This window comes from Mycobacterium sp. 663a-19, from assembly GCF_035616495.1.
Taxonomy (GTDB): domain Bacteria; phylum Actinomycetota; class Actinomycetes; order Mycobacteriales; family Mycobacteriaceae; genus Mycobacterium.
This window is the reverse complement of the sequence record NZ_JAPJAV010000006.1, coordinates 226,556-325,716: the sequence shown is the minus strand read 5'-3', so window position 1 is coordinate 325,716 and position 99,161 is coordinate 226,556. Positions and strand designations below refer to the sequence as shown.

Annotated in this window: 94 protein-coding genes and 1 pseudogene (1 of these 95 cut by a window edge); 54 read left to right on the top strand and 41 right to left on the bottom strand. The window is 69.8% G+C overall.

Annotation, left to right across the window (positions count from 1 at the left end; translation table 11 throughout):
- Positions 1-237: 237 nt before the first annotated feature.
- Positions 238-1,245: a VWA domain-containing protein gene (locus OQ968_RS13655; protein WP_324678595.1), complete on the top strand. Its 1,008-nt coding sequence runs from the start codon at positions 238-240 to the stop codon at positions 1,243-1,245.
- Here OQ968_RS13655 and OQ968_RS13650 read toward each other — a convergent pair whose 3' ends face one another.
- The 3 genes from OQ968_RS13650 to OQ968_RS13640 form a co-directional block, all read right to left on the bottom strand.
- On the bottom strand, positions 1,246-2,229 hold the full coding sequence (locus tag OQ968_RS13650; protein WP_324678593.1) for a VWA domain-containing protein: 984 nt from the start codon (positions 2,227-2,229) through the stop codon (positions 1,246-1,248).
- Between the two features lie 100 nt (positions 2,230-2,329).
- Positions 2,330-3,628: a primosomal protein gene (locus OQ968_RS13645; protein ID WP_324678591.1), complete on the bottom strand. Its 1,299-nt coding sequence runs from the start codon at positions 3,626-3,628 to the stop codon at positions 2,330-2,332.
- A 60-nt stretch (positions 3,629-3,688) separates the two neighbouring features.
- Entirely contained in the window at positions 3,689-4,522 is an 834-nt protein-coding gene (locus tag OQ968_RS13640; protein WP_324678659.1) for an alkaline phosphatase family protein, read from the bottom strand.
- 164 nt (positions 4,523-4,686) lie between these two features.
- Between OQ968_RS13640 and upp the strand changes: the two genes are divergently transcribed.
- On the top strand, positions 4,687-5,310 hold the full coding sequence (gene upp, locus OQ968_RS13635) for a uracil phosphoribosyltransferase (RefSeq protein WP_324678589.1): 624 nt from the start codon (positions 4,687-4,689) through the stop codon (positions 5,308-5,310).
- Between the two features lies 1 nt (position 5,311).
- Here the strand turns inward: upp and OQ968_RS13630 are convergent, their stop codons facing one another.
- Positions 5,312-6,883, bottom strand: a complete 1,572-nt coding sequence (locus OQ968_RS13630) for a phospho-sugar mutase (protein ID WP_324678586.1) — start codon at positions 6,881-6,883, stop codon at positions 5,312-5,314.
- Positions 6,884-6,888: 5 nt separating this feature from the next.
- Complete coding sequence (locus OQ968_RS13625; RefSeq protein WP_324678584.1) at positions 6,889-7,695, bottom strand: purine-nucleoside phosphorylase; 807 nt, start codon at positions 7,693-7,695, stop codon at positions 6,889-6,891.
- A gap of 56 nt (positions 7,696-7,751) precedes the next feature.
- On the opposite strand from OQ968_RS13625, the gene OQ968_RS13620 reads away from it, so the two are divergent.
- The 4 genes from OQ968_RS13620 (at position 7,752) to OQ968_RS13605 (ending at position 11,791) form a co-directional block, all read left to right on the top strand.
- Positions 7,752-8,408 carry a cutinase family protein gene (locus OQ968_RS13620; RefSeq protein ID WP_324678582.1) on the top strand — a complete coding sequence of 219 codons (657 nt, stop codon included), beginning with the start codon at positions 7,752-7,754 and terminating at the stop codon, positions 8,406-8,408.
- A 45-nt stretch (positions 8,409-8,453) separates the two neighbouring features.
- Positions 8,454-9,635, top strand: coding sequence for a M20 family metallopeptidase (locus tag OQ968_RS13615; protein WP_324678580.1), 1,182 nt, complete (start codon positions 8,454-8,456; stop codon positions 9,633-9,635).
- Entirely contained in the window at positions 9,632-10,801 is a 1,170-nt protein-coding gene (locus OQ968_RS13610) for a M20 family metallopeptidase (RefSeq protein WP_324678577.1), read from the top strand. Before OQ968_RS13615 ends, OQ968_RS13610 begins: the two co-directional genes overlap by 4 nt.
- A 108-nt stretch (positions 10,802-10,909) precedes the next feature.
- On the top strand, positions 10,910-11,791 hold the full coding sequence (locus OQ968_RS13605) for a hypothetical protein (RefSeq protein ID WP_324678575.1): 882 nt from the start codon (positions 10,910-10,912) through the stop codon (positions 11,789-11,791).
- A 62-nt stretch (positions 11,792-11,853) separates the two neighbouring features.
- Here the strand turns inward: OQ968_RS13605 and OQ968_RS13600 are convergent, their stop codons facing one another.
- Positions 11,854-12,333 carry a gamma-glutamylcyclotransferase gene (locus OQ968_RS13600; protein ID WP_324678573.1) on the bottom strand — a complete coding sequence of 160 codons (480 nt, stop codon included), beginning with the start codon at positions 12,331-12,333 and terminating at the stop codon, positions 11,854-11,856.
- A gap of 51 nt (positions 12,334-12,384) precedes the next feature.
- Between OQ968_RS13600 and OQ968_RS13595 the strand changes: the two genes are divergently transcribed.
- From OQ968_RS13595 to mgtA, 6 genes are all read left to right on the top strand, one after another.
- Positions 12,385-13,815: an NAD(P)H-quinone dehydrogenase gene (locus OQ968_RS13595; RefSeq protein ID WP_324678571.1), complete on the top strand. Its 1,431-nt coding sequence runs from the start codon at positions 12,385-12,387 to the stop codon at positions 13,813-13,815.
- A gap of 61 nt (positions 13,816-13,876) precedes the next feature.
- Positions 13,877-15,631 (top strand): glycerol-3-phosphate dehydrogenase/oxidase, encoded by a 1,755-nt coding sequence (locus tag OQ968_RS13590; protein ID WP_324678569.1) that lies wholly within the window; start codon positions 13,877-13,879, stop codon positions 15,629-15,631.
- 29 nt (positions 15,632-15,660) lie between these two features.
- On the top strand, positions 15,661-16,527 hold the full coding sequence (locus tag OQ968_RS13585; RefSeq protein WP_324678657.1) for a pseudouridine synthase: 867 nt from the start codon (positions 15,661-15,663) through the stop codon (positions 16,525-16,527).
- 42 nt (positions 16,528-16,569) lie between these two features.
- Positions 16,570-16,992, top strand: coding sequence for a CBS domain-containing protein (locus OQ968_RS13580; RefSeq protein ID WP_324678568.1), 423 nt, complete (start codon positions 16,570-16,572; stop codon positions 16,990-16,992).
- 11 nt (positions 16,993-17,003) lie between these two features.
- Positions 17,004-17,669 carry a phosphate signaling complex protein PhoU gene (gene phoU / locus OQ968_RS13575; protein WP_324678566.1) on the top strand — a complete coding sequence of 222 codons (666 nt, stop codon included), beginning with the start codon at positions 17,004-17,006 and terminating at the stop codon, positions 17,667-17,669.
- Entirely contained in the window at positions 17,666-20,272 is a 2,607-nt protein-coding gene (gene mgtA / locus OQ968_RS13570) for a magnesium-translocating P-type ATPase (RefSeq protein ID WP_324678564.1), read from the top strand. Before phoU ends, mgtA begins: the two co-directional genes overlap by 4 nt.
- 93 nt (positions 20,273-20,365) lie before the next feature.
- On the opposite strand, the gene OQ968_RS13565 is transcribed toward mgtA, so the two are convergent.
- Positions 20,366-20,707: a DUF732 domain-containing protein gene (locus tag OQ968_RS13565; protein ID WP_324678562.1), complete on the bottom strand. Its 342-nt coding sequence runs from the start codon at positions 20,705-20,707 to the stop codon at positions 20,366-20,368.
- 409 nt (positions 20,708-21,116) lie between these two features.
- Between OQ968_RS13565 and OQ968_RS13560 the strand changes: the two genes are divergently transcribed.
- Positions 21,117-22,034 carry a PHB depolymerase family esterase gene (locus OQ968_RS13560; RefSeq protein ID WP_324678560.1) on the top strand — a complete coding sequence of 306 codons (918 nt, stop codon included), beginning with the start codon at positions 21,117-21,119 and terminating at the stop codon, positions 22,032-22,034.
- Between the two features lie 6 nt (positions 22,035-22,040).
- Here the strand turns inward: OQ968_RS13560 and nei2 are convergent, their stop codons facing one another.
- From nei2 to OQ968_RS13545, 3 genes are read right to left on the bottom strand one after another with little or no spacing between them, the layout of a single operon-like run.
- Complete coding sequence (gene nei2 / locus OQ968_RS13555) at positions 22,041-22,796, bottom strand: endonuclease VIII Nei2 (protein WP_324678557.1); 756 nt, start codon at positions 22,794-22,796, stop codon at positions 22,041-22,043.
- The gene (locus OQ968_RS13550; protein ID WP_324678555.1) at positions 22,796-27,337 is read right to left on the bottom strand and encodes an ATP-dependent helicase; all 4,542 of its coding nucleotides are present in this window, start codon (positions 27,335-27,337) and stop codon (positions 22,796-22,798) included. Before OQ968_RS13550 ends, nei2 begins: the two co-directional genes overlap by 1 nt.
- A 39-nt stretch (positions 27,338-27,376) precedes the next feature.
- Positions 27,377-28,045: a helix-turn-helix domain-containing protein gene (locus OQ968_RS13545; protein WP_324678553.1), complete on the bottom strand. Its 669-nt coding sequence runs from the start codon at positions 28,043-28,045 to the stop codon at positions 27,377-27,379.
- 238 nt (positions 28,046-28,283) lie between these two features.
- Here OQ968_RS13545 and OQ968_RS13540 point away from each other — a divergent pair, with 238 nt between their 5' ends.
- The gene (locus tag OQ968_RS13540; protein ID WP_324678551.1) at positions 28,284-28,667 is read left to right on the top strand and encodes a hypothetical protein; all 384 of its coding nucleotides are present in this window, start codon (positions 28,284-28,286) and stop codon (positions 28,665-28,667) included.
- 13 nt (positions 28,668-28,680) lie between these two features.
- On the opposite strand, the gene usfY is transcribed toward OQ968_RS13540, so the two are convergent.
- The 3 genes from usfY to OQ968_RS13525 all read right to left on the bottom strand — a co-directional run bounded on the left by usfY (position 28,681) and on the right by OQ968_RS13525 (position 29,810).
- Complete coding sequence (usfY, locus tag OQ968_RS13535; RefSeq protein WP_324678549.1) at positions 28,681-28,992, bottom strand: protein UsfY; 312 nt, start codon at positions 28,990-28,992, stop codon at positions 28,681-28,683.
- Between the two features lie 130 nt (positions 28,993-29,122).
- Positions 29,123-29,503: a hypothetical protein gene (locus OQ968_RS13530; RefSeq protein WP_324678547.1), complete on the bottom strand. Its 381-nt coding sequence runs from the start codon at positions 29,501-29,503 to the stop codon at positions 29,123-29,125.
- Between the two features lie 157 nt (positions 29,504-29,660).
- Positions 29,661-29,810, bottom strand: coding sequence for a hypothetical protein (locus OQ968_RS13525; protein ID WP_324678545.1), 150 nt, complete (start codon positions 29,808-29,810; stop codon positions 29,661-29,663).
- Positions 29,811-29,917: 107 nt separating this feature from the next.
- Here OQ968_RS13525 and OQ968_RS13520 point away from each other — a divergent pair, with 107 nt between their 5' ends.
- A complete protein-coding gene (locus tag OQ968_RS13520) occupies positions 29,918-30,355 on the top strand; it encodes an anti-sigma factor (protein WP_324678544.1) in 438 nt (145 codons plus the stop codon).
- Positions 30,352-31,140 carry an RNA polymerase sigma factor SigF gene (locus OQ968_RS13515; protein ID WP_324678542.1) on the top strand — a complete coding sequence of 263 codons (789 nt, stop codon included), beginning with the start codon at positions 30,352-30,354 and terminating at the stop codon, positions 31,138-31,140. Before OQ968_RS13520 ends, OQ968_RS13515 begins: the two co-directional genes overlap by 4 nt.
- Here OQ968_RS13515 and OQ968_RS13510 read toward each other — a convergent pair.
- The 7 genes from OQ968_RS13510 to OQ968_RS13480 all read right to left on the bottom strand — a co-directional run bounded on the left by OQ968_RS13510 (position 31,111) and on the right by OQ968_RS13480 (position 37,597).
- Positions 31,111-31,533, bottom strand: coding sequence for an STAS domain-containing protein (locus OQ968_RS13510; protein WP_324678540.1), 423 nt, complete (start codon positions 31,531-31,533; stop codon positions 31,111-31,113). The two genes, OQ968_RS13515 and OQ968_RS13510, sit on opposite strands and share 30 nt — an antisense overlap.
- 217 nt (positions 31,534-31,750) lie before the next feature.
- Positions 31,751-33,547 (bottom strand): acetyl/propionyl/methylcrotonyl-CoA carboxylase subunit alpha, encoded by a 1,797-nt coding sequence (locus OQ968_RS13505; protein ID WP_324678538.1) that lies wholly within the window; start codon positions 33,545-33,547, stop codon positions 31,751-31,753.
- A gap of 127 nt (positions 33,548-33,674) precedes the next feature.
- Entirely contained in the window at positions 33,675-34,094 is a 420-nt protein-coding gene (locus tag OQ968_RS13500) for a SufE family protein (protein WP_324678536.1), read from the bottom strand.
- Entirely contained in the window at positions 34,094-34,984 is an 891-nt protein-coding gene (locus OQ968_RS13495) for a sulfurtransferase (protein ID WP_324678535.1), read from the bottom strand. The genes OQ968_RS13500 and OQ968_RS13495 overlap by 1 nt, the downstream gene beginning before the upstream one ends.
- A gap of 101 nt (positions 34,985-35,085) precedes the next feature.
- Entirely contained in the window at positions 35,086-35,730 is a 645-nt protein-coding gene (locus OQ968_RS13490) for a nucleoside triphosphate pyrophosphatase (RefSeq protein ID WP_324678533.1), read from the bottom strand.
- Positions 35,727-35,960: an acyl-CoA carboxylase subunit epsilon gene (locus OQ968_RS13485; protein ID WP_324678531.1), complete on the bottom strand. Its 234-nt coding sequence runs from the start codon at positions 35,958-35,960 to the stop codon at positions 35,727-35,729. Before OQ968_RS13485 ends, OQ968_RS13490 begins: the two co-directional genes overlap by 4 nt.
- Positions 35,957-37,597, bottom strand: coding sequence for an acyl-CoA carboxylase subunit beta (locus OQ968_RS13480; RefSeq protein WP_324678528.1), 1,641 nt, complete (start codon positions 37,595-37,597; stop codon positions 35,957-35,959). The genes OQ968_RS13485 and OQ968_RS13480 overlap by 4 nt, the downstream gene beginning before the upstream one ends.
- 35 nt (positions 37,598-37,632) lie before the next feature.
- On the opposite strand from OQ968_RS13480, the gene OQ968_RS13475 reads away from it, so the two are divergent.
- Positions 37,633-38,445, top strand: coding sequence for a biotin--[acetyl-CoA-carboxylase] ligase (locus OQ968_RS13475; RefSeq protein ID WP_324678526.1), 813 nt, complete (start codon positions 37,633-37,635; stop codon positions 38,443-38,445).
- Between the two features lie 10 nt (positions 38,446-38,455).
- On the top strand, positions 38,456-38,974 hold the full coding sequence (locus OQ968_RS13470; RefSeq protein ID WP_324678524.1) for a PH domain-containing protein: 519 nt from the start codon (positions 38,456-38,458) through the stop codon (positions 38,972-38,974).
- Here the strand turns inward: OQ968_RS13470 and OQ968_RS13465 are convergent.
- Positions 38,929-39,591 (bottom strand): GtrA family protein, encoded by a 663-nt coding sequence (locus tag OQ968_RS13465; protein WP_324678522.1) that lies wholly within the window; start codon positions 39,589-39,591, stop codon positions 38,929-38,931. The genes OQ968_RS13470 and OQ968_RS13465 overlap by 46 nt on opposite strands.
- Before the next feature lie 98 nt (positions 39,592-39,689).
- Between OQ968_RS13465 and OQ968_RS13460 the strand changes: the two genes are divergently transcribed.
- Genes OQ968_RS13460 through OQ968_RS13450 form a run of 3 tightly spaced genes read left to right on the top strand, consistent with a single transcriptional unit; the run spans position 39,690 to position 42,663 of the window.
- Positions 39,690-40,907, top strand: coding sequence for a 5-(carboxyamino)imidazole ribonucleotide synthase (locus OQ968_RS13460; RefSeq protein WP_324678520.1), 1,218 nt, complete (start codon positions 39,690-39,692; stop codon positions 40,905-40,907).
- Between the two features lie 52 nt (positions 40,908-40,959).
- A complete protein-coding gene (purE, locus tag OQ968_RS13455) occupies positions 40,960-41,472 on the top strand; it encodes a 5-(carboxyamino)imidazole ribonucleotide mutase (protein ID WP_324678518.1) in 513 nt (170 codons plus the stop codon).
- Between the two features lie 21 nt (positions 41,473-41,493).
- The gene (locus OQ968_RS13450; protein WP_324678516.1) at positions 41,494-42,663 is read left to right on the top strand and encodes an acyl-CoA dehydrogenase; all 1,170 of its coding nucleotides are present in this window, start codon (positions 41,494-41,496) and stop codon (positions 42,661-42,663) included.
- Here OQ968_RS13450 and OQ968_RS13445 read toward each other — a convergent pair.
- Together OQ968_RS13445 and OQ968_RS13440 are read right to left on the bottom strand one after the other, a co-directional pair.
- Complete coding sequence (locus OQ968_RS13445) at positions 42,627-43,853, bottom strand: CoA transferase (protein ID WP_324678514.1); 1,227 nt, start codon at positions 43,851-43,853, stop codon at positions 42,627-42,629. The two genes, OQ968_RS13450 and OQ968_RS13445, sit on opposite strands and share 37 nt — an antisense overlap.
- Before the next feature lie 14 nt (positions 43,854-43,867).
- Positions 43,868-44,788: a class I SAM-dependent methyltransferase gene (locus OQ968_RS13440; protein ID WP_324678512.1), complete on the bottom strand. Its 921-nt coding sequence runs from the start codon at positions 44,786-44,788 to the stop codon at positions 43,868-43,870.
- A gap of 110 nt (positions 44,789-44,898) precedes the next feature.
- On the opposite strand from OQ968_RS13440, the gene OQ968_RS13435 reads away from it, so the two are divergent.
- Positions 44,899-45,558, top strand: coding sequence for a cation transporter (locus tag OQ968_RS13435; protein WP_324678510.1), 660 nt, complete (start codon positions 44,899-44,901; stop codon positions 45,556-45,558).
- 72 nt (positions 45,559-45,630) lie between these two features.
- Here the strand turns inward: OQ968_RS13435 and ctpC are convergent, their stop codons facing one another.
- The 4 genes from ctpC to OQ968_RS13415 all read right to left on the bottom strand — a co-directional run bounded on the left by ctpC (position 45,631) and on the right by OQ968_RS13415 (position 50,407).
- Entirely contained in the window at positions 45,631-47,739 is a 2,109-nt protein-coding gene (gene ctpC / locus OQ968_RS13430; RefSeq protein ID WP_324678655.1) for a manganese-exporting P-type ATPase CtpC, read from the bottom strand.
- Positions 47,740-47,797: 58 nt separating this feature from the next.
- On the bottom strand, positions 47,798-48,079 hold the full coding sequence (locus OQ968_RS13425; protein WP_324678508.1) for a DUF1490 family protein: 282 nt from the start codon (positions 48,077-48,079) through the stop codon (positions 47,798-47,800).
- A 100-nt stretch (positions 48,080-48,179) separates the two neighbouring features.
- Positions 48,180-48,878 carry a TIGR03089 family protein gene (locus tag OQ968_RS13420; RefSeq protein WP_324678652.1) on the bottom strand — a complete coding sequence of 233 codons (699 nt, stop codon included), beginning with the start codon at positions 48,876-48,878 and terminating at the stop codon, positions 48,180-48,182.
- Positions 48,879-48,937: 59 nt separating this feature from the next.
- Positions 48,938-50,407, bottom strand: coding sequence for an LCP family protein (locus tag OQ968_RS13415; RefSeq protein ID WP_324678506.1), 1,470 nt, complete (start codon positions 50,405-50,407; stop codon positions 48,938-48,940).
- 77 nt (positions 50,408-50,484) lie between these two features.
- Between OQ968_RS13415 and rfbD the strand changes: the two genes are divergently transcribed.
- Genes rfbD through OQ968_RS13400 form a run of 3 tightly spaced genes read left to right on the top strand, consistent with a single transcriptional unit; the run spans position 50,485 to position 53,381 of the window.
- On the top strand, positions 50,485-51,402 hold the full coding sequence (gene rfbD / locus OQ968_RS13410) for a dTDP-4-dehydrorhamnose reductase (protein WP_324678504.1): 918 nt from the start codon (positions 50,485-50,487) through the stop codon (positions 51,400-51,402).
- A complete protein-coding gene (locus tag OQ968_RS13405) occupies positions 51,395-52,288 on the top strand; it encodes a glycosyltransferase family 2 protein (protein WP_324678502.1) in 894 nt (297 codons plus the stop codon). Before rfbD ends, OQ968_RS13405 begins: the two co-directional genes overlap by 8 nt.
- A gap of 16 nt (positions 52,289-52,304) precedes the next feature.
- On the top strand, positions 52,305-53,381 hold the full coding sequence (locus OQ968_RS13400; protein WP_420715904.1) for a sugar phosphate nucleotidyltransferase: 1,077 nt from the start codon (positions 52,305-52,307) through the stop codon (positions 53,379-53,381).
- Positions 53,382-53,391: 10 nt separating this feature from the next.
- Here the strand turns inward: OQ968_RS13400 and OQ968_RS13395 are convergent, their stop codons facing one another.
- From OQ968_RS13395 to cofD, 5 genes and pseudogenes are all read right to left on the bottom strand, one after another.
- Entirely contained in the window at positions 53,392-53,925 is a 534-nt protein-coding gene (locus OQ968_RS13395) for an NUDIX hydrolase (protein ID WP_324678497.1), read from the bottom strand.
- 19 nt (positions 53,926-53,944) lie between these two features.
- Positions 53,945-55,586, bottom strand: a pseudogene (locus OQ968_RS13390) (Eco57I restriction-modification methylase domain-containing protein).
- A gap of 19 nt (positions 55,587-55,605) precedes the next feature.
- On the bottom strand, positions 55,606-56,289 hold the full coding sequence (locus OQ968_RS13385; RefSeq protein ID WP_324678494.1) for a hypothetical protein: 684 nt from the start codon (positions 56,287-56,289) through the stop codon (positions 55,606-55,608).
- 56 nt (positions 56,290-56,345) lie between these two features.
- On the bottom strand, positions 56,346-57,704 hold the full coding sequence (locus OQ968_RS13380; protein ID WP_324678492.1) for a coenzyme F420-0:L-glutamate ligase: 1,359 nt from the start codon (positions 57,702-57,704) through the stop codon (positions 56,346-56,348).
- Positions 57,701-58,696, bottom strand: coding sequence for a 2-phospho-L-lactate transferase (gene cofD, locus OQ968_RS13375; protein ID WP_324678490.1), 996 nt, complete (start codon positions 58,694-58,696; stop codon positions 57,701-57,703). The genes OQ968_RS13380 and cofD overlap by 4 nt, the downstream gene beginning before the upstream one ends.
- Positions 58,697-59,074: 378 nt before the next feature.
- Here cofD and OQ968_RS13370 point away from each other — a divergent pair, with 378 nt between their 5' ends.
- Positions 59,075-59,410 carry a WhiB family transcriptional regulator gene (locus OQ968_RS13370; protein WP_324678651.1) on the top strand — a complete coding sequence of 112 codons (336 nt, stop codon included), beginning with the start codon at positions 59,075-59,077 and terminating at the stop codon, positions 59,408-59,410.
- A 9-nt stretch (positions 59,411-59,419) separates the two neighbouring features.
- Here OQ968_RS13370 and OQ968_RS13365 read toward each other — a convergent pair whose 3' ends face one another.
- The gene (locus OQ968_RS13365) at positions 59,420-59,842 is read right to left on the bottom strand and encodes a metallopeptidase family protein (RefSeq protein ID WP_324678649.1); all 423 of its coding nucleotides are present in this window, start codon (positions 59,840-59,842) and stop codon (positions 59,420-59,422) included.
- A gap of 179 nt (positions 59,843-60,021) precedes the next feature.
- Here OQ968_RS13365 and OQ968_RS13360 point away from each other — a divergent pair, with 179 nt between their 5' ends.
- The 4 genes from OQ968_RS13360 to manA all read left to right on the top strand — a co-directional run bounded on the left by OQ968_RS13360 (position 60,022) and on the right by manA (position 64,337).
- Entirely contained in the window at positions 60,022-60,462 is a 441-nt protein-coding gene (locus tag OQ968_RS13360) for a DUF3499 domain-containing protein (protein WP_324678488.1), read from the top strand.
- Between the two features lie 112 nt (positions 60,463-60,574).
- Positions 60,575-61,981: a phosphomannomutase/phosphoglucomutase gene (locus tag OQ968_RS13355; protein ID WP_324678486.1), complete on the top strand. Its 1,407-nt coding sequence runs from the start codon at positions 60,575-60,577 to the stop codon at positions 61,979-61,981.
- Positions 61,978-63,102, top strand: coding sequence for a TobH protein (locus OQ968_RS13350; RefSeq protein WP_324678484.1), 1,125 nt, complete (start codon positions 61,978-61,980; stop codon positions 63,100-63,102). The genes OQ968_RS13355 and OQ968_RS13350 overlap by 4 nt, the downstream gene beginning before the upstream one ends.
- An 8-nt stretch (positions 63,103-63,110) precedes the next feature.
- On the top strand, positions 63,111-64,337 hold the full coding sequence (gene manA / locus OQ968_RS13345; RefSeq protein WP_324678482.1) for a mannose-6-phosphate isomerase, class I: 1,227 nt from the start codon (positions 63,111-63,113) through the stop codon (positions 64,335-64,337).
- On the opposite strand, the gene OQ968_RS13340 is transcribed toward manA, so the two are convergent.
- The gene (locus tag OQ968_RS13340) at positions 64,315-65,697 is read right to left on the bottom strand and encodes an oxidoreductase (RefSeq protein WP_324678647.1); all 1,383 of its coding nucleotides are present in this window, start codon (positions 65,695-65,697) and stop codon (positions 64,315-64,317) included. The two genes, manA and OQ968_RS13340, sit on opposite strands and share 23 nt — an antisense overlap.
- 91 nt (positions 65,698-65,788) lie before the next feature.
- Between OQ968_RS13340 and OQ968_RS13335 the strand changes: the two genes are divergently transcribed.
- The 14 genes from OQ968_RS13335 (at position 65,789) to OQ968_RS13270 (ending at position 82,323) form a co-directional block, all read left to right on the top strand.
- Entirely contained in the window at positions 65,789-67,294 is a 1,506-nt protein-coding gene (locus OQ968_RS13335) for an amino acid permease (protein WP_324678480.1), read from the top strand.
- Between the two features lie 101 nt (positions 67,295-67,395).
- The gene (locus tag OQ968_RS13330) at positions 67,396-68,622 is read left to right on the top strand and encodes an alkane 1-monooxygenase (RefSeq protein ID WP_324678478.1); all 1,227 of its coding nucleotides are present in this window, start codon (positions 67,396-67,398) and stop codon (positions 68,620-68,622) included.
- Entirely contained in the window at positions 68,619-68,801 is a 183-nt protein-coding gene (locus tag OQ968_RS13325; RefSeq protein WP_324678476.1) for a rubredoxin, read from the top strand. Before OQ968_RS13330 ends, OQ968_RS13325 begins: the two co-directional genes overlap by 4 nt.
- Positions 68,798-68,980 (top strand): rubredoxin, encoded by a 183-nt coding sequence (locus OQ968_RS13320; protein WP_009978741.1) that lies wholly within the window; start codon positions 68,798-68,800, stop codon positions 68,978-68,980. The genes OQ968_RS13325 and OQ968_RS13320 overlap by 4 nt, the downstream gene beginning before the upstream one ends.
- 26 nt (positions 68,981-69,006) lie before the next feature.
- Complete coding sequence (locus OQ968_RS13315) at positions 69,007-69,603, top strand: TetR family transcriptional regulator (RefSeq protein ID WP_324678645.1); 597 nt, start codon at positions 69,007-69,009, stop codon at positions 69,601-69,603.
- Positions 69,604-69,689: 86 nt separating this feature from the next.
- On the top strand, positions 69,690-71,162 hold the full coding sequence (gene ahcY / locus OQ968_RS13310) for an adenosylhomocysteinase (protein WP_324678473.1): 1,473 nt from the start codon (positions 69,690-69,692) through the stop codon (positions 71,160-71,162).
- A gap of 90 nt (positions 71,163-71,252) precedes the next feature.
- The gene (locus OQ968_RS13305; protein ID WP_324678472.1) at positions 71,253-71,885 is read left to right on the top strand and encodes a dTMP kinase; all 633 of its coding nucleotides are present in this window, start codon (positions 71,253-71,255) and stop codon (positions 71,883-71,885) included.
- An 80-nt stretch (positions 71,886-71,965) separates the two neighbouring features.
- Entirely contained in the window at positions 71,966-72,652 is a 687-nt protein-coding gene (mtrA, locus tag OQ968_RS13300) for a two-component system response regulator MtrA (protein WP_003899985.1), read from the top strand.
- A 25-nt stretch (positions 72,653-72,677) separates the two neighbouring features.
- Positions 72,678-74,345 carry an MtrAB system histidine kinase MtrB gene (gene mtrB, locus OQ968_RS13295; RefSeq protein ID WP_324678470.1) on the top strand — a complete coding sequence of 556 codons (1,668 nt, stop codon included), beginning with the start codon at positions 72,678-72,680 and terminating at the stop codon, positions 74,343-74,345.
- Positions 74,345-76,111, top strand: coding sequence for an MtrAB system accessory lipoprotein LpqB (gene lpqB / locus OQ968_RS13290; protein ID WP_324678467.1), 1,767 nt, complete (start codon positions 74,345-74,347; stop codon positions 76,109-76,111). Before mtrB ends, lpqB begins: the two co-directional genes overlap by 1 nt.
- Positions 76,112-76,165: 54 nt before the next feature.
- Positions 76,166-76,798: a ComF family protein gene (locus OQ968_RS13285; RefSeq protein WP_324678465.1), complete on the top strand. Its 633-nt coding sequence runs from the start codon at positions 76,166-76,168 to the stop codon at positions 76,796-76,798.
- 331 nt (positions 76,799-77,129) lie between these two features.
- Complete coding sequence (gene hpf / locus OQ968_RS13280) at positions 77,130-77,828, top strand: ribosome hibernation-promoting factor, HPF/YfiA family (protein WP_420715906.1); 699 nt, start codon at positions 77,130-77,132, stop codon at positions 77,826-77,828.
- 85 nt (positions 77,829-77,913) lie between these two features.
- Positions 77,914-80,727 (top strand): preprotein translocase subunit SecA, encoded by a 2,814-nt coding sequence (gene secA, locus OQ968_RS13275; RefSeq protein WP_324678461.1) that lies wholly within the window; start codon positions 77,914-77,916, stop codon positions 80,725-80,727.
- Between the two features lie 45 nt (positions 80,728-80,772).
- The gene (locus OQ968_RS13270) at positions 80,773-82,323 is read left to right on the top strand and encodes an HD domain-containing phosphohydrolase (protein ID WP_324678459.1); all 1,551 of its coding nucleotides are present in this window, start codon (positions 80,773-80,775) and stop codon (positions 82,321-82,323) included.
- Between the two features lie 9 nt (positions 82,324-82,332).
- Here OQ968_RS13270 and OQ968_RS13265 read toward each other — a convergent pair whose 3' ends face one another.
- Positions 82,333-84,063 (bottom strand): ATP-binding cassette domain-containing protein, encoded by a 1,731-nt coding sequence (locus OQ968_RS13265; RefSeq protein ID WP_420715905.1) that lies wholly within the window; start codon positions 84,061-84,063, stop codon positions 82,333-82,335.
- 230 nt (positions 84,064-84,293) lie between these two features.
- Here OQ968_RS13265 and mddA point away from each other — a divergent pair, with 230 nt between their 5' ends.
- From mddA to OQ968_RS13250, 3 genes are all read left to right on the top strand, one after another.
- Positions 84,294-85,085, top strand: a complete 792-nt coding sequence (gene mddA, locus OQ968_RS13260; RefSeq protein WP_324678455.1) for a methanethiol S-methyltransferase — start codon at positions 84,294-84,296, stop codon at positions 85,083-85,085.
- A gap of 68 nt (positions 85,086-85,153) precedes the next feature.
- Positions 85,154-85,636 (top strand): cation:proton antiporter regulatory subunit, encoded by a 483-nt coding sequence (locus OQ968_RS13255; RefSeq protein ID WP_324678453.1) that lies wholly within the window; start codon positions 85,154-85,156, stop codon positions 85,634-85,636.
- Between the two features lie 4 nt (positions 85,637-85,640).
- Positions 85,641-86,798 carry a cation:proton antiporter gene (locus OQ968_RS13250; RefSeq protein WP_324678451.1) on the top strand — a complete coding sequence of 386 codons (1,158 nt, stop codon included), beginning with the start codon at positions 85,641-85,643 and terminating at the stop codon, positions 86,796-86,798.
- A 3-nt stretch (positions 86,799-86,801) separates the two neighbouring features.
- On the opposite strand, the gene OQ968_RS13245 is transcribed toward OQ968_RS13250, so the two are convergent.
- Positions 86,802-87,311 carry an Rv3235 family protein gene (locus OQ968_RS13245; RefSeq protein ID WP_324678449.1) on the bottom strand — a complete coding sequence of 170 codons (510 nt, stop codon included), beginning with the start codon at positions 87,309-87,311 and terminating at the stop codon, positions 86,802-86,804.
- Between the two features lie 193 nt (positions 87,312-87,504).
- Here OQ968_RS13245 and OQ968_RS13240 point away from each other — a divergent pair, with 193 nt between their 5' ends.
- From OQ968_RS13240 to OQ968_RS13215, 6 genes are all read left to right on the top strand, one after another.
- The gene (locus OQ968_RS13240; RefSeq protein WP_324678447.1) at positions 87,505-88,911 is read left to right on the top strand and encodes a wax ester/triacylglycerol synthase family O-acyltransferase; all 1,407 of its coding nucleotides are present in this window, start codon (positions 87,505-87,507) and stop codon (positions 88,909-88,911) included.
- Positions 88,912-88,950: 39 nt separating this feature from the next.
- Positions 88,951-89,820, top strand: a complete 870-nt coding sequence (ppk2, locus tag OQ968_RS13235) for a polyphosphate kinase 2 (protein ID WP_324678445.1) — start codon at positions 88,951-88,953, stop codon at positions 89,818-89,820.
- Positions 89,817-90,329 (top strand): DUF6912 family protein, encoded by a 513-nt coding sequence (locus tag OQ968_RS13230; protein ID WP_324678443.1) that lies wholly within the window; start codon positions 89,817-89,819, stop codon positions 90,327-90,329. The genes ppk2 and OQ968_RS13230 overlap by 4 nt, the downstream gene beginning before the upstream one ends.
- A gap of 161 nt (positions 90,330-90,490) precedes the next feature.
- The gene (locus tag OQ968_RS13225; protein WP_324678441.1) at positions 90,491-91,633 is read left to right on the top strand and encodes a ferredoxin reductase; all 1,143 of its coding nucleotides are present in this window, start codon (positions 90,491-90,493) and stop codon (positions 91,631-91,633) included.
- Between the two features lie 84 nt (positions 91,634-91,717).
- Positions 91,718-93,007: a fatty acid desaturase gene (locus tag OQ968_RS13220; protein ID WP_324678439.1), complete on the top strand. Its 1,290-nt coding sequence runs from the start codon at positions 91,718-91,720 to the stop codon at positions 93,005-93,007.
- A gap of 253 nt (positions 93,008-93,260) precedes the next feature.
- Positions 93,261-93,797, top strand: a complete 537-nt coding sequence (locus OQ968_RS13215; protein WP_324678437.1) for a hypothetical protein — start codon at positions 93,261-93,263, stop codon at positions 93,795-93,797.
- Between the two features lie 16 nt (positions 93,798-93,813).
- Here OQ968_RS13215 and OQ968_RS13210 read toward each other — a convergent pair whose 3' ends face one another.
- From OQ968_RS13210 to OQ968_RS13200, 3 genes are read right to left on the bottom strand one after another with little or no spacing between them, the layout of a single operon-like run.
- Positions 93,814-94,314, bottom strand: coding sequence for a DUF302 domain-containing protein (locus OQ968_RS13210; protein WP_324678435.1), 501 nt, complete (start codon positions 94,312-94,314; stop codon positions 93,814-93,816).
- Between the two features lie 6 nt (positions 94,315-94,320).
- The gene (locus tag OQ968_RS13205) at positions 94,321-95,394 is read right to left on the bottom strand and encodes an NmrA family NAD(P)-binding protein (RefSeq protein ID WP_324678433.1); all 1,074 of its coding nucleotides are present in this window, start codon (positions 95,392-95,394) and stop codon (positions 94,321-94,323) included.
- Positions 95,395-95,412: 18 nt separating this feature from the next.
- A complete protein-coding gene (locus OQ968_RS13200) occupies positions 95,413-96,585 on the bottom strand; it encodes a thiolase family protein (RefSeq protein WP_324678431.1) in 1,173 nt (390 codons plus the stop codon).
- A 95-nt stretch (positions 96,586-96,680) separates the two neighbouring features.
- On the opposite strand from OQ968_RS13200, the gene OQ968_RS13195 reads away from it, so the two are divergent.
- The gene (locus tag OQ968_RS13195) at positions 96,681-97,154 is read left to right on the top strand and encodes a helix-turn-helix domain-containing protein (RefSeq protein WP_324678429.1); all 474 of its coding nucleotides are present in this window, start codon (positions 96,681-96,683) and stop codon (positions 97,152-97,154) included.
- On the opposite strand, the gene rsgA is transcribed toward OQ968_RS13195, so the two are convergent.
- Both rsgA and aroA read right to left on the bottom strand, forming a co-directional pair.
- Positions 97,141-98,121 carry a ribosome small subunit-dependent GTPase A gene (gene rsgA / locus OQ968_RS13190; RefSeq protein WP_324678427.1) on the bottom strand — a complete coding sequence of 327 codons (981 nt, stop codon included), beginning with the start codon at positions 98,119-98,121 and terminating at the stop codon, positions 97,141-97,143. The two genes, OQ968_RS13195 and rsgA, sit on opposite strands and share 14 nt — an antisense overlap.
- Positions 98,118-99,161 carry the 3' portion of a 3-phosphoshikimate 1-carboxyvinyltransferase gene (gene aroA / locus OQ968_RS13185; RefSeq protein ID WP_324678425.1) on the bottom strand. It continues 258 nt past the right edge of the window, so 1,044 of the gene's 1,302 nt are visible here — the last part of the coding sequence; its start codon lies beyond the right edge, outside the window; the stop codon is at positions 98,118-98,120. The genes rsgA and aroA overlap by 4 nt, the downstream gene beginning before the upstream one ends.

Here is a 99,161-nt window from a genome sequence, read left to right as displayed (position 1 = left end):
TCGCGTTGCGCTGACCGGCCAACTCCGCCAACTCCTCAAACAGCACCCCCAGCCGATCGGCAGGACGCAACTCCGAGTCAAGCGCTGCGGTCGACGACATGACCACATCGTCACAGAGGGGTACGACAGTCCCGGCCACACCGCGGACACAAGGTCGCCGGGACGCTGGAACTGGCGCCGTTGGTGGTACGCGCCGCCATGTGCACGGTCGACGTTTGACGAATACTGTGGCTGGACATGAAGCTGCCGCTGCTGGGCCCGGTGTCGCTGGCGGGCTTTCAGCATGCCTGGTTCTTCCTGTTCCTGCTCGCCGTGCTGTTGGTGATCGGGATCTACGTCGCCCAGCAATTCGCCCGCCGCCGGCGGGTGCTGCGGTTCGCCAACATGGAGGTGCTCGAGCGCGTCGCGCCGAGCCACCCGGGCCGGTGGCGGCACCTGCCCACGATCCTGCTCGCCACGTCGTTGGTGTTGCTCACCACGGCGATGGCCGGGCCGACCTCCAACGTCCGGATCCCGCTCAACCGCGCGGTGGTCATGCTCGTCATCGACGTCTCGGAGTCGATGGCTTCCACCGACGTCGCCCCCAATCGGCTGGCCGCCGCGAAGGTCGCCGGCAAGCAGTTCGCCGACGAGCTGACCCCGGCGATCAACCTGGGCCTGGTGGAATTCGCAGCCAATGCCTCGCTCCTGGTCGCGCCGACGACCAACCGCGACGCGGTCAAGGCGGCGATCGACAGCCTAAAACCGGCACCGAAAACCGCTACGGGAGAAGGCATTTTCACCGCGCTGCAGGCGATCGCGACGGTCGGTTCGGTGATGGGCGGCGGCGAGGGCCCGCCGCCGGCGCGGATCGTGCTGGAGTCCGACGGCGCCGAAAACGTGCCGCTGGACCCCAACGCCCCGCAGGGGGCGTTCACCGCGGCCCGGGCCGCCAAGGATCAGGGCGTGCAGATATCCACGATCTCGTTCGGCACGCCGTACGGCACCGTCGAGTACCAGGGGGCCAACATTCCCGTCCCGGTCGACGACCAGACGCTGCGGAAGATCTGCGAGATCACCGACGGCCAGGCGTTCCACGCCGACAGCCTGGAATCGCTCAAGGACGTCTACGCGACGCTGCAGCACCAGATCGGCTACGAAACCGTGAAGGGCGACGCGAGCGCCGCGTGGATGCTGCTCGGCGCGTTCGTGATGGCCTGCGCCGTGCTGGCGGGCCTGCTGCTGAATCGCCGGCTGCCGGCCTGATCAGGCGGGGAGCCGCCGGTTGATCAACAGCGCCAGGGCGGTGGCGATCAGGGCGGTGATGACACCGAGGCGCAGCCACCCCGAGCTGCCGGGCCCCGGCACCGTGCGAAACCCGATCTCGTTCTCGATCGCGTTGTAGTCCTTGTTGAGCTGTTCGAGGTTGGTGGCGGTGTAGGACTGCCCGCCGGACAGCTGCGCGATCTTCTTCATCTGGTCGGTGGAGACCGGCACGTTCACCCGCTGGCCGTCCAGCTCGATGTGACCGGTCTTGGTGCCGAACGTGATGGTCGAGATGGGCACGCCCTGGTCCTTGGCCAGCCGCGCGGCGGTGTAGGCGCCGTCGTGCGGATCGCTGGGATCCTGCGGCTTGTTCTCCCCGCCGTCGGACAGCAGCACGATGCGGGCCGGCGGCGGCTTGTCCCCGCCCTGCACGGCCGACGCCCCGATCGCGTGCAGGGCGGTGAAGATAGCCTGGCCGGTCGCGGTGCTGTCGGCGAACTCGAGCTTCTTGAGGGCCTCGACCGTCGCCTGGTGCTGCGGGGTCGGCGGCACCAGCAGGTACGGAGTGCCGGCGAAGCCGACGAGCCCCAGGTTGATGCCCGGCGTCAGCTGGCTGGCGAATTGGCTGGCCGCCTGCTCGGCGGCCTTGAGCCGGTTGGGCTCCACGTCGGTTGCCCGCATGGACTGCGACATGTCGATGACCAGCATGATCACGGCGCGGTTGCGCGGGATGCGCATGTCGTGGGTGGGGGTGGCCAGCGCGATCGTCAGCAGGAGCAGGCACAGCAGCGACGCCGCGATCGGGACGTGCCGCCACACCGACTGCGGCACCGTCGCCTCGGTGTAGCGGCGCAGGCGCTGCCGCCGTCGGGCCTGCATGACGACGTAGAGGCCGAGCAGCGCGAGCGGGACCAACGCGAACAGCAACATGCCCGGGCGCTGGAACCCATACAGCGGTAGCGGGCCGATCCCGGGAAGCGACACTCCGCTCACCTTCCCGTCTGGCCGCCGCTGGACTGCCGGCGGACGCTGGCGCCAGTAACCGCCAGTAAAGAGGAGACTCGATTACCCGTCAAACGGGGCGCTATTCCCTGCGCAGCCGCCCGTCGACGAATTGCTCCAGCTTCTCCCACTCCCGCACCGCCGCGGCATACGGACCCGAGGGCTTGCCGACCGAGCCGGGCTCCAGCACGTAGGCCACCAGCCTGCCCAGCGGCCGGCTCGTTGCGAGGGCCTTGTCGACGGTGGGTTCCTCCGAGTAGTCGCCGATGTCGCGGAGCAGCTCGACGGCGAGGTCGAGCTGGTCGCGGTCCACGGCGTCGGGCCCGTCGGCGAAGTCGTCGGCCAGGCCGCTGAGCACGTAGATGTTCTCGTCGGTGATGTCGATCGACAGCGAGCCGTCGGTCGCGGCGGTGCGGATGTCGTCGTAGGTGCTCAGGTCGGCCAGGTCGTGGTCGTGCTCGTCGGCGAGGTAGCGGGCCAGCGCCCGCTCGGAGCCGAAGACGCTGATGCGCCCGTTGCGGCCCAGGAAGATCGGGCGGTCGTCCAGGTAGCAGCGAAGCGTGTAGAACGTGCCCGAGCTCGTCATGATGCGGATCGGGTCGATGCCCACCTGCTGCCAGAAGTCCTTGTCGCTGCCCAGCACGACGGTGTCGCCGGCCGCGCGGGCCTCCTCGCCGAGGGTGTCGTCCTCGGCCTCTTCGGTCGCGTCGGCTTCCTCGGCGGCCTCGGTCAGCTCGGTGGACTCCTCGGCCTCGGTGTCCTCGTCGGCCGGCTCCTCCTCGAGCTCCTCCTCGAGCTCCTCGGCGGCCTTCGCCGACAGCTTGGCGTCGACCTCGGGGGTGCTGACGACGTCGTCGATCGCGCCCAGCACGTCGTCCCAGCTGCGCCCGATGACCTCGGCGATCGAATCCCAGCGTCTGGCGCCGGCCTTGCCGGTGAAGTTCTCGATCCCGCCGGACACCGTGCCGAGGTTGGGATTGCCGTTGAAGAACTTCGCCACCGCCGGCAGCTCGCACACCGATCCGATGGACGACACGATGGCCAGCACGTCCGCCAGCGCGGTCACCGACTCCTCGGTTGGCTTCTCCGCCACCAGCTCCTCGACGACGACGAGATCGAAGTGCTTGTCCTTGGCGGGGTCGAGCTTGCGCGCGTGGGCGCTGACCAGGTCCTTCCACGCGGGATGGTCGACCAGATCGTTGTCGGAATCGGAGCGCACGAAGGCGGCCAGGTCGGCGACGGTCTCGAAGCCGTACAGGTCGTCGTCCTTGCCCAGGAACGCCTCCCACTCGTCGCCGGCATCGCGCCAGCGGGGCGCCCACACGGTGTAGCGGTCACCGGCGGACAGGCTCAGGCGGATGGGCACGAGGTCAGCAGCCATGCGGCACAGAATAGCGACGCTCCGCGCGGACAGCGGTGCCGGTGTGGCGGCTGGCGCCGGTCAGGGCGCCCAGATGCTCGCGATCGGGGCGGCGTTGGCCGCGTTGCCCGTCTTGGGCAGCCCGTACATCTGCTCGAGGGTGGAAAGCACGTTGTAGTGGCTGATCTGCTCGTTGTAGGTGCCCGGCTGCACGTGCGCGCCGTAGATCACCGTCGGGATCTGGTTGCGGGGGCCGTTGTCGTCCTCGTCCCAGGTCACGATCAGCAGGCTGTTGTTGGCCAGCGCCCAGTTGGCGTAGCCGGACAGCTGGCGGTTCAGCCAGGCGTCGCCCTGCGCGATCGACCCGTCGTGCATGTTGTTGTCGTTGTTGGGAATCACGAACGACACGGTCGGCAGGTTCTCGTAATTTCCCATCGGGAACGCGGAGAACGGCACCGAGTTCTGCGGCGGCACATTGGTGAAGTTGGCCCACGGCACGTGCTTGCGCGCGTACTTGCCGGCGCTGCACACCGGGGAGCCGACCGCGGGCAGGTCCTCGGCGTAGCCGATGAATGTGTAACCGGCGGAGAGCAATTCGGAACCGAGGTTCGGAGCGTTGCCCGCGTTGACCGGGCACACGTCCTTGGTCACCCCGAACGTGTTGCCCGCGAACAGCGCCAGGTAGTTCGGCTCGCTGGGATGCGTTTCGGCGAAGGACTGGGCCATGTTCGCGCCGTGGGCGGCCAGCGCGGTGATGAACGGCGCCGACCTGCTGCCGATGATGTTGCCCTCAGAACGGTTCTCCTCCACCACGATTACGACGTGCGCGGGCCGGGGCAGCGCGGCCGCGGCCAGGCCGACGCGAGGCGTCAACGGGATGGCCGCCAGGCCCGCGAGCGTCACCGCGCCGGCCATTCCGACGATGCGATACGCCCAGACGAGCAGCCTTCTCGGACTTCGAATTTCGCCGAACACCCGGGGAGTATATGAGCGGATCCGCGGCGTCGACGGGACGGACGCGAGCGTGTCAGCGGGCCTTTAGCCAAAAGAGCCCGTATCGTTATATACGCTGGAATTCCATGGACGTCCGCGTGATCGACCACCCGCTGGCCGCCGCCCGGCTGACCACGCTGCGCGACGAACGCACCGACAACGCGGGGTTCCGGAACGCGTTGCGCGACCTGACGGCGATGCTGGTCTACGAGGCCACCCGGGACGCCGGCCGCGAGACCTTCCCCATCCGCAGCCCGCTGGCCGAGACGCTCGGTGTGCGGCTGGCCAACCCGCCGCTGCTGGTGCCCGTGCTGCGCGCCGGGCTCGGCATGGTCGACCAGGCGCTCGCGCTGCTGCCGGAGGCCAGGGTGGGCTTCGTCGGCGTCGCCCGCGACGAGGAAACCCACCGGGCGAGCGGGTACATGGAGTCGCTGCCCGACGACCTGAGCGCGCAGCCGGTGCTGGTGCTCGATCCGATGCTGGCCACCGGCGGGTCGTTGAACCACACCGTCGCGCTGCTGCAGCGCCGCGGCGCGACGGAGATCACCGTGCTGTGTGTCGTCGCCGCCCCGGAAGGCATTGCGGCGCTTGAGAAAACGGCGCTGGACGCGCGGCTGTTCACCGTCGCCGTCGACGACGGGCTCAACGAGATCGCCTACATCGTCCCGGGTCTCGGCGACGCGGGCGACCGCCAGTACGGGCCGCGTTGACTCACCAGCCGCGCACCTCGGTGACCAGCTCGTCGCGCAACGCGGCGGCCCGCTCGCGAGCGGAGGGCAGGCCGTCGGCCACCGGGCAGCGAATCTCCAAGTAGCACTTCAGTTTCGGTTCGGTTCCCGACGGCCGCACCACCACCCGGGCCGACGCCGCGTCGTCGCCGCCGGTGAAGATCAGCGCGTCACCGATGTCGCTGATGGTCGCCGGGAAGCCGGCCAGCGTCGACGGCGGGGCGGCCCGCAGCCGCCGCATCAGCCCGGCGGCCTCGTCGGGACCGGCGACCCGGCGCGACACCGCCGCCACCTCGTGCACACCGTGGCGCAGCGCGAGCTCGTCGAGCCGGTCGGACACCGATCGGCCTTCCAGCGATGCCACCAGGTCGCACACCAGCACCGCGGCGCTGATGCCGTCCTTGTCGCGCACGGCGGCGGGGTCAACGCAGTGGCCGATCGCCTCCTCGTAGGCGTACACCAGGGTGCCCGGCAGGTTGGCGTCGGCGCGCGCCAGCCATTTGAAGCCGGTGAGGGCCTCGACGTGGGTCGCGCCGTAGTGCGCGGCGATGGCCGCCAGCATCCGCGACGACACCACGGTGCTGGCCACCACCGCGGTTTCCGGGCGCTCGTGCGAGAGGATGTAATCGCCCAGCAGCCAACCGGTTTCGTCTCCCGACAGCATCCGCCACCCCGATGCCGTCGGTACGCCGACCGCGCAGCGGTCGGCGTCGGGGTCCAGCGCGATCGCGACGTCGGCGTGGGTGTCGACGGCGAGCGTGAGCAGCGCGTCGGTGGCGCCGGGCTCCTCGGGGTTGGGGAATGCGACGGTGGGGAAGTCGGGGTCGGGTGCGAACTGGGCGCCGACGGTGTGCACCGGGTCGAAGCCGGCCCGGTGCAGCGTCTCGACGGCGACGGCGCCGCCCACCCCGTGCAGCGGCGTCAGGGCCACCCGAATCGAACCTCCGGCCCGGCGCACGCCCGCCGCGCGCTCGATGTAGCGCTCGACCAGGTCGGTGCGGGCGGGTTCGACTGCCCTGCGGCCGATCTGGTCGGCGGGAGGGGCGGCGGCCATCGCGGTTTCGATCCGGCGATCGGTGGGGGAGACGATCTGGATGCCGCCGTCGAAGTACACCTTGTAGCCGTTGTCGGTGCGCGGATTGTGCGACGCCGTGATCTGTATCCCGGCGGCGGCGCCGGTGTGGCGCACCGCGAACGCGACCACCGGCGTGGGTACCGGGCCCGGCAAGAGCAGCACTGAAAAGCCCTCGGCGGCAAGCACTTCGGCCGTCACGGTGGCGAAAATCGCCGAGCCGTGCCGGGCGTCGCGCCCGACGATCACCAGCGACCCGGCCCGGCCGCGGTCGGCGAGCACCCGCGCCACCGCCCAGGTCGCGCGCGACACCACCGCCACGTTCATCGCGTCGGGGCCCCCGCGCACCGGGCCGCGCAGCCCGGCGGTGCCGAAGGTGAGCGGGCGGGCGAACCGCGCCGCGAGCTCGTCGGGACCGCAGGCGGCGAGCTCGGCGGCCGTCCTGGGGTCCGGGTCGTGCGCGATCCACTCCTCGGGCGTCATGGCGTCTAGAGCCGGGCGATGACGCCAGCCAGCAGCGCGCCCAGCCGTTCGGCCGACGCGGCCCCGGCCGCAACCACCTCGGCGTGTTGCAGCGGGGCGCCGCTGATGCCGGCGGCCAGGTTCGTCACCAGGGATATGCCGAGCACCTCGGCGCCGGCCGCGCGGGCCGCGATGGTTTCGTGCACCGTCGACATGCCCACCAGGTCGGCGCCGAGGGTGCGCAGCATCCGGATCTCCGCCGGCGTCTCGTAATGCGGCCCGGGCAGGCCCGCGTAGACGCCCTCCGTCAGCTCCGGGTCCGCCTCGCGGGCGAGCTTGCGCAGCCGCGGGGCGTAGGCGTCGGTCAGGTCCACGAACTGCGCGCCGACCAGCGGCGAACGCGCGGTCAGGTTCAGGTGGTCGCTGATCAGCACCGGCTGCCCGACGCGCATGTCCGGGCGCAGTCCGCCGGCCGCGTTGGTGAGCACGACGACGCGCGCCCCGGCCGCGCACGCGGCCCGCACCGCGTGCACGACGTGGGCCAGGTCGTGCCCCTCGTAGGCGTGCACCCGGCCGGCCAGCACCAGCACCCGGTGCCCGCCGACGGGCACCGACATGAGCTCGCCGGTGTGACCGACCGCGCGCGGCGGCGCGAACCCCGGCAGCTCGGCCTGGGCCAGGGTGACGGTCGGGGAGCCCAGCGCGGCGACGGCCGGCGCCCAACCGGATCCGAGGACGACGGCGACGTCGTGCTCGCCGAACCCGGTGCGCTCGCCGATCGCGCGTGCCGCCAGTTGCGCGAGTTCGTCGGGAGCGGGCGGGGATTCGGCCACAGCCATCGACCTTAGCGCCGCGACGGTTGTCGGCGGCATATGTCAGGATCTGCCGCATGGGTTTTCGTAACTGGCCGATCGTCGGCCTGGCTGTCGCCGTCGCGGTGTCGGCGTTCGCGTTTGGCTCGCCGGCGGCGCGCGCCGACGGGTGTCCCGATGTCCAGCTGATCTTCGCCCGCGGCACCGCCGAGCCGCCCGGCCTGGGCGCCGTGGGCGATGCGCTGTTCGCCGCGCTGCAGCCCGCCCTCGGCTCGCGCACCGTCGAGGCCTACCCGGTGAACTATCCGGCCAGCTATAACTTCCTGACCACCGCCGACGCCGCCAACGACGCGCGGGACCACATCGCGCAGATGGTCGCCCAGTGCCCGTCGACGCGGCTGGTGCTCGGCGGCTTCTCGCAGGGCGCCGCCTCGGTGTCGATGCTGGCGGGGGTGCCGCCCGTCGGGCAGCGCATCGGCAACTTCGGGTCGGCGCCCGCGCTGGACCCCGGGCTGGCCGGCAAGGTGCGGGCCGTCGCGGTGTTCGGCAACCCCGGCAACCGCTTCAACACGCCGCTGTCGTCGACGGGCGCGTTCGCGGGGCGGGCCATCGACCTGTGCAGCCCCGGCGATCCCGTCTGCGTCGTCGGCGGCCGCGACCGCGACGCCCACCACGACTACGAGGCGCCGCCCTACCCCGGACAGGCGGCGGGATTCATCGCCGGGCTGGTGTAGGCGTCGGGACCTCGGGCCGGTGCGCCCGGGTGAGATACTGCGAGAATGCCCGCAGCACCGTTAGCCAGCGTCGAGGACGCGGTGCGGCGCCGCGGATCCGACCTCGTCGAGCTGTCGCATGCCATCCACGCCGAGCCCGAGCTGGCGTTCGCCGAGCATCGCAGCTGCGCCAAGGCGCAGGCGCTGGTGGCCGAGCGGGGCTTCGAGATCACCCCGCGCGCGGGCGGGCTGGACACGGCCTTTCGCGCCGACTTCGGCAGCGGGCCGCTGGTCGTCGGGATCTGCGCCGAGTACGACGCGCTGCCCGAAATCGGGCACGCCTGCGGGCACAACATCATCGCGGCCTCGGCGGTCGGGACGGCGCTGGCGCTGGCCGAGGTGGCCGACGAGCTGGGCCTGACGGTGGCGCTGCTGGGCACGCCCGCCGAGGAGGCCGGCGGCGGCAAGGAGCTGATGCTGAAGGCCGGGGTGTTCGACGACGTCGCGGTGGCGGTCATGGTGCATCCGGGCCCGGCCGACATCGCCGCGGCCCGCTCGCTGGCGCTGTCGGAGGCGGTCGTTGAGTACCGTGGCAAGGAATCGCACGCCGCGGTCGCGCCGCATCTGGGGATCAACGCCGCCGACGCCGTGACCGTCGCGCAGGTGGCCGTCGGGCTGCTGCGGCAGCAACTGGCGCCGGGGCAGATGATGCACGGGATCGTCACCGACGGAGGGCAGGCCGTCAACGTCATCCCCGGCCACGCGACGTTGAAGTATGCGATGCGGGCGGCCGAGTCGGATTCGCTGCGAGCGCTGGAGGGCAGGATGTTTGCGTGCTTCGCCGCGGGTGCGTTGGCCGCCGGCTGCGAGTACGAAATCAACCAGCCGTCACCGCCCTACGCCGAGCTCAAGCCGGACCGCTGGCTGGCCGGCGTCTTCCGCGACGAGATGCGCCGGCTGGGGCGTGACCCGGTGGGGCCCGAGGTCGAGGACGGGCTGCCGATGGGCAGCACCGACATGGGCAACGTGACGCAGCTGCTGCCCGGGATCCACCCGGTGATCGGCGTCGATGCCGGCGGCGCCACGGTGCACCAGCGCGCGTTCGCCGACGCCGCCGCCGGCCCCAGCGCCGACCGCGCGGTCGTCGAGGGCGCGATCATGCTGGCGCGCACGGTCGTCCACCTCGCCGAGAACCCCGGCGAACGCGACCGGGTGCTGACCGCGCGGCAACAGAGGGCCGGCGCATGAGCCTGGTCGACACCGCCGAGTCGTGGCTGGCCGCACACCACGAGCACCTGGTCGAGTGGCGCCGGCACATCCACCGCTACCCGGAGCTGGGCCGCCAGGAGTACGCCACCACTCAGTTCGTCGCCGAGCGGTTGGCCGACGCGGGCCTGAACCCCAAGGTGCTGCCCGGCGGCACCGGGCTGACCTGCGACTTCGGCCCCGAACACGAGCCGAGGATCGCGCTGCGGGCCGACATGGACGCGCTGCCCATGGCCGAGCGGACCGGCGCGCCGTACGCCTCGACGATGCCCAACGTCGCGCACGCCTGCGGGCACGACGCTCACACCGCGATCCTGCTGGGCACCGCGCTGGCGCTGGCGTCGGTGCCCGAGCTGCCGGTCGGGGTGCGGTTGATCTTCCAGGCCGCCGAGGAGCTGATGCCCGGCGGCGCGATCGACGCGATCGCCGCCGGCGCGCTGACCGGGGTGTCGCGGATCTTCGCGCTGCACTGCGACCCGCGGCTGGAGGTCGGCAAGGTCGCCGTCCGGCAGGGCCCCATCACGTCGGCCGCCGACCAGATCGAGATCACGCTGTACTCGCCCGGCGGGCACACCTCGCGGCCGCACCTGACCGCCGACTTGGTCTACGGGCTGGGCACGCTGATCACCGGGCTGCCCGGGGTGCTGTCGCGCCGCATCGACCCGCGCAACGGCACCGTGCTGGTGTGGGGCGCGGTCAACGCCGGCGTGGCCGCCAACGCCATCCCGCAAACCGGCGTGCTGGCCGGCACCGTGCGCACCGCCAGCCGGCAGACCTGGATGGGCATGGAGGGGTTCATCCGCGAGGCCGTGGCCGCGCTGCTGTCCCCGCTGGCGATCGAACACACGCTGCAATACCGGCGCGGGGTGCCGCCGGTGGTCAACGAGGACGTCTCGACGCGCATCCTCATGCACGCGATCGAGGCCGTCGGCCCCGACGTGCTGGCCGACACGCGGCAGTCCGGCGGCGGCGAGGACTTCTCCTGGTACCTGGAGGAGGTCCCCGGCGCGATGGCCCGGCTGGGCGTGTGGTCGGGCGAGGGCCCGCAGCTGGATCTGCACCAGCCGACGTTCGACCTCGACGAGCGGGCCCTGGCGATCGGCCTGCGGGTGCTGGTCAACATCATCGAGCAGTCGGCGCTGTTCTAGAGCCGCGAGCGCGCTCATATGCACGCCGACACGCCGTCCAAGCCAGCATTTTGAGGACGCTCGGCAAGTGAATTGTCGGTGCCGCATGCGGCGCCGACAATTCACCGCGTGCATGCGGAGCTCGACAGGTTGCTGGTTGAACAAGGCGGAGTTGTTAGCGCTCGCCAGGTGTTAGCTTTCGCGACTCGTCGAGGCCTTGAGGGCCAACTGAAACGCGGTGCGTTGCAGAAGGTTTGGCATGGCATATACGGCCGCGGCGAAGTGACCGCTGCATTGCGATTGCGGGGACTGGATCTGCTGGCCGGCACGACGGTCGCGGCATGCATGCACACAGCAGCGGCCGCTTACGGATTCGACACCGAAGACACCTCGAATCTGCATGTGCTTAATCCCGGCGGTCGGCGCTTGCACTCGACTCGCGGCCTGGTGGTGCACCGGCGAGACGGGGCACCACTGACTGTGATACGGGGCCGGCCGGCGACGGCACCCTCATGGACGGCGATCGAAGTTGCCCGCAGCCTGCGGCGGCCTCGCGCACTCGCGACCCTCGATGCCGCGCTGCGCAGCAGAATGTGCAGCCCCGGGGAGCTGGCGAGGGCCATCGAATTGCAGTCCGGTCGCCGCGGCGTCGTCAAGGTCCGCGAACTGCTTCCGCTGGCTTCGCCCCTGGCCGAGTCGCCGATGGAGAGCGAGGCTCGGCTGGTCATGATCGACGGAGGCCTTCCGCGGCCAGTGCTGCAGTACGAGCTCATCGACTTGACCGGCCGCCTGTGGCGGCTCGACTTCGCCTGGCCCGAGTTTCGGGTGGCTGCCGAGTACGACGGGGTCGACTGGCACAGCGGGCCCGACGCATTTCGGCGTGACCGCAAAAGGTCCGCGGCATTGCAGGACCTGAGTTGGGTGGTAGTGCCGATCATCGCCGAGGATGTCAGGTATCAACCCGCACAACTTGTGCGTCGGCTCGACGCTCGATTAAGTCGGGCAGCGTGAGTGGCCCCAAAATGCCGGCCGCGACGGCGTGTCGGCGTACATATGAGCGCGCTCGCGGCAAGTTAAGAAGTAGTGCCGGGGCCGATGTTGCGGGCCGGGCGGGTGCGCAGGTCGTGCACGTAATCGGCTGGCGCGCCGGCGATTTCGGCGGCATCGGCCATCACGCCCAGGTACCGCGCCGACGGCAGGCCGCCCTCCCAGGCGTCCAGCACGTACAGCCACGCCAGCACGGGATCGGTGGTGGTGTCCGACGACAGGCGTTCCACCCGGCAGCGGATCTTCTTGTGGACGCCGAACTCCGAGCCCTCCCAGCGGTCGAGGTTCTTCTCGTCCGCCGGTGTCATGTCGTAGAGGACCACGAACACCTTGGAATTCGGGTCCTCGACGATGGTGGCCAGCGCGCCCTCCCAGCCGATGTCCTCGCCGCCGAACGTCAACCGCCATCCCGGCAGCCAGCCGGTTCCCGCCATCGGGGAGTGGGGTGCGCGCTGGAGCATCTGCTCGGGATGCATGTTCGACCCGTAGGCGGCGTAGAGCGGCACGGGGGCAAGCTTAGACGGCATGGCGGCGCGCGGCGGGCTAGGTTAAGGCCTGTGGTGACCCGCATCGTGATCCTCGGCGGAGGCCCGGCCGGTTACGAAGCCGCGCTGGTCGCCGCCACCTCACACCCGGAAACGGCCCAAGTCACCGTCATTGACTCCGACGGCATCGGCGGGGCGGCCGTGCTGGACGACTGCGTGCCGTCCAAGACGTTCATCGCGTCGTGCGGGCTGCGCAGCGAACTGCGCCGGGCGCCGCAGCTGGGTTTCGGCATCGACTTCGACGAGGCCAGGATCTCGTTGCCGCAAATCCACGCCCGGGTCAAGAAGCTGGCGGCGGCGCAGTCGGCCGACGTCACCGCCCAGCTGCTCAGCATGGGTGTCCACGTGGTCGCCGCCAAGGGGGAGCTCGTTGACTCCGCGCCCGGCCTGGCCCGGCACCGGGTCCGGGCCACCCATTCCGATCCGGGGCCCGACGGCCCCGTTACCACCCAGCACGACGCCGACGTCGTGCTCATCGCCACCGGCGCCAGCCCGCGGATCCTGCCGTCGGCCGTCCCGGACGGCGAGCGCATCCTGACCTGGCGACAGCTCTACGACCTGCAGGCGTTGCCGGCGCACCTGATCGTGGTGGGCTCGGGCGTCACCGGCGCCGAGTTCGTGGACGCCTACACCGAATTGGGCGTGCCGGTCACGGTGGTGGCCAGCCGCGACCGGGTGCTGCCGTACGAGGACGCCGACGCCGCAGCCGTTTTGGAGGAGTCGTTCGCCGAGCGCGGCGTGCGGCTGTTCAAGAACGCCCGCGCGCAGTCGGTCACCCGCACCGACGCCGGCGTGCTGGTGACGATGGCCGACGGCCGCACCGTGGAGGGCAGCCACGCCCTGATGACCATCGGCTCGACCCCCAACACCGGCGGGCTGGGCCTGGAGCGGGTGGGCATCGAGCTAGGCCCCGGCAATTACCTGACCGTGGACCGCGTTTCGCGTACGTCGGTGCCCGGCATCTACGCCGCCGGCGACTGCACGGGTCTGCTGCCGCTGGCGTCGGTCGCCGCCATGCAGGGCCGGATCGCGATGTACCACGCGCTGGGCGAGGGGGTGAGCCCGATCCGGCTCCGCACCGTCGCGGCGACGGTGTTCACCAGCCCCGAGATCGCCGCGGTCGGGGTGCCGCAATCGATGATCGACGACGGCTCGGTGACCGCCCGGACCATCATGCTGCCGCTGCGCACCAACGCGCGGGCCAAGATGTCGGAGATGCGCCACGGCTTCGTCAAGCTCTTCTGCCGGCGCTCCACCGGCGTGGTCATCGGCGGCGTGGTGGTGGCGCCGATCGCGTCCGAGCTGATCCTGCCGATCGCCGTGGCCGTAACCAACCGCATCACGGTCAACGAGCTGGCCCAGACGCTCGCCGTCTACCCGTCGCTGTCCGGGTCGATCACCGAGGCGGCGCGGCGGCTGATGGCGCACGACGATCTGGACTGAACCGGTTAGCCTTGGGTGTTGCACCGTCCTACTGACGAGTAACCGACAGGAGCCTTGCGCCGTGAGCGACCCGATCCATGCGCCCACCGAGCAGACCTGGCCGGCCTCGGTGCTCGGACCCCAGCAGCGCGAGGCGGCCTGGGAGCGGCTCGGCACCGAGCAGTTCGACGTCGTCGTCATCGGCGGGGGCGTGGTGGGCTCCGGGTGCGCGCTGGACGCCGCCACGCGTGGGCTCAAGGTCGCGCTGGTCGAGGCGCGCGACCTGGCGTCGGGCACGTCGAGCCGCTCGTCGAAGATGTTCCACGGCGGGCTGCGCTACCTCGAGCAGCTGGAGTTCGGGCTGGTGCGCGAGGCGCTCTACGAACGCGAGCTGTCGCTGACCACGCTGGCGCCGCACCTGGTCAAGCCGCTGCCGTTTCTGTTCCCGCTCACCAAGCGGATCTGGGAGCGGCCCTACGTCGCGGCGGGCATCTTCCTGTACGACCGGCTCGGCGGCGCGAAATCCGTTCCGCCGCAAAAGCATTTGACCCGCGCCGGCGCGCTGCGACTGTGCCCGGGCCTGAAGCGCAGCTCGCTGATCGGTGGAATTCGCTACTACGACACCGTCGTCGACGACGCCCGGCACACCATGACGGTCGCGCGCACCGCCGCGCATTACGGCGCGGTGGTGCGGTCCTCCACCCAGGTGGTCGGGCTGTTGCGCGACGGCGACCGGGTGATCGGCGTACGCGTCCGCGACTCCGAGGACGGCTCGATCACCGAGGTCCGCGGCCACGTCGTGGTCAACGCGACCGGGGTGTGGACCGACGAGATCCAGGCGCTGTCCAAGCAGCGCGGGCGATTCCAGGTGCGCGCGTCCAAGGGCGTGCACGTGGTGGTGCCGCGGGACCGCATCGTCAGCGACGTCGCGATGATCCTGCGGACCGAGAAGTCGGTGATGTTCGTCATACCGTGGGGCAACCACTGGATCATCGGAACCACCGACACCGACTGGAATCTCGACCTGGCCCACCCCGCGGCCACCAAGGCCGACATCGACTACATCCTGGGGACCGTCAACGGCGTGCTGGCCACGCCGTTGACGCACGCCGACATCGACGGGGTGTACGCGGGGCTGCGCCCGCTGCTCGCCGGGGAGAGCGACGAAACCTCCAAGCTGTCGCGGGAGCATGCGGTGGCGGTGCCCGCGGCGGGTCTGGTGGCCATCGCCGGCGGCAAGTACACGACCTACCGGGTGATGGCGGCCGACGCGATCGACGCTGCGGCCCAATACGTTCCGGCCCGCGTCGCGCCGTCGATCACCGAGAAGGTGAGCCTGCTGGGCGCCGACGGCTATTTCGCGCTGATCAATCAGGCCGAACACGTCGGCGCGCTGCAGGGCCTGCACCCCTACCGGGTGCGACATTTGCTGGACCGCTACGGCTCGCTGATCGGCGACGTGCTGGAGCTGGCGGCCGAAACCCCCGGGCTGCTCAGCCCGATCAAGGAGGCGCCGGGCTACCTGCGGGTGGAGGCCGTCTATGCCGCCGCCGCCGAGGGCGCCCTGCACCTGGAGGACATCCTGGCCCGCCGGATGCGCGTCTCCATCGAGTACTCGCACCGCGGCGTCGACTGCGCCAGGGAGGTGGCCGAGCTGGTCGCGCCGGTGCTCGGGTGGAGCGCCGCGGACGTCGACCGCGAGGTCGCCAACTACACCGCGCGGGTGGAGGCCGAGGTCCTGTCGCAGGGGCAGCCCGACGACGTGTCGGCCGACGAGCTGCGCGCCAGCGCGCCCGAGGCCCGCGCCGAGATCCTCGAGCCGGTGCCGCTCAATTGAGAACCGCGAGAACCGCGAGGGCCGCGCCGCTGCCGGTCCGCGACGGCCTGGGACCCGCAAGGGTGCGGTTGCGCGGCGGACCCGTGCTGGCCGAGCTGTCCGCCCGGTTCGGCGAGCCGGCCCGCGAGGTCGTCGGGGCCGACGGCGCTCCGGTCGACGAGACGACGGTGCTGCCGACGGGCTCGTTCGTATACCTGTATCGCGAACTGCCGCAAGAGGTTCCGGTTCCCTTCGACATGCCGGTGCTGTATCGCGACGACGACATCGTGGTCGTCGACAAGCCACACTTCCTGGCCACCATGCCGCGGGGCCGGCACGTCGCGCAGACCGCGCTGGTGCGGCTGCGCCGCGAACTGGGGCTGCCCGAGCTCAGCCCGGCCCACCGGCTGGACCGGCTGACGGCGGGGGTGCTGCTGTTCACCGCCCGGCGCGAGCTGCGCGGCGCCTACCAGACGCTGTTCGCCCGGGGCGAGGTGCGCAAGACCTACCTCGCGCGGGCGGCGGTCGACCCGGCCCTGGCGCTCCCGCGCGTGGTCACCAGCCGCATCGTCAAGCGCCGCGGACGGCTGCAGTCGGCCTGCGAGCCCGGCGTGCCCAACGCCGAGACGCTGGTGGAGCTGTTGACGCCGGACGGCCTGTACCGGTTGACGCCGCGCACGGGACGCACCCACCAGCTGCGGGTGCACATGGCCTCGCTGGGGATACCGATCGCCGGTGATCCGTTGTACCCCAACATCATTGACGTGCCAGCGGACGACTTCAGCGCGCCGCTGCAATTGCTGGCGCAGCGCATCGAGTTCGACGACCCGGTCAGCGGCATCCGGCGCGACTTCGTCAGCCGCCGCGCGGGCTGGGCAGCCGAACGGGTTACCTCCGCCACTCGAATGAGGGACTGAGGTCACTAGACCCGGCCGCCGCATCCCGGCGAGCATGGTGGCGTGACCAGCTTCGCTTCCCCCGGATCCATACCGATCGCGACCATCACCGGCGACCCGGTGGCGCGCGTCGCCGCCGACGCCACGGTTGCCGACGTGGCCATGGCCATGGCGGACGTCGACGTCGGCGCGGTCGTCGTCGGTGACGATCAGCGCCCCGCCGCGCTGGTGAGCGAGCGCGACGTCGTCCGGGTGGTGGCCGCCGGCAAGAACCCGGCCGCCGTGCCGGCCGCCGAGGTGGCCAGCACCAAGCTGGTCTGGTGTGACGCCGACGCCACGGTGGACCAGGTGGCCACCCGGATGATGGACCGCTACATCCGCCACGTCCTGGTGCAGCGCGACGGCGCGCTGGCCGGCATCGTGTCGGCCCGCGACCTGCTGGGCGTCTACAGCGCCGCCGCGGACCTGGACGCCGATTCGGCCTGACGAGGCGACCCATGCGAACCGCCTATCACCAGCAGCTGGCCGGCCTGATGGCGCAGCTGGGGGAGATGTGCGGCCTGGCCGGCGCGGCGATGCGGGGCGCGACCCGGGCCCTGTTGGAGGCCGACGTCGCGGCCGCCGAGCGGGTGATCGGCGACCATGACCGGATCGTGACGATGCGCGCCCAGGCCGAAAAGGAGGCGTTCGCGCTGCTGGCGTTGCAGCAACCGGTGGCCCGCGAGCTGCGGGAGATCGTCAGCGCCATACAAATCACCGGCGACGCGGAGCGGATGGGCGCGCTGGCCGTCCACGTGGCCAAGATCGCCCGGCGCGAGTACCCGAAGCGCATCCCGCCCGAGGAGGTCCGCGGGTGCTTCGCCGACATGGCCGAAGTGGCAATCGCCATGGCGGACAGCGCAAAACAGGTGCTGGTGTCGCGCGACCCCCGACAGGCCGCTCAGCTTCACGAGCAAGACGACGCGATGGACCGGCTGTACCGGCACTTGTTTCACGTGCTGATAGACCGGGAATGGAAGCACAGCATCCCCGTTGGCGTCGAGACGGCGTTGCTCGGCCGCTTCTACGAGCGCTTCGCCGACCATGCCGTGGAAATCGGCCGTCGCGTCGTCTTCATGGACAGCGGCGAGCTACCGCCCGAGGATGAGATATCCACCTATTGAGCGCGAACGGGCGCGAACTTGCCGATCGGGTCGCCGCGGCCCCGGTCGACGAGGTCCTGCGCTGGCTGGACAGCTCGCCCGCCGGGTTGTCCGGCGCGGAGGCGTCCGCCCGGCTGGCGCGCTACGGCCCGAACGCGGTGCGGACCCATCACGTCAACGCGCTCGCGGTGCTGGGTCGCCAGTTGCGCAACGCGGTGCTCGTCCTGCTGGCCGGCACCGCCGTCGCCTCGTTCTTTCTCGGCGACAGCATGCAGGCGACCATCATCTTCGTGATCCTGGCGGCCAGCATCGGCCTGGGCTTCGTCAACGAGTACCGCGCCGAGCGGGCCGCCGCGGCGCTGCACGCGGGGATGCAGCACAAGGCGGTGGCGCGCCGCGACGGGAAGTTCGTCACGATCGGTGTCACCGAGCTGGTGCCCGGTGATGTGATCCGGCTGTCGTTGGGCCAGGCCGTGCCGGCCGATGTCCGGCTGATCGATGTCACCGACCTGGAATGCAATGAAAGCATCCTGACGGGGGAATCGGCCGACTCCGCGAAATCGGCACAACCGGTGCCGGCCGGCGCCGAGCTGGCCGAATCGACCGACCTGGCCTTCATGGGCACCATCGTCAGCGCCGGCGAGGGCACCGGCGTGGTGTTCTCGACCGGCAAGAATTCCGAATTCGGGCGCATCGCAGCGGGTTTGGACGAGCGACAGCCCGAAACGGGCTTCCAGGTCGGGTTGCGGCGGTTCTCCTACCTGCTGCTGCAGGTGGCGATCGCGCTGATGCTGATCATCCTGATCAGCAACCTGCTGTTGCGAAAGCCGGTCATCGATTCCGTGCTGTTCTCGCTGGCGATCGCGGTCGGCATCACCCCGCAACTGCTGCCCGCGGTGGTCAGCACCAGCCTCGCGACCGGGTCGCGGCAGCTGGCCAAGGCCAAGGTGCTCGTCAAGCGATTGGTGTGCATCGAGGACCTCGGGGACATCGATGTCTTGATCACCGACAAGACCGGCACCCTGACGGAGGGCCGGATCCGCCTGGTCGACACGATCGATGCGGCCGGCGCGCACAGCGATTCGGTGCGGCGCCTCGGGCTGCTGGCCACCGACGTGGATTCCACCTTGGGTGGCGTCAGCGCCAACCCGCTCGACGCCGCGCTCTGGGAGTCCCCGCGGGCACAGCAACTGGTGGGCGGCGGTGTGCGCCGGGTCGCGATGCTGCCCTTCGACCACGAGCGAAGGGCGACGTCGGTTTTGGTCGACGACGCCGGCAAACGCCTGTTGGTGGTCAAGGGCGCGCCCGAACAGTTGCTGAACCAATGCCGGGCGACGGCGGCGGTCGCGCAGGACACCCTCGCGGGCCTGTTCGCCGCCGGGCGCCGCGTGGTGGCCGTCGCCACCAAGCCGGCGGCCGAGCTGACGGAGCTGACGGGGATCACCGCCGCCGACGAAAGCGATCTGGTGCTGGCCGGGTTCCTGGTTTTCGCCGACGAACCCAAACCCGCGGCGCGCCAATCCCTGTCGCAACTGGCCGAGCTCGGCATCGAGCCCAAGGTCGCCACCGGCGACAATCCGCGAGTCGCCGAAAAGGTGTGTGCCGACCTCGGTTTGGCGTCCAGGGGAACCATCACCGGTGCGCAGCTCGAGGCGTTCGACGACGACGAGTTCGCCGCCGCCGCACAGAATCACACGATCTTCGCCCGCATTTCCCCCGAGCAGAAGGAACGGCTGATCGTCTCGCTGCGGCGCACGGGCAGGGCGATCGGGTTTCTGGGCGACGGTGTCAACGACGCGCTGGCGTTGCACGCCGCCGACGTGGGGATCTCGGTCGACAGCGCCACCGACGTCGCCAAGGACGCCGCCGACGTGGTGCTGCTGGAAAAGGACCTGGGCGTGCTGGCCACCGGTGTGGCGGAGGGCCGGCGAATCTTCGCCAACACGATCAAATACGTGCTCATGGGCACGTCGAGCAACTTCGGCAACATGTTCAGCGCCGCCGCGGCGTCGGCGCTGTTGCCGTTCTTGCCGATGCTGCCCAGCCAGATCCTGTTGAACAACTTGCTCTACGACTCCTCGCAGCTGGCGATACCGACCGACCGGGTCGACGAGGAGCAGCTGCACGCGCCGTCGCACTGGAACGTGGCGTTCATCCGGCGGTTCATGCTGACCTTCGGCCCGATCAGCTCGCTGTTCGACTTCCTGACCTTCGGGCTGATGCTGGGCGTGCTGCACGCCGGCGCCATCGAGTTCCGCACCGGCTGGTTCGTGGAATCGCTTGCGACGCAGACGTTGATCATCTTCGCCATCCGAACGCGCAAGGTTCCGTTCCTGCGCAGCCGCCCCAGCGCGTTACTGGCGGTCACCACCGTCACCGTGGTCGCCGTCGGCGCCGTCCTGACGATCTCGCCGCTGGCGCGCACCCTGGGCTTCACCCCGCTGCCATGGCAGTTCTTCGGCGTGCTGGGTCTGTTCATCGTCAGCTACCTGGTCCTGGTGGAACTCGCCAAGATGATGTTCTACGCCGAGCCGATACACCTCGTCGGGCAGCCGCGTCGCACCCGCGGACGCACCCACCGCATCCGGCGCCGCGCCGCACGGTTCCATGCCGTCAACGGCTGATGCCGTGGGTTCGGCGCTGTATCACCAAGGCCGACAGGACATTTCAGCCCTCGGCCGCATAGCTCGGCCTAGATCGGCCTTAGATCCGCGACGTCAGGACTTGGGCGGGTTGTCCGCGGGAGTCTCCTCCGGCATGTACTGCGGGCAGTACACCTTGATGGCCGCGCCGACGAAGTAGCCGGAGTGGTAGGCGGGCATGTTGCTGCTGTTGAGCACGTCGTTGGCGACGTCGGCCGGGGTGGCGCCGCCGTCGAGCTTCGAGCAGACGGTGTGGCCGGCCTCGACGGCGTGTGCGGACGATACGTGGTCCGTGATGCCCTCGGACTTCAGTATCGAAATGAACTTGTCGTCACTGGTGTCGGCATGAGCCGTCGCCACCGCCGCCAGCGGGCCAAGCAAAGCGATTGCCGCAGCCAGTAGAACGCGGTTGACCATTTCCGATACTCCCCTGAAGTTGTGAACTGCCGACGTCAAATTCGCCCTCAACCTCGACATATTCAGCATTTACGGGATCAGTCTGCTGGGCACCGTGACGGTTGACAACCGCGGCGCCCAGTTAACGATTACTTGTAATGCGTTGTTCATCCGCCGGTTAAGTGCGCGACACAGGAAGGGCACCAAAGGGGCACGATCCCGTATCGCACGCTCGCAGCGGGGCTTTCCGCCACGGCGCGCGGCCGCGGCGCGCGGCCGCGCCAACGGGGAGCCGATCCCGTCGGGCGCCGACGCGAAATCAAATCACGATGATCCAAGCGGCGGCGCGCAACCCGAGCGCGGGCGGTGCAGTGACGAAGGTCATAGGGTGGCGCGGGCCGAGCGCGGTCCGATCGGTAATTTGACCCCCATGCCATGGGCGCGGTTGCTGTCGGTCGGCGTCCTCGCGGCGTGCCTGGTGGGATGCGGCGAGCGGCACGTGTCGGCGGCCAGCCCGCGAGACCTGGCCGGGACGTTCCGCTCCGGCGGAATGGACCGCACCTACACGCTGCACGTGCCGCCGGGCGATCCCGTCGGGCTGGTGCTCAGCCTGCACGGCGGCGGCGGGACGGGGATCGGCCAGCAGAGCCTCACCGACTTCGACACCGTCGCCGATGCCCACAACCTGCTCGTGGCCTATCCCGACGGCTACGACAAGAGCTGGGCCGACGGGCGGGGGGCGTCGCCGGCGGACCGACGCCACATCGACGACGTCGGGTTCCTGGTGGGGTTGGCCGCCAAGCTGCAGAACGACTACCGCATCGCCGCCGGGCACGTGTTCGCCACCGGCATGTCCAACGGCGGCTTCATGTCCAACCGGCTGGCCTGTGACCGCGCCGACGTGTTCGCCGCGATCGCGCCGGTGGCGGGCACGCTGGGCACCGGGGTCACCTGCAACCCGTCGCGGCCGGTCTCGGTGTGGGAGGCGCACGGAACCGCCGATCCGCTGGTGCGTTTCAACGGCGGCGCCGTGCGCGGCCGCGGCGGCGTCAGCCACTCCATCTCGGCCGGCGCCATGGTGAACAAGTGGCGCACGGTCGACGGGTGCCAGGGCGATCCGACGGTGGAGGCGTTACCAAATGTCGGTGACGGCACCGTCGTTCACCGATTCGACTCGACGGCATGCCTGGAGTCCACCGAGGTGGTCTTCTATCAGATCGACAACGGCGGGCACACCTGGCCGGGCGGCAAGCAATACCTGCCCAAGCCGGTCATCGGGTCAACCACGCGGGCGCTGGACGCGTCCGAGGCGATCGCACAGTTCTTCCTGGCGCACGCCAGGGGCTGACCGGGCTCAGCGCTGGCAGGCAGGGCACCAGTACGCCACCCGCTCACCGGTGTCGTCGGATTCGATCGGCGTGCCGCAGCGACGGCAACGCTGACCGGCCCGCCCGTAGACCCACAGCTGCCGGCCCGCCCGGGTGTCACCGGTGGTGCAACGGTTCCAGCGAAATCGGTTGGCCCACAACATGTTCCGGGCACGGGAGACCAGCCGAAGCGGATCGGTGACGGCGCTCACCGGCGCGGTGGGCAGATGCCCGCTGACGAAACACAGTTCGTTGCAATACACGTTGCCGATCCCGGCCAGCACCCGCTGATCCAGCAGGGCCTCGGCGATCGGCCTCTCCGGGCGCGCCGTCAGGTTGGCGGCGGCGACCCGCGGGTCCCAATCCTGGCCCAGCAGATCGGGTCCCAGGTGCGCGACCGCGTCGCCGTCGCGGTCGCGCTCGAGGACCTCCAGCACGCCGAGGTCGACGCCGACGGCCCGCACGGCCCCGGCCTCCAGGACGATCCGGGTTCGGTGGTCGACCCGCATCGGGCGTTCGGCGACCCGCCAGCTGCCGTCCATCTTCAGATGCGAGTGAATGCTGGCCCGCCCCACGCGGATGAACAGGTGCTTGCCCCGGCTGAGCACCTCGTCCACCACCTGCCCGGTGAGGTCTACCGTGGCGTACTTCGGCACCCGGATGTCGCAGCGGGTCAGCGTCCGCCCGGCCAGATGCTGCCGCAGCGTGGCCGCCGTGTGAAAGACGGTGTCGCCCTCGGGCATTAGCGCAGCCGCAACCCGCGCGGGGTCCGAGCGAACCCGGCGGCGGTCAGCGCCGCGTGCACCGGCGAATCCTGCAACTGCAGAACCGGCAACCCGTCGATGCGCTCGACCAGGATCGACGCGACCCGCCGGGCGGCGACCAGATCGGCCAGCGCCGCGGCCGCCGCGTGGTCGGCGGCGGGATCGTCGGTGAAGGTCAGCAGCGAGCGCCCGCCGCGCTCGAGGAACCAAACCAGCTCGCCGTCCACCAGCACCACCAGCGCCCCGGCCTTGCGGCCCGGCCGCGCCGCGGGCCGCTCCTCGCTCGAGGCAGGCCAGGGCAGCGCGGCGCCGTAGGGGTTCGCGGGGTCGGCGGCGGTCAGCACGACCGCCCGGTATTCGGGCCGTTCCGGGTCGACCCCGTCGAGGTAGCCACGCAGCCGGTCCACGGTCGACGCGACGGCGAACTGGGCACCGCCCAGCGACTCGACGAAATAGCCGCGCTGGCACCTGCCGGCCTCCTCGAACGTGCTCAGCACCTTGTAGAGGGTGGCAAATCCGCCCGGAACGCCCTCGGCGGTCACCGCGCCGCGGGTCAGCACGCCGTGCCGGTTCAGCAGCAGCTCGGCCTGGTAGTGGGCCCGCACCGTGGAATCCGGCTCGGGAGCCGGCAGCGCCGACCACCGGCCGGCCACGGTGGGGTCGGTGCTGCGCTGCTGGGCGTGCGCGACGCTGTAGCGGCTCAGCCGCGGCGGGCGGTGCGCCCGGTGCGCGGGCGCCGACCGCCTGCGGGCGGCCGCGCCGCCGAGCACGGCGCGCACCGGGGCGAACGTGTCGCCGGCGACCCGGCCCGCCCAGATCAGTTCCCACAGCGCGGCTTTGAGCGCCGCCTCGCCGACCCCGTCCCGCGCCAGCTGCCGGAAGAAGTACCCGCCGCCGCCGGCCAGCGTGTCCAGGATCGCGCGGTGGGCGTCGGTGAGGTCGATCTCGGCGGGGCCGGCCAGGGTCAGGGGCGCGGAATCGCTCGTGTGCAGCGCAATCCAGCCGTCGCTGCCCGAGATCGCACCCGCACCCGACCAGGTGACCTCGCCGGTCGCGAGCAGCTCGTCGAGCATCGCGGGGGAGTAGTCACGCACCCGCGGGGCGAGCACCAGAGGCTCGATCGCCGAGGCCGGCAGCCGCACGCCGGCCAGCTGCTCGACGACCGACATCAGCCCGTCCAGGCCGGCGTGCCCCGCCGAATCCGGGCCGCCCACCCGGTGCCACGCCGGCAGGAATCGCCCGTAGGCCGCGGTGCTGACCGGCTCGACCTGGGCGCGCAGCGCCGCCAGCGAGCGCCGCCGCAGGATGCGCAGGACCTCTGTGTCGCACCACTGCTCGGCCCCCGGGCCGGGCACCCCGGCGGCGACGAAGTCGCCGCGCACCAGCCGCCCGTCGTCGGCCAGCCGGCCCAGCACGTCGACGGTCACCCGCAGTCCAAGCCCGAACCGGGCGGCGGCCTCGGCGGTGGTGAACGGGGTGTGGGTGCGCGCGTAGCGGCCCAGCAGCTCGCCCAGCGGGTCGGCCACCTGCTCGGTGAACGCGTCCGGGACGCCGGGCGGGACCGCGGCCCCGACCCCGTCGCGCAGCCGGCCGATGTCCTCGACCGCCACCCACCAGCTGCGGCCGGCGAACGACGCGGTCAGCGCGCGCCGGGCCGCGCGTAACCCTTCCAGCCAGCCGCCCACGTCGGCGACGTCGGTGCGCGCGGCGACCTCGTCCTCGGTCAGCGGCCCGAGCAGCCGCAGCAGGTCCGCGACCCCCTCGGCGTCGCGGGCCGCCCGGTCGGGGGCCAGGTGCTGCAACTGGCGGCCGGTCGCCGCGATCACCTCCGGATCGAGCAGCTCGCGCAGCTCGACGCGGCCGAGCAGCTCGGCCAGCAGCGTGCTGTCCAGCGACAGCGCGGCGGCGCGGCGCTCGGCCAGCGGGGAGTCACCCTCGTACATGAACGCGCCGACGTAACCGAACAGCAGCGACGCCGCGAACGGGGAGGGCGTGGCGGTCTCGGTCTCGAGCACCCGCACGCGGCGGTCGGCGATGCCGGCCATCAGCTCGACCAGCGCCGGGACGTCGTAGACGTCCTGCAGGCATTCCCGGATGGTCTCCAGCACGACCGGGAAGTCGGGGTATTTGCGGGCGACGTCGAGTAGCTGCGCCGCGCGCTGGCGCTGATGCCACAGCGGCGAGCGGCGGCCCGGGTGGCGGCGGGGCAGCAGCAGGGCGCGCGCCGCGCATTCGCGGAACCGCGACGCGAACAACGCCGACCCGCCCACCTCGGACGTGACGAGCGGGTCGATCTCGTCGGCGTCGAAGACGAACAACTCGGCGCCCGGCGGGCGTTCGGCGGTGTCGGACAGGGTGTCGGGCAGGCGCACCACGATGCCGTCGTCGGAGGCGGTCGGTTTCTCGTCGATGCCGTAGCGCTCGTACAGGCGCCGCCCCACCGCCAGCGCGAGCGGCCCGTTCACCCGCAGCCCGTACGGCGAGTGCAGGATCACCCGCCAGTCGCCCAGCTCGTCGCGGAACCGCTCCACCAGCAACGTGGTGTCGGTGGGGACCGCGTTGGTGGCGGCCTTCTGGTCGGCCAGCAGCTTCCACAGGTTCTCGGTCGCGTAGGCGTCGAAACCCAAACCGGCACAGCGACTTTCGAACGCTTCGCGGTCCATGCCGGCCAGCTCGCCGGTGAACGCGCCGAGCGCGGCCCCCAGCTCGGCGGGCCGGCCGACGTCGTCGCCGCGCCAGAACGGCAGCCGGGCCGGCTGGCCCGGCGCGGGGATCACCAGCACCCGGTCGTGGGTGATCTCTGTGATCCGCCAGCTGGTGGCCCCCAGCGAGATGACATCGCCGGGCCGCGACTCGTAGACCATCTCCTCGTCGAGTTCGCCCACCCGCGAAGGCTTTTCGGCCTCGCTGGCGAGGTAGACCGTGAACAGTCCGCGGTCGGGGATGGCGCCGCCGGAGGTGACGGCCAGCCGCTGCGCGCCGGGCCGCGCGGTCAGCGTGCCGGCGTCGCGATCGTAGACCAGCCGCGGCCGCAGCTCGGCGAACTCGGTGGACGGGTACTTGCCGCTCAACAGGTCCAGGGTGGCCTCGAACACGCTGCGCGGCAGGGTCGCGAACGGCGCGGCCCGCCGCACGGTGTCGAACCACCGGTCGGCGTTCAGCGGCTCCAGCGCCGCCGCCGCCACGGTGTGCTGAGCCAGGATGTCGAGCGGGTTGGCGGGCACCCGCATGTTCTCGATCTGCCCGGCGAGCATCCGCTGCACGGTCACCGCGCAGCCGATCAGGTCGGCGCGATGCTTGGGGAACAGCACGCCGCGCGAGACCTCGCCGACCTGATGTCCGGCCCGCCCGATGCGCTGCAGCCCGCTGGCCACCGATGGCGGCGCCTCCACCTGGATCACCAGGTCGACGGCGCCCATGTCGATGCCCAGCTCCAGGCTCGACGTGGCGACCACCGCCTTGAGCTGCCCCCGTTTGAGGGCTTCTTCGACCACGGCGCGCTGTTCCTTGCTGACCGAGCCGTGGTGGGCGCGCGCCAGCACGGCGTCGGCGCCATAGGTCTGGCCGCTGCCCAGCAAGTGGGCCGGCGCCCCGCCGGGCACCCGCGGATTGGCCTCGGCCGGCAGGTCGACACCACAGCGCTCGGCGTGAATCTCGTTGAGCCGCGCGGTGAGTCGCTCGGCCAGCCGCCGCGAATTGGCGAACACGATGGTCGAGCCGTGCGCCTCGATCAGGTCGACCAGCCGCGCCTCGACGTCGGGCCAGATGGTGTTGTTCGCCAGGTTGGCCATGTCGGGCACCGGCACCTGCACGGTGAGCTCGACGGTCTTGGCCGACGGCGGGGCCACGATGGTTGTCGGGGCCCGTCCGGACAGGAACCGGGCGAGCTCCTCCGGCGGGCGCACGGTCGCCGACAACCCGATGCGCTGGGCGGGCCGCCCGTCCCGCAACTCGTCGAGGCGCTCCAGCGACAGGGCCAGGTGCGCGCCGCGCTTGCCGCCGGCGATCGCGTGGATCTCGTCGACGATCACCGTCCGCACGCCCGCCAGGGTTTCGCGCGCGGCCGAGGTCAGCATCAGGAAGAGCGACTCCGGGGTGGTGATCAGGACGTCGGGCGGGGAGTTGATGAGCTGACGGCGAACGGCGGGCGGCGTGTCACCGGAGCGGACCCCGACGCTGATGTCCGGGGCGGGCAGGCCCTGGCGCTGCGCGATGCGGGTGAGGCCGGCCAGCGGGGTGCGCAGGTTGCGCTCGACGTCGACGGCCAGCGCCTTGAGCGGCGAGACGTAGAGCACCCGGGTGCCCGACGGGCGGTCGGCGGAGCCGGCCAGGCTGTCCAGCGCCCACAGGAAGGCCGCCAGCGTCTTACCGGACCCGGTCGGGGCGATCACCAGGGTGTTGTCGCCGTCGGCGATGGCATCCCAGGCGTCGGCCTGCGCGGCGGTCGGGGCGGCGAAGGTGCTGGCGAACCACTCGCGGGTGATCGCGCTGAACCGGCCCAGCGGGTCGCGGGTGCTCATCACGCCATCGTGCCAACGGGCACCGACAAAAACGATTCCCTAGCGCGGCTCGAGACGCGCGGTCTCCATCGCGTGGGACAGCTCCTCGGGGATCTCGGGCACCCGGGCGATCGCGTCGAACAGCGCGTGCGCGCACGAATCGGCGAGGCGATCGGCGTTGCACGTGGGGTCGATGATGCGCTGCCGGCATGTCTCGAAGGTGAACGCGAGCCAGCCGTGGCAGATCACCCGCAAGTCCCGCTCGACATCCGGATCAAGCTTGGTCCCCAGCTTGTCCACGAGCTCGGTGATGCGGCTCATGATGTGTTCCATCTGGCGGTTCTTGGCGTCGTCCTCGACGCCCAGCAGGACCGGGTCCGACCGGCCCAGGCCGACGTACGCCGCCCACGCCGCCTCGGGGTTCTGCTCGTGGTAGGCCATGTACGCCATCACGCCGGAGCGCACCTCTTCGAACATCGTCAGGCCGGTGGCGGTGTCCATGTTGGTGGTTTCGTACAGCCGATCGGCCTCGTCCTTGACGACCGCGGCGAAGAACGCCCGCTTGTCGGGGAAGTAGTGATACATCAGTGCCCGGGACACCCCGGCGCGCTCGGCGATCTCGTCGATGCGGACCTCGTCGTAGGGCCGCTTCCCGAAAACCTCCGCACCTAGCGCGAGCAACTCGGCGCGCCGATCCTCTGGCGATAACCGCCTCCTGGCTGTCGGCATGTGTCAGATAGTACTCACGGCGTTCAAGATCACCGGCGGACTGCGGTTATCCGCGGCGGTGAAGCGGCGGTGAAGTCCGGCGGACGCTGTTTGGCCGGGCTTAGGCCTGGGTATGTGCTCCCATGCGCCTTCCCGGCTGCTCGGAAAAGCGCGGATTCGACAGACAGTTTCATAACGCGGTAACCAATATGAGGTAACGAACGAAGGACTAAGAGCAGCCAGAAGCGGGGGTTCTCAGATGCCGAAAGCCGATGAGCGGTCACGCGGGGACCGTTTGGGCCAGGAAGACGGCGAAGTACACGCCGCCATCCGCTTTGCCGTCCTGGCGACGGCCGCCGGGATCGGCTTCGTCGTGCTGGCCGCGTTGTGGGTCAGCACGTGTCCGGGAACGGGCGTCGACACGGTGGCGTGCGGCGCGCCCCAGCGGACGCTGCTGGCGTTCGGGGGACCGCTGATCCTCTTCGGCGGCGGGATCTGGGCGTTCCTGCGCACCTACCGGGTGTGGCGCGCCGAGGGCATCTGGTGGGCATGGCACGGCGCGGGCTGGTTTTTGCTGACGCTGACCGCGTTGACGGTGTCCATGGGCGTGCCGGCGATCGCCGGCCCGGTGCTGGCCCTTTGACCAGCCCCTTTCGCTAGTTTTGCGCGGCGCGCTGCCGCGGCGGTGCGTCGGCGACCTGCCACTGCTCGTCGATGCGGCGCACCCGGCGCAGCTCCATCACGAACCAAAGCGCGCCGGCGACCGTTCCGAGCACGGCGACCAGCACGGTCGTGGGCAGCCATTCGGAATGCCCGTAGGCGGCGGTGACCGCGGTGCTGATCATCCCGGCAACCGCGACGACGAGCAGGATGAACCCCGGCCAGAAGAGATTGTCCTTCATCGTGATGCCGGCGTGGGGTTGCGTGGTCCGGAAATGATCCGTCGGGTCGTGATGCCTGTCTCCCATCAACCTCTCCCTCCGCCATCGGATGAGATACCCGAAATGCTACCCATTCGGCGGGCCTTGCGAAACCGCAAATCCACCGCTGACCAGCGGCGCAGCCGTTCGGGCGACTACCGTTTTGGTCAGGATTCGGTCAGGTCGAGCCGGCCGGGCCGCGAACCAGCGTCTCGGGCAGCGAAATCGCCCCGACAGTCGTCACCAGCCAGACCACGACCGTGGTGGCGACCCAGGATGCGGCGCCGCCGATGGTGATCCCGTGGGTGAATTGCGTGGCCAGACCCAACGCGACGATCGTCAACGCCAGGCCGGTGGCCCCGAGCAGGAGCGACGCGTAGGCCCGGGGCAACTTCAGGATCCACAGCGACAGGATCGCCTGCGACACCGAGAACAGCACGACGGCGACGATGAACCCGGAAGCCGTCACCGAAACGCCGGGAACCACCCACGCCGCCACGAGCAGCCCGATCGCCCACGGCGCCAGAAGCACAACTGCCCGCAGCAGAATTTGCCTCATGACGTCAAGTGTAGGTCGCACGCAGGGCACCGGTAAGGCTCATCGGAAACGCTCCGGACGCGCGTCAGGAAACCCACGCCTGAATGGGTTACGCGCCCGGTAGAGCGGGTACCTGGTCTAGACCATGATTGAGTGCCGCAATGCTGCGTTAGCGTGGTTACCCCATCATGGGGGACAGAATCACGAAAGCACCGACGTAGATGGCTATCGCGATAACGAGCAATACGACCAGCGTGATCCCGGCGATGACCGCGACGCGTTTGAGCCGGCGCGTCCGAACCGTGTCGGTCGTGTCAGGCCCGTTCATATCGGGTGTAATACCCGGCGGGAACCATGACTAACCGGCTCGATCACGAGGTCGAAGGCGGCCCGCAAGGCGAAAGTAGTGTCAGTCAAACATTGCCGGGAGACCATATGACCGATGCGCTATTGCGCGGTGACAAGCGCCAACGGGGGCAACGCGCCGTCGAGGTGCATGTGGCCGCACGCCTGGAGAACCTCGCCATGCTGCGGACCCTGGTCGGTGCGATCGGCACCTTCGAGGACCTCGATTTCGACGCCGTGGCGGACCTGCGCCTCGCGGTCGACGAAGTGTGCACCCGGTTGATCCGGTCGGCCACCCCAGATGCGACGCTCGTCGTCGTGGTCGACCCGCGAGACGACGAGTTGATAGTGGAGGCGTCCGCCGCGTGCGACACCCACGACGTGGTGGCGCCCGGCAGCTTCAGCTGGCACGTGCTGACGTCGTTGGCCGACGACGTCCAGACTTTCCATGACGGTCGCGAGCCCAGCGAAACCGGCAGCGTTTTCGGCATTGCGCTGACGGCGCGGAAGGCGGCCGCCGGCAGGTGACGGCCCGAGATGCCGGCCGTTCGGATTCGCGCCCGAACGAGTACGCGGACGTTCCGGACATGTTCCGGGAGTTGGCCACCTTCCCCGCCGACTCGATGGAATTCCAGCGCCAGCGCGACAAGATCGTCGAGCGCTGCCTGCCGCTGGCCGATCACATCGCCCGGCGGTTCGAGGGCCGGGGCGAACCGCGTGACGACCTGGTTCAGGTCGCGCGGGTCGGATTGGTCAACGCCGTCGTCCGGTTCGACATCGACGCTGGGTCCGACTTCGTCTCGTTCGCGGTGCCCACCATCATGGGCGAGGTCCGGCGGCACTTCCGCGACAACAGCTGGTCGGTCAAGGTTCCCCGGCGCCTGAAGGAACTGCACCTGCGGCTGGGCACCGCCACCGCCGACCTGTCGCAGCGGCTGGGCCGGGCCCCGACCGCGACCGAGCTCGCCGGCGAACTGGGAATGGACCGCGACGAGGTCATCGAGGGCCTGGTCGCGGGCAGCTCGTACAACACCCTGTCCATCGACAGCGGCGGCGGCAGCGACGACGACGACGCCCGCGCGATCGCCGACACCCTGGGCGACGTGGACGCCGGGCTGGATCAGATCGAGAACCGGGAGTCGCTGCGCCCCCTGCTCGAGGCGCTGCCCGAGCGGGAGCGAACGGTGTTGGTACTGCGGTTCTTTGAGTCGATGACGCAGACGCAGATCGCCGAGCGGGTCGGCATCTCACAGATGCACGTGTCCCGGCTGCTGTCGAAGTCGCTAGCCCGTCTGCGGGACCAGCTGCAGTAGCGGCCGCCGGGCCTGGCTCGCGGCCCAGGTGATCGACCTCAGCAGCGGCTGGTCGGCCGGTGTCGTCACCGGCAGCGCGCCGTCGGGGTCGCAGAGCCGCAGCAACCGCGACACCGCCGCGCTGTTCACCATCGCCCAGGACGCCTGGGCGGCCGAGCACACCACGTTGATCCGGTGCAGCGCCGAAAAACCGGCGGTGCCAATGAATTCCAGGCCGCGCAGGTCCAGGATCACCCGCCGCGACGGGCTGACGCTGCGCTGCACGTACGCGACGAGCTGGTCAGAGTTGGCGGCGTCGAGTTCACCGTCGACTGTGATCACCGTGCCCGCCGGTTCTCTGCGGGCACTGAATTGGGCCGTGCGGCTTTGTTGCCAAGATTGGGCCACAGACATGCTTACTCACTCCCTCACTACCGGAGGATTCGTGCTGTCGATACGCCGACCGACCTGGTAATTGCTGTCGGGGCCAGGGAATTCGCTCAACCCTGCGTCATCGACGTATCCGGGCGGCTGTGAACTCAACCTGTCCTGAACCCTACCCGCGGTCGGCGCAGTCCGACAATGTTCTGTGAATTCTCTGAACCGATTCTCAGGAACGCTGGTCGGGCGCCTATTTGATCTCGGCGAGCACCGTGCCCTGGGTGATGGCGGCACCCGCTTCGACCGCGAGCCCGGTGATGGTGCCGTCCTTGTGCGCGGTGACCGGGTTCTCCATCTTCATCGCCTCGAGGACCACCACCAGATCGCCGGCGGCGACCTGCTGCCCCTCCTCGACCGCGACCTTGACCACGGTGCCCTGCATCGGCGCGGTCACGGCGTCACCCGAGGCCGCGGCGCCGGAGTGCGATCCCCGCTTGCGCGGCTTGGGCTTTTTGCGGATCGCGCCGACGGCGTCGGTGGTGGCGCCGTTGGACAGCGCCAGGTCCGCGGGCAGCGACACCTCCAGCCGGCGTCCGCCGACCTCGACCACGACCTTCTGCCGCGGCCTTGCGTCCTCATCGTCGAGCGGCTCCCCGCCGGTGAAGGGCTCGACGGTGTTGTTCCACTCGGTCTCGATCCAGCGGGTGTGCACCGAGAAGCCGTCGTCGTCGCCGATGAACGCAGGGTCGCGCACGATGGCCCGGTGGAACGGGATGACGGTGGCCAGCCCCTCGACCTCGAACTCGTCGAGCGCCCGACGCGCCCGCGCCAGCGCCTCGGCCCGGGTTCCGCCGTGCACGATCAGTTTGGCCAGCATGGAGTCGAACTGGCCGCCGATCACCGAGCCGGTCTCCACCCCGGAGTCCAGCCGCACGCCCGGGCCCGACGGCGGGTGGAACTTGTTCACCGGGCCCGGCGCGGGCAGGAAGTTGCGGCCGGCGTCCTCGCCGTTGATGCGGAACTCGATGGCGTGCCCGCGCGGCGTCGGGTCCTCGGTGATGTCGAGCTTCTCGCCGTTGGCGATCCGGAACTGCTGCAGCACCAGGTCCACCCCCGCGGTCTCCTCGGTCACCGGGTGCTCGACCTGCAGGCGGGTGTTGACCTCCAGGAACGAGATCAGGCCGTCCTGGCCCACCAGGAACTCCACCGTCCCGGCGCCGTAGTAGTGCGCCTCCTTGCAGATCCGCTTGGCCGACTCGTGGATCTCCTTGCGCTGCGCGTCGGTCAGGAACGGCGCCGGCGCCTCCTCGACCAGCTTCTGGTAGCGGCGCTGCAGCGAGCAGTCGCGGGTGCCGGCGACGACGACGTTGCCGTGCTGGTCGGCGATCACCTGCGCCTCGACGTGGCGGGGCTTGTCGAGGTAGCGCTCGACGAAGCACTCACCACGGCCGAACGCGGCCGTCGCCTCGCGCACCGCCGACTCGTAGAGCTCGGGGATCTCCTCGAGGGTGCGGGCCACCTTCATGCCCTTGCCGCCGCCGCCGAAGGCGGCCTTGATCGCGATCGGGACGCCGTACTCCTTGGCGAAGGCCACCACCTCGTCGGCGTCCTTGACCGGGTCGGGGGTGCCGGGAACCAGCGGCGCCTGCGCGCGGGCGGCGATGTGGCGGGCGGTGACCTTGTCGCCCAGGTCGCGGATCGACTGCGGGCTGGGCCCGATCCAGATCAGGCCGGCGTCGATGACCGCCTGGGCGAAGTCGGCGTTCTCCGACAGGAAGCCGTAGCCGGGGTGGATGGCGTTGGCGCCGGACTTCGCGGCCGCGTCGAGCAGCTTGCCGAAGTCCAGGTAGGACTCGGCCGACGTTTGACCACCCAGGGCGAACGCCTCATCGGCCAGGCGCACGTGGGGCGCCTCGGCGTCCGGCTCGGCGTACACCGCCACGCTGGGCAGGCCCGCATCGCGGGCCGCGCGGATCACCCGGACAGCGATCTCGCCGCGGTTGGCGACGAGCACCTTGGAGATCCTCGAGCTGGCGTGACTAGCCACTGCGCCTCCTGTTGGCATATCTGCAGACGGATTTTCTGCGGGCTTCTCTAAGAGAGTTTCTTACAACTTTGGGAAGTCTAAGCGGCGCGCCGACGCGCCGACGAGGCGGTGCCGGAATTCCACGTTTTCAAGGGGTCTCGCGCAATCGGCGCTTGATGCGGGCCAGCATCGCCGACATGCCGCGCAACCGCAGCGGGCTGATCAGAGTGGCCAGGCCCAGGTCGGTGTAGAAGTCCTCGGGCACCGCCAGGATGTCGGCGGCGGGCTGCTCGTCGAGGCCGGCGGCCAGGATCGAGGCGAACCCGCGGGTGGTCGGCGCCTCGGCGGGCGCGCTGAAGTACAGCCGCACCCGGTTGGGGTCGTGCGCGTCGACATGCAGGAACAGCGGCGACTGGCACTCGGGCACCGGCTCCATCGCCGCCTCTTCGAGGTCGGACGGCAGCGCCGGCAGGTCGTTGGCGAATTCCAGCAGCAGCGTCAGCTTGTCCTGGCCCTGGACTTCGGCGAAGTCGGACACCACCTCGGCCAGCGGGGCGGGCATGCTCATCAGACCGAAACGGCTCCCGGCTCTTCGCCCGCGACGATCGGCACCCGCACGGTGTTGCCCCACTCGGTCCAGGACCCGTCGTAGTTGCGCACGTCGGGCTTGCCCAGCAGGTGGGTGAGCACGAACCAGGTGTGGCTGGACCGCTCGCCGATGCGGCAATAGACGACGGTCTTGTCGTCGGGCTGCAGGAAGCCGTACAGCTCGTCCAGCTCCGCGCGGCTGCGGAACCGGCCGCTGTCGTCGACCGCCTTCCCCCACGGGATCGAGCGGGCGGTGGGAATGTGCCCGGCGCGCAGCGCGCCCTCCTCGGGGTAGTCGGGCATGTGGGTGCGCTTGCCGGTGTACTCCTCGGGCGAGCGCACGTCGATCAGCGGCTGGCTGCCGAGGATGCCCAGCACGTCCTCCTTGAAGGCGCGGATCGGCGCGTCGTTGCGGTCGACGACGGGGTAGCCGGTCGACGTCTTGGTCGGGACCTCCAGGGTGGTCTCGCGGCGGTCGGACAGCCACAGGTCGCGCCCGCCGTTGAGCAGCCGCACGTCGGGATGGCCGAACAGGGTGAAGACCCACAGCGCGTAGGCCGCCCACCAGTTGCTCTTGTCGCCGTAGATCACCACCGTGTCGTCGCGGGCGATGCCCTTGCGGTCCATCAGCTCGGCGAACTGCTCGCCGTTGATGTAGTCGCGCACCCTGGGGTCGTTGAGGTCCGTGTGCCAGTCGATCTTGACCGCGCCGGGAATGTGGCCGACGTCGTAGAGCAGCACGTCCTCGTCGGACTCGACGATCGCCAGGCCGGGGGCGCCCATGTTGGCGGATAGCCAGTCGGCGGTGACCAGCCGTTCGGGGTGGGCGTATTCCTTCAGGGACGGGTGTGGATCGGGGGGTAACGGCACGCTTTCGAGCCTACCGCTGGCGCCGCAAGCACCGCCGCTCCCACCGGTCTGCTGCGACACTTAAACGTCTGTGAGAACACGCCGAGGCGCGTCGCAAACGATTAAGTCTCGGGGATGTTGGCCGCCCACAGCGCGGCCACCGACAGCCCGGCCCGCCGCAGCAGGGACCGCAGCAGCGGCAGGCTCACGCCGATCACGTTCGACGGGTCGCCGTCGATCCCGTCGACAAACCAGCCGCCCAGCCCGTCCAGGGTGAAACCGCCCGCCACTTGCAGCGGTTCGCCCGACGCGACGTACGCGCGCAGGTCCGCGTCGCCGGGTTCGGCGAAATGCACTGTGGTACAAGCCGGTTCGACCTCGCTGTGGGTTATCCCGCCGTCGCGCAGCCGCAGCAGGCAGTGCCCGGTGTGCAGCCGGCCCGGCCGGCCGGCGATCAGCCGCCACTGCTCCAGGGCGGCGTCGCCGGACTGCGGCTTTCCGCACAGCCGGCCGTCGATGTAGAGCATCGAATCGCAGCCGATCACAACGCAATCGGCGGAAACCGAGCGGTCCAGCCCGTCGGCCACCCGTTCGGCCTTGGCCCGCGCCAGGGCGCACACCATTTCGTCGGGCGACGCGTCCGGGCCCAGGGCGGCGGCGATGCGGTCCTCGTCGACCCCGGAGACGACGACCAGCGGATCGATGCCGGCCTGGCGCAGCACCTTGAGCCGGCCCGGCGAGGCCGACGCCAGCACCACCCGGGTCAATGCCGCATGTGGGTCATTTGCTGCATGGTGAGCCGCTGGTAGTTGGACATCGCAAAGCGCAGCCGGTCCACCGGGAGCCCCCAGCGGGTGCGCTCGGGCTGCGGCGGTGCCGGCGCACCCCCGGCGCAGCCCAGCACCGCGATCAGCGCGGCCAGCTCCTCGGCGCTGGGTTGCCCCTTGAGGATCCGGATGTGCGGCTCGTGCGCGTGTTCCTCGGTCACAGCGCTCACAGCGGGATGTTCCCGTGCTTCTTGGGCGGCAGGTGCGCGATCTTGCGCTCCATCAGGCGCAGCGCGGTGCCGATGTAGCCGCGCGTGTGCGACGGCGGGATCACCGCGTCGACGTAGCCGCGCTCGGCCGCGACGTACGGGTTCACCAGCGTGTCCTCGTACTCCTGCTGCAGCTGCAGCCGCAGCGCGTCGACGTCCTTGCCCTCCTTGGCGGCCTCGGCCAGCTGCTTGCGGTAGACGAACCCGACCGCGCCGGAGGCGCCCATCACCGCGATCTGGGCCGTCGGCCACGCGATGTTGACGTCGCAGCCCATGTCCTTGGAGCCCATGACGCAGTAGGCCCCGCCGTAGGCCTTGCGGGTGATCACGGTGATCTTCGGGACGGTGGCCTCGCCGTAGGCGAACAGCAGCTTGGCGCCGCGCCGGATGATGCCGTTGTATTCCTGGCCGGTGCCCGGCAGGAAGCCGGGGACGTCCACCAGCATCACGATCGGGATGTTGAAGCAGTCGCAGGTCCGCACGAAGCGGGCCGCCTTCTCCGAGGCGTCGATGTCCAGGCAGCCGGCGAAGTGGGTCGGCTGGTTGGCCACGATCCCGACCGGCCGGCCCTCGATGCGGCCGAACCCGACCACGATGTTCTGGGCGTAACCGTTCTGGATCTCCAGGAACTCGTCGTCGTCGAGGATGCGGGTGATCACCTCGTGCATGTCGTAGGGCTGGTTGGGCGAGTCCGGGATCAGCGTGTCGAGCTCGATGTCCTCGTCGGTGAGGTTGTCCTCGATGGGGCCCTCCGGGATGGGCGCGGCGTAGCGGGGCGGGTCGGTCGCGTTGTTGGGCGGCAGGTAGCTCAGCAGGTCGCGGACCCATTCGAAGGCGTCCTGCTCGCCCGACGCGACGTAGTGCGCGGTGCCGGACTTGGCCATGTGGGTGTGGGCGCCGCCGAGCTCCTCCATGGTGACGTCCTCACCGGTGACCGTCTTGATGACGTCGGGTCCGGTGATGAACATCTGACTGGTCTGGTCGACCATCACCACGAAGTCGGTCAGCGCCGGCGAGTATACGTGCCCGCCCGCGGCGGCGCCCATGATCAGCGAGATCTGCGGGATGACGCCGGAGGCCAGGATGTTGTTGCGGAAGATGCGGCTGTACAGGCCCAGCGAGACGACACCCTCCTGAATGCGCGCCCCCGCGCCGTCGTTGATGCCGATCAGCGGGCGGCCGGTCTTGATCGCCAGCTCCTGCACCTTGACGATCTTCTCGCCGTAAACCTCGCCCAGGCTGCCGCCGAACACGGTGGCGTCCTGGCTGAAGATGCATACGTCGCGGCCGTCGATGGTGCCGTAGCCGGTGATCACGCCGTCGCCGAGGGGCCGGTTCGCCTCCAGGCCGAAGTTGGTGCTGCGGTGCCGGGCCAGGGCGTCGAGCTCGACGAACGAGTCCTCGTCGAGCAGCGCGAGGATGCGCTCGCGGGCGGTCAGCTTGCCCTTGGCGTGCACCTTCTCGACGGCCTCTTCACCCACCGGGTGCAGCGACTCCTCCCGGCGCTTGTGCAGCTCGGCCAGCTTGCCCGCGGTGGTGTGGATGTCGATCGTGTGCTCGGTGGACCGCTCTGCGGTGTGGTCCGAAACGCTTGTCATGGGACTCGATGTTATCGGCAGCCCTAAGCTGGGCCGTGATGGACCGGGATCAGCTGAGAACGCCGTTGAACCAGGCCGCGCTGCGGGCCGAGCTGATCGGGACCGGGCTGGGCTGGCGGCAGCTCGACGTCGTCGAGCAGACCGGCTCCACCAACGCCGACCTGCTGGCGCGGGCCGAGTCGGGCGAAGACGTCGCCGGGGCGGTGCTGATCGCCGAACACCAGACCGCCGGTCGCGGGCGCCATGGCCGCGGCTGGTCGGCGTCGGCGCGCGCCCAGATCACCATGTCGGTCGGCGTCAGCGTCGTCGACGTCCCGACGGAGGGGTGGGGCTGGCTGTCGCTGGCCACCGGTGTGGCGGTGGTCGACGCGGTGGCCCCGCTGCTCGAACCGGCCGGCGTTGAAGTCGGGCTCAAGTGGCCCAACGACGTGTTGGCCGGGGGCGGCAAGCTGGCCGGCATCCTTTCCGAGGTCGCGAGGCCGGTGGTGGTAATCGGCTTGGGGCTCAACGTGACTCAGGCGCCCGAGGAGGTCGACGGCACCGGGGCGACCTCGCTGCTGGACCTCGGGGTGCCCGCGCCCGACCGCGGCCGGCTGGTCGCCGATGTGTTGCGCGAACTCGGCGGCCGCATCACCACCTGGCGGCTCGCACGCGGCGCCGACTGGCAGCTGGCCGCGGACTACCGCGCCCGCAGCCTGACCATCGGCACCCGGGTGCGCGCCGAGCTGCCCGGCGGCAGGGAGGTCGTCGGGACCGCGAGCGCCGTCGACGACCAGGGCCGGCTGTGTGTGGAGACCGGCACGGAGACCGTCGTCGTTTCGGCCGGTGACGTCGTGCATTTGCGGTAACTTCGCGACCATGAGCTACCCGGACAACGCCCTGGCCGCCGGCGAACAGGTCGTCATACACCGCCACCCGCACTGGAAGCGCTTGATCTGGCCGGTCGCGGTCCTCATCGGAGCGACCGCGCTTGCGGCGTTCGGGTCGGGCTACCTCAACTCCACGCACTGGGAGCAGCTGGCGAAGAACATCATCCACGGCGTCATCTGGGGGATCTGGCTGGTGATCGTCGGCTGGCTGACGCTGTGGCCGTTCTTGACTTGGCTGACAACACATTTCGTCGTCACCAACCGGCGGGTGATGTTTCGGCACGGGGTGTTGACCCGCAGCGGGATCGACATCCCGCTGGCGCGGATCAACAGCGTGGAGTTCCGGGACAAGCTTTTCGAGCGGATGTTTCGGACCGGGACGCTGATCATCGAGTCGGCGTCACAGGATCCGTTGGAGTTCTACAACATTCCGCGGCTGCGCGAGGTGCACGCGCTGCTGTATCACGAAGTCTTCGACACCCTGGGTTCCGAGGAATCGCCGAGCTGACCCAGCCGGGCGGCCCGGCGGTTGCGCCACGCGCGCAGCAGGGTGACGTTGCCCCCTTCGATCTCGTCCTCGAGCATCTCGGCGATGCCGCCGGCGGTGAGGACGGACTCCAGCGCCTTGTCGGGGCTGCGCGCGAACTCGTCGGGGAACACCCAGCGCCGGAACGCCCAGAACCGGAACGCCATCTGCAGCAGGTTGCCGATGATGTAGGCCGAGATGAAGTCGGCGACGTTCTCCACCGTCAGCGAGACCGTCGGCACCCGCAGCTGCAGGACGTAGCTGGAGATCCACAGCGGGGCCATGGACAGCAGCACGCCCACGCCGCTGAACGCGAAGAACAGCAGCGCCTCGTGGTGGCGCTCGCGCCCGCCGCGGTCGCGGAAGCTCCACTCCCGGTTCAGCACGTAGGACGCGATGACGGCGACGATGCCGGCGATGACCTTGGCGGTCACCGGCTTGGGCTCGAGGATGGTCAGCTTGAGGGTGTAGAAAATCGCCGAGTCGATGATGAACGTGGTGCCACCGACGATGGCGAATTTGATCAGTTCATGATGGCGCTGCGCAAACGGCTGAACGATCCCGGGCAAGCGCGCGATTGTGGCTTCGGCGAAGGACACAACTCGCCAGTGTACGGGCGGACGCGAAATCGACGCAAAATGGTACCTAACGATTCTGTGTCACGGCCGGTCAACACACCGCCGGGGGCCATGACACCATGATGGCCGTGCCCGGTTCACGCAGCCCGCTGGCAGCCCCCCTGGTCGCCATGGTCGGCGGCGGTCAGCTCGCCCGGATGACCCATCAGGCCGCGATCGCGCTGGGGCAGACGCTGCGGGTGCTGGCCACCTCCGCCGACGAGTCCGCCGCACAGGTCACGGCCGACGTGGTGATCGGCTCGCACACCGACCTGGACGATGTGCGCCGGGTCGCCGAGGGCGCCACGGTGCTGACCTTCGACCACGAGCACGTCCCGACTGGCCTGCTGGAGAAGCTGGTCGCCGAGGGCGTCAACGTGGCGCCGCCGCCGCAGGCCCTGGTGCACGCGCAGGACAAGCTCGTGATGCGGCGGCGGCTGGAGGAGCTGGGCGCCCCGGTGCCGCGCTACGCGGAGATCCGGAGCGTCGACGAGCTCGACGCCTTCGCGCGCCGCATGGCCGGCCCGGTGGTCGTGAAGGCGGTCCGCGGCGGCTACGACGGGCGCGGGGTGCGGATGGCCCGCGACCCGTCGCACGCCCGCGAGATCGCGGCCGCCTTCCTCGACGATGGCGTGCCGGTGATGGCCGAGGAGCAGGTGAACCTGCGCCGCGAACTGTCGGCGCTGGTGGCCCGCTCGCCGTTCGGCCAGGGCGCCGCGTGGCCGGTCGTGGAGACCGTGCAGCGCGACGGGATCTGCGTGCAGGTGATCGCGCCCGCGCCGCGGCTGCCCGAGGAGGTGGCGGCGGCAGCGCAGCGGCTGGCGCTGCGGTTGGCCGACGAGCTCGGCGTCGTCGGCGTGCTCGCGGTCGAGCTGTTCGAGACCACCGACGGCGCGCTGCTGGTCAACGAGCTGGCGATGCGGCCGCACAACTCCGGGCACTGGACCATGGACGGGTCCCGCACCGGCCAGTTCGAGCAGCACCTGCGCGCGGTGCTGGACTATCCGCTCGGCGACACCGACGCCATCGCGCCGGTCACCGTGATGGCCAACGTGCTGGGCGCCGCACAGCCGCCGGCGATGACCGTCGACGAGCGGCTGCACCACCTGTTCGCCCGGATGCCCGACGCCCGGGTGCACCTGTACGGCAAGGAGGAGAGGCCCGGGCGCAAGGTCGGCCACGTCAACTTCCTGGGCGCCGATATGGCCGACCTGGCGAAGCTGTGTGAACGCGCCGAGGCGGCGGCACACTGGTTGTCACACGGAGAGTGGACGGACGGATGGGATCCGCATGACTAAACAGGTCCGGCGACGACGATGCAGAGCGAAGCGATGAGGAGGAGTGCCGCAGATGACTGATCCCCGCGTCGCGGTGATCATGGGCAGCGACAGCGACTGGTCGGTGATGGCCGACGCCGCGGCGGCGTTGGCCGAGTTCGACATCCCGGCCGAGGTGCGGGTGGTCTCGGCGCATCGCACCCCGGCGGAGATGCTCGACTACGCCCGCGGCGCGGCCGACCGCGGCATCGAGGTGATCATCGCCGGCGCCGGCGGCGCCGCCCACCTGCCGGGGATGGTCGCGGCCGCGACGCCGCTGCCGGTGATCGGCGTCCCGGTGCCCCTGGCGCGGCTGGACGGCCTCGACTCCCTGCTGTCGATCGTGCAGATGCCGGCGGGCGTCCCGGTCGCGACGGTCTCCATCGGCGGCGCCCGCAACGCGGGCCTGCTGGCCGTGCGCATGCTCGGCTCGTCGGACCCGCGGCTGCGCGCGCGGATCGTCGCCTTTCAGCAGGAGCTCGCGGAGAGCGTGCGCGCCAAGGATGCGGCCCTGCAGGAGCGCCAGGCTAAGGTTACCGGCGAGTAGCGCGCAGACTAGGAGGCCAAGATGGCTCGGTGGGCCGGAGACCCCGCGTTCGACCTGTTCCAATTGCCCGAGGAGCACCAGGAATTGCGGGCCACGATTCGGGCGCTGGCCGAAAGGGAGATCGCCCCGCACGCCGCCGACGTGGACGAGAATTCCCGCTTTCCGCAGGAGGCCCTCGACGCGCTGAACGCGTCCGGGTTCAACGCCGTCCACATTCCCGAGGAGTACGGCGGCCAGGGCGCGGACGCCGTCGCGGCATGCATCGTGATCGAGGAGGTGGCCCGCGTCGACGGATCCGCCTCGCTGATCCCCGCGGTGAACAAGCTGGGCACCATGGGCCTGATCCTGCAGGGTTCCGAGGAGCTGAAGAAGCAGGTGTTGCCGTCGCTGGCCACCGAGGGCGCGATGGCCTCCTACGCGTTGAGCGAGCGCGAGGCCGGCAGCGACGCGGCGTCGATGCGGACCCGGGCCAAGGCCGACGGCGACGACTGGATCCTCAACGGCACCAAGTGCTGGATCACCAACGGCGGCAAGTCGACCTGGTACACCGTGATGGCGGTGACCGACCCGGACAAGGGCCCCAACGGCATCTCGGCGTTCATGGTGCACAAGGACGACGAGGGGTTCAGCTTCGGCCCGAAGGAAAAGAAGATGGGCATCAAGGGCTCGCCCACCACCGAGTTGTACTTCGAGAACTGCCGCATCCCCGGCGATCGGATCATCGGCGAACCGGGCACCGGCTTCAAGACCGCGCTGCAGACCCTCGACCACACCCGGCCCACCGTCGGTGCGCAGGCCGTGGGCCTCGCGCAGGGCGCGGTGGACGCCGCCGTGGCCTACACCAAGGACCGCAAGCAGTTCGGCAAGTCGATCTCGGAGTTCCAGGGCGTGCAGTTCGAGCTGGCCGACATGGCGATGAAGGTCGAGGCGGCCCGGCTGATGGTGTACACCGCCGCCGCCCGCGCCGAACGCGGCGAGCCCAACCTCGGATTCATCTCCGCGGCGGCGAAGTGCTTCGCCTCCGACACCGCCATGGACGTGACGGAGGCAGCCGTGCAACTGTTCGGCGGCGCCGGCTACACCACCGACTTCCCGGTCGAGCGGATGATGCGCGACGCCAAGATCACCCAGATCTACGAGGGCACCAACCAGATTCAGCGGGTGGTGATGTCGCGGGCGCTGCTGCGCTGACCCTCTTCCGGTGCGCTGAGGAACATGTCGTTGTGCGCGCCCGGGGCGGGCGGGGGATCGGTGTTCACGGCGTCGAAGCTGGAGTAGCGCGCCGGGGTGCGGATGATGGTGACGGCGTCGTCACCGCTGCCGACGGTCAGCGCCAGGTCGTTCTCGGCGAACAGCGGGGTGTCGACGACCTGCTTCCAGGTGTAGGCGAGGCAGGCCATGAGGCCGCCCTCGTGCAGCAGCTCGACCCATTCCGCGGCGGTCTTGGCGGCCAGCGCCGACTCGAGTTCCTCGGTCAGCTCCGGGTAGTTGAGCGCCCGCGCGCGCTGGTCGACGAACCGCGCGTCGTCCAGCAGATCGGGCCGGCCGATGATCTGGCACAGCTTGGCCCAGTGCTTGGGCACGTAGGCGGACAGGACGAGGTACCCGTCGGACGCGCGGAACGCGTCCGACGGCTGGGTGGCAAAGCCAACTCCCTTGCGCTTCTTGGTCTTTGGCTCTGTGTCCGGCTTCTTGGCCGCATCGCTGGGCTTGTTCAGGTGCATCGTCAGCTGGTTGGCCTGCAGCCCCACCGCGACGTCGTACATCGCGACCCGGACGACGTCGGCCACCCCGTGGCGCTCGCGGTTGAGCAGCGCGGCCAGCACCGCCTCGGCCAGCACGTGACCGCTGGCGTTGTCGACGAGCTGGAAGGGGATGATCTGCGGTTTGCCCGTCGGCGTGGGCATCCCGGTGGTCATGCCGGCCTCGGCAGCGACCATCAGGTCGACGCCCGGGCGGGTGCCGTGCGGGCCGTTGCCGCCGAACGCGCTCAGCCGCGCATAGATCAGCCTGGGGTTGCGCGATTGTAAGTCGTTGGGCCCCAACCCCATTCGCTCCATGATGCCGGGGCGAAACCCCTCCAGCACGACGTCGGCGGTGTCGGCCAGGCGCAGTATCTGTTGCTTGGCGTCTTCGTCGGTCAGGTCCACCGTCACCGACTTCTTGCCGCGGTTGTTCGGCAGGAAGTACGTGGCCAACGGCGGGCGCCCGGGCAGGACCGCGGTGATCTGCCGGGCGGCCTCGCCGCCGGGCGCCTCGATTTTGATGACCTCCGCGCCCAGGTCGGCCAGCACCTGCCCGGCTAGGGGCCCGGCCACGTTCTGGGTGAAATCGAGCACCCGGAATCCGTCAAGTGGCTTGGCGGGCTTGCTGTTTGGCATTTGCGTACCGCTCCTTAAGGCTTGTGCAGCACCGCGGTGCAGTAGTAGTTCTTGGAAAAGGGCGCACCCTCGTCGGTGGACTGCAACGGTAGCCCGTTGTCGGCCAGCAACTGATTCAGCGTCGTGCGCACCGGATCCCAGCCGCGCCCGGCCAGATAGGTGGCGACGTCGTTGCGTTCGCCGGGGAAGCCCAGGTCGCCAAGCGCGATGTCGAGGCCGTTCTCCCGCCACTTCTCGCACGCGGCGTTCAACGCGTCCCCGCTGACCCCCGTGTTCCAGAACACCTCGGCCACCAGCCGGCTGCCGTCGGCGCTGAGTTCGGTGATCTGATCCAGCAGCCGGTCCTGCGCCGCGCCCGGCAGGAAGCCGAGCAGGCCCTCGGCGGCCCAGGCGGCGGGCCGGGCGGTGTCGAACCCGGCGCGCCGCAGCGCCGCCGGCCAGTCGTGGCGCAAGTCGATCGACACGTTTCGCAGCTCGGCGGTGGGCTCGGCGCCGAGCCCGGCGATGGTGGCGGTCTTGAACGCGATGACGTCGGGCTGGTCGACCTCGAACACCGTGGTGCCGGACGCCCACGGCAGCCGGTACGCCCGCGCGTCCAGACCCGAAGCCAGGATGACGACCTGGCGGATGGCCGGGTCTTCCCGGGCGCCCGACTCGGCGAAGAACGCGTCGATGTAGGGCGTGCGGGCGGCCATCATGTCGGTCATGCGCTGCATGCCCCACGGGGCGCCGGGAACGTCGACGTCCGCAGAGTCGAGTTCGCCGACGGCCCACCGGGTGAAGAAGTCGATGCCCACGGCGCGCACCAGCGGTTCGGCGAACCGATCGTCGATCAGCGCGGCCCGGGTGGCCCGGGCCCGTCCCGACGCGACCATGGTGGCCGTGGCGCCCACGCTGGTCGCCAGGTCCCAGGTGTCGTTGTCGGTGCGCGCCATCCCGTGGTCCTCCCGTGGTCCGTGCGTGGCTGGTTAGCCAGAATAACGATACGGTCTCCGGCCGGTTCGTCGTCCCGCGCCCGAGCCCGTCGGCGCCTTAGCATCGCGGAATGGAGACCACGACCTCGATCGCCGAATTGGCGCGCCCGGCGCCGGTCTTCCCGGATGCCGGGTGGCAGGCGAGCGCCCGGTGGGCGCGGCGGCTGGCGTGGGTCGGCCTGGTGGTGGTGCTCGTCGAGGGCGGCGTCGGGTTGTGGCAGGGCCTGTTGGTCGGATCCATCGCGCTGACGGGGTGGGCGCTCGGCGGTGGTGCAGAGGCGTTGGCCAGCGCGGTGGTCATTTGGCGGTTCAGCGGCACGCGCACCCTGTCCGAGACGGCCGAGCGCCGCGCCCAGCGCGGGGTGGCGGTGTCGTTCTGGCTGACCGCCCCCTACGTCGCCGCCGAGTCCGTTCGCGATCTCACCGACGGGCATCACGCCCAGGCTTCGGTGATCGGCATCGCGCTGACCGCCGTCGGCTTCTTGCTGATGCCAGTCCTGGGCTGGGCCAACCACAGGCTGGGCGCGCGGCTGCACTCCGGGGCCACCGAGGGGGAGGGCACCCAGAACTACCTGTGTGCCGCCCAGGCCGGCGGCGTGCTGATCGGCCTTGTGATCACGGCGCTTTCGTCGAGCAACTGGTGGTTCGACCCCGCGGTCGGGCTCGCCATTGCCGGCATCGCGGTGTGGCAGGGCGTGCAGTCCTGGCGTGGCCGCGACTGCGGCTGCTGAAGGATTGCCGAGCAGACGCAAAAGCACCCAATTCGAGCCGATTTCGGGTGCCTTTGCGTCTGCTCGGCAGGCTCAGTCCAGGCGGTAGCGGATCAGCCGGGAGCTGTTGGCCACCACCGCGACCGACGACGCGTTGTGCAGGATCGCGGCCAGCACCGGGGAGAGCGCGCCGCCCGCGCCGATGACCAGCCCGGCGGCGTTGACGGCGATGGACATGCCATAGTTCTCGCGGATCACGTCGACCGCCCGCGAGCCCAGGTCGCGCACGTCGAGCAGGCGATGCAGGTCGTCGTTGGCCAGGGCCACGTCGGCGGTTTCGACGGCGACGTCGGTGCCGGCCAGTCCCATGGCGATCCCGATGTCGGCGGCCGCCAGCGCCGGCGCGTCGTTGATGCCGTCGCCGACCATGCCGACGACGTAGCCCGCGTCCTGCAGTTCGCGCACCACCTCGAGCTTGTCCTCCGGCATCACCTCGGCGCGCCACTCGTCGATCCCCAGCTCGCCCGCGACCACCTGGGCGATGTCGGGGTGATCCCCGGTGAGCATGACGATGCGGCGAATCCCGTTGGCCCGCAACTCCTTCAGCACCTCGACCGCCTCGGGCCGCACCTCGTCGCGCAGGCTGATCAGCCCCACCAGCGTGCCGTCCACCGCCAGCAGCAGCGGGGTCTCCGCCTGGCGCCGCAGCCTGTCCACCCACTCCGACGCCTTCTTCGACACCCGCACCTTCTCGGCCCGCAGCAGCCCCGGGCTGCCCAGCAGCAGGGTTCGGCCGTCGGCCCAGGTCCGCATGCCCAGGCCCACCAGCACCTCGCACTCCTCGTGCGGCGGGATGGTGATGTGGCGCTCCTCGGTCGAGCGGATCACCGCCTCGGCCAGCGGGTGGCGCGAGTGGATCTCCGAGCTGGCCGCGTACGCCAGCACCTGCTCGGGAACCCAATCCTTGTGCATGGCAACGATATTGGTGACAATGGGACGCCCGACCGTCAGCGTCCCGGTCTTGTCGAACACGATCGCGTCCACCCGGCCGGCCTGCTCCAGGTGGGATCCGCCCTTGATGAGGATGCCGCGGCGCGCCCCGTTGCCGATCGCGGCGCTGATGGCGGTGGGGGTGGCCAGGCCGACCGCGCAGGGGCACGCGACCAGCAGCATCGTCATCGCGCGGCGGACGTCGCCGGTGATGGCCAGGGTGATCGCCGAAACGATGAACGAGGTGGGAACGAAACGGCGCGAGAAGGTTTCGCCGACCGTCTGGATGGGCGCCCGGTCGTGCTGGGCCTCCTCGACCCGGGCGATGATGCGGCCGATGGTGGTTTGGTTGCCGACGGCCTGCGCGCGGACCACGACGCGCCCGCGCACCACCACCGACCCGGCGTGCACGCGCGAGCCCACCAGGACGCTGACCGGCAGCGTCTCGCCGGTGATCGCGGACTGGTCGACGACCGCCTCGCCGTCGACCACCTCGCCGTCCACCGGTATCGCGACGTGGTCGTGGACCACCACCTCGTCGCCGATCTCGACGCTGTCGATCGGCACCTGGATCTCGGTGCCCCGCTGCGGGCCGTCGACGAGCCGGATCCACGCCGTGTCCTGGCTGCCGCGGAGCAAATCGGAGATGGCCCGCCGGGTCCGGCGCAGGGTCAGATCCTGAAGGTACTCACCGATGTTGAGCAGCCACAGCACGGTCAGCGCGACCACGTTCTCGCGCAGGATCAGGCTCGCCACGGTCGCCGCGGAGACCAGCGCGTCGGTGCCGGCCCGACCGGAGCGCAGCGAGCGCAGCGCGCCGCGCAGGAACGGATAGCCGGTGAAGACGGTGACGCCGGTGGCCACCACCCGCCCGCTCGGGCCCAGCAGCGGCGGCCGGGCGAACACGTAGCGGCGCATGCCGAGCAGGGCCAGCGCCGCGCCGCCGATGACCATGCGGAGCACGTCGGCATTGCGGATCTCCGACGAGTGCGGTGCGCGGGCCGGGATCAGCTGGGCCGCAACGTGTTTCGCGTCTGCGATCACCGTCAGGAGCGCGGCGCGGTCGCATCGCCTGGGCGAGTACCACACGACGACCGACCCGGTGCGCGGGTAGGCGTGCACGGCGCGCACGCCGTTCTGCTTGGCGACGGCCTCTTCGACCGCGACGGCGCGCCGCGAGTCGCCGCGGACCCACCCGGCCGACACCCGCATGCGCCCGGCCGCATCCGAAATCACCGCCAGGGCAGGGTCATTCGACGGTATCAAGCGATCAGTGCTCGTGCTCGTGTGCGTCGCCGACCGACGGGGTGGGCGCCTCCTCGCCGACGCGCTCGCGGGCCTCGGCCATGACGTCGGCGAGCTTCAGCCGGGCCGACTCCGCGGCCTCCTCCGCCTTGCGGGTGCCGCGCAGCCCCAGCTCGGCCGCCGACACCGCGGTCTCGTGCAGCGGCGCCTTGGCCAGGGCCTTGCGCAGCGCCTCGTAGGCCGTCACGCCGACCAGCCCGGTGAACACCGTGCCGGCCGCCTTTGCGAATAGCCCGTACCCCGCCATCGCCCGAATCCTCCTGTCGTCGCCGCGTCAGCCCATGCTCGCACGACATTAACATCTATGTATTGCTATATCAATATGTATGTCCCGGCGGGAGCGCCGCTCACAAGACCCTGGTGACCTTCTCGGTCTCGATCCTGCGCTGCGGCGCCTCCGGATCGGGATTGGCCACCTGCACCAGCGACCCGCCGACGGCCAGGATGGCCAGCAGGCCGTCGACCAACTCCCGGGGCCCGGGCCACGCCGCGCTGGACAGCACGCGATCTTGAGACGTCAAACCCCTTGCTGCCGCGGAACTCTCACAGTCGGCCAGGACCTCCGCGGCGGAGCGGCCGGCCAGGGCGGGCCCGGGATTGCGCTCGGCGACGATCTGGTCGCCGTGCACCCGCACCGCGGTCGCGTAGTCGGTGACGCCGATCGGCAGGTCGGGCGCCGGGCGCCCGAACGGGTCCAGCGACAGCACCGCGACCTCACCGCCGGGCTGCACCGCCGCGTCGGCCTCGTCCAGCCGCTCGACGGTGCACAGCGCCACATCGGCCGGGTCCGCCGCGTCATCAAGGTCACCGCCCAGCACGGCCTCGGCGCCGATCCACCACACCCCGAACAGGACCGCCGCCGTCTGCCAGTGCGCGGGCAGCAGGATCGCGACCCGGCTGGCCGGGCCCGCGCCGAGCTCGTCGCGCAACAGGTTGCCGGTCTTGGCGGCCCAGTTCGCCAGCGTCACAGCGGACAGCTCGATGCGTTCGCCGGTGGCGTCGTCGTAGTAGGTGATGCGCGGGCCGACTGGGTCGGCGCGCAACATCGGGTCCAGGATCAGCCCGGACAGCGTTGATTCAGGCACCGGTCGGTCAGTTTATGCGGTCAGTTTATGCACTCCGGCTTGTCGGAGCCGGCGGTGAGGATCGGCGAGGGCGCCGGGACGTTCGGGTCGGCGGTGGCGGCCTGGTCGGACAGCTTGGCGGGCATGATGGTCCCGCTGCCGGACAGCCCGGAACCCGGACCGGTGTAGTCGTTGGCCAGCACCACCTTGACCGATCCCGGCGCCAGCGAGGGATCGGCGACGACGGGCAGCCCGCCGAGCTCCTTGGCGACCTGCTGGGCGCCCAGGTCGTCGGTCTTGGCGGCCCGCACCTGGCTGCTCTTCACGTGGCCGCCGTCGTTGTTGCCCACGGCTCCGGTGGCAAAGCCCTTGGCGCTCAACACATCCGACACCGCCGCCGCCAGCCCGTTGATGTCGGTGTCGTTGACGACGCTGGCGGTGGTCTTGGCGGGCGTGTACGCGAGTTCCTCGGTCTTGCCCTGCGCCTGATCGTGCAGCAGGCTGGCCACCCAGTCGGCGACCTGGTGCGGATCCACCCGCACCACGCTCTGCATGCCGTCATCGCTCCAGCCGGCGCCGTCGAGCACCGGGATGGTGGCGAAGGCGACGTTGCCGCCGGCCAGCTTTTGCATCTGCTGGACGAAATCCATGACGTCCCAACCCGAGGAGATCACCACCGAGCGCTGCACGGCGGCCTCCAGCCGCTTCAGCGTGGCCGGGCTGGACAGCGTCTTGCCGGAGATGACCCGGTGGGCCAGCGAGGCCATCACCACCTGCTGGCGCACCACCCGGTCCAGGTCGCCGCGCGGCAGCTCGTGGCGCTGGCGCACGAAGCTGAGCGCCTGCGGGCCGTCCAGCCGCTGCTGGCCGGCCGGAAAGTCGGCGCCCGAAAGCGGTTCGTACACGGGCTCTTTGAGGCAGACGTCGACGCCGCCGAGCGCGTCGGTGATCAACGCGAAGCCCAGCAGCCCGATCTCGGCGTAGTGGTCGACGGTGACCCCGGTCAGGTCGGCGACGGTCTTGATCAGCGCCTCGCGGCCGGCCTCGGTGCCCTGCGCGGCGGCGTCGGCGGCGGAAGCGCCGGCCTTGACGAGGCTGGTCCGCTTGGCCTCGCGGGTCTGGCCGTAGACGCCGTTGATCTTGGTCTTGCCCAGCCCGGGGGCGGCGACGTAGGAGTCGCGGGGGATCGAGATCGCGGTGGCCGACTTCCCGTTGTTCGGTATCCGGATCAGGATGATGGTGTCGGTGTTGGTGGCCTCCTCGTCGCCGGCGCGCAGCGTTTCGAGTTCCTCGGGGGACAGCGGGTTGCCGTGCGCGTCGGTGCGGCTGTCGAGGCCGACGAGCAGGATGTCGATCGCGCCGTCGTCGCCGCCCTTGCCCAGCGAGGGGGCGGACATGTGGAAGATGCCGTCCTCGAAGGACCGAACGTTGTTCCATGCGACGCCGGTGCCGATGACGACGGCGACGGCCATGGCGGTGGCAAGCGCGCGAACCACACGTTGCACAGGCATCACATTAGGTTACTTGCGACACACCCGCTTCTCGGGTAGCCGGCCGCGGCGCGCCCGGCGCGTGCCAGACTCGAAGCATGTCGGGCAGGTCAGGAAGGCTAGTCATCACCGGGGCCGGCGGGCAGCTCGGCAGCCGGTTAGCGGCCGCGGCCGCCGGTCAGGGCCGTGACGTGCTGGCCCTGAACTCGTCGCAGTGGGACATCACCGACCCGGCCGCGGCCGAGCGGATCGTGCACGAGGGCGACGTGGTGCTGAATTGCGCGGCCTACACCGACGTCGACGGCGCCGAGAGCGCCGAGGATGCCGCCTATGCGGTCAACGCCGCCGGCCCCGAAAACATCGCCCGTGCCTGCGCCCGCGCCGGTGCCCGGCTGATCCACGTCTCGACCGACTACGTGTTCGGCGGCGACTCCGCCCCGGCCGCCGACGCGCTCCGCCCCTACGAACCCAGCGATCCCACCGCGCCGCAGGGGGTGTACGCCCGCAGCAAGCTGGCCGGGGAACGCGCCGCGCTGGCGGTGCTGCCGGAGGCGGTCGTGGTGCGCACCGCCTGGGTCTACACCGGCACGGGCAAGGACTTCGTCGCGGCCATGCGCGGGCGGGCCGCCGGGGACGGCCCCGTCGACGTCGTCGACGACCAGGTCGGCTCGCCGACCTACGTCGGCGACCTGGCCGCCGCGCTGCTGCAGGTCGTCGACGACCGCGTGCCCGGGCCCGTCCTGCACGCCGCCAACGAGGGCGCGGTATCCCGATTCGAGCAAGCCCGCGCGGTGTTCGAGGAATGCGGGGCCGATCCGGCGCGGGTCCGGCCCGTCAGCAGCGCGCAATTTCCGCGGCCGGCGCCGCGGCCGAGCTACTCGGCCCTGTCCGGCCGGGAGTCGGCGGCGGCGGGCCTGCGGCCGTTAAGGCACTGGCGCGCAGGGCTTGTCGCCGCGCTGGCGGCCGCTGGGCGGAACGCCCCGACCGATCGACCGATACTCTCTACGCGTGACTGACGTCCTGCCGGTCGTGACGGTGACCTACTCGCCGGGCCCGCACCTGGAGCGGTTCCTGGCCTCGCTGTCGCTGGCCACCGAGCGCCCGGTCAGCGTCGTGCTCGCCGACAACGGCTCCACCGACGGAACGCCGCAGGCGGCCGTCGAGCGCTATCCGAACGTGCGGCTGTTCGACACCGGCGCCAACCTCGGCTACGGGACCGCGGTGAACCGGGCCATCGCCCACCTTGACGAGGTCGGCCAACCCTGGGTCGATGACTGGGTGATCGTGGCCAACCCCGACGTGCAGTGGGGACCCGGCAGCATCGACGCGCTGCTGGACGCCGCCACCCGCTGGCCGCGCGCGGGCGCGCTGGGTCCGCTCATCCGGGACCCGGACGGCTCGGTGTATCCGTCGGCCCGGCACCTGCCCAGCCTCATCCGCGGCGGCATGCACGCCGTGCTCGGGCCCGTCTGGAAGCGCAACCCGTGGACGGCCGCCTACCGCCAGGAGCGGCTCGAGCCCACCGAGCGCTCGGTGGGCTGGCTGTCGGGATCGTGCCTGCTGGTGCGCCGGTCGGCGTTCGAGCGGGTCGGTGGCTTCGATGAGCGCTACTTCATGTATATGGAGGACGTCGACCTCGGCGACCGTCTCGGCAGGGCCGGCTGGCAAAGCGTGTACGTGCCGTCGGCCGAGGTCCTGCACCACAAGGGCCACTCCACCGGCCACGATCCGGCCAGCCACCTGGCGGCCCATCACCAGAGCACCTACATTTTCCTGGCCGACCGGTATTCGGGTCGGTTGCGGGCCCCGCTGCGCTGGACCCTGCGGGGGTCGCTGGCGGTTCGCTCCCGGCTGATGGTGCGCAGTTCCCGCAGACGGCGGATGGCAGAAGGGCGGCACTGAGTTGGCTAACCCGTTGATGGACCGTCAAATCGACGCGGTGGTGCTGGTCGGCGGCAAGGGCACCCGGCTGCGGCCGCTGACCCTGTCGGCGCCCAAGCCGATGCTGCCGACCGCCGGACTGCCGTTCCTCACCCACCTGTTGTCGCGGATCGCGGCCGCGGGCATCGAGCACGTCATCCTGGGCACGTCGTATCAGGCCGCGGTGTTCGAGGCGGAGTTCGGCGACGGCTCCAAGCTGGGCCTGCAGATCGACTACGTGACCGAGGAGCGGCCCCTGGGCACCGGCGGCGCGATCGCCAACGTCGCCGGCCGGCTGCGGCACGACACCGTGATGGTGTTCAACGGCGACGTGCTCTCCGGCGCCGACCTGGGCCAGCTGCTGGATTCGCACCGGAGCAACCGCGCCGACGTCACCCTGCACCTGGTGCGGGTGGGCGACCCGCGGGCCTACGGCTGTGTGACCACCGACGAGCAGGACCGGGTCGTCGCGTTCATCGAGAAGACGGAGGACCCGCCGACCGACCAGATCAACGCGGGCACTTATGTCTTCGAGCGCAACATCATCGACCGGATTCCGCGCGGCCGCGAGGTCTCGGTCGAACGGGAGGTATTCCCCGCGCTGCTGGCCGACCCGGACGTCAAGGTCTGCGGCTACGTCGACGCCACGTACTGGCGGGACATGGGCACGCCGGAGGACTTCGTGCGGGGATCGGCGGACCTGGTGCGCGGCATCGCCCCGTCGCCGGCCCTGCACGGCCACCGCGGCGAGCAGCTGGTGCACGACGGCGCGGCGGTGTCCCCCGGCGCGGTGCTGATCGGCGGCACGGTTGTGGGGCGCGGCGCCGAGATCGGACCCGGTGTGCGGCTGGACGGCGCCGTGATCTTCGACGGCGTCAAGGTCGAGGCCGGCAGCGTGATCGAGCGCTCGATCATCGGCTTCGGTGCGCGCATCGGTCCGCGGGCGCTGATCCGCGACGGCGTGATCGGCGACGGCGCCGACATCGGCGCGCGCTGCGAATTGCTGCGTGGCGCAAGGGTATGGCCGGGAATCTCCATTCCCGACGGCGGGATTCGCTACTCCTCGGACGTCTGACTCGCGTGCACTAACGAAGCGCTCGGGAAACGAGGTAGGCGAGCGCGTCGTCGGTGCCGTCGGGCAGGGCGTCGACGGGCCACCACCGTAGGTCCTCCGACTCGTCGCTGATCGCGATCCGCGCGCCGGCCGGCGCGCGCGCCACGAATTGCAGGTCCAGGTGCCGCGTCGGCACGCCCAGCGAGCACACGACCGGGTGCACATGCACCGCGGCCAGCACTGGCGCGAGGCGCAGGCCCTCGATGCCGGATTCCTCGGTGGCCTCGCGCAGCGCCGCGGTCACGACGTCGGGGTCGTCCTCGTCGCAGTGCCCGCCGAGTTGCACCCAGCGGCCGAGGCGCCGGTGCAAGGTCAGCAGGACGTTGGTGCCGTCGTCGTCGAGCACCAACGTCGACGCGGTGACGTGGCCGGCCGCGCAGTCGCGACGGCAGGCGTCGGGGCGGCCGTGCACGAACGCGAGCACGGCGTGCCGCAGCGCGTCCTGCGCCGGATCGGGCGCCTGCCAGTCGGTGAGAATCGCGATCGCCGAGTCGCGAAGATTCATATTGCAGGAGGCTCAAGGCTTAGATTAGGGCGCGTCGGGAGCCTCGCTTTGTTCGACGATCGCGAAGAGTGACCCAGGCTTCGCGGCATTGGTTAACAAGGTTTGGCGACAACCCTAGTCTGTCAATCAGAACATGGCGGTCCACTAGCTCGAGCGCTTTCTCGATTTCGTTTGCCTTCAGCAAGAGATCAACGTTCCCAGACAGTTCTGGATCCGCGCATTCTGGGTGGGGAATCGGTAGTTGTTCGGCCTCACGGGGTTCCAGCTCCAAAATGCCGCCTCCGTAGCTTCGGCCCATTACCTCAGCGAAGGCGAAGGTAGCGCTGTTGTGAAACACCGTGGCAAGAGCAGTCGCGTCGGTATTTGGGGCAAGCCGGACCCGATGCACGGTATCGGTGCTTGTTGCCGCGGCGGCGTTCACGGTCAGACGCGGCGCCAGGTGAATCTGGCGGAGCATGAATAGCTCAGGAACCCACAGTGATGGCGTGGTCCACCAAGGCTTGCGGATGGAGCACTTGTAACCGGTGTGGACGCCAGCGGCTTCGCCAGCGTCTATGTGTGCGACAAGAGCAGGATCCCTTGGTTCGTTGGGCGCGTTGAGCAACCATGTTCGGTGCTGGCCTGCGAGATCGCGTGCGCGACACTCGGTGTCGTATACCAGCCCGGACAGTTGGGTACTGCGCGAGACGAGCGGGACACAATGCGCCGTCAACCCGAGCTCGTGAGCTTGCCCATCGGTAAAGGTAAAGAAGCTGTTACGGCCCGTCACGATCCCAACGTCGACGTCGGCTATGTGTCCAAGCCGACTCATTGCATCTGACTGTTTGAGCGTTCGCAGCAGCTGGATTTGATCGGTTTCCAGAAAATACTTGGTCCACTTCTCTTTCTCGTGCAGTAGCGCTGGAGCCGACTCAACTTCAAGATCCGCCGCTGTCAAAGTGGCCAGTCTGTCGGCATCGGTTAGATGGACTGTGCGTATGCGCGCCGGGCCCGCGCCGACGACACCACAGAACAGAACAACTTCTTGCAGGATGCCGTCGAAGACTAGTCGCTCGAACGTTAGCAGTGTGATTTCGCGAAATCGGCTGAGCAGGAACTCGCGCAACTGTCCGGCATAGGTGACCTGAAGCAATTCGGCAGGAAGCACCAATCCGACGCGTCCACCGTCCCGCACTAAAACTGTGCTGGCCACCACGAAGGGGACCCATGCATTGGTCAGCCTGCTGGGGCGCAGGCCCTCACGCCTCATCAGTTCTAGAGCTGGATCTCGCTGCTCGGGTACCCAGTTGCCGAAGCGAATATAGGGCGGGTTTCCCGCGACGCCGTCCCAGCTTGCAGCCTTGGCCTTAGCTAGCCAAGTGAACAGGTTGTCCGTGTCAACTGGGGCGAACTTGCGTGACTTCGCAGCCTCGTGCGCGACGAGTTCCACGCCATGAACTTGACCACTAACTGCGGCTAGCTCCCGCAGAATCCGACCATCGCCACAGGACGGTTCCAAGATCCGACAACCGGAATCGCGAACCCACCTTGCAAGGAAACGGGCCACCGCAGAGGGGGTGTAGTAACCGCCGCGAACCTTGTCAGCCGAAACCGCGGCCTTGCCCGCGAACGTCTTCATGAAGACAAGTATCGGGGGAGGTACTGACATAGTTGGTGACCATGCGCAGGGCGCGTCGACTTTTACGTCGCGTGAGGCGGCAGACCCTGGAAACGGTCGTGATACGACCGATACATGTCATCACTGAACCGCTCGATCCTCAGGGGGCTTTGTGGGTCAGGCAAGTGGGGGTCAATCTGACCCGTCGCAGGATCCCAAGAGATTAGGCCCATTGCCTCTGCTCGATGATTCGGCTCGTCGACAAGTTGTCGGCCACCCAGCCGGGACAGAGTTCCGACGATCGCATTCGTTCGAGGCCCGGGTGCCAGACAGGGCATAGGAATCGCAACTATAAAACCTACGACTGCGCTGGGGAACCTGCTGTGTACTGTGGTTGCCTCTGTCGCGAGGTCGTTGACCATGTTTTGCCAGTTCTTCCCAACGCTTTCGTGGTCATTCAGGGTCTTGCTGTCGAACGCGATCCGCACTCCGTCAGGTCGGTAGCCCACATCGAAGTTCTGAGGCCGGACGCCGCCGACTATTCGCACGGGACCCACTTCCACACAGTCGGGCTCAGAAGGCTGGAGTTGGTTCGCGGCGGGCACCACCAATGGAATGTTCCCGAGCATCACGGAGAGGGCATGGCCGACGGCTGCGTCTATCAGCATGCCGAAGTCCATTCCATCTTTCTTTGAGAACTTCGAGCCGCCGAGCCACTTTTGGCCAAAGGTTGCGAACTGATCAATGGGCAGGTCAATCGCTGTCATTGGTTGCAAGGCTGCCACGTATGCGCAGCGTAGTCCGTAACCTCCGGGTTGACAGTTCACTTGCGGATCAACAAATCCCCGGCGTCGGCCGGTTCGCGCAGGCCGGCCGGTTCGGCGGGGTAGCCGATCGCGATGGCGCCCAACGGCTCCCAGTCGGGCGGCAGCTGCAGCTCGGCGCGGACCAGGTCGGCGGCGAAGATCGTCGAGCCGATCCAGCAGCTGCCCAGCCCGCGCACCGCCAGCCCGACCAGCAGCGCCTGCACGGCCGCCCCGACGGCGACGGTGAACATGGTGTGCTCGGCGTCGGTGCGCGCGGCGTCGGGATAGCTGTGCGCGCCGTCGGGGACCAGCATCGGCATGACGACCTCGGGTGCGTCGTAGAGGATCTGGCCGCGCGCCACCCGGCGCTCTATCGACTCCGCGGGCCGGCCGTCGCCGGCGAGGTCCGCGCGCCACTTGTCCCTCATCGCGTCCAGCAGCCGGGTCCGGGTGGCCGGCGTCTGCAGCCATACGAACCGCACCGGCCGGGTGTGGTGCGGGGCCGGCGCGGTGAGGGCCTCCGCGACGGCCGCCTCGACCAGCTCCGGCGGCACCGGCTCGGCGCTGAACCGGCGCACCGATCTGCGCGACAGCTGCGCCTGCCGGCGGCCCAGCTCGAGGGCCTCGGCGGTGCCGAGCCAGAACAGGTCCTCGTCGCCGGGCCGCAGCAGCTGCCGGGCGGTCGAGCCGTCGTCGGTGACCACCCGCCTGGCGAGCCCGCGCACCACGGCCACCGGTGTGGCGGTCAGTTTGCCCTTGACCAGATCGGCGGCCGCGGCGATCTCGTCGGCGACCGCGACCTCGGTGACCACCAGCTCGTTGCCGTGCCGGTCGACGGCCCCCGAATAGCCTTGCAGCACAGCCACACCCGCCGCGCCGACGGCCGCGTCGATCTGGCCGTTGCGCCAGGCGCGGCCCATCGTGTCGGTGATGACCACGCCGACGTCGACGCCGAGCCGCTCGCGCAGGCCGGCGCGCAGCGCGGCGGCGCTGGCATCCGGGTCCACCGGCAGCAGCGCGAGCTCGTCGGCGCCGACGTTGGAGCCGTCCACGCCCGCGGCGGCCTGGACCAGCCCCAGCCGGTTCTCGGTGATCAGGGTCCGGCCCTTGCGGGCCAGCACCCGGACCGCCTCGTCGTCGACGAGCTTGCGCCGCAGCCGATCGCGCTCCTCGGCGTCGCGCGGCGCGGGCACCAGCCGCCCCTCGCACTTGGACACCACCTTGCTGGTGACCACCGCGACGTCGCCGTCGCGCAGCCAGGGCGCGGCGGCGGCCAGCGCCGCGCTCAGGTCGTCCCCGGGCCGGAACTCCGGAAGCCCCGCGACGGGCAGGATCTCGATCGCGGCGGCGCTGCCGTGCTCGGCGGGCGCGGTCACGCCGCCACGCCCGCGAGGTCCAGCCCCGCGGCGACCATCTCGGCCGTCGCCTTCGGGTCGCTCATCAACAGCGGCACCGAGCGCACGGCGACCCCGTCGATGTCGGCGTGATCGCCCTCGTGCACCAGCCAGCAGTCCAGGATCCCGGTGTCGCTGCGCGCCCCGTAGTGCCGGCCGACCGCCTCGGCGGTGGATTCGACCCCGATCACCGACAGGCACGCATCGGCCATGCCGCGCAACGGCTTTCCACCGATGATCGGCGAATAGCCGACCACCGGGGCGGCGGCTCCCCGCAGCGCGCCGCGGATGCCCGGGACGGCCAGGATGGCGCCGACGCTGACCACCGGGTTGGACGGCGCCAGCAGGAGGACGTCGGCCTCGCCGATCGCCGCCACCGCTTCGGTTGTGGCGCCGGCCTTTTCGGCGCCGACGAAGGCGAAGCTGTGGGTGGGCACCTTCGCCCGGTAGCGCACCCACCACTCCTGGAAGTGGATGGCCCGACGGCTGTCGTCGGCCGGATCGGTGATCACCACGTGTGTCTCGCAACGGTCGTCGGTGGCCGGCAGCAGCCGGGCGCCGGGCTGCCAGCGGTCGCACAGCGCCGTGGTGATCTGCGACAGCGGGTAGCCGGCCTGCAGCATCTGGGTGCGCACCAGGTGGGTGGCCAGGTCGCGGTCGCCGAGCTGGAACCAGTCCGGCTGCACACCGTAACGCGCCAATTCCTCTTTGGCATGCCAGGTTTCGTCGCGGTGGCCCCAACCCCGTTCTGGATCGACGCCTCCACCTAAGGTATACATGCAGGTGTCCAAATCGGGGCAGACACGCAAACCGTGGATCCACGCGTCATCGCCGACGTTGACGACGGCAGTCAGCTCGTGGGCCTGAGCATCCGGGCGCCCTTGCGACTGGAACTGACCCAGCCCGAGCAGCTGCTGGACCCCGAGCAGGAACCGGGCGCCGCCGACCCCGCCGACCAGCACGGTGACCTTCACACCGCACGACAGTACCGGCCGGCGAGGGGGGCCCGGCCGCACGCCTGACGGGCGGCAGCGGGGCGCATTTCGAACGACCGCAATGGGGGGTTTTACTTGGCTGTGACCGACACGCCGAGAGCCGATAACAACAGAAACGCCGAAATTTGATCACGAGATGGTATGGAAATGCGCCAAAGTGCTTGACCCGGCTGGTCAACCCGTGTCTAATCACATCAGTGTCATTTCCCGGTTGGCCGGCCGGTTCCGGTGTCGCAGACCGAGATTCGATCACTTGTTCGAATTGTCTGTACATCAGAACAGTGGAAAAAAATCACTCTCTCAATATCAACCTGAGGAGGCGGACGACGCATGTCTTTTGAACACCTTCGGGGCGTTATGGCAAGCACACCGCACACCAGTATTGGTGCGACGCCGGCGCCAATTGCGCGCCCGCATCTGACCGTGGTTCCCGATGCGCCAGTCGCATTCGAACCCGAACCCCTGCCGCCCACCCCGGACCAATGGCAGGACCGCGCGCTGTGCGCGCAAACCGATCCCGAGGCCTTCTTCCCCGAGAAGGGTGGTTCCACCCGCGAGGCCAAGAAGATCTGCCTGGGTTGCGAGGTTCGTCACGAGTGCCTGGAATACGCCCTGGCGCATGACGAACGCTTCGGCATCTGGGGCGGTCTTTCCGAGCGCGAGCGCCGCCGCCTCAAGCGCGGCATCATCTGAGCTACCGGCTCATTCGTCGTCGATCGTCGGGTCGATGACCGAAGGTTCCACGTCCAGATAGATGGCCACCTGAGCCACCAGGATTTCGTGCAACAACTCGCCGAGTTCGACGGTGTCCTTCGCCCGTCTCTCGATTGGCTTGCGGAACAACACAATTCGCGCCCTCGTGGCGTTGCCGCGGACGTCCACCCCCGCCGGTATCAAGCGGGCCAGGGCGATCGGCCCGTCGGCGATGACCTCCGGCGGCCACTGCACACTCTCCGGATCCTTCGCGGTGATGCGCGGGATTTCGTCGACGGCCACGTCGAGCTCGGACACCCGCTCGTGCCAGCGCCGCTCGATCGGTTCGTATGCCTCCAGCACCGCCATGTCGAACCGCTCGGCCCGGCTGCGCCAACCCGGCACCGTCGGCGGCAGCAGCGGCCCGCGCATGTCGCGGCCCCGCCGGGTGGCCCGGTGTGAAGCCCAGCGGCCCCGACCGTTTCGCGGCGAACCGCGCGAATCGCCACGGGAATTGTTCACCGGCCCGATGGTAACGGTTGAACATCGGGGGTCGAACCGTTGCGCGTGTCCGGCGCTTCGGCGGCGTTTGTCCACGATAGCCTTTCGTCGTGAACGTTCCCCGTCGCTGTTGCCGGCCCGGGTGTCCGCACTACGCCGTGGCGACCTTGACGTTCGTCTACTCGGACTCGACGGCCGTGGTGGGCCCGCTCGCCACCGCGCGCGAACCGCATTCGTGGGACCTGTGCGTCGGCCATGCCGGCCGGATCACCGCGCCCCGCGGCTGGGACCTGGTGCGCCACGCCGGGCCGCTGCCCAACCCCGACGAGGACGACCTGGTGGCGCTGGCCGACGCGGTGCGCGAGGGCCCGGGCGGCGCGGGGCAGGCCCACCGCGGCGGCACCGGCACGCCGCTGAACGGCTTCTCCGCCGACATGCACCCCGCCGGGGCCCAGGCCACCGCGCCGAGCGGCGGGCTGCTCGCCCCGCCCGAGCATCGCTCCGGACGCCGCCGCGGGCATCTGCGGGTGCTGCCCGACCCGGCCGACTAGCACCGCTGCGAACCCTGTGCACCGTTTGGGCCCATAACTCTGTGGGGCCGATAGGCTGACCCCAAGAGTCCACGAAGACCCGTCCAAGCAAGTAGTCGTCAGGAGCCTCCGCATGTCTCGGCCCGCCGCGGCTGTCCACCGTGTCATCAAGGCTTACGACGTACGCGGGCTGGTGGGCGAGGAGCTCGACGACGCGTTGGTCGCCGACGTCGGCGCCGCGTTCGCCAGGCTGATGCGCGCCGAGGGCGCGCGGCGGGTCGTCGTCGGCCGCGACATGCGGGACAGCTCGCCGCCGCTGGCCGCGGCGTTCACGACGGGGGTCACCGGCCAGGGCCTCGATGTGGTGCGCATCGGTTTGTCGTCCACCGATCAGCTCTACTTCGCTTCGGGGCTGCTGGATTGCCCGGGCGCGATGTTCACCGCCAGCCACAACCCGGCGGCCTACAACGGCATCAAGCTGTGCCGGGCCGGGGCCAAGCCGGTCGGCGCGGACACCGGGCTGGGGGAGATCGCCGACGACGTGATCGCCGGAGTCCCAGGCTATGACGGGCCGGTGGGCGGCGTCACCGATCGCGATGTGCTCGCCGACTACGGCGAGTTCCTGCGCTCGCTGGTGGACACCTCGGGGCTGCGCCCGCTGCGGGTGGCCGTGGATGCCGGCAACGGCATGGCCGGGCACACCGCGCCGGCCGTGCTCGGCGCGATCGACTCGATCACGTTGCTGCCGTTGTACTTCGAGCTCGACGGTTCGTTTCCCAACCACGAGGCCAATCCGCTCGACCCGGCGAACCTGGTGGACCTGCAGAAGTACGTGCGCGACACCGGCGCCGACATCGGGCTGGCGTTCGACGGCGACGCCGACCGCTGCTTCGTGGTCGACGAACGCGGGATGCCGGTCTCGCCGTCGACGGTGACGGGCCTGGTGGCCGCCCGCGAGCTCGGCCGCGAGATCGGCGCCACCGTGATCCACAACGTGATCACGTCGCGCGCGGTGCCCGAATTGGTCATCGAGCGCGGCGGCACACCGCTGCGGTCGCGGGTCGGGCACTCCTACATCAAGGGGCTGATGGCCGAGACGGGCGCGATCTTCGGCGGCGAGCACTCAGCGCACTACTACTTCCGCGACTTCTTCGGCGCCGACTCCGGGATGCTGGCCGCGCTGTACGTGCTGGCGGCGCTCGGCGAGCAGCACCGGCCGCTGTCGGAGCTGACCGCCGACTACCAGCGCTACGAGTCCTCCGGCGAGATCAACTTCGCCCTGAAAGGCTCCGTCGACGCGGCCTCGGCCACCGACGCGGTGCTCAAGTCGTTCGGCAGCCGGATCCACTCCATCGACCACCTGGACGGGGTGACCGTGGACCTGGGCGACGGCAGCTGGTTCAACCTGCGCAGCTCCAACACCGAGCCGCTGCTGCGGCTCAACGTGGAGGGCCGCAGCACCGAGGACGTCGACGCGGTGGTCCAGCAGATCAGCGCCGAGATCGCCGCGATCACCCTGGGTCAGGGCGCCGCGCCGTGAACGCCACCCGGGCGATCGACCTCGAGGACACCGACGGCCTGCTCGCCGCCGACCGGCAGGGCCTGCTGCGGGCCGCGTCGTCGGCCGGTGCGCAGGTGCGCGCCGTCGCGGCCGCGGCCGACGAGGGCGCGCTGGACTCGCTGCGCACCGGCGACCGGCCGCGCAGCATCATCTGGGTGCCCGGCCGCGGCACCGCCGAGACCGCCGGCACGCTGCTGGCCGCGACGCTGGCCGGCGCGGCGTCGGCGCCGATCGCGCTGGCCGGCGACGCGCCGCCCTGGGTCGGCCCGCTCGACGTGCTGATCGTCGCTGGCGACGACCCCGGCGACCCGGCGCTGGTCGGCGCCGCCGCGACGGGGGTGCGCCGCGGCGCGCGGGTCGTGGTGGTGGCCCCGTACGAGGGTCCGCTGCGCGACTCCACGGCCGGGCGGGTCGCGGTGCTGGAGCCGCGGATGGCGGTTCGCGACGAGTTCGGCCTGTCCCGGTACCTGGCCGCCGGCCTGGCCGCGCTGCACACCGTGGACCCGCGGCCCGGCGTGAATTCGGGACAGGACCTGGCGCTGCTCGCCGACGAGCTGGACGCCGAGGCGCTGCGCAACAGCGCGGGCCGCGAGCTGTTCACCAACCCCGCCAAGACGATGGCCGCGCGCATCTGGCGACGCCAGGTGGCGCTGGCCGGCGACTGCGCCGCGACGCTGGCGCTGGCCCGGCACGGCAGTTCGGTCCTGGTGCGCATCGCCCGCCAGGTGGTCGCCGCCGCCGGGCTGGGGGACGTGGTCGCGGCGCTGCGGGCGACGCCGGAGTCCGGGGTGGGCCCGTCCTCGGTGGACGCGCTTTTCCACGACGAACAGATCGACGGGCCGCTGCCCGACCGGATGCGGGTGCTGGCGCTGACGCTGGCCGACGAGCGCACGGTGGTGGCCGCGCGGGTCGCCGGGCTCGACGACGTCTACCTGGTCGCGGCCGAGGACGTGCCGGACCTGCCGGACGCGTCGGGCGGCCCGGCGGGGCCCGGCGGTCCGCCCGCGCCGACCGGGGCCGGGCGCGCCGAGCAGCAACTGGCAGTATTGGCCGTTCGGCTGGAGATGGCCGCGGTTTACTTGCGACTGGTGCGGGGATAGATAAAGAAGTGGAACTGCTACGCGGGGCGTTACGAACGTACGCTTGGGGATCGCGCACCGCCATCGCCGAATTCACCCGGCGCCCGGTGCCGGCCGCTCACCCGGAGGCCGAACTCTGGTTCGGTGCGCACCCCGGCGACCCGGCCTGGCTGGAAACGGAGCGGGGCGAGATCTCGCTGATGGAGGCGCTGGTCGCCGACCCCGAGGGACAGCTCGGTGCCGGGTCGCGCGCCCGCTTCGGCGACGTGCTGCCGTTCCTGGTGAAGGTGCTGGCCGCCGACGAGCCGCTGTCGCTGCAGGCCCACCCTAGCGCCGAGCAGGCCGTCGAGGGCTACCTGCGCGAGGAACGGCTGGGGATTCCGGTGTCCTCGCCGGTCCGCAACTATCGCGACACCTCGCACAAGCCCGAGTTGTTGGTGGCGCTGCAGTCGTTCGAGGCGCTGGCCGGGTTTCGTCACGTGTCCCGCACCGTCGAGCTGCTGCGGGCGTTGGCGGTCTCCGACCTCGACCCGTTCATCGATTTGCTCAACGACCAGTCCGACGCCGACGGGCTGCGCGCGCTGTTCACCACCTGGATCACCGCGCCCCAGCCCGACATCGACGTGCTGGTGCCCGCCGTGCTCGAGGGCGCCATCCAGTACATCAGCTCCGGCGCAACGGAATTCGCGGCCGAGGCCAAGACGGTGCTGGAGCTCGGCGAGCGCTACCCCGGCGACGCCGGCGTGCTGGCGTCGCTGTTGCTCAACCGCATCGACCTGGCCCCGGGCGAGGCGATCTTCGTCCCCGCCGGCAACCTGCACACCTATCTGCGCGGTTTCGGGGTGGAGGTAATGGCCAACTCCGACAACGTGTTACGCGGCGGGCTGACCCCCAAACACGTCGACGTCCCCGAACTGCTGCGGGTGCTGGACTTCGCGCCCACCGCCGAGGAGCGGCTGCGGCCGCGGATCCGCCGCGAGGGCCTCGGGCTGATCTACGAGACCCCGACCGACGAGTTCGCCGTCGCGCTGCTGGTGCTCGACGGCGACAACCTGGGTCACGAGGTCGACGCGTCGTGCAGCCACGAGGGACCGCAGATCCTGCTGTGCAGCGAGGGCTGCACGACCGTGCACGGCAAGTCCGGGTCGCTCACGCTGGAACGCGGGATGGCCGCCTGGGTGGCGGCCGACGACGGCCCCATCCGGCTGGTGGCCCGAGAGCCGGCCAAGCTGTTCAGGGCGACTGTGGGGCTGTGACGGCTCGCCGCCTGTCGTGCGCGGCCTGCCGGCGCTCGCGCAGCCACAGCCGCAGGTTGTGCGCGATGGTGCGGCCGACGATCCGCGGCGGCGGGACCATGTAGAGGCTGTCGAGCAGCGAGAAGCGGCGCAAAAACCATTCGGCGAGAACGGGTTCGGTTTCGGCGGCCCCGAGGAACTGGTCGAACAGCGCGCCCGACGGGCGCCACCACCACGGGGCCGGTCCCTTGGTGGTGGCGTGGTGGAAGGTGATGTCGCCGACGGCGTTCATCATCCACACCGGGTAGGTGCTCTTGGCGGTGGCCCGGTTGAGGTTGGCGGCCAGTTCGCCCTCCGGGGCTTGCAGGGCCCGCCGCAGATGACTGGCCTGCAGCGACGTCATCGTCATGCCCTGCCCGAACGTCGGGTTGAAGCTGGCGACGGCATCGCCGAACGGGACGATGCCGGCCGGAAAGCGATCCAGCTTGTCGTAGCGGCGCCACCGGCTGGCCGGAAAGGCGTGATACGCCGGCTCGCCGACGGGCTCGGCGCGCGCCAGCGCGCCGGTGAAACGGCCCGGCAGCAGCGTGCCGGCGAGCGCGAGCATCTCGGGGAACGTCCGCGGCGGCTTGGCGTCGGCCACCCCGAACGTGGTGAGCACCCAGGTCCGGTCCTCGTAGCACAGCATGCCCAGCCCCAGCGACTCGTCGTGCGAGGCGCCGGCGACCACCACCTTCTCCCGGATCAGCCCGTCGGGGATGCGGAACAGCTGGCTGGCGTAGTTGATGCCGATGTCCACGACCTCTTCGGGCGGGCGCGCAAATCCCCACTGCGTCAACCACACCGGCAGCCGGGTGCCCCGACCGGCCGCGTCGACGACGAGGTCGGCGGGCACGAACTCCGGCTCCTCGTCGGGCCCGACGGGATCCAGCAGCACGCCGGTCACCCGCTGCCGGGCAACGTCGAACCGCGGCTCGGCCACCGAGCGCCGGACGATCTCGACGTTGCCGATGCCGTCGACCCGCTTGCGCAGCTGCCACTCCAGGTGCGGCCGGCTGGGCACGTAGGCGGTGAACTCGTCGCGCAGGGTGTGGCCCGTCCCGAGGACATGGCCCGCCGCGCCGAGGTAGATGCAGTCCGGCCGGTTCTCCAGCATCGGCACGCCCGCGGCCACCATGTCGGCCAGCAGCCCCGGGAACAGGCCCTCGAACTCGATGGCGCCGCGGGCCATCAGCATGTGCAGGTGGCGGTCCTGGGGCACCGTCGCGCGGTTGGCCGGTGTGCTCGGCAACGCGTCTCGCTCGTACAGCGTCACCCGGTCGTAGCAATCCGAGAGCACCCGCGCGGCGCACAGGCCGCCGATGCTCGCCCCGATGACCACCGCGTGATTCCTCGAGCTTTTTGCGCCGTCGGGCATCTTCGCAGACTACCCAGTACTGTGCGGTCCAACGGCTTCGGGAAAGGGCGGGCTGATGGCCAATCGATGGCGGATAAAGTCGGTCGAGCAATCGATCGCCGACACCGACGAGCCGGGCACCCGGCTGCGCCGGGAGCTCACCTGGCGCGACCTGGCGGTGTTCGGGGTCGCGGTGGTGATCGGCGCCGGAATCTTCACGGTCACCGCGTCCACGACCGGCGACGTCACGGGTCCCGCGGTGTGGATCTCGTTCGTGATCGCGGCGGCCACCTGCGCGCTGGCGGCGCTGTGCTACGCCGAGTTCGCGTCCACGCTGCCCGTGGCCGGCAGCGCCTACACCTTCTCCTATGCCACCTTCGGCGAGTTCCTCGCCTGGATCATCGGCTGGAACCTGCTGCTGGAATTGGCCGTCGGCGCCGCCGTCGTGTCCAAGGGGTGGTCGAGCTACCTGGGCACGGTGTTCGGATTCGCCGGTGGCACAGTGAGTTTCGGATCGGTCAACCTCGACTGGGGCGCGCTGCTGATCGTCGGGGGAGTGTCGACGCTGATCGCGCTGGGCACCAAATTGTCGTCGCGGTTTTCCGCGGTGATCACCACCATCAAGGTGTCGGTGGTGATCCTGGTCGTGGTGGTCGGGGCGTTTTACATCAAGGCGGCCAACTACTCGCCGTTCATTCCCAAGGCCGAAGCCGGGGCCGACCAACGGGGCATCGACCAGTCGGTGCTGGCGTTGCTGAGCGGGGCGCACAGCAGCCACTACGGCTGGTACGGCGTGCTGGCGGGGGCGTCGATCGTGTTCTTCGCGTTCATCGGTTTCGACATCGTGGCCACCATGGCCGAGGAGACCAAGAACCCCCAGCGCGACGTCCCGAGGGGCATCCTGGCCTCGCTGGCGATCGTGACCGTGCTCTACGTCGCGGTGTCGATCGTGCTGTCCGGCATGGTGTCCTACACCCAGCTCAAGACCTTGCCCGGCCACAAGTCGGCGAACCTTTCGACGGCGTTCACGGCGAACGGGGTCCATTGGGCCAGCGGGATCATCGCCGTCGGGGCCTTGGCGGGGCTGACCACCGTGGTGATGGTGTTGATGCTCGGGCAGTGCCGGGTGTTGTTCGCGATGGCGCGCGACGGCTTGCTGCCGCGCCCGCTGGCCAAGACCGGTTCGCGCGGCACGCCGGTGCGGATCACCGCGCTGGTGGCCGTGGTGGTAGCGGCGACGGCGGCGGTGTTCCCGATCAACAAGCTCGAGGAGATGGTCAACGTCGGGACGCTGTTCGCGTTCGTCCTGGTGTCGGCCGGCGTCATCGTGCTGCGCCGGACGCGGCCGGACCTGCCGCGCGGGTTCCGCGCCCCGTGGGTGCCGGTGCTTCCGATCGCCTCGATCTGCGCCTGCGTCTGGCTGATGATCAACCTCACCGCGCTGACCTGGGTCCGGTTCGCCGTGTGGCTGGTGGTCGGGACGGCGATCTACGCCGGCTACGGGCGCCGGCATTCGGTGCAGGGCCGCCGCCAGGCCGAGCCGGCGGGCGCGAAGGCCGACCCCGAGGCGGCCGTGACGTAGTCACATCGCTTTACAAAACATGGTCCTGTGTCTAGACACAAGACGCAGAGTCGCGTATTGTCAAACCTCAACGTGGCATGACTAACAAGGAGGTTTGGCATATGACCACACAACTCAGCCCGCAGCCCGCGACCCAGTGGCGGGACAAGAAGCGCCATCTGTGGCTGATGGGCCTGATCGCGCCGACGGCGCTGTTCGTGATGCTGCCGCTCGTCTGGGGGCTCAACCGGCTCGGCTGGCACGCCGCCGCGCAGGCCCCGCTGTGGATCGGGCCCATCCTGCTCTACGTCCTTTTGCCCGTCCTCGACCTGCGCTTCGGGCCCGACGGTCAGAACCCGCCCGACGAGGTGATGGAGCGGCTGGAGAACGACAAGTACTACCGCTACTGCACCTACGTCTACATCCCGTTCCAGTACGCGAGCGTGGTGCTGGGCGCCTACCTGTTCACCGCGTCGAACCTGGGCTGGCTCGGCTTCGAGGGCGGGCTGGGCTGGGCCGGCAAGATCGGCGTGGCGCTGTCGGTCGGCGTGCTCGGCGGCGTCGGCATCAACACCGCGCACGAGATGGGACACAAGCGGGACGCGCTGGAGCGGTGGCTGTCCAAGATCACCCTGGCGCAGACCGGCTACGGCCACTTCTACATCGAGCACAACCGCGGCCACCACGTGCGCGTCTCCACCCCGGAGGACCCGGCGTCGGCCCGCTTCGGCGAGACCTTCTGGGAGTTCTTGCCGCGCAGCGTGTTCGGCGCCCTGCGCTCGGCCGTCGCGCTCGAGGCGCAGCGGATCCGCCGGCAGGGCAAGAGCCCGTGGAACCCCAAGACGTATCTGTCCAACGACGTGCTGAACGCGTGGGCGATGTCGGCGGTGCTGTTCGGCGCGCTGATCGCGGTCTTCGGTGTGGGCGTGATCCCGTTCGTCGTGATCCAGGCGGTCTTCGGCTTCAGCCTCCTGGAGGCGGTCAACTACCTCGAGCACTACGGCCTGCTGCGGCAGAAGAACGCCAACGGCCGCTACGAGCGTTGCGCGCCGGTGCACAGCTGGAACTCCGACCACATCGTCACCAACCTGTTCCTGTACCACCTGCAGCGGCACAGCGATCACCACGCCAATCCGACCCGGCGCTACCAGACGCTGCGCAGCATGGCGGGCTCGCCGAACCTGCCCAGCGGGTACGCGTCGATGATCTCGCTGACCTACTTCCCGCCCCTGTGGCGCAAGGTGATGGACCACCGGGTGCTCGCGCACTACGACGGCGACATCACCCGGGTCAACCTGCAGCCGCGGCTGCGCGAGAAGCTGCTGGCCAAGTACGGAGCGGCGGCATGATCGCCTACCGCTGCCCCGGCTGTGGCTACGTCTACGACGAGGCGAAAGGCGCTCCGCGGGAAGGCTTTCCGCCGGGCACGCCCTTCGACGACATCCCCGACGACTGGTGCTGCCCCGACTGTGCGGTGCGCGAGAAGGTCGATTTCGAAACCATCGAAACCATAGGAGGAAAGCAGTGAGCGACTACAAACTGTTCGTCTGCGTGCAGTGCGGCTTCGAGTACGACGAGGCCAAGGGCTGGCCGGAGGACGGCATCGCCCCGGGCACCCGCTGGGACGACATCCCCGAGGACTGGAGCTGCCCGGACTGCGGCGCCGCGAAGTCGGACTTCGAGATGGTGGAGGTCGCCAGGCCGTGAGGGCTATTGTCGCGCCTGTGAAGCGGATGCCGTACGCCGAGGCGTCCCGCGTCCTGCTGCGCGACTCGGTGCTCGACGCGATGCGCGAGTTGCTTCAGACCCGGGACTGGTCGGCCATCACGCTGTCCGACGTGGCCGGCGCCGCGGGCATCAGCCGGCAGACCATCTACAACGAGTTCGGCTCGCGGCAGGGCCTGGCGCAGGGATACGCCCTGCGCCTGGCCGACCGCCTCGTCGACACCATCCACGACGCCCTCGACGCCAACGTCGGCGACATCTATCAGTCGTTCCTGCAGGCGTTCCGGCGGTTCTTCGCCGAGGCGGCGGCCGACCCGTTGGTGACCTCGCTGCGCACGGGCGTGGCCAAGCCCGACCTGTTGCAGCTGATCACCACCGACAGCGCGCCCATCATCACCCGCGCGTCGGGCCGGCTGGCGTCGGCGCTGACCCAAACCTGGGTGGCCACCAGCGAAGTGGATGCCGGTGTGCTGGCGCGGGCCATCGTGCGACTGGCGTTGAGCTACGTGTCGATGCCGCCCGAGGCCGACCACGACGTGGCGGCGGACCTGGCCCGGCTGATGACGCCGTTCGCGGAGCGGCACGGGGTCATCAACGTTCCCTGAGCGCTCGGCGACTACAGTGGCGCAAGAACATACCTAAGCTAAGTACCGCTTGACTTCGCCGAGTCCCGAGAAGGATGAACAACGCTATGACGACGACCGAAAACGCCTTGACTCCCGACGTCCGCAACGGCATCGAGTTCAAGGTCGCCGACCTGTCGTTGGCGGACTACGGCCGGCGCGACATCGAGCTCTCCGAGCAGGAGATGCCCGGTTTGATGTCGCTGCGCCGCGAGTACGCCGAGGTGCAGCCGCTCAAGGGCGCGCGGATCTCGGGCTCGCTGCACATGACGGTGCAGACCGCGGTGCTCATCGAGACCCTCGTCGCGCTGGGCGCGCAGGTCCGGTGGGCGTCGTGCAACATCTTCTCCACCCAGGACCATGCCGCCGCCGCGGTGGTCGTCGGCTCGTACGGCACGCCCGAGGAGCCCAAGGGCGTGCCGGTGTTCGCCTGGAAGGGCGAGACGCTCGAGGAGTACTGGTGGGCCGCCGAGCAGATGCTGACCTGGCCCGACGAGCCGGCCAACATGATCCTCGACGACGGCGGCGACGCCACCATGCTGGTGCTGCGCGGCGCCCAGTACGAGAAGGCCGGCGTGGTGCCGCCCGCCGAGGACGACGACCCCACCGAATGGAAGGTCTTCCTGGAGCTGCTGCGCCGCCGCTTCGAGACCGACAAGAACAAGTGGACCAAGATCTCCGAGTCGGTCAAGGGCGTCACCGAGGAGACCACGACCGGGGTGCTGCGGCTCTACCAGTTCGCGGCGGCCGGGGACCTGGCCTTCCCGGCGATCAACGTCAACGACTCGGTCACCAAGTCCAAGTTCGACAACAAGTACGGCTGCCGGCACTCGCTGATCGACGGCATCAACCGCGGCACCGACGTGCTGATCGGCGGCAAGAAGGTGCTGGTCTGCGGCTACGGCGACGTCGGCAAGGGCTGCGCCGAGTCGGTGAAGGGCCAGGGGGCGCGCGTCGTCGTCACCGAGATCGACCCGATCAACGCGCTGCAGGCCCTGATGGAGGGCTACGACGTCACCACGGTCGAGGACGCGATCGGCGAGGCGGACATCGTCATCACCGCCACCGGCAACAAGGACATCATCACGCTGGCGCACATGAAGGCGATGAAGGACCACGCCGTCCTGGGCAACATCGGGCACTTCGACAACGAGATCCAGGTCGCCCAGCTGGAGCGCTCCGGCGCCACGAAGGTCAACATCCGGCCGCAGGTCGACGTGTGGACGTTCCCCGACACCGGCAAGTCGATCATCCTGCTGTCCGAGGGCCGGCTGCTGAACCTGGGCAACGCCACCGGCCACCCGTCGTTCGTGATGAGCAACAGCTTCTCCAACCAGGTCATCGCGCAGATCGAGCTGTGGACCAAAAACGACGAGTACGACAACGAGGTGTACCGGCTGCCCAAGCACCTGGACGAGAAGGTGGCCCGCATCCACGTCGAGGCTCTCGGCGGCAAGCTGACCAAGCTGACCAAGGACCAAGCCGACTACATCGGCGTCGACGTCGAGGGCCCGTACAAGGCCGACCACTACCGCTACTGATTGCCCGCGAGCAGACGTAAAAGCCCCTCGACACGCCGTCTTTCGGGTGCTTTTGCGTCTGTTCGCGCCACGTGGTCTTAGGCTCGCGCCGTGCTGATCGCGATCGAGGGCGTCGACGGCGCGGGCAAGCGGACCCTGTCCGACCGTCTGCGCGCCGCCTTCGAGGCCGCCGGGAAGTCCGTGGCCACGCTGGCGTTCCCGCGGTACGGGCACTCGATCACCGCCGACCTCGCGGCCGAGGCGCTGCACGGCGAGCACGGCGACCTCGCGTCGTCGGCCTACGCGATGGCCACGCTGTTCGCGCTCGACCGCGCCGCGGCGATCGGGGAGATCGAGCGGCTGGGCGCCGAGCACGACGTGGTGATCCTGGATCGCTACGTCGCCTCCAACGCCGCCTACAGCGCCGCCCGCCTGCACCAAAGCGCGACGGGGGAGGCGGCGGCCTGGGTGCACCGGCTCGAATACGACCGGCTGCGGTTGCCCCGGCCGGACTGGCAGGTGCTGCTGAACGTCACCGCCGAACTCGCCGCGCAGCGGGCCCGCCACCGGGCCGACTCGGAGCCGGGCCGGCCGCGCGACAGCTACGAGCGCGACGACGACCTTCAGCAACGCACCGGCGCGGTATACGAAGGCCTGGCCGCCGCGGACTGGGGTGGGCGCTGGCTCGTCGTCGATTCCGACGTCACCCCCGAGGCGCTGGCGGCCAGTTTGATGGCCAGATAGCACAAATTTGTCACGATTTGCCGTTATCGAAGAAGAAACGCCCGTGTGGCGCCCGAGTTTTGTCCCGATCTGGTGACACCATGGACACCATGAGGCAAAGGATCCTGGTCGTCGATGACGACGCTTCGCTGGCAGAGATGCTGACCATCGTGCTGCGTGGGGAGGGCTTCGACACCGCGGTCATCGGTGACGGCACTCAGGCCCTCACCGCGGTGCGCGAGTTGCGCCCCGACCTGGTGCTGTTGGACCTGATGTTGCCCGGCATGAACGGCATCGACGTGTGCCGGGTGCTGCGCGCCGACTCGGGGGTCCCGATCGTCATGCTGACGGCCAAGACCGACACCGTCGACGTGGTGCTGGGCCTGGAGTCGGGCGCCGACGACTACATCATGAAGCCGTTCAAGCCCAAGGAGCTGGTCGCCCGGGTGCGCGCGCGGCTGCGCCGCAACGACGACGAACCCGCCGAGATGCTGTCCATCGCCGACGTCGAGATCGACGTGCCGGCGCACAAGGTCACTCGCAACGGCGAGCAGATCTCCCTCACGCCGCTGGAGTTCGACCTGCTGGTCGCGCTGGCACGCAAACCGCGCCAGGTGTTTACTCGTGATGTGCTGCTCGAACAGGTGTGGGGATACCGGCACCCGGCGGACACCCGCCTGGTAAACGTGCATGTCCAGCGTCTGCGGGCCAAGGTCGAAAAGGACCCTGAGAACCCGACCGTGGTGTTGACCGTTCGAGGAGTGGGTTACAAGGCCGGACCTCCGTGATCCGCGGCGTTGGGGCGGGCCGCCATTGATCTGGGGCTCGCGGCGACGCACTCGGAGCCGCTGGGGGCGCTCGGGCCCCATGACTCGCGGCATGGGCGCGGTGAGCCGAGCCGTGGCCGTTGCCTGGCGCAGATCGCTGCAGCTGCGAGTCGTGGCGCTGACCCTTGGACTGTCGTTGGCCGTGATCCTGGCGCTCGGCTTCGTGCTGACCAGTCAGGTCACCAACCGGGTGCTCGACGTCAAGGTCAAGGCCGCCATCGAGCAGATCGACCGGGCGCGCACCACCGTCGGCGGGATCGTCAACGGTGAGGAGACGCGCTCGCTGGACAGCAGCCTGCAGCTGGCCCGCAACACGCTGACGTCGAAAACCGACTCGGCCTCGGGGGCCGGCCTGGCCGGCGCGTTCGACGCCGTGCTGCTGGTGCCCGGCGACGGGCCGCGCGCCGCGAGCGCGGCCGGGCCCGTCGACCAGGTGCCCGGCTCGCTGCGCGGCTTCGTCAAGGCGGGGCAGGCGGCCTACCAATACGCGACCGTGCACACCGTCGGCTTCTCCGGCCCGGCCCTGGTCATCGGCACGCCCGCGTCGGCCCAGGTGGCCAACCTGGAGCTGTACCTGATCTTTCCGCTGAAGAACGAGCAGGCCACCATCATGCTGGTGCGCGGCACGATGATCACCGGCGGGGCGGTGCTGCTGGTGCTGCTCGCCGGGATCGCGCTGCTGGTCTCCCGTCAGGTGGTGGTGCCGGTGCGGTCGGCGTCGCGGATCGCCGAACGATTCGCCGAGGGCCACCTGTCCGAGCGGATGCCGGTGCGCGGCGAGGACGACATGGCCCGGCTGGCGGTGTCGTTCAACGACATGGCCGAGAGCCTGTCCCGTCAGATCACCCAGCTCGAGGAGTTCGGCAACCTGCAGCGGCGCTTCACCTCCGACGTCAGCCACGAACTTCGCACCCCGCTGACCACCGTGCGGATGGCCGCCGACCTGATCTACGACCACAGCGCCGACCTCGACCCCACGCTGGCGCGGTCCACCGAGTTGATGGTCAACGAGCTGGACCGCTTCGAGACGCTGCTCAACGACCTGCTCGAGATCTCCCGGCACGACGCGGGTGTGGCCGAGTTGTCCGTCGACGCGGTCGATTTGCGCACCACGGTGCGCAGCGCCCTGGGCAACGTCGGGCACCTCGCCGAGGAGGCCGGCGTCGAGCTGCTGCTCGACCTGCCCGACCAAGAGGTGATCGCCGAGGTCGACGCGCGCCGGGTGGAGCGGATCCTGCGCAACCTGATCGCCAACGCCATCGACCACGCCGAGCACAAGCCGGTGCACATCCGGATGGGTGCCGACGAGGACACCGTCGCCGTCACCGTCCGCGACCACGGGGTGGGGCTGCGTCCCGGCGAGGAGAAGCTGGTGTTCAGCCGGTTCTGGCGCTCCGACCCGTCGCGGGTGCGCCGGTCCGGCGGCACCGGGCTGGGCCTGGCGATCAGCATCGAGGACGCGCGGCTGCACCAGGGCCGGCTCGAGGCGTGGGGCGAGCCCGGTCAGGGCGCGTGCTTCCGGCTGACGCTGCCCCTGGTTCGCGGCCACAAGGTCACCACCAGCCCGCTGCCGATGAAGCCCATCCCGCAACCGGCCGAGTCGGGGCGCCCAGACCGTCAGCGCCAGCGCGAGCATGCCGAGAGGAGCGGGTGATGCGCCGGCTCCCAACGAGATTGGCGCTGCTGGTTGTTGCGGCGCTGCTCGCCGGGTGCGCGGGCGTACCCAGCTCGTCGGCCCCGCAGGCCATCGGCACCGTCGAGCGACCCGCGCCGTCGAACCTGCCCAAGCCGACCCCGGGCATGGACCCCGACGTGCTGCTGCGCGAATTCCTCAAGGCCACAGCCGATCCCGCCAACCGGCATCTGGCCGCGCGGCAGTTCCTCACCCAGTCGGCGTCCAACTCCTGGGACGACGCGGGCAGCGCGCTGCTGATCGACCATGTGGTGTTCGTGGAAACCCGTGGCGCCGAACGGGTTTCGGCGACCATGCGGGCGGACATCCTGGGCTCACTGTCCGACATGGGGGTGTTCGAAACCGCGGAGGGCACGCTGCCGGATCCGGGTCAGATCGAGTTGGTCAAGACATCGGGCGGCTGGCGGATCGACCGCCTGCCCAACGGAGTCTTCCTGGACTGGCAGCAATTTCAGTCCACCTACAAACGCAACACGCTGTACTTCGCCGACCCGACGGGCAAGACCGTGGTGCCCGATCCGCGCTATGTCGCGGTGTCCGATCACGATCAGCTGGCCACCGAGCTCGTCTCCAAGCTGCTGGCGGGTCCGCGCCCGGAGATGGCCCACACGGTGCGCAACCTGCTCGCCCCGCCGCTGCGGCTGCGCGGCCCGGTGACCCGGGCCGACGGCGGCAAGAACGGCATCGGCCGCGGGTACGGAGGCGCGCGGATCGATCTGGAGAAACTGTCCACGACCGACCCGCACAGCAGGCAATTGCTTGCGGCACAGATCATTTGGACGCTGGCCAGGGCGGACATCCGGGGCCCGTATGTGATCAACGCCGACGGCGCGCCGCTGGACGACAGGTTCGCCGAGGGCTGGACCACCTCCGACGTCGCGGCCACCGACCCGGGCGTGGCCGACGGTGCGGGCGCGGGCCTGCACGCGCTGGTGAACGGGTCGTTGGTGGGGCTGGACGGGCAGCACACGACGACGGTGCCCGGCGCGTTCGGGCGGATGGGGGACCAGTCCAGCGCCGCGCTGTCGCGCAGCGGGCGCGAGGTGGCGTCCGTGGTGACCCTGCGGCGCGGCGCCCCGGACGTGGCGGAGTCGCTGTGGATCGGTGACCTCGGCGGCGAGGCGGTGCAGTCCGCCGACGGGCACAGCCTGTCGCGGCCCAGCTGGTCGCTGGACGACGCGGTCTGGGTGGTGGTCGACACCAACAACGTGCTGCGGGCGATCCAGGAGCCGGCGTCGGGCCAGCCCGCGCGCATCCCGGTGGATTCGGCGGCGGTGGCCAGCCGCTTCCCCGGGCCGATCACCGACCTGCAGCTGTCCCGCGACGGCACCCGCGCCGCGATGGTGATCGCCGGCCAGGTGATCCTCGCCAGCGTCGAGCAGACCCAGGCCGGCCAATACGCCCTGACCTACCCGCGGCGGCTGGGTTTCGGGCTGGGCAACTCGGTGGTGTCGTTGTCCTGGCGAACCGGCGACGACATCGTGGTGACCCGCACCGACGCCTCCCACCCGGTGTCGTATGTGAACATCGACGGGGTCAACTCCGACGCGCCCGCCAGGGGTTTGCAGATTCCGCTGACGGCGATCGCGGCCAACCCGTCGACGGTGTACGTCGCGGCTCCCCAAGGGGTGCTGCAATATTCGGCGTCCTCGGCCGAAACCCAGCAGAGCTGGTCGGAGGTGTCCGGGCTGATGGTGGGCGGGGCCGCGCCGGTGCTGCCGGGCTGACCGCCGCAGCCGGTTTTCGACGAGCATGTCACCGCTGTCCGCCACACTGGCGGCGTGCTCGACCTCATCCTGCCGGCCGAATGCGGCGGCTGCGGGGCGCCGTCGACCCGCTGGTGTGCGGCCTGCGCCGCGGAGCTGGCGGTGGCGGCCGACCAGCCGCACGTGGTCAACCCCCGCATCGACCCGCGGGTGCCGGTGTTCGCGCTCGGGCGCTACGTGGGCGCCCGGCGCCGGGCGATCCTGGCGCTCAAGGAGCACGGCCGCGGCGACCTCCTCGCGCCGCTGGCGTGCGCGCTAGCCGTCGGGGTGCACCGGCTGCTGACCTGGGGGCTGCTCGAGACGCCGCTGACGGTCGTGCCAGCGCCGACCCGGCGTTCGGCGGCGCGCCGGCGCGGCGGCGACCCCGTCGCTCGGTTGGCAACCGCCGCGGTCGCCGCGCACCCCGACGTCGTCGTCGCGCCGGCATTGCGGATGAAGGCGCTGGCCCGCGACTCGGTGGGCCTGCGCCCCGCCGCCCGCGAGCGCAACATCGCGGGCCGGGTGCTGCTGCGCGGCCGGGCGCCGGGCACCGAGGTCGTGATCGTCGACGACATCGTCACCACCGGGGCGACGGCGCGCGAGTCGGTCCGGGTGCTGCGGTCGGCCGGGGTGCGGGTGGCCGCGGTGCTCGCGATCGCGGCCGCCTGAGTGAAGAACCCCTGAGTGAACAACCTGTGTGAAGAACTCGCAACAGGTCAGCGAAATTGGTGGCATCCCACGGCGAACACGAGCTAACGTCGAGATCAACGTTCAGGAACTCACGAGGACCTACTGGTCTGACTCACTGGTCGCGATGTTCAGGTTGATACGCCACATGCGGAGGGGGTGAGTATCCGACACCTTGCACCGGCGGGCTGCCTGCGGCGGCGATCGCTTCAACCCGCTCCCACCCCGTCGGTGCGTCTTCAAAGGAAGCCGGCACGCAGGGCGCGTGCGACGTGAAAAGAGAAACGAGTTGTCACGTATGTCAAGGCTCACCGTGGATTCCGGTCAGATTCTGGACCAACCTCCGGTTGAAACCGACGCGCAGGAACCGACGACGACCGCCGAGGTCGTGTTCAAGGGCCGCAACGTCGAGATTCCCGATCACTTCCGCGTCTACGTCTCGCAGAAACTCGCCCGCTTGGAGCGGTTCGACAAGACCATCTACCTGTTCGACGTCGAACTCAAGCACGAACGCAACCGTCGCCAACGCAAGTCCTGTCAGCGCGTGGAGATCACCGCCCGCGGCCGCGGGCCGGTGGTCCGCGGCGAGGCGTGTGCCGACAGCTTCTACGCCGCGCTGGAGGGCGCGGTGGACAGGCTGGAAAGCCGGCTGCGCCGCGGCAAGGACCGCCGCAAGGTGCACTACGGCGAGAAGACCCCGGTCTCCCTCGCCGAGGCCACCGCCGTCGGCCCGCCGCCCAAGGCCTCCAACAACAAGGCATCCAACAACAGCGAGCCGGAGGAGCCGCACCGCCACGACGGCGCGGATCTCGAGGACCGCGCCGACCACGAGCCGGGGCGCATAGTCCGCACCAAGGAGCACCGCGCCACGCCGATGTCGGTCGACGACGCGCTCTACGAAATGGAGCTCGTCGGGCACGACTTCTTCTTGTTCTACGACAAGGAGAGCGAGCGGCCGTCCGTCGTCTACCGGCGGCACGGCTACGACTACGGGCTGATTCGGCTGGCTTGAGCTCGCCTTGCTAAGGGGCGACCACCGCGTCGTCCCCTACGATGGGAGTCGCTCTTAACAAGACTCCGATCGTAGGGACATAGCTGTGCTGTCGAAATTGCTGCGCCTCGGTGAAGGTCGCATGGTCAAGCGCCTCAAGAGGGTGGCCGACTATGTCAGCACCCTGTCTGACGACGTCGAAAAGCTCACCGACGCCGAGCTGCGGGCCAAGACCGACGAGTTCAAGAAGCGCCTGGCGGACGGGGAAAGCCTGGACGATCTGCTGCCCGAGGCGTTCGCCGTGGCCCGCGAGGCCGCCTGGCGGGTGCTCGACCAGCGTCCCTTCGACGTGCAGGTAATGGGCGCCGCCGCGCTGCACCTGGGCAACGTCGCCGAGATGAAGACCGGTGAGGGCAAGACCCTGACCTGCGTGCTGCCGGCCTACCTCAACGCGCTGGCCGGCAAGGGCGTGCACATCGTCACGGTCAACGACTACCTGGCCAAACGCGACAGCGAGTGGATGGGCCGGGTGCACCGCTTCCTGGGCCTGCAGGTCGGGGTGATCCTCGCGCAGATGACGCCCGACGAGCGCCGGGTGGCCTACAACGCCGACATCACCTACGGCACCAACAACGAGTTCGGGTTCGACTACCTGCGCGACAACATGGCGCACTCGCTGGACGACCTGGTGCAGCGCGGGCACAGCTACGCCATCGTCGACGAGGTCGACTCCATCCTGATCGACGAGGCGCGCACCCCGCTGATCATCTCCGGGCCCGCCGACGGCGCGTCGAACTGGTACACCGAGTTCGCCCGGTTGGCGCCGCTGATGCAAAAGGACGTCCACTACGAGGTCGACCTGCGCAAGCGCACGGTCGGCGTGCACGAGAAGGGCGTCGAGTTCGTCGAGGACCAGCTCGGCATCGACAACTTGTACGAGGCCGCCAACTCGCCGCTGGTCAGCTACCTCAACAACGCGCTGAAGGCCAAGGAGCTGTTCAACCGCGACAAGGACTACATCGTGCGCGACGGCGAGGTGCTCATCGTCGACGAGTTCACCGGCCGCGTGCTGTACGGCCGCCGCTACAACGAGGGCATGCACCAGGCCATCGAGGCCAAGGAGCACGTGGAGATCAAAGCCGAGAACCAGACACTGGCCACCATCACGCTGCAGAACTACTTCCGGCTCTACGACAAGCTCGCCGGCATGACGGGCACCGCCCAGACCGAGGCGGCCGAGCTGCACGAGATCTACAAGCTCGGCGTGGTCTCCATCCCGACCAACAAGCCGATGATCCGCACCGACCAATCCGACCTCATCTACAAGACCGAGGAGGCTAAATACATCGCGGTGGTCGACGACGTCGCCGAGCGCTACGAGAAGGGCCAGCCCGTCCTGATCGGCACCACCAGCGTCGAGCGCTCGGAGTACCTGTCGCGGCAGTTCCAGAAGAAGCGCATCCCGCACAACGTGCTCAACGCCAAGTATCACGAGCAGGAGGCGGGCATCATCGCCGTGGCCGGCCGGCGCGGCGGCATCACCGTGGCCACCAACATGGCCGGCCGCGGCACCGACATCGTGCTGGGCGGCAACGTCGACTTCCTCACCGACCAGCGGCTGCGCGCCCGGGGTCTGGACCCGGTGGAGACGCCCGACGAGTACGAGGCGGCCTGGCACGAGGAACTGCCCAAGGTGAAGGAGGAGGCCGGCGCCGAGGCCGAAGAGGTGATCGAGGCGGGCGGCCTGTACGTGCTGGGCACCGAGCGCCACGAGTCGCGCCGCATCGACAACCAGCTGCGCGGCCGCTCCGGCCGGCAGGGCGACCCGGGCGAGTCGCGGTTCTACCTGTCGCTGGGCGACGAGCTGATGCGCCGGTTCAACGGTGCCGCCCTGGAGTCCTTGTTGACCAGGCTGAACCTGCCCGACGACGTGCCGATCGAGGCCAAGATGGTCACCCGCGCGATCAAGAGCGCGCAGACCCAGGTCGAGCAGCAGAACTTCGAGGTCAGAAAGAACGTCCTCAAGTACGACGAGGTGATGAACCAGCAGCGCAAGGTCATCTACGCCGAGCGCCGCCGCATCCTGGAGGGCGAGAACCTCAAGGATCAGGCGCTGGACATGGTCCGCGACGTGATCACCGCCTACGTCAACGGCGCGACGGCCGAGGGGTACGCCGAGGATTGGGACCTGGACGCGCTCTGGACGGCACTCAAGACGCTCTACCCGGTCGGCATCAGCCACGAGGCGCTGACGCACCACGACGAGGACTCCGAGCGCGACGACCTCACCCGCGAGGAGCTGCTCGAGGCGCTGCTCAAGGACGCCGAACGGGCTTATGCCGCAAGGGAAGCCGAGCTCGAGGAGATCGCCGGCGAGGGCGCCATGCGTCAGCTGGAGCGCAACGTGCTGCTCAACGTCATCGACCGCAAGTGGCGCGAGCACCTCTACGAGATGGACTACCTCAAGGAGGGCATCGGGCTGCGCGCGATGGCGCAGCGCGACCCGCTGGTGGAGTACCAGCGCGAGGGCTACGACATGTTCATGGCCATGCTCGACGGCATGAAGGAGGAGTCGGTCGGCTTCTTGTTCAACGTCACCGTCGAGGCGGCGCCCGCCCCGCAGGTCGGCCCGGTGGAGGCGCCCGAAGGGCTCGCCGAGTTGGCAAGTGAGCCCGCGCCCGCCGCGGTGCGTGAACAGGCTCCAACCGCCCTGCGCGCCAAGGGGATTGACGACGAGGCGCCGGCGCTGACCTATTCCGGCCCGTCGGAGGACGGCTCGGCGCAGGTGCAGCGCAACGGCGGCGGCGCGGCCAAGACGCCGGCTGGCGTGCCCGCCGGTGCCAGCCGGCGCGAGCGGCGCGAAGCCGCGCGGCGGCAGGGCCGGGGCGCCAAGCCGCCGAAATCGGTGAAGAGGCGCTAGCCCGACGCCGCCGGGCCCGACCAGGTCCAGAAAGGGGCGAGTCCCATGCCCTTCGGCGGTGCCGTGTCGCGGACCGAGGTTCTGGCGGCGTTGTCGTTGGCGGTCGACCTCGGGCTCGGCCAGCCGATGGACCACATGCTGCGGTCGGCGACGATGGGCACCAGGCTGGCCCGGCGGCTCGGGCTCGGCGAGCGTGAGTGCGGGACGGTTTTCTACACGGGCCTGGTGATGTGGATCGGGTGTCACGCCGACTCCCACGAGTACGCGCGGTGGTTCGGCGACGATATCGCCATGCGACATGACAGCCACTTCATCGACTGGTCCGGCCCGGCATACCGGCGATTTCTCCTCGGCAATCTGGGCCGCGGGTCGACGCTGCCGCAACGAGCCAAGCTGGCCGCCAAATTGTTCCTGGACGCACGTGGGAATCTCGGCGCGCTGGTGCAGTCCCATTGCCTGTCGGCCGCATTGCTCGCCGAGGAGATCGGCCTGGGCGCGGACGTATGCGAAGCGCTGCCGTACGCGTACGAACGGTGGGACGGCAGCGGTCTGCCCGCCGGGGCCGCCGGGTCCCGGATACCCGCGGCGATGCGGGTGGCGCAGCTTGCCGACATCGCCGAGGTACACCACCGCGCCTACGGCGCGAGCGCCGCGATCGCAGAGGTTCGGCGCCGCAGCGGCAAACAGTTCGACCCGGACATCGTCGCGGTGTTCACGGCGGTCGCCGACGAGTTGCTGCGCGACGACGAAGACGTGTGGTCGACCGCCGCCACCCTGGCGCCGGACCCGGGCGAGACGCTGAGCGGCGCCGCGCTGGACCGGCTGCTGCTCGCGATGGGCGACTTCGTGGACTTGAAATGCCCGTTCACGCTTGGCCATTCGCGCGCCGTGGCCGAGTTGGCGGAGAACGCCGGGAAATGTGCCGGGCTGCCGGCCGACGAGCTCGACGTTCTGCGTCGCGCGGGCTACGTCCACGATCTCGGCCGGATCGGGGTGTCCAACCGGGTGTGGGAGAAGCCGGGTGAACTGACCGACGCCGAACGCGAGCGGGTGCAGATGCATCCGTATCTGACCGGCAGGATCTTGGCCCGGGTCGGGGGACTGAAGGCCGTCCGAGAGGCCGCGGTCAACCATCACGAACGACTGGACGGCTCGGGCTATCCCAACGGCCTGCGCGGCGACGACCTGTCCGTTCGCGATCGGATACTTGCCGCCGCCGAAAGCTATTGCGCCTCAACGGAGCCGCGACCGTATCGTGATGCACTGGATGACGCCGCCGCGGCCGGCCGGCTACGAAGCGAAGCCGCCCGCGGCCGCCTGGACGGCGACGCGGTCGAGGCCGTGCTGGAGGCCGGGGGCCACCGGCCGTCGCGCAGGGCGCCCCGGCCGGCGGGATTGACCCGGCGCGAGGCCGAGGTATTGCTGCATGTCGCGCAGGGGCGATCCAACCGGGAGATCGCCTCGGCCCTTTGGATTTCCGAGAAGACCGTCCGCAATCACGTGGAGCACATCTACGCCAAGATCGGGGTCTCGAACCGGATCGGGGCCAGCCTGTACGCGACGCGGCACGGCCTGACCGGAAGCGTGCTCGACTAGGGCACGCGGTCAGCGCGACGATGCGCCGGGCCGGGATCGCCGGTCCAGGACCCACGCGGTTGCCAGCGTGAGGGCGACGGCGAACGAGGCGAGCGCGATGAGGCTGGCGGTGGTCCCGCCCTCAAAGGTATTGCGGTAGGCCGACATCGCCGGCAGCGCGGTGGTGTAGCGGTCAAGCTCCAGGTCGCGACCCAACGCATCGAAGGCGTGGCGATTGGACAACACGAGGCTCATCAGGCGCCCGGGAGTGGCCATCTGGTCGACGGGCACGATCGCGCCACCGAACAGAACCTGCGGGAAGCACAGCATCGGCAGGGCAAGGGCTGCCTGCGCGGCGTTGGACACCGCGGCCGAGGCGAGAAGTCCCAGGGCCAGCGCCGAGGTGGCCTCGACCACGATCGTCGCGAACAGCAAGCCGTACACGTCCCATCCGACGGCGGGCAGCCGGCCGAGCACCCGCAGCACGACCAGCAACACCGCGCTCACTCCCGCGAGAACCGGAAGCAGCGCAGTCACTTTCGACGCCACGTAGGCGCCCACGCTGAGCCCGGCCAGGCGTTCGCGCCGGAAGACGGCCATCTCCCCGACGATCTGGAGCAGGCCGTAGGTCAGGCCGAAGAAGAAGCCGTCGAACGCGATCCAGAACACGATCTGCGCCGGACCGACGCCGGCCGCGCTGCCCGGATCGAACGCGCCGCGCTTGAACAGCGTCGCCATCATCGCCGTCACGAGCACCGGCGAGCCGAGCAGGATCGCAAGAGTCAGCCGGTTGCGGGCGAGAACGTCGACGTTGCGCCGGGTGAGTAGCCACCATTGCCGGACCGCGCCGGTGCGCTTGATGTCGGAGCGGGCGGACGGGACCTGCTGCCGGGGTGACCCGGGCCGGGTGTTCGACCTCAGGCGGCTTTCGGCGAATCGCTCCGCCCAGATCTGTGGGGTGTCCTCCCCGGCCAGGCGCTCGTACACCTCGGCGAGGTCGTGGACGCCGAAGTAGTGCCGCGCCACCGCCGGGCTGCCGGCGAAGGCCAAGTGTCCGTCGCGAGCCAGGAAGACCACCCGGTCACACCGGTCGATCCCGGCCGGCTCATGCGTCGTGAGAACGACGGTGACCCCGCGCCGGGTGAGCCGGCGCAGCAGGCGCATCACCTCGGCCGCCGTCGAGGGATCGAGCCCCGACGTGGGTTCGTCGAGGAAGAAAAGCCGCGGCCGGGTCAACAGCTCGACGGCGATGCTGGCCCGCTTGCGTTGACCGCCGGACAGCGCGCGCACCGGTACGTCGGCCCGATCGGCCAGGTCGAGGTCCCGCAGGGTCTGCTCCACGATCCGCTCCGCCTCGGCCGCGGATGTGCCCGCGGGCAGCCGTAGCTGCGCCGCGTAGCGCAGCGTGCGGCGCAGCGGCATCTCGAGGTGGATGATGTCGTCCTGCGGCACGTAGCCGACCCGGGAGCCGGCGCTGACGTGGGCACCGCGCGCGACGCCGTCGTGCCGAAGCTCCCCGGCGGACGGCGGTTGCAGTCCCGCGAGGATCTCCAGCAGGGTGGTCTTCCCCGCGCCGCTGCCGCCGGCGATGGCGACCAATTCACCGGGTTGCACCGAGAGCGACAGTTTGTGCAGGATCTGCCGTCCACCGGCGCGCCGGCTGATGTCGATCGCGTCGACGCGCCCGCCGTGCGGCGCCTTGGCTGCCTCGCTTGATCGCGGAGTGCCGGGCCGCTCGATGGTCGCTGTGCTGCATGTCATTTCGGTCATGATCCGGCTCCGTTGCTTTCTCGAGGTGGCTTTGTCATGGTCGATCATCGGTCCGGCACTGGCGCGACGGCATGGGGCGTTTGCCTCAAATCCGCAAAGCCACGACGGCCGCGCCGCCAATCGCAGTAGTCAAAATTGACTAGCGGCTTGCCGCCCGCAGATCCCGAAGATGAGGCAAATGACCTATATGCGGACGTGTCCGTGAGGTGCACAATCAGCTAATGAAGCGCTACTTGATCATCGGTTACGGCGCCGGTGCTTACCTGCTATTTCTCGCCGCGTTCTTGTATCTTGTCGGTTTCCTCGGCAACCTCTGGGTGCCGCGATCCGTCGACCACGGGCTGCCCGGGTCGTTCGGCCAGGCGGTGCTGATCAACGTCCTGCTCCTCGCCGCGTTCGGCGTCCAGCACAGCGTCATGGCGCGGCCGGCGTTCAAGGCACGCTGGACGCGGCTGGTGCCGCCGGCCATCGAGCGCAGCACCTACGTGGTGCTGTCCAGCGCGGTGCTGGTGCTGCTCTACTGGCAATGGCGGACGATGCCCGCCGTCATCTGGGACGTGTGGCAGCCGGCCGGGCGCACGGCGGTGTGGGCGTTGTTCTGGCTCGGCTGGGCGATCGCGCTGGCCTCGACCTTCATGGTCAGCCACTTCGACCTGTTCGGCCTTCGCCAGGTGTACCTGGCCTGGCGCGGAAAACCCTACAGCCACATAGGTTTTCACTCTCGAATGCTGTACAAGGTGGTGCGCCACCCGCTGATGCTGGGCTTCTTCATCGCCTTCTGGGCGGCACCGACCATGACGGCCGGGCACCTGCTCTTCTCGATCGTGATGACGGGTTACATCCTGATCGCGGTGCAGCTGGAAGAACGCGACCTGGTCGAGGTGCTGGGCGACGAATACCGTGACTACCGCAGTCAAGTGCCGATGCTGCTGCCCCTGAAGCGCCCGGCACACGCACCCCACCCAGGCGGCGCCGCAGGGCTGACCGCCGGGGAGGTCACCGGCCGGCGCTAACACCGGCCGGATATGAGGTTGGCCGGTGTCGCTTCTCTTCGGCAGGCGTTTCGTCAAGGATTGACTCCATGGACGTCAAGGAGGTCTTGCTGCCGGGCGTCGGTCTCCGCTACGAATTCGTCAGCCACAAGGGTGACCGGATCGGCATCATCGCCCGCCGCGGCGGCGACTTCGACATCGTCATGTACGGCCCCGACGACCCGGACCAGGCCCGCCCGGTCTTCCGCCTGACCGACGAAGAGGCCGACACCGTCGCGCAGATCCTGGGCGCGCCCCGGATCGCCGAGCGGTTCACCGAGCTGACCCGCGAAGTGCCCGGACTCGAGGCGGGCCAAGTCCACATCCGGGCGGGCGGCCCGTACGTGGACCGGCCCCTGGGGGACACCCGGGCGCGCACCCGGACCGGGGCGTCGATCGTCGCGATCGTGCGCGACGAAGACGTGCTCGCCTCGCCGGGCCCGGCCGAGACGCTACGCGCGGGCGACGTGCTGATAGTGATCGGCACCGAGGAAGGCATAGCCGGGGTCGAACAGATCGTCGACAAGGGCTGAGCCGGTGCAGATTTCGGAGGCGCTGCTTTTTCAGCTCGGCGCCCTCCTGGCCGCGCTCGCGCTGCTGGGCACCGTCGCACGCCGAATCGCGTTGTCCCCCATTCCGCTTTATCTGCTGGCGGGTCTTTCCCTGGGCAAGGGCGGCATCTGGCCGGTGGCCGCCGCGGGTGAGTTCATCGCGACGGGCGCGCCCATCGGCATCGTCCTGCTGCTGCTGACCCTGGGTCTGGAGTTCTCGGCAACCGAATTCGCCAGCAGCCTGCGTCACCATCTGCCGTCGGCCGGCGTCGACGTGGTGTTCAACGCCGCGCCCGGCGCGGTGGCCGGCTGGCTGCTGGGCCTGGACGGCGTTGCCATCCTGGCGTTGGCCGGCGTCACCTACATCTCCTCGTCGGGCGTCATCGCCCGCGTGCTGGAGGACCTGGGCCGGCTCGGTAACCGCGAGACGCCGGCCGTGCTGTCGGTGCTGGTGCTCGAGGATTTCGCGATGGCCGCCTACCTGCCGCCGTTCGCGGTCTTGGCGTCCGGGGGCACCTGGGTGGAGGCCGTCGCCGGCATGGTCCTCGCGGTCGGCGCGCTGATCGCGGCGTTCGCCGCGTCGTATCACTGGGGGCATCATTTCGGCCGCCTGGTGGCGCACCCCGATTCCGAGCAACTGCTGCTGCGGGTGCTGGGGGTCACGCTGATCGTCGCCGCCCTGGCCGAGTCCCTGCACGCGTCGGCCGCCGTCGGCGCGTTCCTGGTGGGGCTCACCCTGGCCGGTGAAACCGCGGACCGGGCGCGCCGGGTGCTGGGCCCGCTGCGCGATCTGTTCGCCGCGATCTTCTTCCTGGCGATCGGCCTGTCGGTCGACCCGCACGAGTTGCTTCCGATGCTTCCGGTCGCCGTCGCGCTGGCCGCCGTCACGGCGGCGACCAAAGTGGCCACCGGGGTGTTCGCCGCCCGGCGCGACGGCGTGGCGCGCCGCGGGCAGCTGCGGGCGGGCACGGCGCTCGTCGCCCGCGGCGAGTTCTCCCTGGTCATCATCGGATTGGTCGGCACCTCGGTGCACGGCATGGCCGCGCTGGCGACGTCCTATGTCTTCGTCATGGCGATCGTGGGGCCGCTGCTGGCCCGCCTCGCCGGCGGCCCGTCGCCGGCGGGCGCCGCGCCGGCTGCCTAACCGTCACCCGATGTGCAGGGCGACCACCAGCCATCGGGCGCCCGCGGTCCGTTCCACGCGGCAGGCGATCGCGTGGACGCGGTCACCGCGGCTGTAGCAGCCGAAGACCTCGGCCGCGGTCGCGGGGTGCCCGGCCGGTTGCAGCCGCGTCCGGCGCAGCACCGCGGCTCCCGCCCGCCCGGCCGGCGCGCGCCCGACCGACAGGACGGTGTCGACCAGGCCCGGCGCGAGCAGCGGCCGCAGCTGGGCCGGCGGCCGGCGCCGGTCGATGACCTCCAGCACGCGGCGCAGCGCGGCATCCGCGAAGGTCGCCGCCTGACGCATCGACGGGGACAGCACCGGGGTCGCTTCCGGGCGCGGCACAGGCCCGGCGCGGCGCGGCGTCGGGCGCGATGCCGGCCGGCACGGGGCGACGTTTCGCGGGACGCTTTGGCTTGCGGGCTCGTACTCGACGACGGGCGTGACGGCGAAGGCGTCGCGCCGGGCCGGGCTCGCGGCGGGGCTAACGGTCAACGGGCACTCTCCAACTCGGCGATCGGACGCAGGAGCCTGCTGGAGAGTGGGCAGACAATTGTTTTTAGGGCGCTCGTCGCCGTCGCGCAATTCGGTCTGCTCGTACCCGTGCAATGCCGCGCCGGGAGCCGGCGATTACCGTGGGCGGGTACGTCGGCGCAGCAACGAATTTGACAAGGAGCACAGGGCCGCAATGGTGACCCGGTTGTCCCCTACGGACGCGTCCTTCTACCGGTTGGAAAACACCGCGACCCCGATGTACGTCGGATCGCTGTCCATCCTTCGCCGTCCGCGCGCCGGGCTGAGCTACGAGACGCTGCTCGCCACCGTCGAGCAGCGGCTCGCCCAGATACCGCGCTACCGGCAGAAGGTTCGCGAGGTGATCGGCATGGCGCGGCCGGTGTGGATCGACGATCCCGACTTCGACATCACCTTTCACGTCAGGCAGTCGGCGCTGCCGTCGCCGGGCAGCGACGAGCAGCTGCACGAGCTGATCGCGCGGCTGGCCGCCCGCCCGCTCGACAAGTCGCGGCCGCTGTGGGAGATGTACCTCGTCGAGGGCCTGAACAAGAACCGCGTGGCGCTCTACACCAAATCCCATCAGGCGCTCATCAACGGCATGACCGCGCTGGAGATCGGCCACGTCATCGCCGACCGGTCGCGGCGCCCGCCGCCGTTCCCCGAAGACATCTGGGTGCCCGAGCGCGACCCCGGCAACACCCGGCTGGTGCTCGGCGCGCTGAGCGACTGGGTCATGGGGCCGGGAGCGCAGCTGCAGGCCGTTGGGTCCGCGGTGGCCGGGCTGGCGACGAACTACGGTGAACTGCTCGACGCCGGTCGCCGCGTCGTCGATTTCGCGCGCACGCTGGCGCGCGGCACCGCACCGAGCAGCCCGCTCAACGCCCGGGTCTCGCGCAACCGGCGGTTCACCGTCGCCCGCGGCAATCTCGAGGATTACCGGACGATCCGGGCCCGCTACGACTGCGACGTCAACGACGTTGTGCTGGCCGTGATCGCCGGCGCGCTGGGCAACTGGCTGCTGTCCCGCGGTGAGGCGGTGGCGTCGACCGCGACGATCCGGGCGATGGCGCCGCTGTCGGTGTACGCCGACGGTCAGCTCGACTCCACCGGCCCGGGCCAGACCATGAGCGAGGTCACCCCGTTCCTGGTCGACTTGCCGGTGGGGGAGGGCAACCCCGTGGTGCGGCTGTCGCAGATCGCGCACGCCACCGAGTCGAACCCGACGGCCGCCAGCCTGGTCGACGCGCGGACCATCGTCACGCTGTCGGGGTTCGCGCCGCCCACCCTGCACGCCATGGGCATCCGCGTCGCCGCCGGATTTCCCGCGCGCCAGTTCAACCTGCTGATCACCAACGCCCCCGGCGCCCAGTCGCAGATGTATGTGGCCGGCACCAAACTCCTGGAGACCTATGCCGTGCCCCCGCTGCTGCACAACCAGGCGCTGGCCATCAGCGTGACGTCCTACAACGGCATGCTGTATTTCGGGATCAATGCCGACCGCGATGCGATGAGCGATGTCGACCTGCTGCCCGGGCTGCTGAACCAAGCACTCGAAGAGCTTCTGGAAGCTTCCCGGTAAAGCAGTCGAAATCGCTGTGTGGATATAGCATTCGTTGATGTGAGCGCTGTTACGAACAACGACGCATCGGCGAAGGCGAAGGCGAGCAAAGGGAAATCGGGCTCGCGGGCCGTGCGCAAGATCTCCAACGAGGTCTATCAAGCCGAATTGTTCCGGCTGCAAACGGAATTCGTGAAATTGCAGGAGTGGGTGCGGCACTGCGGCGCCCGCGTGGTGGTCATCTTCGAGGGTCGCGACGGGGCGGGCAAGGGCGGTGCCATCAAACGGATCACTGAATATCTCAACCCCCGGGTGGCCAGCATCGCGGCGCTGCCCTCGCCGAGCGACCGGGAACGCGGCCAGTGGTACTTCCAGCGCTACATAGCCCATCTGCCCGCCAAGGGGGAGATCGTGCTCTTCGACCGGTCGTGGTACAACCGGGCCGGCGTCGAGAAAGTGATGGGATTCTGCACGCCGCAAGAGCATGCCCTGTTCTTGCGGCAGACGCCGATCTTCGAGCAGATGTTGATCGACGACGGGATCCTGCTGCGCAAGTATTGGTTTTCGGTTTCCGTAGAGGAGCAGTTGCGCCGGTTCAAGGCGAGACGGAACGACCCTGTGCGGCAATGGAAACTGAGCCCCATGGACCTGGAATCGCTGTATCGGTGGGAGGACTATTCGCGCGCCAAGGACGAGATGATGGTGCACACCGACACCCCCGTCAGCCCTTGGTATGTCGTGGAATCCGACATCAAGAAGCACGCGCGGCTCAACATGATGCACCACCTGCTGTCCACGATCGAGTACACCGACGTGGAGCGGCCCAAGGTGAACCTGCCCAAGCACCCGTTGGTCAGCGGCAACTACCGCCGCCCGTCGCGTGAGCTGTCCACGTACGTGGACGACTATGCGGCCACGCTGATCGGATGATGCGGATCTACATCCCGGCCACGCTGGCGATGCTGCAGCAACTCGTCGCCGACGGCTCGCTGCGGCCGGTCAACGGCACCGCGTTCGCGGTGACGCCGAGGTTGCGCGAGGCCTACGCCGAGGGTGACGACGACGAGCTCGCCGACGTCGCGCTGCGCGAGGCCGCGCTGGCGTCGCTGCGGCTGCTGGCGGCCCAGCACGCCGAGGGAGCCGACCAGCCGGTGCGGCCGCGGCGCGCGGTGCTGTCCGCCGAAGTCGATGACGTTCAGCTCCGGCCCGACCTGGACGACGCCGTCGTCAGGCTGAGCGGACCCGTCGAGATCGACCAGGTGATCGCCGCATACGTCGACACCGCCGGTGCGGAGGAGGCCGTCACCAAGGCCATCGCGGCCATCGACGCCGCCGACCTGGGTGACGAGGACGCCGACCTGATCGTCGGCGACGCCCAGGACCACGACCTGGCCTGGTACGCCAACCAGGAGCTGCCTTTCCTGCTCGACCTGCTCTGACTCGAATCTGACGCGAATCTGGCCGAAGTTGTGACGCATTCGCCGCCCGCGAGCCTGGATACGGTTGCGTAGGTTACGGTACCGTAGCTTGTTGTGATGGGCTGTGTACCCGCCCTCAACGTGAGCGGAAGCCAAACCCGCGCCATGAGCAGGAGCTTCCTATGAGCAAGCAGCAAACATCGATCGCCGCCAACGTGGTGGAGACCAAACGCCCCACCGTCGTCGGGGCGGAGCGGCACCCCGGCTGGCACGCGCTGCGCAAGCTCGCCGCGCGCATCACCACGCCGCTGCTGCCCGACGATTACCTGCACCTGGCCAATCCGCTGTGGTCGGCGCGGGAGTTGCGGGGCCGGATCCTCGACGTCCGACGCGAGACCGAGGACTCCGCGACGCTGGTGATCAAACCGGGCTGGGGGTTCAGCTTCGACTATCGGCCGGGTCAGTACATGGGGATCGGACTGCTGGTGGACGGGCGTTGGCGCTGGCGGTCGTATTCGTTGACGTCGAGCCCCTTGACCTCGGCGTCGGCGCGCACGGTGACCGTCACCGTCAAGGCGATGCCCGAGGGCTTCCTGTCCAGCCACCTGGTGGGCGGCGTCGAACCGGGGACCATCGTGCGGCTGGCCGCGCCGCAGGGCAATTTCGTGCTGCCCGACCCCGCGCCGCCGTCGATCCTTTTCCTCACCGCCGGGTCCGGGATCACGCCGGTGATGTCGATGCTGCGCACGCTGGCGCGCCGCGACCAGATCACCGACATCGCGCACCTGCATTCGGCACCCACCCGATCCGAGATGATGTTCGGCACCGAGCTGAGTGCGCTGGCGGCCGACCGGCCGGGCTATCGCCTGCAGGTGCGCGAGACCCGCAGGCAGGGCCGGCTCGACCTCGGTTCGCTCGATCAGGAGGTGCCCGACTGGCGGGAACGTCAGACCTGGGCCTGCGGCCCGGAGGGCCTGCTGAACCACGCCGAGCGGGTCTGGTCGGCGGCGGGCATTCGCGACCGGTTGCACCTGGAGCGCTTCGCGGTGCCCAGGGCCGCGCCCGCCGGGGCCGGCGGGACCGTGACGTTCGCCCGCAGCGGCCGCTCCGTCGCCGCCGATGCCGCGACGTCGCTGATGGACGCGGGTGAGGGCGCCGGGGTGCAGATGCCCTTCGGCTGCCGCATGGGCATCTGCCAGTCGTGCGTGGTTAGCCTGGTGGAAGGCCACATTCGCGACCTGCGAACCGGCGCCGAACACGATCCCGGGACCCGGGTTCAGACGTGTATTTCCGCCGCTTCGGGTGATTGCGTGATCGACATCTAAAGGCTACTCACAGGTAACCTACGGAATCGTAGGTTACGATAGCGTAGGTACGGACCGGACAACGACCGCAGGGAGGTGGAGACGATGGCGATCACAGACGTCGACGCATTCGCACATCTCACGGACGCCGATATCGAAAGCCTGGCCGTCGAGTTGGACGCGATACGGCAGGACATCGAGGACTCTCGCGGTGAGCGGGATGCCCGTTACATCCGTCGCACCATCGCGGCGCAGCGCGCGCTGGAGGTGGCCGGCCGACTGCTGCTGGCCGCCGGCTCACGGCGTTCGGCGTGGTGGGCGGGAACCGTCACCTTGGGCGTGGCCAAGATCGTCGAGAACATGGAGATCGGCCACAACGTCATGCACGGCCAGTGGGACTGGATGAACGACCCGGAGATTCACTCCTCGACGTGGGAGTGGGACATGAGCGGGTCGTCCAAGCACTGGCGCTACACGCACAACTTCGTGCACCACAAGTACACCAACATCCTCGGGATGGACGACGACGTCGGCTACGGCATGCTGCGCGTCACCCGGGACCAGCGCTGGAAGCGGTTCAACTTCTTCAACCTTATGTGGAACACGTTGCTGGCGTTGCTCTTTGAGTGGGGCGTCGGCCTGCAGCATGTGGAGATCGGCAAGATCCTCAAGAAGCGGATGGACAACGAGGACGCCCGCCAGCGGATCGACGAGTTCCTGGCCAAGGCCGGCAGGCAGGTGTTCAAGGACTACGTCGCGTTCCCGGCGCTGACCTCGCTGTCGCCCGGCGCGACCTTCACGTCGACGTTGAAGGCCAACGCGGTCGCCAACGTCATCCGCAACGTGTGGGCCAACGCCGTCATCTTCTGCGGCCATTTCCCCGATGGCGCAGAGAAATTCACCAAGACCGACATGATCGGTGAAACCAAGGGCCAGTGGTACCTGCGCCAGATGCTGGGCAGCGCCAACTTCGAGGCCGGGCCGGTGCTGCGGTTCATGAGCGGCAACTTGTGCCACCAGATCGAGCACCACCTGTACCCCGACCTGCCGAGCAACCGGCTGCACGAGATCTCGGTGCGGGTGCGCGCCGTCTGCGACAAGTACGACTTGCCTTACACCACAGGGTCTTTCCTGGTGCAGTACGGCAAGACGTGGCGGACGCTGGCCAAGCTGTCGCTGCCCAACAAGTACCTGGTGGACGACGCCGACAACGCGCCGGAGACCCGCAGCGAGCGGATGTTCGCGGAGCTCGAGCCCGGCTTCGCCGGCACCGATCCGACGACCGGCCGGCGGCGCGGGCTCAAGTCGGCCATTGCCGCGGTGCGGGGCTGGCGGCGCGACAGGCGGGCCGCGAAGGCCGCCGCCCGCGACGCCGACGACGGCCTGGCGGCCTGAGGTCTCCAAAGCCCTTGCGCCGCCACCCAAAGCCCTTGCGCCGAGCGTGAAGCCCCTTCGCCGCCCCTTCGCCGCCCAAAGCCCCTTCGCCGCCCAAAGCCCCTTCGCCGCCCAAAGCCCCTTCGCCGCCCAAAGCCCCTTCGCCGAGCGTGAACTGGTTGCGAAATCCCACGGGCGGATTCGCAACAGCTTCACGTTCGGGGCACGGTCGCCCTGGGTTTACGCTCGGGAAGGTACGAGGAAGGGGTGCGCGATGCTCGCAGCGTTCGGATTCGAAGCCCTGGGTGTGGTCGTCGGGGACATGTACTTCGTCGACCCGAACCCGCTCACCGGTCAGGAGACCCCGGAGCGGGGAGTCAGGCTGGAACTTCGCCTCATCGACCGGGCCGAGCCCCAGGGATCGATATATGCCGGGGTCCCGATCGCCTTCAACCGCCCGGTGTGGCGGGTGGACCTGTTCGGATCCACCGAGAGCCCGCCCGGGACGCTGGACCGGGCCCATCATCATCCTCGTTTCGATGGTTGGGAGCCCGGACGGCGGCATTTCGTTCCCGAGCTGTCGGCCGACCCGATCGCCTGGCTGGCCGATCAGCTGGCCGACCCGGACGCCGTGCTGGCCCGCGCGGGCGTCGGCGCCGACGAGGTCACCGACGTCGACCGCAACGGGCTCGCCGCCGCGGCCCCGGAGATTGTCGCCGCCGTGAAACGGATGCTCGACGGCGTGCGCGACGGGACGTTGGCCCCGGTACCCGCTGAGTCGGTTGCCGCCGCCCGCACCGGCTGGCTCTGAGTTCGACCAACCGCGCTCACGAGCCGCTGGTCACCTTGGCGGCCAACGCCGCCAACTTGGCGTCGAGCACCTCTGCCGCGCTGAGCAATGCCGGATTCTGCTCGACGACCATGAGGGACGACGGCCTGACGTAGGTGAGGCTGCTGCCGGAGCCCTCGTCGAGGATCAGCAACTCGACCGGGGCGAACAGGCCCGCCGTCACGTCGTGCCGCAACATTGTGATCGCGAGAAGCGGATTGCCGAGGACGACGCGCATCGCCTTGCGGTCGATGCCCGCCTTGGCGATCCACGCGCCGTGGTCTATCAGCGCGAACAACATGAATCCGCTTGGGCCGACATGGGATTCGACGCGTTCCCGGCAGGACTGCCAACCCTCGGAGCTGATCGCGATGTCGTTGATCGGGACCGGGTAGTCGCCGACGTCGACCAGCAGCGCGGCAACCAACTCGTCGTAGCTTTTCGCGCTGTCGTAGCGCACCCGCACCCCGTCGAAGCGGGTCTCACGTGAGGCGGACATCGTCGGCTACAGCTTCCCTTGCCGCTGGTCCTCGCCGATCTTGAGTATCGGCGTCCGATTCTCCGGCTGGATCTGCTCCCAAAGGCCGCCCCAACCCAGCTCCCTTGCGTGTTGATCTTGACGCTCGAACCACTCCTCGGCACTTCTGATCCGGTTCGGGTGGATCTCATCGAGCAGCGCGTAATCCCGTTTGACCACTCGGTATTTCCAGAGATTCCAGAAGCCGGTGAAGTTGTCGCGTACGTTCATGGTGCTCTTGTCTTTTCGCTCGGCGTTGTACCCCGCGGGCGCGTCGGCGACGACGCTCAGCGGGCCGTTCCGCCAGTACGTCTCCAGGTCGGTGTCGATGTACCGCGCCGGATGCCCGGTGACCTTCTCGAACGCCGCGGCGAGATCGGCGTAGGCGATATCGTCGACAGCGACCTCGAGGTCCATGCCGTTCGCGCGCTCCGGATGGTCGAAAAGCCAACGCACGTAGTAACCGCAATCCTCGAGCGACACGTGCGTCACCGCCCCGTCACCGAGCGGAACACGCCACGTCAGGACGCCGTCCTCCACGGTGGGCGTCATCGGCGTACCCGGTGAGATCACCATCTCGATGTAGGGACCCGAGGTGAACAGCGCCGCGCCCATCCGATCGCGATTCGCCTGATTCTGGAACAGAATCCACTCGCCGACCCGGCCTTTGCCGTCATAGTGGCCGGTGCGGAACCGAGAATCATACCCGGCCTTCTTGAGGCCGTAGTCCAGGTTTCCGTACACGAAGAATTTGATTCCTTCTTCGAAGGCGATCTCGTAACTGCGGATCGCCCAATAGATCTCGCTCTTCTCGCCGGTATTGAACCCGTCGACGTTGACAAATGCTCCGTCGCAACCGCGGAATCCCTCACGCAGCGTCGCTTCGTCGGCGAAGGATCCCTCGACGGCGGAGACGTTTTCGAGATCAAGCAGTTCCCTGGCTCGCCGGCTGCCGGCGTTGCGAGTGAGGAACCGAACCGAGTATTTCTTGTCGGCGACGAGCGCGCGGATGACGGGCATGCCCTGGGCTCCGGTGCCGCCGATGACAAAGATTTTGGACATGTTGGTGGCCTCCCGTTCTCACAATCGCTCGATGATCGTGGCGTTGGCCATCCCGCCGCCCTCGCACATCGTCTGCAGCCCGTACCGGCCGCCGCGTTGGTGCAGTGCGTTGACCAGGGTCGTCATAATGCGAGCGCCGCTGGCACCCAGCGGGTGGCCGATCGCGATGGCCCCGCCGTTGACATTCGTCTTGGCCAGGTCGGCGCCGGTGTCGTGCGCCCACGCGAGCACGACGGGGGCGAACGCCTCGTTCACCTCGAACAGGTCGATGTCGGCCAGTGTCAGTCCGGCGCGGTGTAGCACCTTCTCGGTGGCGGGAATGACGCCGGTCAGCATGTAGAGCGGGTCGGAGCCCACCACGGTCGTGGTGTGGATGCGGGCCAGCGGGCGCAGGCCCAGCTTGGCGGCGAGCTCGCTCGTGGTGATCAGCACCGCGGCGCTGCCGTCCGACAGCGGCGAGGAGTTGCCCGCCGTGATCGACCAATTGATTTGCGGGAAGCGCTCTTTGGCCACTTCACTGTAGAACGACGGCTGCAACCCGGCCAGGGTCTCCACGGTGGTGGCGGGCCGGACGCTCTCGTCGGTCTCCAGCCCGGCGATCGGGATCAGCTCGTCGTCGAAGAGGCCGTCCTTGGTGGCGCGGGCCGCCTTTTCATGGCTGGAGGCCGAAAACTCGTCGAGCTGGGTGCGCGAAAAGCCCCACTTCGCCGCGATCAGCTCGGCGCTGATGCCCTGTGGCACAAGGCCGTCGGGGTAGCGCCCGCTCATGTCGTGGCCGAACGGGTTGCTGCCGGGCAGCACGGCACTGCCCATCGGAACCCGGCTCATCGACTCCACGCCACCGGCGATGACGAGGTCGTACGCGCCGGCGAGCACGCCCTGCGCCGCGAAGCTGATCGCCTGCTGGCTGCTGCCGCACTGGCGGTCGACGGTCACGCCGGGAACCGACTCCGGGAATCCGGCGCCCAGCAACGCATTGCGCGCGATGTTGACCGCCTGATCGCCGACCTGGGTGACGGCACCGGCGATGACGTCGTCGATTTGAGCCGGGTCCACGCCGGTGCGCGCCACCAGCTCACGCAGGCTGTGGGCCAGCAGGTCGGCGGGCAGCACGTCGTGCAACGCGCCGCCGGCCTTGCCCTTGCCGACGGGTGTGCGGACGGCACGGACGATGACGGCGTCACGGTTCATGGCTCCTCCTCGAGTCCCGAAGCTAGGTATCTATATCTATACCCAGATAAACACCTAGGTATGCTGAATGCAACCCAGACAAGGAGGTGATTTGCGTGACATTCCTGCAGGGCCCGCTGGCCGACCGGGACAAGTGGTCGGCGGTCGGCCAATGTGCGATCGAAAAGACCATGTCGGTGCTCGGCACCAAATCAGCGATGCTCATCATGCGCGAGGCGTACTACGGCACCACCCGGTTCGACGACTTCGCCCGCCGCGTCGGCATCACCAAGGCCGCGACGTCCGCGCGGCTGGCCGAACTGGTCGAGCTCGGGCTGCTGGAGCGCCGACCCTACCGCGAGCCGGGGCAGCGCAGCCGCGACGAGTACGTCCTCACCGATGCCGGCATCGACTTCATGCCGGTGGTCTGGGCGATGTTCGAGTGGGGCAGAAACCACCTGCCGGGCCACAATCGCCTGCGGCTGGTCCATCAGGGCTGCGGGGCACAGGCGGGCGTGGAAATCCGCTGCCGCAAGGGGCATTTGGTGCGTCCCGACGAGCTCGGCATGCGCCTGGTCAAGTCTGGTTGAGCACCGCCAGCAGCCGCCGGGCCGCCGCGACGCGGCGAACGGCGGGACCGGACAGCGCGTCCAGCGCGCATTCGGGGTCGGCGGGCGACCCCAGGTGGCCGCAGCCGCGCGGGCAGTCCTCGATCGCGTCGGCCAGATCCGAGAACGCCATCAGCACGTCGTCGGGGTGAATGTGGGCCAACCCGAACGAACGGATGCCCGGGGTGTCGATCACCCAGCCGCCAGGGTCCAGCGGTAACGCGACCGACTGCGTCGAGGTGTGTCGGCCCCTGCCGATCTCGGTCACCTCGCCGACGGCCCGGTCCGCTTCGGGCACAAGCCGATTCACCAGCGTCGACTTGCCGACCCCGGAATGGCCGAGCAGGACGGTGATCTTGCCGGCGAGTAGGTCCGCCACCGCGAGCAGCGGATCGTCGCGGCCCGCGGCGACCACCGTCAGGTCCAGGTCGACGAACTGCCGCTCGAACGGCTCGGGCGGCGCCAGGTCGGTCTTGGTCAGGCAGAGAATCGGTGTCAGCCCGCCGGCGTAGGCGGCGATCAGGGCCCGGTCGACCAGCCCGGTGCGCGGCGGCGGGTCCGCCATCGCCACCACGATCAGGAGTTGGTCCGCGTTGGCGACGACCACGCGTTCGGTGGGATCGGTGTCATCGGCGGTGCGCCGCAACACCGTTCGGCGCGGCCCGCGGCGCACGATCCGGGCCAGGGTGTCCGGTCGGCCGGACAGATCGCCGACCAGGTCGACGTCGTCGCCGACGACGATCGGCGTGCGGCCCAGCTCGCGGGCCCGCATGGCGGTGACCCGGCGATCGGGGCGGCCGCCCAGCACGCACCCCCAGCGGCCGCGGTCGACGCTGATGACCATGGCGGCTTCGGCGTCGGCGTGCTGGGGACGAGTCTTGGTCCGCGGTCGCGATCCCCTGCCGGACCGGACTTTGACGTCGGACTCGTCGTAGTCGCCGGGTCTCAACCGCCGGGCTCCCCGTCGGACAGCATCCGCGCCCACAGCTGCGGGAACTCCGGCAGCGTCTTGGTGGTGGCGCCGATGTCGTCCACCCGAACCCCGGGCACTCGCAGCCCGATGATCGCGCCGGCCATCGCCATGCGGTGATCGGCGTAGGCGTGCCAGGTGCCCGGCCGCAGCGGTGTCGCGGTGATCACCAGCCCGTCGTCGGTTTCGGCGCAGTCACCGCCCAGGCGGTTGATCTCGGCGCTCAGCGCAGCGAGCCGATCCGTCTCATGCCCGCGCAGATGCGCGATGCCGGTCAGGCGCGACACCGACCCGGGGTTCGCCAGCGCCGCCAGCGCCGCCACCGATGGCGTCAGCTCGCCCGTGGCGCGCAGGTCGACGTCGAACCCGTCGTAACCCGCCGGGCCGCGCACTTCCAGGAACGAATCAGTCTGGGTGACAACGGCATTCAGCTTCGCGAAGACGTCCAGGATGTTGCCGGCGGGTTGCACGCTGTGCGCGGGCCAGCCGGTGATGCGCACCGTTCCGCCGCTGACCACGGCGGCGGCCAGGAACGGGACGGCGTTGGTCAGGTCGGGTTCGACCTCCCAGTGCCGGGTCGCGACCGCGCCGGCGCGCACCCGCCAGCGGTCGGGGACCGAGTCGTCGACGTCGACCCCGGCCTGCCGCAGCATCTGCACGGTCATCGCGATGTGCGGCGCCGACGGCAGCGCCGCGCCCGTGTGCTGCACGGTCAGGCCGTCGGTGAACGACGCGGCGCACAGCAGCAAGCCGGACACGAACTGCGACGACGCCGAGGCGTCGATTTCGACGGTGCCGCCGGCGACCGATCCGGTGCCCTGGACCCGGAAGGGCAGACCGGCCCCGTCGATCCGGACGCCGAGGCCGCGCAGCGCGTCCAGCAGCGGCGCGATGGGCCGGACGCGGGCCTGCTCGTCGCCGTCGAAATCCACCGGCGAGAGGGCCAGCGCCGCCAACGGCGGAACGAAACGCAACACCGTGCCCGCCAGGCCGCAGTCGATGCGGGCGTCGGGACCGGG

Excerpts from the sequence above, each read along its gene's own strand:
- OQ968_RS13215 (WP_324678437.1), top strand. The coding sequence starts at position 93,261 with ATGCTCGCAGCGTTCGGATTCGAAGCCCTGGGTGTGGTCGTCGGGGAC.
- OQ968_RS13540 (WP_324678551.1), top strand. The coding sequence starts at position 28,284 with ATGCCGAAAGCCGATGAGCGGTCACGCGGGGACCGTTTGGGCCAGGAA.
- OQ968_RS13335 (WP_324678480.1), top strand. The coding sequence starts at position 65,789 with ATGGCCAATCGATGGCGGATAAAGTCGGTCGAGCAATCGATCGCCGAC.
- OQ968_RS13355 (WP_324678486.1), top strand. The coding sequence starts at position 60,575 with ATGTCTCGGCCCGCCGCGGCTGTCCACCGTGTCATCAAGGCTTACGAC.
- mtrA (WP_003899985.1), top strand. The coding sequence starts at position 71,966 with ATGGACACCATGAGGCAAAGGATCCTGGTCGTCGATGACGACGCTTCG.
- nei2 (WP_324678557.1), bottom strand. The coding sequence starts at position 22,796 with ATGCCCGAGGGCGACACCGTCTTTCACACGGCGGCCACGCTGCGGCAG.
- OQ968_RS13205 (WP_324678433.1), bottom strand. The coding sequence starts at position 95,394 with ATGTCCAAAATCTTTGTCATCGGCGGCACCGGAGCCCAGGGCATGCCC.
- OQ968_RS13545 (WP_324678553.1), bottom strand. The coding sequence starts at position 28,045 with ATGCCGACAGCCAGGAGGCGGTTATCGCCAGAGGATCGGCGCGCCGAG.
- OQ968_RS13265 (WP_420715905.1), bottom strand. The coding sequence starts at position 84,063 with ATGACATGCAGCACAGCGACCATCGAGCGGCCCGGCACTCCGCGATCA.
- OQ968_RS13640 (WP_324678659.1), bottom strand. The coding sequence starts at position 4,522 with ATGGCCGGCGCGGTGACGCTCGCGGGCCTGGCGGCCATCCCGTTGACG.
- OQ968_RS13630 (WP_324678586.1), bottom strand. The coding sequence starts at position 6,883 with ATGACGCCCGAGGAGTGGATCGCGCACGACCCGGACCCCAGGACGGCC.
- OQ968_RS13385 (WP_324678494.1), bottom strand. The coding sequence starts at position 56,289 with ATGACAGCGATTGACCTGCCCATTGATCAGTTCGCAACCTTTGGCCAA.
- mddA (WP_324678455.1), top strand. The coding sequence starts at position 84,294 with ATGAAGCGCTACTTGATCATCGGTTACGGCGCCGGTGCTTACCTGCTA.
- OQ968_RS13210 (WP_324678435.1), bottom strand. The coding sequence starts at position 94,314 with ATGTCCGCCTCACGTGAGACCCGCTTCGACGGGGTGCGGGTGCGCTAC.
- OQ968_RS13315 (WP_324678645.1), top strand. The coding sequence starts at position 69,007 with ATGCCGTACGCCGAGGCGTCCCGCGTCCTGCTGCGCGACTCGGTGCTC.
- OQ968_RS13200 (WP_324678431.1), bottom strand. The coding sequence starts at position 96,585 with ATGAACCGTGACGCCGTCATCGTCCGTGCCGTCCGCACACCCGTCGGC.
- OQ968_RS13240 (WP_324678447.1), top strand. The coding sequence starts at position 87,505 with ATGGTGACCCGGTTGTCCCCTACGGACGCGTCCTTCTACCGGTTGGAA.
- OQ968_RS13480 (WP_324678528.1), bottom strand. The coding sequence starts at position 37,597 with ATGACAAGCGTTTCGGACCACACCGCAGAGCGGTCCACCGAGCACACG.
- rfbD (WP_324678504.1), top strand. The coding sequence starts at position 50,485 with ATGTCGGGCAGGTCAGGAAGGCTAGTCATCACCGGGGCCGGCGGGCAG.
- OQ968_RS13415 (WP_324678506.1), bottom strand. The coding sequence starts at position 50,407 with ATGCCTGTGCAACGTGTGGTTCGCGCGCTTGCCACCGCCATGGCCGTC.
- OQ968_RS13400 (WP_420715904.1), top strand. The coding sequence starts at position 52,305 with ATGGACCGTCAAATCGACGCGGTGGTGCTGGTCGGCGGCAAGGGCACC.
- OQ968_RS13270 (WP_324678459.1), top strand. The coding sequence starts at position 80,773 with ATGCCCTTCGGCGGTGCCGTGTCGCGGACCGAGGTTCTGGCGGCGTTG.
- ahcY (WP_324678473.1), top strand. The coding sequence starts at position 69,690 with ATGACGACGACCGAAAACGCCTTGACTCCCGACGTCCGCAACGGCATC.
- OQ968_RS13620 (WP_324678582.1), top strand. The coding sequence starts at position 7,752 with ATGGGTTTTCGTAACTGGCCGATCGTCGGCCTGGCTGTCGCCGTCGCG.
- OQ968_RS13645 (WP_324678591.1), bottom strand. The coding sequence starts at position 3,628 with ATGGCTGCTGACCTCGTGCCCATCCGCCTGAGCCTGTCCGCCGGTGAC.
- OQ968_RS13560 (WP_324678560.1), top strand. The coding sequence starts at position 21,117 with ATGCCATGGGCGCGGTTGCTGTCGGTCGGCGTCCTCGCGGCGTGCCTG.
- phoU (WP_324678566.1), top strand. The coding sequence starts at position 17,004 with ATGCGAACCGCCTATCACCAGCAGCTGGCCGGCCTGATGGCGCAGCTG.
- OQ968_RS13520 (WP_324678544.1), top strand. The coding sequence starts at position 29,918 with ATGACCGATGCGCTATTGCGCGGTGACAAGCGCCAACGGGGGCAACGC.
- OQ968_RS13470 (WP_324678524.1), top strand. The coding sequence starts at position 38,456 with ATGAGCTACCCGGACAACGCCCTGGCCGCCGGCGAACAGGTCGTCATA.
- OQ968_RS13655 (WP_324678595.1), top strand. The coding sequence starts at position 238 with ATGAAGCTGCCGCTGCTGGGCCCGGTGTCGCTGGCGGGCTTTCAGCAT.
- OQ968_RS13440 (WP_324678512.1), bottom strand. The coding sequence starts at position 44,788 with ATGGCGCGCACCGACAACGACACCTGGGACCTGGCGACCAGCGTGGGC.
- OQ968_RS13220 (WP_324678439.1), top strand. The coding sequence starts at position 91,718 with ATGGCGATCACAGACGTCGACGCATTCGCACATCTCACGGACGCCGAT.
- OQ968_RS13255 (WP_324678453.1), top strand. The coding sequence starts at position 85,154 with ATGGACGTCAAGGAGGTCTTGCTGCCGGGCGTCGGTCTCCGCTACGAA.
- OQ968_RS13510 (WP_324678540.1), bottom strand. The coding sequence starts at position 31,533 with ATGTCTGTGGCCCAATCTTGGCAACAAAGCCGCACGGCCCAATTCAGT.
- OQ968_RS13610 (WP_324678577.1), top strand. The coding sequence starts at position 9,632 with ATGAGCCTGGTCGACACCGCCGAGTCGTGGCTGGCCGCACACCACGAG.
- usfY (WP_324678549.1), bottom strand. The coding sequence starts at position 28,992 with ATGGGAGACAGGCATCACGACCCGACGGATCATTTCCGGACCACGCAA.
- OQ968_RS13530 (WP_324678547.1), bottom strand. The coding sequence starts at position 29,503 with ATGAGGCAAATTCTGCTGCGGGCAGTTGTGCTTCTGGCGCCGTGGGCG.
- OQ968_RS13370 (WP_324678651.1), top strand. The coding sequence starts at position 59,075 with ATGGCAAGCACACCGCACACCAGTATTGGTGCGACGCCGGCGCCAATT.
- OQ968_RS13420 (WP_324678652.1), bottom strand. The coding sequence starts at position 48,878 with ATGTTGCGCGCCGACCCAGTCGGCCCGCGCATCACCTACTACGACGAC.
- OQ968_RS13565 (WP_324678562.1), bottom strand. The coding sequence starts at position 20,707 with ATGGTCAACCGCGTTCTACTGGCTGCGGCAATCGCTTTGCTTGGCCCG.
- upp (WP_324678589.1), top strand. The coding sequence starts at position 4,687 with ATGGACGTCCGCGTGATCGACCACCCGCTGGCCGCCGCCCGGCTGACC.
- OQ968_RS13230 (WP_324678443.1), top strand. The coding sequence starts at position 89,817 with ATGATGCGGATCTACATCCCGGCCACGCTGGCGATGCTGCAGCAACTC.
- OQ968_RS13500 (WP_324678536.1), bottom strand. The coding sequence starts at position 34,094 with ATGAGCATGCCCGCCCCGCTGGCCGAGGTGGTGTCCGACTTCGCCGAA.
- OQ968_RS13425 (WP_324678508.1), bottom strand. The coding sequence starts at position 48,079 with ATGGCGGGGTACGGGCTATTCGCAAAGGCGGCCGGCACGGTGTTCACC.
- lpqB (WP_324678467.1), top strand. The coding sequence starts at position 74,345 with ATGCGCCGGCTCCCAACGAGATTGGCGCTGCTGGTTGTTGCGGCGCTG.
- purE (WP_324678518.1), top strand. The coding sequence starts at position 40,960 with ATGACTGATCCCCGCGTCGCGGTGATCATGGGCAGCGACAGCGACTGG.
- OQ968_RS13525 (WP_324678545.1), bottom strand. The coding sequence starts at position 29,810 with ATGAACGGGCCTGACACGACCGACACGGTTCGGACGCGCCGGCTCAAA.
- OQ968_RS13395 (WP_324678497.1), bottom strand. The coding sequence starts at position 53,925 with ATGAATCTTCGCGACTCGGCGATCGCGATTCTCACCGACTGGCAGGCG.
- OQ968_RS13460 (WP_324678520.1), top strand. The coding sequence starts at position 39,690 with ATGATGGCCGTGCCCGGTTCACGCAGCCCGCTGGCAGCCCCCCTGGTC.
- OQ968_RS13435 (WP_324678510.1), top strand. The coding sequence starts at position 44,899 with ATGGAGACCACGACCTCGATCGCCGAATTGGCGCGCCCGGCGCCGGTC.
- ctpC (WP_324678655.1), bottom strand. The coding sequence starts at position 47,739 with ATGCGGGTGTCGGCCGGGTGGGTCCGCGGCGACTCGCGGCGCGCCGTC.
- OQ968_RS13445 (WP_324678514.1), bottom strand. The coding sequence starts at position 43,853 with ATGCCAAACAGCAAGCCCGCCAAGCCACTTGACGGATTCCGGGTGCTC.
- OQ968_RS13615 (WP_324678580.1), top strand. The coding sequence starts at position 8,454 with ATGCCCGCAGCACCGTTAGCCAGCGTCGAGGACGCGGTGCGGCGCCGC.
- OQ968_RS13325 (WP_324678476.1), top strand. The coding sequence starts at position 68,619 with ATGATCGCCTACCGCTGCCCCGGCTGTGGCTACGTCTACGACGAGGCG.
- OQ968_RS13365 (WP_324678649.1), bottom strand. The coding sequence starts at position 59,842 with ATGCGCGGGCCGCTGCTGCCGCCGACGGTGCCGGGTTGGCGCAGCCGG.
- OQ968_RS13450 (WP_324678516.1), top strand. The coding sequence starts at position 41,494 with ATGGCTCGGTGGGCCGGAGACCCCGCGTTCGACCTGTTCCAATTGCCC.
- OQ968_RS13550 (WP_324678555.1), bottom strand. The coding sequence starts at position 27,337 with ATGAGCACCCGCGACCCGCTGGGCCGGTTCAGCGCGATCACCCGCGAG.
- OQ968_RS13330 (WP_324678478.1), top strand. The coding sequence starts at position 67,396 with ATGACCACACAACTCAGCCCGCAGCCCGCGACCCAGTGGCGGGACAAG.
- OQ968_RS13225 (WP_324678441.1), top strand. The coding sequence starts at position 90,491 with ATGAGCAAGCAGCAAACATCGATCGCCGCCAACGTGGTGGAGACCAAA.